Here is a 113196-nt window from a genome sequence, read left to right as displayed (position 1 = left end):
CCCCACGCCGAGTCGGCGGCCCAGGCCTGGTCGTACTGGGCAACGATCGCCGCCGCGTAGACGTAGTAGCTGTAGTGGAAGTGGTGGTCGTTGAGTTCCGTGTCGCTGCCGTACGACGCCGGGTAGCCGGTCAGGGTCTTCCAGTCCTTGTCGTACGAGAACTCACTCGCACCGCCGGCGGTGAACCACTCCTGGAGCCGGCCCTTGAGCAGGCCGAGGAGTTTGTCGCGGGTGGCGGTCTCACCGATCTGGTCGGCGACCGGGACGAGTTGGGCGAGTCTGCCGAGCGCCTTGCCCGTCCAGTAGGTGTCGGTGGCGCCCGAGAACGGGTCGGCCGCGTTCGCCACATCGTCGAGGTACGCCTTCAGGCGCGCCCGGTCGACGCCCGAGGACTTCGGGACGGCGGGCAGGACCGACGACGACTTCTGGGTGGTGGTGAAGGACGTGCCCTCGCGGACCTTCATCGTGCCGCGCGGCGACACATAGGTGTAGGAGGTCAGCGGATCGGTCGTGTGCAGCCACTGGTGGCGGTAGAGCGCCTGGAGCGTTCCGGTCTCGCTGCCTTCCTGCGCCTGTGTGGTGAGGGTGTAACCCGCCTTCACCGAGCCCGCCGTCGAGGACCAGGTCGCCTTGGATCCGGTGACGAAGCTGTAGGCGTACTTCTTGTACGTGGCGAGCGCGTCGGTCGACGGGAGGACGGCGAGGGAGAAGTAGTCCTTGGCGCCCAGACCGGCGGTGACCGTAGAGCCCGAGACGGTCCAGTCGCTGCCGCTCGGGGCGAAGAGGGCGTAGTGGTGGCCCGCGACCGTGATCCCGAGGACGTTTCCCTGGTCCGCGAAGACAGTCGGCGCGGCGGCGGTGGTGATCTGTGCGTTGCCGCCCGAACCCTTGGCGTACACGAAGGGCAGGCCGTGGCCGATGGTGGTGCGCAGGGTGCGGGTGCCGTCCGACCAGTAGGGGGTGACGGTCCAGTCGGACCAGGCGTCGGCCTTGGTGTCCGGGGAGTTGAGGCCGCTCAGGCCGAGGGTGAGGTCGCGCTTGTGCGCGTACTCGTACTGGCGGCCCTCGCCGACGACAGCGGGGGTGGTGGGGTAGCCGACCTCCAGGCCACCGGCGGTGGCCTGGTAGGTGAGCGGGTGTCCGTACATCGGGGTGGAGTACGGATTGTCGCCGTACCGCTGGAAGGCCAGGGAGGACCACCAGTCGTTGGTGGGGACCGGCTTGTCCTTGGCGGCCGGGGTGACCTTGGGGGTCACCGGGGTGCCGGTGTTGGTGGTGGGTCCGGAGGTTCCCGCGGGGCGGGTGTCGGAGTAACTGCCGGAGCCTACCGGGATGTTGGCTGCCGCCGCGGGAGTGGCGGCGGGGCCGAGACCGATGGCGGCCAGCGCTGCGACCAGCACCAGGGCGGCGGCCGGTCTGTGACGAGGGACGAGTCGTAAGCGGGGGTCTGGCATGGACGGCACCTCGAAGTCATGACAGTGAGGGCGTCTTGAGAGCGCTCTCAGATGTCGAGGAACGTAAAGCCAGTGCAAACAAGCGTCAATAGCTGGTGCAGACGTGAGTTGAGCGCCCGACGCCAAGCCGCCGCGCCTTCGAGTCTTGACGAGACTCTCCTGTGGCGGGGCACGCTTCAACCGCACCACTCCCCCGCCGCCACCCGACGCGAACGCAGGGGACGACATCGCCGAAGCCTGCCTCCCGTCCTCGGGCCCCGGCCACGTCGCGCATGGCTACGTGTGCGGCTTGTCCGCACCTCGTTCGGCCGCGAGGGCGACGTCGATGGCCGTCCAGGCCATGCCGGTCGCCCCGTCGAGTACGGCCCGGTCCGCTGTCTGTGTGCGGCACGCGGCGGTGAATTCCGGTTGGTGGTTGACCGCGGGTCGGCAGTCGAGGCCGAGCATGGGGTGGATGGTGGGAACGACATGGGAGACGTTCCCCATGTCGGTGGCGGCGCCCGCGACGCTCTTCGGCAGTTCGGGGAAGCTGCGGCCGAGTGCCGAAGCGTTGGCGACCCACAGGTCAAGCAGGCCCTGATCCGGCCGCAGGTCGGCGTAGTCGGGGCCGACCTTCGTGGTGGACAGGTCGCAGCCGGTGGCCAGTGCGCCCGCTTCGAAGCAGCGGTGCACCCGCCCGGCCAACGGCCCCAGGGCGTCCAGGGTGTCGCTGCGCACGATCCAGCGGCCGCGGCTGACGTCGGGGATGACATTGGCGGCGGAGCCGGCCTGGGTCACGATGCCGTGTATTCGGTCGGAGGCGGTGGTCTGCTGGCGCAGCAGCCCGATGCCCACCTGGGCGAGGGTCATGGCATCCGCCGCGTTGACACCCAGCTCGGGATAGGCACCGGCATGTGCCGCCTTGCCTCTGTAGTCCACGTCGAACTGGGTGACGGCCAGGCCCGGCATCGCCGCCATCTCGACCGCCGCCGGATGAACCATCATCGCCGCGTGTACGCCGTCGAAGGCGCCCTGTTCCAGCATCAGCACCTTGCCGCCGCCGCCTTCCTCGGCGGGAGTGCCGAGTATCCGCACCGTCAGGCCGAGTTCGTCCGCCAAGGGAGCAAGACCGATACCGGCGCCGACAGCCGCTGCGGCGATGATGTTGTGGCCGCAGGCGTGTCCGATGTCGGGCAGGGCGTCGTACTCCGCGCAGATCGCGATGTGGGTCGGTCCGGTGCCGACCGTCGCTTCCACGGCGGTCGGCAGCCCGCAGTATCCGTGCTTGACCTCGAACCCCGCGTCGCTCAGGGCGTCGGCGACCCATCGGCTCGCGAGATACTCCTCGAAGGCCAGTTCGGGGTTGGCGTGGATCCGGTGGGACAGGGCGATCAGGTCGTCCGCCGCGGCTCGGACGTGCCGTGCCGCGGCCTCCTTGGCGGCGATCACAGGCCGGCCGCCGGGGCGGTGGCGGTGATGTGCACGGCGGCGGGCCGGGTCGCCGCGTCGTACGCGGCACGGGCTCCGGTAGCCCCCATGCCGCTGTCGCGGGCGGGTTCGTACAGCCGCTCGGGGCCGCCGCCCTGCCACTGGTTGACCCATACGACGCCCACGGGCAGTCGCGCGGCTGCCGCGATGTGATCGGGGTCGTCGGTGTACACGGTGGCGGCGAGGCCGTAGCGGGAGGCAGCCGCGCGGGTGAGGCCCTCCTCGAAGCCGGCCACGACGGTGACGGGCGCTATGGGACCGAATGTCTCCTCGGTCATCACGAGCATGGTGTCGTCGACTCCGGTGAGCACGGTCGCCGGATAGAAGTAGCCGGGACGTTCCGGTACGGCTCCGCCCGCGCGCACGGTGGCGCCCTTGTGCACGGCGTCCTCGACATGGCGTCGTACGGTGTCGCGTTGCCGCGCGTCCACGAGTGGCCCGAGCACCGTGGCGGGGTCGAGACCGTCGCCGATGGTGAAGGTCCGCGCCGCCGCGACGAGCGCCTCGACGAACTCGTCCGCGATCCGCTCATGAACGTAGATCCGTTCCATCGAGGTGCAGATCTGGCCGGTGTTGATGAACGCGCCGAACGCGACGGCCTGCGCGGTGGCCACCGGATCGACTCCGGCGTCGATCACGACGGCGTCCTTTCCGCCGAGTTCGAGCACGGAGCGGATCAGGCGGTGTCCGGTCGCCGTCCCCACTGCACGGCCTGCCCCGACCGAGCCGGTGAAGTGGACGAGCTGTACTGCTTCGTGTTCCGTCAGCGCGGCGCCGGTACGGCCATCGCCCAGGACCAGGTTCAACACCCCCGGGGGCAGTCCGACCGAGGCGGCCAGCTCCAGCAGCCGCACCGTGGAGACCGGGGATCGCTCGGAGGGCTTGACCACGACGGTGTTCCCGGCGGCGAGCAGCGGGCCGAGTGCGCCGAGGACCATGACAACGGGAAAGTTCCACGGAGTGACCACTGCGGTGACGCCGAGCGGGTGGCGGACGATGTCGGTCCGCTCTCCCTCCGGACCCGGGCCGGTCACCGTTTCGCTGAAGGGGTAGGTGTGCGCCTGGTCCGCGGCGGCCTTCAGTCCGGCCACGGCCCCCGCTATGAAGGAGCGCCCGATGCCGACCGGCTTGCCCATCTCCTTGCATTCCAGTTCGGCCAGTTCGTCGGCGTGTGCCTCGATCGTGTCGGCCCAGGCGTGAATCAGTTCCACGCGCCGCGCCACGGTGAGCGCGGCCCATTCGGGTTGCGCCGCGACGGCCACGGTAACGGCGCGGTCGACGTCGTCGGCACCGCCCGCGCGGAACTGCGCGAAGGCTTCCTCCGTGGCGGGGTTGACCACGGCGACGACATCCTCGCCGACCGGTTCTTCCCATTGGCCGCCGATGAAGTTCTGCAGGGTATCCATGGTTGTGGCCGTTTCTGTTCGGTACCGGGGGGCGGAGCAGGGGCGCGGTACGAGGCGGGAGCAGGGGGGCGGTACGAGGCGGGAGCAGGGGGCGCGGTACGGGCGGGATCAGGCGTCGAGCCGGTCGGCCATGAGCTCGCCGGTCATGATGGCGGCGAGATTGGTGTTGGCCCGGGGCACGGAAGGAAAGACCGAGGCGTCCACAACTCGCAGACCCCGGACACCCCGCACCCGGCACGCCGGGTCGACGACCGCCTCGGCGTCCCCGGGGGCGCCCATCCGGCAGGTGCTCGTGCCGTGCTGGGCGTCGATGACCGTGGACAGCAGGTGGTCGTCCAGGTGACTGTCGTTCGCCAGTGCCTCGAACAGCGGACGGTTCACCTCTTCGATCGATCCGCTGAGGACGGCTGCTGTCTCGGGGCTGCCGCTCAACTCGACGAGGGCGCGCACGCCTTCCCTCATCGTGGCGAGATCGCGCTCGTCGGAAAGCATCCGCTGGGCGACGTACGGGTGCGCCGAGGGGTCGGTGGAGACCAGGGTGAGCTCACCGCGCGAGTGGGCCCGGTTCAGCCAGACACCGAAGGCACCTGCGTGCGACTGGGTGTTCGCCGTGGCCATGGCAAGGACGTTCTGGTTGAGCGAGACGAACATGAGGTCGTCGGAGTGCGTACCGGTCCCGCTGGACCAGCGCACGCAGACGTTGGTGTGCCGATCGTGCGGTGACTTGATGGCGGCTTCGGCCCGCAACGGCAGCGAGAGCACCACCATCGCGTGGTCCTGCATACCGCGGCCGACCGGCAGGTCCTGGCGGACCTCGATCCCCAGCGCCCGCAGCTGACCGGCGGGGCCGATGCCCGAGCGCAGCAGGATCGCCGGCGAGTGGATCACTCCCGCGCTGAGGATCACCTCGTCCGCGTACTCGGTGACGAGGGATCCGCCGATCACCACACGGACCCCGATCGCGCGGTCGTTCTCGAAGATGACGCTGTCCACCAGCGCGTCGCCGCGGATGGTGAGGCCGACCAGTTCACGTGCGGGTTCGAGGTAGGCGTCGTTGACGCTGACGCGGCGGGCGTCACGGGAGTTGATCGGGTAGGGCGAGACCCCGGTGGCACCGGGTGCGTTGACGTCGGGGGCCCAGCCGAACCCTGCCGCCAGGGCCGAGTCGGCCAGGGCCCGGTCGATGCTTCCCCAGGTGTTCTTCGGGGTCCGGTGGATCGGGGTCGGTCCGCCGCGGCCGTGGTAGGGCTTGTCGCCGAACTCGTCGTCGTCCTCCAGCTTGGCGAAGTACGGCAGCACGTCCTCGGGCGCCCATCCGCTACAGCCGAGCCGGGCCCATTCCTCGAAGTCCTCCATCGGCGGCCGGATCGCGATCTGGCCGTTGACGGACGAACTGCCGCCCACCCCCCGGCCACGCCAGTACGGGGCCTGCGGCTGCTTCTCGGTGCGTGAGGAGTTCAGGCCGGTCCACACAAGATGTTCCGAGGCCGCGGGGTCCATGAGGGCCACCACGGGATTGGGCGAGCGCCACGCCTCCGGCATCTGCGCCGAGCGGTAGTCGGGACCCGCCTCCAGAAGGAGGACCCGTCGGCCGCGAGCGGCGGCGCGGGCGGCGATCGCCGCACCCGCGGAGCCCGCGCCGACGACGATCAGATCGCGATCGTGCTTTGCCATCTCTACTCCTTGATACGGGAGCGTGTTCCGCGCCGGTGACTCCTGCACGGATGCTGGTAATCTGACGCACCAGGAATGTTCAGTCAAGAATGAATTTTCATTTTTTTCCGTACAGGGAGGACGAGTGTCGCCAGCCGCCGACAACAGGTCAGCCATGGGCGAAGGGAGTTCGGTCATGGGTGACGGGAGCTCGGCCATGACTGACGGGCCGCTGGTCGAGGACTTCGGTCAGCGGATCGGGCGCGCGATGGGATGGCCGCCCATGGCCGGCCGTCTTGCGGGCGTACTGATGCTCAGCCCGACCCCCATGACACTGTCGGAACTACAGACGGCCCTGGGAGCCAGCAAGGGTTCGGCGTCGGAGATGACCCGCCTGCTCATCACGAACGGCACGGTCGAACGGGTCAAGGTGCCCGGCGTGCGCCAGGCAGGTTACGTGTGGCGCGACGACGCGTGGAGCGGCTGCCTCCAGCATCAGCTCAACCAGACCGAGCAGTTGCTCGAACTCGCGCGGACCGCGCGGGGACGGGGACTGGGCATGCCAGAGGCTCAGCAGGCGCGGTTGCGTGACATGCACGCCTACTACGACTTCATGGTGGGGCATCTACGACGCCTGCTCGACGAGTACCAGCGCCTGCACACCGGATAACGGCACGACATCGCCCCATACGGCAGATCCGCGTCATCGGGGCGACGGCCCTCATCGATGCCGACGATCGACCCGTCAGTGGTCACCGTGCCGCTCGCGCGAGGCGCCCCTTCCTCAGCGGCGACATGGGAGGCCGACCGCGCCGGTCCCTGGCTCCGGCTCTCCTGGTGATGCCGGGCGCGGGCCTGGCAGATGGCCTGTCTATGCTGCCCTGATGACTGAGGTGGACACGAAGAAGTCGCAGGGTTCGACCGTGAGTCGGGGGAGGTACTTCGTGTCCACCCTCGTCGTGATGGGGCTTGGCTGGGCCATCGCGGCGGCCAACACCGGGATCTCGTATCTTGCGGTGGGCACTGATGTGATTCCGATCATCACCGGCCTCATCGGGTGTTTCGCCTTCGCGATTCTCCTGGCCTTCCTCCACAACGCGGTGTGGCTCGCCGTCGTCTCCCTCCTTCCGGCGATATTCGTCCTCGTGGGCTCGGTGCAGATCGCCCCCGAGGCCGCTCTCGATGTCCGGGGAGTGCGTGAAAGCGTCCGCATCACAGCCGACAGCGCCGATGAGGACGGCTCGAACAGCCACCGCTTCACCCTCATCGGCCCCGAAGGAAAACTCGACGAGCCGCTGACCTATGACGGGAACAACCCGGAGTGGGAGGTGGGTGACCGGCTCGACGTCATCAGCGACCCGGAGGGCGTCGTCCCGATGGAAGCCGCCGCCGACGTCGACCCCGCGGGCCAAATCGGCGCCCTGGCCATGGGCCTCGTCGGATGGACGGGGATCACGCTGCTGGCAGGCCGCCGCGGTTTCGTACGGCGCCGGGCGGGTCATCGCTTCACGCTCGGCGACCTCGTTTGAGGGCGGGCGTCCCGTAGGAGTTCCCACAGGCCCGCAGCGGCGCCGGGATGGGCGAAGGCGGCCGGGCGGACGTCGTTTCTGCCCGCGGCACACCGCACAGGACCGACTGGTTCGTTCAGGGGGTCATGCCGCCGGGCGAAATCGGATTCGCCGCAAGCGCCTAGATCCGCCTCGCTGTTGTCGTGATCGCTTCCATCCGCCAAGAGACGTACGGCGTCCGTGCCGCCGCCGAGTTCGGAGTTCCGGCAGTGCTTTTCAACGTCACCCGCGGCGAACTCGCCGACATCTTCGGTGAGGACCGGCTCGCGACCCTGCCCGCCACCGCCTTCCCGCCCGCCACCGGGGGCGCCGAGGGCGCCCGCCTCCTGCAGACCGTCGGCGTCCCCGACGGGACGCTCCACCTGCGTGAGCCCGACGAACACTCCGGCCGACTGCCGCTCGTCCAGGACGTCGTCCACGCCGAAGACTTCGACGATGCCCCGGCGGACGCGGACGAATGGCCTGTCATCGGCTGGCTGCTCAACGCCCACCTCGCCCTCGACCCCGGTTCCGGCAAGGTGCACGCCTTCGACGCCGACGGGGAGACCGTCCAGGAACTCCACACGGACGTCTCGTCCCTCGTCCAGGTCGCCCTCCGGTTCCAGCGTGTGCTCGAGGAGTTCAGCTTCAGCGGCGACGACGGCGGAGAGGAAGCCGACTTCGAGCGCCTGGAGCGCGAAGTCGAGCGCATCCGTCAGGAGACGAGCAGCGTTGATCCGCTCCCTTTCCAGGACGACGAGACCGTCTGGTCAGTGGTCGGTGAGGAGATCGCCGCCGGCCAGCGATTCAGGGGCGACAGCCCGGGAGCGCGCTCTCTCTACGGGTGATGGCGGGCGGATGTCGCCCACGTAACCCGCGGCCTGTGCGGTACGCGGGCCGCCTACCTGTCGGCCAGTCTCCTCCGCGAAGGATGGCGATGAGGTCCGCGGCAGGCGGCCGGGCGAGGTGAAGTCAGAAGCCACAACAGGGCGTCCGGGCACTGGATGCACGAGCGGGCGGGCCGAGGTCGAGGCAGAGGTCGCGGCCGAGGCCGTCGGTGCCATCGTGGTACGGGCGTTCCTGACCGTGGCGTACCCAGGGAAATGTCTCCCTGGATGGCTTCTCGGCTCCGCTCCGCGATGGGAGGAAGCCTCGGACGCGGCCGCCCGCGCCGTGTACGGCACGAATGTCTTCGATCTGCTCAACGTCAGCCGCGCGGTGCTTCCCGTGATGCGCCGGGCGGTCGGGGCGGGTGCTCAACTTCAGCTCGCCGGGCCCGCCCTGTCGCAGGGGACCTCGCCCTGGGCTCCCAGGCCCTGGACGTACGCGGCACCGGCGACCGGACTCCGCACGTCTGCATCCCCGAACCGCACTCCCGCTCCGCACAGGCCCTGACGCTCCTCGCCGGATGGGCCATGGCCGACCACCGCTCCCCCACGGAATCCACCGTCTGCCCCAGGGCTGTATCAACTGTGGGTCGTCTGCGCCATGTTCCCCGGAGTCATCACCTGTTGTCTCCGGGGTGTCGAGCGGATCAGACCGAGGATGCCGACACCCAGCGCCCACGCCAGGAGAGGAAACGCTGCCACCCTTTCCATGCCTCCCATACCGAGCCCGAGATAGTGGCGGGAGAGAAAGAGCCCCAAGGCCACGAGCGCGGTGATTCCCATCAGCAGGGTCGCCCGGCGCAGCGAACGGGGAGCACCGGTCGAGGAGTCGAGTCCCGCCAGGACAAGGCCGATGTTGCCGAGCGCCATGATGAGCAGGGCGCCCAGGACGTGCTGATTCTCGTTCACGTCCGCGGGGGCCAGCCCGGCCAGCACGAATCCCACTCCACCGGCGGCCAGCAGCAACCGCGCCGCGATCGCGGACCGGCCTCTGCGCCACAGCCCAGCACCGGTCAGGGCCACGCCTAGGACAAGCAGCGACCCCAGGGCGATGAACGCCCCGTTCATCAGGCCGTGTTCGGGAGAGCACACATATCGCGGCTCGGGCTCAGCCTGCAGGGCGCAGTGAGCGTTGCCCAAGTCGCTGATGTTGTACCGCGCCCAGCTGTACGGTTTCGCCCAGGCCGCCTCAGCGATGCCATGGATGACGAAGAACTGCGCGACACCCACGATCCACGCCGCATACCCGATCCGAGCCTTCAACTTTGCGCCCGCTGAACCTTCTGTGCGCTCACATTCCATGCGTACAGCGGATCATGAAGCGCTCTCCTCCAGCACTCCGACGATCCCCCGGACCGGGGTGGGGGAAGCCCCCGTACGGTTCGGCGCTGCTCCCAACCGGCGTTCACAGTCTGCGTGAGACATCCAGCGCCGCTTGCTGCACGGCCGGTGCGAAACTGCTGAGCTGTTCCTCCGTCACGAGGAAGGTGAGGGCGGAGACCGAGACCGCCCCGACCGGGGTGCCATCGGCGTCGAGGACCGCAGCGGCGACCGAGCAGATGGAGTCGTCCGATTCCTCGTAGTCGGTGGCGTAGCCGTCGGCTCGGATGCGGGCCAACTCCTCGGCCAGAGCCGCCCGGTCGGTGTGGGTGCGGGGTGTGCGGGCGGGCAGTTTGGTGCGGTCCAGGATGTCGTCCGCCTCGCGCTGCGGCAGATGCGCGAGCAGCGCCTTGCCCGCGGCCGTGGTGTGCAGCGGCAGCGGGGTGCCGACGTCGCTGGCGATGCGGTAGGCGTGGCCCGGGTCGACCTTGTGCGTGTACGTGGCGTAGTCACCGCTGAGCACGGCCAAGTGGACGGTCTGCCCGAGGCGTTGCTGGAGCGCGCGCAGGACCGCGTCGATGCCGACGCCGTCGTCGGCCAGCACCAGTGCGGAGAGGGCTCGGAGTTGATTGCCGCTGCCGTAGCGGCCCTCACCGTCGGCCGCCGCGTACCCCTCCTCGATCAGGATGGCGAGGACCCGGTGGGTGCTGGCCTTGGGCACGCCCGAGTGCTCGGCGATCTCGCCGAGACGGTGTGGTCCGTCCGGGCGGGCCAGTGCGTGCAGGACCCGTAGCGCCTTCGCGACGGAATTAACGGGCTTGCTGCGATCCATTGACCCTCCGAGAACACGCGGGCTATGTTGCCAACCGGTCCGTACAGCGGAACGCCAATCTACTCTACGGAACGCTCGCTTGTCCTCCGGCCGCGACGCACCCCTGGGTCGCCCCTCGCACCGGACGCTCCACGCACCCATCTCACGCTCGGGAAAGGCGGCCGTCCATGGCTGTACACGGGGCAACTGCCCCGCACCGACAACGATTCGATCTCGTGGTGTCGGGCGGGCTCCTGGCCGACCCGCTGCGCGAGGCCCCCGAGCCGGGTGACGTCGCCGTACACGACGGCCGCATCGCGGAGATCGGCGCGCCCGGCACCCTCGTCGGCGAGGAACGGCTCGACGCCTCCGGCCTGCTCGTCACGCCGGGCCTGATCGACCTGCACACGCACGTCTACGCTTCCCGCACCTACCTCGGCGCCCCCGCGGACACGATCGGGGTGCGCCAGGGAGTCACCACCGTCGTGGACGCGGGCAGTTGCGGCAGTGACGACTTCTCCGACTTCACGGACAACGTTGTCCGCCCCGCCACCACCCGGGTGCTGAGCTGGCTGAACATCTCCCGCCACGGCCTGGTCCACGGGCCGAGGGAGCTCTCGCACGGGCCCGGTGATGTGGACGAGGCGGCCACCGAGAAGGCGCTGCGCGACCACCCCGATCAGATCCGCGGAATCAAGGTCCGGATGAGCGCGTCGGTCCTCGGCGACAGCGGGCTGGCCCCGCTGCGCTCCGCCAAGCGGGTCGCCGAGCGGGTGGGCCGACCTGTCATGGTCCATGTGGGCAACGAACCTCCGGTCCTTGCCGACGTCCTTGACCTGCTCGGCGCGGGCGACGTCGTCACGCACGCCTTCCACGGCAAGCCCGGCGGTCTCTTCGGCAGCCAGTGGCAGGCACGTGCGGCCGTCGCACGCGGCGTCCGTCTCGACATCGGGCACGGCAGCGCGAGCCTGTGCTTCGCCACCGCGGAACGGGCGCTGGCCGCCGGGTTCAACCCGTACACGATCAGTACGGATCTGCACGCGCGCAGCGTCGAGGGGCCGGTGCACTCGCTGGCCACGACCCTGGACAAACTCCTCGCCCTGGGCATGACGCCGCAGCAAGTGATTCGCTGCGTCACCCTGAACGCCGCTGACGTGCTGGGCCTGAAGGAGGACCTGGGCACGCTGCGTCCAGGTTCCGCGGCGGACCTGACCTTGCTGCGGCAGAAGCAGGGGCCGGTGACGCTGACCGACGCCGAGGGCGCCACGCGCACCGGCGACACCCGCCTGGAGCCGGTCGCGGTCGTCCGCGCGGGCCGTGTCCATCCGGTGGGGACCGGATCCCCCTGAACCACCGGCACCAGCCGCTCCCTCGGCCGAGCCCGCACCACCGACCGGAACGCACCACCGAGAGGCCCATGAATTGAGCACCCCCCTGATCGAGCGGCTGACAGCGGCGGTACGGGACACCGGCCATCCCGTCACCGAGACGGACCGTACCGACCTGCAAGCGTTCCTCCCGCTCGCCCACCTCTACTCGCAGTCCAGCGGCATCGTCTTCGACGACATCCGCGCGCTCGCCCTGGCCGTGCACGCGCTGGCGTTCGTCCGCAGGGTCCGCACCGCCGAGCACCTGGACACACTCGACCCCCAGCTCGCCGCCGAAGTCGCCCCCGGGCGCATGTCGGCCGTACGTCAGCTCATCGACAGCTACTGCACACCGCGGGAGTTCGCCGCGCGTGACACCGAAGTCCTGCTGCTCGCCCTGCACTTCGAGGCGGCGGCACAGCTACAGGACCACACCGACCAGCAGGCATGACGACACAGGTATGACCGACACACCAGGGAGCACCGCCATGACAGTGAAGATCGTGATCGGACACCGGCTCGGCAAGGGAAACGCGGTCGCCGACGGAGTGCGTGCCGCGGGCGGCGAACCCGTCGTCATCCCCGGGCCCGGAGCCGACATGAAGGTGGGCGACGTGATGGCCGCCGAGGGCGCCGACCTCGGCATCTCCTTCTGCGGCAGCGGTGGCGCGGGGGCCGTGACCGCCAAGGCCAAGTACGGGCACGACATCGAGTTCGGCATGCGATCGGCACAGGCCGGCGTGACCGCCGTCGAACAGGGCCGCACCGTACTCGGCTTCGGCTTCCTCGACAGCGAGGAACTGGGATTCAAGGTCACCGAGGCCCTCCTGAAGAAGCTGGGGAGGACGGCGTGAAGCAGTCCCGCCACACACTCCGCCTCACCGGCTCGGGCCCCACCCGCGAGAAGGCCTTCGCCACCGCCATCGGCCAGGTCCAGTCGGCGGTCGGCAAGCGCACGGAAGGGGTCTGCTTCCGGGTGGAGCCGCTGGAGCTCGAAGTGCTCTCCGCCGCTGAACACCGTTGGACCGAAAGGTTCCTGGGTCTGCTCTTCCCGCGTACCCGCCAACGCTTCGAGATCACCCTGCGCGTCGAGGTGCAGGTGGCCTCACTCGACCTGGATGCCGTCGACTTCACGGTGCGCGAGGAGCGGCTCTCGCCGCTCCAGCACGCCCTGCACATGAGGTGACCCGATGAACGAGACCCTCACCGTCCTGCTGCAGTCCCTCGTCATCGGTGGCCTCATCGGCTTCGGCGCGAGCGCGGGCGTGGCCCGGATGTTCCACGCGCCCAAGGTCCAGGGCATGGGCGCCTTCCGCACCCTCGGCGAGCTGAACGCCTGCCAGAACGATCCTGTCGCGCACTTCTCCTTCGGCCTCGGCTTCCTCTTCAACGCCTGGTCGAGCGCCGTCGGCACCGGAGCGCTGACCGGAGACGTCGACCACCGCATCGTGCCGCACTGGACGGCCTCGGTCGCGATGGTCAAGAACCGCAACCTCGACCAGACCCTGCACAATCCCCGGCGGATGGCCCTCACCGGCACCGTTGTCGGCATGGTCCTCATCGCGCTGCTCAACACGACGGCGGCCTCGATCCCGCACTCCCTGCAGGACGTCGCCGCCAAGGTCCTGGGACCGGCATCGGAATGGCTCATCAACCCCGTGATGCCCATCATCTTCTGGATGGCCGCCGTCGACGCGGGCCGCCGCACCGGGGCCTGGGGCACCGTCCTGGGCGGGCTCGGACACCTGGTGATGGGCAACGCGGTCCCGGGCATCGTGCTCGGCATCGTCATCGGCAAGGGAGTCGACGACCTGGGCTGGACCAAGGTCACCAAGTCTCTCGCGGGGGCAGTCATCGTCCTGTTCGCCGCCAGCACCGTCCTGCGCGGCGCCGACATCACTCTGCTCCAGCAGCTGAAGGTCGATGTCCCGCACTGGCTCCTGCAGTTCCACGACGCGACCGGCACCAAGCCCCAGTGAGGCAGGCAGCGACATGACCGACACATCGACGGCCGCCGCGGGCGACATACCCGCGAATGGTTCCGACACGACCGACACGAAGCCGGAAAAGCCCGGCTTCCTCACCAAGGTGCCGGGAGAGGGCAGCTTCTGGCTCTCCGAGTGGGCCTTCCCCGTCTTCGTCGCCTGCCTGGCCGCCGGGATCTTCACCGGCACACACCTCTATTACGTCTACCACACGGGTGTCTTCAACGAAGTCGCCGTCGTATCCATGCTCAAGGCCGGCATGGAGGGCGGAAGTTACGGCGCCGCGGCGGCCTTCGGCGCGGGCTTCCTGTTCGCCAGGATCATCGAGGGCCCCATGGTCGGCATCCTCGACATCGGAGGATCGCTCCAGACCGGCGTCGGTATCGGGATCCCCGCGATGATGCTGTCCGCCGGGTTCACCGCGCCCCTGGAGCACTTCTGGCTCGCGATCCCCGTCGGCGCCGTGCTCGGCGCTCTGATCGGCGTCGCCATCCTCGCCATCCGCCGCGCCACCGTGAACTCCACGGGAGGCACCTCCACGTTCGGCGCCGACGTGATGATGGGCGCGGGCAACTCCGCGGGCCGCTACCTGGGCCCGCTCGTCATCATCTCCGCCGCCACCGCGTCCCTGCCCGTCGGTCTCGGCTCGACCATCGGCGCCGCGCTCTTCTACAAATGGCGCAAGCCCCTCACAGGTGGCGCCATCATCGGCGCGATGGCCGCCGGTTTCTTCTTCCCCATCCCCGGCAAGTGACCGCCCGCTCCTTTCGAACCGCCCTTCCCGCCAACACAGTTCAGGGAATCAGTGTGCACACTCTCCACCAGGATCTTGATGTTCCCCCCGCAATCAATGCCAGCGGCAAGATGACCGCGCTCGGCGGCAGCGTGCTCAGCGAAGCCGTCATCACGGCGATGAGCGAGGGCGCCCGTCACCACGTCGTCATGGCCGACCTGCTCGCCGCCACCGGACAGGAGATCGCCCGGGCAACGGGCACCGAGGACGGCTGCCCCACCACCGGCGCCGCGTCCGGCGTCGCCATCGCCGTGGCGGCCCTCGTCGCGGGCACGGACCTGTCCCGCGTCGAGGCCCTGCCCGACCCGGGCGACGCGCCGTGCGAGGTGATCCTGCCGCGCGGTCACTCCGTCCACTTCGGCGCCCCCATAAGGCAGTTGATCGCGCTCGGCGGCGGCCGTCCCGTCGAGGTCGGCTCGGCGAACAGGGTCACCGCAGAGCACCTCTCCGGCGCCGTCGGCCCCCGTACGGCGGCCCTGTTGTACGTCCAGTCGCACCACGCCGTACAGAAGGGCATGGTCTCCCTCGCCCAGACCGTCGACGTCGGCCGGGAGCACGGCATCCCGGTGATCGTCGACGCGGCCGCCGAGGAGGACCTGCGCCACTGGCCGGCCACGGGAGCCGACCTCGTCGTCTACAGCGGCGGCAAGGCCGTCGGCGGGCCCACCTCCGGAATGATCTGCGGCAGCGCTCGCCACATGGAGGCCTGCCGCGCGCAGTACGCGGGCATCGCCCGCCCGATGAAGGTCGGGAAAGAGACCCTCTTCGGCCTCGTCCGCGCCCTGCGCGACTACGGTACGGACTCCCCCGGCGGACACCGCGACCGTATGGAGAAGCTGGCCGCGCGCCTGGCCCCGCTGCCCGGCATCACGACACGGGTCGTCAGCGACGAGGCAGGCCGGGACATCCACCGCACCGAACTCACCGTCGACCCGGCGGCCGCCGGCCGCGACGCCGCACACCTGGCCGCCGAACTGGCCACGGCCGGAGTGTACTTGCGCGACCACCACGCTTCTACGGGCCGCCTGTACATCGACCCGCGCCCACTGAACTCCGACGAGGAAGAGCAACTGGTGCACCACCTGGCCACGCTGGTCGAGGGATACAGCGGGCACAAGGGACTCGAAGGAGAAGACCTGTGACCGTCGCCGAACGCCGCCTGATCGTCACCGAAGAAGCCGGGCTGCATGCCCGACCTGCCGCAGCCTTCGCCCAGGCCGCGGCCCGCAGCACCGCCGAGGTCACCGTCGCCCGCGAGGACGGCCACGAAGTGCCCGCCCGCAGCGTGCTCTCGCTCATGACCCTCAACATCCGCTGCGGCGACGCCATCGTGCTGCGCGCACGCGGCGCCGACGCCGAATCCACCCTCGACACCCTCGCACGCATCGCGGACCCCGCATGAGCGCCACCCCGTCGCCCCGGGCGACCTCCCTGAGCCAGGCCGTCACCCGCACCATCGACCGTCTGCGCCTGGCCCGCATCACCCCGACCGTGCGCGCCGCTGACGCCGACACAGCAGACGAACTGGCGCACACACTCCTCGCGAACGGCATCACCACCTTCGAGTTCACCGCCACCACACCGGGCTGGGAGAAGCTGGTGGAGACTTGGTCCCGGGAAACGCCGCAGGCGACCGTCGGACTCGGCACCGTCACCTCGCCCGACATCGCGCAGCGGGCCCTGGAAGCAGGGGCCCACTTCCTCGTCAGCCCGTTCCAGGTGCCTGAGGTCCGCCCGGTCGCGGACGCGGCCAACCGGCTCCTGGTGGAGGGCGGCCTCACTCCCAGTGAGCTGCGCGTCGCCGCCCAGCGAGGCGTCGCCAAGCTCTTTCCCGCGCATATCGGCGGCATCGCCTATCTGAAGTCACTGCTGTCCGTCCTGCCGGGCGCCCACATCATGGCGACCGGCGGCGTCACGCTCGACAACGCGGGCGAATGGCTTACGGCGGGGGCTTTCACGGTGAGCATCGGCAGCGATCTGACCAAGGGGGACGTGGAGGCGAACGTACGACGGCTGCGGGCACAGCTCGACTGAGGGAGAGGGAGGGAGACGGAGGGAGAGGGAAGGAGGGAGAGGGAAGGAGGGAGAGGGAGGGTGCGGGGTCGGTGGATCGGTGGGGCCGATCCATGAGGGGTCAGCACGCCTCACCCACTCCGGTGGCACACTCCTTTCACACCCTCTACACGCCTTTTGACCTGATTCGGAATCCGTGACTACGGTCCCCGCTGCGACAGGTGCTCACTTCGACTGACTGGAGCGGAATCCCGTGTCACCCACCGGCGCGTCGGCGTCGTATGTCCTCAGCAGCGACGTCGCCGACCAGGCGATATCAGCTCCGAGCTGGCTGCGGGACAACGTCGACACCCTGATAGGCGTCCCGCTGCGCATCGTGCTCATCGTCGTGGGAACGATGATCGTCCGGGGTCTGGCCAAGAAGGCCATCACTCGAGTCGTGCAGCGCATCCTCCAGCCGCCGGAGGAGCAGAGCGAACCTCGCCGCACCAGCCGCGGCCCGGCCGTGCTGCAGCGCGACCGCAGCCGAGCCAACGAACGTCGCGAGCAGCGCGCTCGCACCATCGGCTCGGTGCTCAGCAGCATTGTCACCGTAGTGATCGGCGTCATGGCCATGGCCATGGTCCTCGACCAGATCGGCATCGCCCTTGGCCCGCTGCTGGCAAGCGCCGGTGTGGTGGGGTTGGCCATCGGCTTCGGTGCGCAGAACCTCGTCGCGGATTACCTCTCCGGCATGCTCATCATGCTCGAAGACCAGTACGGCGTCGGGGATTCCGTGGACCTTGGGGAAGCCATCGGCGAAGTGGAGCAGGTCGGTCTGCGCCTCACCCAGATCCGCGATCTCAACGGCGGCCTGTGGCACATCCGTAATGGTGAGATCCTCCGCGTCCGCAACGACAGCCAGGAGTGGGCCCGCGCCGTTCTGGACGTATCGGTGGCGTACGACTCCCATCTCGACACTGTCTACAGCGTCTTGGAGGAGACCGGCCACGAAATGCGTCAGGACCCGCAGTTCGACGGGGTTCTGCTGGAGGACCCGTCGGTCTGGGGAGTGCAGTCCCTGGATGCGGACGGCGTCGTGATCCGTGTGGCCGTCAAGACCGTTCCCCTCAAGCAGTGGGCCGTCACTCGCGAGCTGCGTCGTCGCGTCAAGGAAGCACTGGATGCGGCGGGCATCGAGATCCCCTTCCCGCAGCGCACCGTGTGGATGCGTACGGACAACGACCTCGCCGTCACCACAGGCGGCAAGGCCGCAGCATCGAACTGACCGCTACCCGGACGCAGGCATTTCGACGGACAGCACGCCGACCGCCCTCCATACCTGTGTCCTCGGCGACGTCGCCACGCCGTCGCCCCGCACGCGAGGTGCTGACCGATCTGGCGCGACAGGGTCAGCAGCCTCCGCAGTTGCAGTAGAGGACGTCCCAGTGATTGCCCTCGTCGGCGTAGATGTTGCCGGAGCCGGACTTGTACTGCGGAGCACCGTCACCCCGCGGCCCGATGTACGTGAAGGTGTTCTTGACGTAGCTCGTGACACAGGTGTTCTTACCGAAGTCGAGCTTGTATCCGTTCCAGTGAGAGTACGTACCACTCGCATGGCCGGTCTCCGTGCCACCCGTGACGTCGAGGGCGCACCCACTGGCCCGCTTGAAGGTCTGGGCCCCTTGCGCGGTGGCCAGGTTGAGCTGCTCGAAGGACGTACACGTCGGGTTGTCGCGGTTCGAACAGCCGCCGGAGGACGACCAGGTGACGCCGACCTCCCGGAACATCGATGTCGCGGTGGCATGGCCGATCCCACCTCGCCACGCACGAGTCGACCGGCGGCGAGTTCGGCCTGTACAAGGTGGAATTGGCAGCGCGGTCCGCCGGCGCCAAGACCCATTTCCACAAGGCCATGCCGGAGTCCTTTTACGTCCTCTCGGGGGAGTTGGAGCTCTTCACCGGCGAGAAGTGGGTGACCGGCCGCGTCGGTGATTTCCTGTACGTACCGGTCGGCGGCCTGCACGCCTTCAAGAACGTGACGGCCGAGCCCATGTCGATGCTCATGCTCTTCTCCCCCGGCGCCCCACGCGAGGAGTACTTCGAAAGGGCCGCGGAGATGTCGCGGCGCGGCAGCGAGGAACTCAAGGAGTTCCGCGTGCGGCACGACAGCTACTTCGAAGAGGACTTCGGGCCGGAGGCGGTGTAGGCCCGCCGCACTCAGGGGCGGCGGACCCGCCAGAGCCATGCCGCCGTGCCGGCCAGCAGGGCGAGCATCGCCAGGTTGGCCAGGAGGGCCGGGGTGTCGCCCGCCAGGTCGGCGCTGGACGAGATCCAGATACTGATGGCCGCGGTCGGCAGGACGGCGGCGAGCAGAACGCCGGAGGTCTTCTGGACAGCGGTCCAGTGCACCGAGGTGCAGAGCAGCACCGCGCCGATGACACGGAACAAGGTGCTGCAGAACTGTGCGGCGGGGACGTCGGGGAGGAACACCGCGACGAGGAACGGGAGGGTGAGCATCAGGAGCGGAACCAGGGGGTGCACCTTGCCGCGGCGGGCGGGCGCGGGCGCACCGGCACCGCCCGGGGGCGAGATCCCGATGACCCCGTGTCCCGCCTCGGCCAGCGCCGTCGCCGCGATCGTGCGGGGGTCTCCCAGCTCTGTCAGGACCTCGCCGATCGCGGCGTCGGGGCGTTCGGCGCGCGTCACCTCGATGTGTTCGGCGAGGTCGGCAAGGAGTTCCTGACGGCGGTCGGCGGTGAGTGCGGAGGCCTCGCGCTCGACGGCGGAGAGGTAGTCGCGTATGGGGTCGGCTGAGGTCTTCATGCGAGGTCTCCGGTGGTGGGGGGTGGGGTGGCAAGGAAGGTGTCGACGGCGTTGCGGAAGCCGGGCCAGACGCGGGTGAACTCGTCGAGTGCGGCCCGGCCGCTGTCGGTGAGCGCGTAGTAGCGACGGGGTGGCCCGGAGGCGGACTCCTGCCAGGTGGTGGTGACCAGGTCGTCACGGCGAAGCCGGGAGAGCAGCGGGTAGACCGTGCCCTGGCTGGTGGCCAGGGCACCGGAGTCCTCAAGGGCGTGCAGGAGTTCAACGCCGTAGCGGGGGCGGTCTCGCATCAGCGCGAGTACGCAGTACTCCAGGACGCCCTTGCGCAGCTGGGCGGCTGCCCGAGCCTGCTTGGTCGAATCACCTGGTTCCATGCGATGCAAGATACCTGGTGGGGCAAGTGGATGGGAAGGCCGCCCTAGGACACGGCGACGGAACTGCCCGCGATTCGGCTCTCCGCGCTCATCGCCCGGCTGCGGCCACCGCGCGGCGCAGCGGGCTCGCCGAATCCGACGTCCCGGCTGTTCCGGCTGTTCCGGCTGTTCCGGCTGTTCCGGTCCGACGTTCAGGCTGTTCCGGTCCAGCGTCGAAGCGCAGTTCCGGGAACAGCACGGCGCCGCCTACTACGCCCAGGCTCTGGGATACGCGCCCCGCACCCTTTCAAGAGCCGTGCGGCTTCAAGAGCCGTGCGGCAGGTCACCGGCCGCACGGCGAAGGCGTACATCGTCGACCGCATCATCCTGGAAGCCAAGAGGCTCCTCGCCCATGACCGGCTCACCGCGGCCAGTTGCGCCGCCACGCCTGGCTTCCCTGACGCGTCCAATTCCTCGGTGTTCTTCCAGAACGCCACAGGTGCGCGTCCGGGCGCGTGGCAGGAACTCTCTCGGGTACAGCCGCCGTGAAACCGAAACCGAAACCGATGCGTGGAGAAGCACGAAGCTGATCCGGTGCCCGTGACGGCGCCTGAACTGAACCTGCCGCGACGCGACAGGAAAACCGAGCGCCCCGCCCCTGCATCACGGGGGCGGGGCGGCAGCGCTGCAGCCACAGCGCGGATAGAAGAGTCCAGGCTAGCGGCCGGGACTGACAACGCGGACCGGACGCGAACCGGCGCTATCGCTGGGGCTTGTCCTGGTCCCCGCCGAACTGGTCCTTCAGCTTGTCCTGGGCGGTGTCGACCTGGCCGGAGTACTTGTTCTGCGTCTTGCCGTCGACGAAGTCGCCCGCCTTGTCGATTCCCTGCCCGGCCTTGTCCTCGTGGCCCTTGAGCATCTGCTTGAGCTTGTCCATGACTGACATGGGCCAACCGCCTCTCTGTGTCGCCCCCACCACCAGGCTCACATCACGAGGCGCGATACGCATCCGCTGGCCCGGCCCCGCCCGGCAGGCCCGTCCCTGGAGTAACCCGTTCGGGCGCCCCCTGCTGCACCGGACCAGGCGTCGGCCGAAGCTGAGGGCGCAGGTCATACGGCGTACACAAACCCAGGTCGAGAACTCGGAAGAAGGCGTTCATGGCGAAGGCGTATCTGGTGGGCAGCGGGATCGCTTCCCTGTCGGCGGCGGCGTTCCTGATCCGCGAGGGCGGGTTCGTGGGTTCCGACATCGTCGTGCTGGAGGAGCAGGACCGTGAGGGCGGCAGTCTGGACGCCTCCGGGTCGCCCGAGACCGGTTACACGATGCGCGGCGGCCGGATGTTCGAGATCCACTTCGACTGCACCTACGACCTGCTCGGTTCGATTCCCTCCCTCGACGACCCGTCGAAGTCGGTCACCGAGGACACCTTCGCCTTCCATGAGGACTTCGCCTGGGACGACCATGCCCGGCTCGTCGACGCCAAGGGCAGGGTGGTCGACTCGCACTCGATGGGCTTCACGGAGCGTGACCGTATCGAACTGGTCACGTGCGTGGGCACCCCCGAGAAACTGCTCGACGGCAAGCGCATCACGGACTGCTTCAGCCCGGAGTTCTTCCGCACGGACTTCTGGTGGATGTGGTGCACCACCTTCGCCTTCGAGCCGTGGCACAGCGCGATCGAGTTCCGCCGCTACCTCAACCGGTTCGTCCACCTCTTCAAGACGTTCGACTCCATGTCGGGCATCTACCGGACCCGCTTCAACCAGTTCGACTCCATCGTGCGCCCACTGCTGAAGTGGCTCACCGATCAGGGGGTGACCGTGCAACTCGGCACCAGGGTCACCGATTTGACCCTGGCCGACGGTGACGCCCTCACGGTCGAGGCGCTCAGCTGCACGCGTGGCGGCGAGAGCGAGGAGATCACGCTCTCCCCCGGCGACCTCGTCATGGTCACCAACGGGTCGATGACGGCCGGCTCGACCCTCGGGTCGACCAGCACGGTGCCCACCCTCGACACCTCGGGAGCCGATGGCGCCTGGCAGCTGTGGGAGACCCTCGCGGCCAAACGGCAGGGGCTGGGCAGACCCGCCGTCTTCAACTCGTCCATCCCCGACTCGACGTGGGAATCCTTCACGGTGACGACCAAGGACCCCACCTTCTTCGAGCTGATGGAGAAGTTCAGCGGCAGCGAGGCAGGCAAGGGCGGTCTGATCACCTTCAAGGACTCCAAGTGGCTCCTTACCATCGTCCTCAACCACCAGCCGCACTTCCATGACCAGCCCGAGGACACCTACGTCTGGTGGGGCTACGCCCTGTTCCCGGACCAGGAGGGTGACTTCGTCCGCAAGCCGATGCGCCAGTGCACCGGCCGGGAGATCCTCGACGAGGTCCTGCACCACCTGCGCTTCGAGGAGGGTCCACAGATCCTCGACCACTCGATCGTGTTCCCGGCCCTGATGCCGTACATCACCAGTCAGTTCCTGGTCCGCAGCGCGGGCGACCGGCCCCAGGTCGTGCCGGAGGGGTCCACCAACCTCGCCTTCATCGGGCAGTACGCCGAGGTCCCCGACGACGTGGTGTTCACGGTCGAGTACTCGGTGCGCACCGCATGGACCGCCGTCGCGCGGCTGCTCGGGCTCGCGAAGCAGCCCCCGCCCGTCTACAAGGGAGGGCACGACCCGAAGGTGCTTGTCGAGGCGCTGCAGACCATGCACCGGCGCTGACCACTGCTGTCACGGACCACTGTCTCCTCGGACCACTGTCGCCTGGGATCAGAGACGCCGACGTGCGCTAGGCCGACTCGCGCACCACGAGTTCCGGTTCGAAGATCACCGAGGTGGGCTCTGTCCGTACGCCCTCCATCTGCTCCTGCAACAGCCGCGCCATCTCGGCACCCATCTCCTCGACCGGCTGCCGCACCGTCGTCAACGGTGGCACGCAGGTGACCGCCACGCTCGAGTCGTCGAATCCGACCACCGCCACGTCCCCGGGCGCCTGCTTGCCCTGCTCCCGCAGGGCCTGGCACACCCCTTGGGCCATCAGGTCGTTGGCCGCGAACACCCCGTCGATGTCCGGATGCTCGGCCAGCAGCCGGCGCATCGCCTTCGCTCCGCTCTCCAGAGTGAAGCCGCCCTCGGCGACGGGAATGTAGGGCTGTCCGCCGCGCTCCATGCCGTCCTGGAAACCGGCGAGGCGTTCTCGGCCCGCGGGGATGTCCAACGGGCCCGAGATGGTCGCCACCCGTCGGCAGCCGCGGGCCAGCAGATGGTCCGCGGCCAGCCTCGCCCCGTCCCGGTGTGCGAAGTCGACGAACGTGACGCGGGCAAGGAGGGAGGGACGCGCGAAGAACACCGCTGGCACCTCCGCTTCGGCGAGCAGCGCCGGGAGGGGGTCCTGAGCGTGTGTCGAGACGACCAGGGCGCCGTCCGCGTTGCCCTGGCGCAGGTAGGTCAGGACCTGTTGGCGCGACTCCTCCGTCTCCGCGAACATCAGCACCGGATGCATGGCACGCGGACGCAGGAATCCCACCACCCCGCTGACGGCGCGGCCGAAGAAGGGGTCCGCGAACACCCGCGCGGCGAACGCGTTCTGTGCCGTGTCGGAGTTGTCCCCGGCGCCCGAGACGACCAGGGCGATGGTGCCCGCACGCTGGGTCACCAGGGAGCGTGCCGCCCGGTTGGGCGCGTAGCCCGTCCGCTCGATGGCCGCTCGGACCACGTCCTGGATGGCGGGGGCGACATTGCGCACGCCGTTGACCACACGGGAGACAGTGGCGCGCGAGACCCCCGCTTCGCGCGCCACGTCCTCCAGCGTCGGCATCTGTCTGTCCATTCGGGAACCCTAACGCCCCACCTCCAGACGTCATAGAGCGCTCTCCCGTGCCTGCGCACCTGCTATGGACGGCTGTCTGACCTGCGTACCGTCGCCGTGAGGGGGAGATCTCCCGCACTGCGCCCGGCAAGAACGCGCCAGCCGCCCGCTTCGGTCCGCCATGCGCCCTCGCCCGTATCCCAGTGGCGCAGCATCCTCGCCGGTACCTCCACCGACGCCGTCACCGTCTCCCCCGGCTCCGCCCGGACCGCCGTGAAGCCCGCGAGCCAGCGGACCGGGCGGTCCACGGCGGAGTCGGGCCGTGCGAGGTAGACCTGCACCACCTCATGTCCCGGGCGCGTGCCCGTGTTGCGCAAGCGGACCTCCACGGCCAAGGCTCCTCCCCCGTCGTGGGCACTCACACTCGCGGCCCGTAGGCGTTCGTAGCTCCACGTGGTGTAACCCAGGCCGTGACCGAACCAGTACGCCGGTTCGAGGCCCGCCCGCAGCCAGGCCCGGTAGCCGATGTGCAGGCCCTCCTCGTATACGAGTTCGCCGTCCCGCGGACGCGTCTGCGTGACCGGCGCGTCCGCAAGGGCGGCTCCCCACGTGGTGGGCAGTCGGCCGCCCGGTTCGGCCTTTCCGAAGAGGACGTCGGCCAGCCCGGCCCCCGCCTCCTGCCCGGCGAACCATGAGAGGAGCACCGCCCCGCCCTCTTCTCTCCAGGGCAGCTCCACGGGGCCTCCCGAGTTGACCACGACCACGGTGCGCGGGTTGGCGGCGGCGACCGCCGAGACCAGCTCGTCCTGGCGGCCCGGAAGGGTGAGCGAGGTGCGATCGTGCCCCTCGGCCTCGCCGCCCTCCGTGGTGCCCACCACGACCACCGCCACGTCCGCGTGGCGTGCGGCCTCGACGGCTTCGGCCAGCGCCTGCTCGGGGTCCGGTTCGGGCGCCGCGGCCGTCACGACGACGGCGCGGCCGGTGTCGGGTGCCAGCTCACGGCGTGCCACGACGTGCGCTGCGTGACCGCCCGCCAGCCATACCGACGCGTGGCGGCGCGGCGGATCGAGATGGATGACCGCGGGGTCGTCGGTGTCACGCGCGAACTCCCCTTCCACCAGCGGCTGTCCGTCCACCACGAGGCTCATCCGGCCGTAGCCGCCCACCCCGAACGTCCACTTTCCGTCCGTCGCCGGGCGCACCAGTGCGCTGATCTCGACGGTGTGGGCCTCCAGTGCGACAGGAGGCTCCAACTGCCTTCCGGAGAAGCGGTGTTCGGAGTAGAGCTCATGACCAGTCGCTGTCAGTACGCGCAACAGCACGCCGGGCTCCCCGGTGAGAGGGTTCTGGCACCGTGCGGGATCCAGTGGCAGCGGCTGCCCGCCCAGGTCCGGGCCCGGAGCGTGCAGCACCTCGGCCCGCCCTTGCAGATGGGCCCGGATCCCGTCCAGGGGCGAGATGGTCTCCGGCGGGAAGACTCCGGCGCTGCCTCCTCCCTGGAGACGTGGGACTGACGCATGCCGTCCGATGACCGCCACCCTGCTCAGCGCGGAGAGGTCCAGGGGCAGTAAGTCGTCGTTGCGCAGCAGGACGGTGCTCGCCGCCACGGCCCGGCGCAGCAGTCGGCGTGCCGTGCCGCCCGGCCACGCGCGCGGCGGGATACTCCGTCCGCTCCCGAGCGCGCCGACCCGGTCGGCCAGGGTGAGCAGCCGCAGCACTTTGTCGTCGATGGCCTCCTCCGGAACGCTGCCGCCGCGGACCGCCGCCACCAGAGCAGCGCCCCACGGGCCGTCAGGGCCGGGCATCGCCAGGTCCTGGGCCGCCGCCGCGCTCTGGGCCGTCAGCCGTACGGCGCCCCAGTCGGAGACAACGGCCCCGTCGAATCCCCACTCTCCTTTCAGAGGCTCGGCCAGCAGTTCGTTTGCGGTCATGGTCGTGCCGTTGACGCGGTTGTACGCGCTCATGACGAGCCACACGCCCGCTCTGACGGCGGCTTCGAACGGGGCCAGATACACCTCGCGCAGCGTCCGCTCGTCCACGCGTACGTCCATGGTGAGCCGTTCGGTCTCCGAGTCGTTCGCCACGTAGTGCTTGGCGGTCGCGGCGACGCCGTGCGCCTGGATGCCACGGATCAGGGCGGTTCCGGTGCGCGCGGCCAGTTCCGGATCTTCGGCCAGGCACTCGAAGTGGCGCCCTCCCAATGGGGTGCGGTGGAGGTTCAGGGTGGGTGCCAGGACCGCGTGCACCCCCTTGCGCAGGGCTTCGAAGGCGAGCAGCTCGCCGAGCTCACCGGCCAGTCGCTCGTCCCAGAGTGAACCAAGGGCGGAGGCGGAGGGCAGGAGCAGCGAGGTCCTGCGTTCGTCCCACTCCTCCCCCCGCACACCGGCGGGACCGTCCGAGAAGACCATCTCCCGTAGCCCTACGGCTGGTTCGGCCCGGGTACGCCACACCGTGGCCCCGGTCAGCAGACCCACCTTCTGCGCCAGGTCCAGCGCGCCCACCAGCCGCAGCAGTTCGTCCCGCGTCATTCCTTGCTCCTCCTGCCTCCGACGAGGAAGCGGCGCCGAAGTTGGATCAGCCGCGAATTCAGGTGTGCATCAGTCGTGCGTCACTTGTAGACGCCGAATTCGTAGAGCGAGTAGCCGTACCCGGTGCCTCGCTGGGTGCCGTTGACGCGTACGTAGCGGCCGGAGCCGTTCACGTCGAAGTCGTCGACACCGCCGTTGCCGCCGCTCACCTCGCGCACCGTCTTCCAGTTCTGTCCGTCGTCCGAGGTCTGGATCGTGTACGCCTTCGCGTACGAGGTCTCCCAGTTGAGCTGGACGTGCTTGAAGGAGGTGGTGGAGCCCAGGTCGACCCGGAGCCACTGCGGGTCGCTCCAGTCGCTGGCCCAGCGTGTGCCGTTGTTGCCGTCGACGGCGTTGGCGGCGGTGCACGGGCAGTCGCCGCTGCCGGGCTGGAAGGAGGAGGCGGTGGCGGGCTTGCCCAGGGCGACGTTCGTGCCGTCGACCGGCGGCACGACCACGCGCACGGACCGTGTCTCGATGCCGACGTTGCCCTTGCCGTCACTGACCTTGACGTAGATCTTCCAGACGCCGGGCTTGTCCGGGGCCGTGACCTTCAGACGGCCCGATCCCTGGTTGGTGGCGGCCAGCGGAGTGAGCTCCTTGTTCTTGTTCTTGTCGATGTAGATGCTGCTGGCGAGCACCTCGTAGGAGAGCGCGTCGCCGTCGGGGTCGCTGACCTTGGTGGTGACCGTGAGCGGGGCACCGGCCGGGACCTTGCCCGCGTCGCCGTCGACGGTCAGGCCGGTGATGACCGGTGGGGTGTTGTCACCGGCGGTGCTGCCCTTGTAGGCCTTCTTCACGGCGTAGTACGAGAGTCTCTTCTGGCCCGCGGGAAGCAGGTTGAACCAGACGCCGCCGAAGTCGTACTCCGTCCCGTAGTGGAACAGGGTGGCGCCGAGCGCGACACCCCGGTGGCCGGTCACGCAGTCCCAGGCCTTCGTGTACCCGGCGGCCTTGGCCCGGTCGGTTGGCTCCTCGGGAACTCCGTTGGCGTCGTCGGGGACCTCCCACTCGCCCGCGGGACCGGACTCGGTGACGATGTAGGGCTTGGTGTACCCGCCCTTCTCCCAGTCGGACCTGATGTCGCACGCGGCGTTGTAGGAGTTGACGGCGTAGAGGTCGAGGTCCGGGGCGTTCTTCTTGTAGTAGGGCCAGGCCCCGGTCCAGGCGTCGGTGGAGGTCACGGGGTGGTTGGGGTCCACCGCGTGGATCTTCTTGGCTATGTCGTTGACGAAGGTGGTGTACGCGTTGCGCTGCTTCTCCAGCTCGTCACCGGCGTAGCAGTTCTGCAGGCCGAGCACCGATTCGTTGCCGACGTTCCACATCAGGACGCCGGGGTTGTCCTTGTAGGTGTCCGCCCACTTGGGGAACTCCGCCAGCATCTGGTTCTTGTACGCGGTGTCCGTCAGGTAGTTGACACAGCCGCCGCTGCCCGGGCCGCCGCCGGGCTGGAGCCAGAAGCCCGCGACGACCTTGATGCCGTGGGCGGCCGCGGAGTCGAACAGCGGTTTACTGGAGGCGTCGGTGCCCCAGGTCCGGATGGTGTTGACGCCCATCGACCGCAGATCAGGCATGTACTTGCCGGCGTCGGCCACCGAAGGCCCCCAGGTCAAGCCCTTGACCTGGTAGGGCGAGCCGTCGACGGTGAGCTGCCAGTTGCCTTGCGAACCGGTCACTTTCACGACGCTGCCGGCCGCGTGCGCCTGCTGAGCGGGGAGCACCAGTGCACCGGCCACCAGCAGGCCCGCAGCCGCGGGAACCACGACGCTGCGGAGGGAGAGAGCGGTACCAGGTCTGAGCATGGGGGCCTCCTGGATGAGGGGGGACGGGGAGTGGGGCAGGGGGAAGGTGCGCAGTGGGGGCGGGGGGCTGTGAAGGGCGGAGGGAGCCCGCCCTTCACAGATCGAGCACCGCCCATCACCGTTCGCGGTCAGGGCAGTTCGTAGTTCTCGTCGAGCGCGGCGCCCGCCTCGGGGTGCGTCTGGTCATAGCCGCGCGGGTCGCACTGCAGGCCGCCGACGATGCAGTGGTCCACCAGCGCCTTCTGCGTCGCGTCGTCCCACGCGTTGAAGAAGTCGTAGTGGAAGGAGTGGCCGGCGCCGCTCGCCAATCGGGCCTTCGACAGATCCCCGTTGACGGGGAACGCCATCTTGAACTCGATCATCGGCAGAGCGACGGGGTGACTCGTCGGGCATATGTTGTCGTTGGTCCCGTTCTTGACCACGGGGTAGGACATGTGGCTCTGGTGGTTGGGCGAGTCCAGCGTTTTGCCGTCCCAGCAACTGGGTGCCTGGAAGCGGATGTTGAGCTGGGTGTCGGGGGTCGTGGGGCAGTCCTTGGGGAACTCGACGTTGAAGTAGCTGGTCCCGCACTCCCACCCTTCGACGAAGCCCGGGTGGTTGCGGAACTCCTGCGCGCTCTGCATCGGGCTGCCGACGACGAACCTGAGCCCCTTGGGGAACGGCCGCACGCTCGTGTAGTCGGTGACCCCGGCCTTGTAGTAGATCGTCTGGTCCCCTACGGGACGTATCTCCTTGTCGCCGTTGTACAGCGTGGGCATCCAGTACGCCGACCTGTCGCCGGGGGCCAGGCACTTGGTGGAGCCTGCGTCCAGCGACGCCGTGGTGCTGTTGGCGTTCGTCGTGGTGTTGCCCATGAACGTGTGGTCGTGCGACTTCCCTGGCTGCCCGGGGTAGACGATGGGGTCGTCGGGGGCGGTGTGCGTGACCGAACAGTGCGCCTGGAACTCGTGGAAGTACCGGTGCGGCGGCTGGTCCGCGGCGGGCTTGACTCCGGTGACGGGCGACTTCGCGGGGATGTACCCGTCCCCGTCGGTGTCGTCCGCCGACGCTCGGGTGGATGCGGCCATGGTGTGTCCCGCGTGAGATGCCATGGCTTTCTGCGTCCGGGGCTGTGAGGCGTTGTCGGCGCTCATCGCGATGCCGCCGATGCCTAGTGAGCTCAGTATCAGGGCGCCCGCGATCAGCGCTCCTGAGATCGTTCTCGATCTCCGTGCCATGGAGACCTCCTGCCACATGGAGAGGGATGTGGGGACCGGCCCGGGAGCCGTGGCCGTGCGCTCCCGGATGCCGGGTGGGGACAGGAACAGCCGAGGGGGCCGACCGGCCATCCTCAGCCACCTGTTGCAGAGCGCCCGCCGGAGTCAGAGTTGGGAGAGCGCTCTCCCGGAGTGTTCCCACCGTGACACGAGCGTGTCAAGAGACGGTGAACGACCGGGTGTCGATGACTGCGGATCGGCGGCGCGCAGATGATGTACGAGACTGGCCACTCCCCCGGATCCGTCAGTCACTGAACGCAACTTCGATGTGGTCAGGGGGTGTTGAGAGCCGGGAATCGCGACGCCCGCCGCCCCGAACGCCTCTCGGCGCGATACGGCGGCGGCTTGGACAGGCGGCTACGGGGCGTTGACGTCTCGGTCAGGGGCATGCAGGATGCAGCTCAGGAGAGCGCTCTCCTGTGGTTCACAGGCTCATCCGGAGGTCTGTGCCTCTCACCGGAACGTGTGGACCAGCTGAATCTCGCCGACGATATGGGCGTTGAAATCGTCGAGCTCCTCGGCCGGTACCCACAGTTCGAGGATCGTCCGGCCACCCGCCTGCTGGACGGGGTAACGGCGCAGGAACTCGGAGTCGACCTCGAAGCGTGTGACGTGACCGGCGCCGTCGTGCTCCACGTTCCAGTCCCTGGCGATCCTGATCGCGTAGTCCTCGTTGAGGACCGGGTAGAAGATCGGCTGCTCGGGCAGCCGGGGTGGCCAGGCTCGCCAGTTCAACTCCCGGACCAGATCCAGCTCCTTGGGTCCAGTCGGTCGCCACAGGGTCGTCGTCGCGGGCCGGCCCGTCATGAGAAATCTACCTCAGCGTCGAAAGCCGCCGAATCGGCCGGCCAGGAAGTGGACGATACCGGCACGGCGAGCGTGCGGGCCACTTCGTTCAGTCGCGGGCGCGGGTGCGGTTCGTGGCGGGTGCGGTTCGTGGCGGGCCCGGGGTGCGGCGGGCCCGGGCCGCGAACCGTCGTGATCCGCCGTCAGCCGTCGTGGCCCGCCGTCAACCGTAGTGATCCGCTGTCAGCCGCCGTCAGCCTGCTTCGCAGCGCAGGTCGGCCGCCCGCATATAGCCGAGCTGCTGGCCGTTGTCGGTGCGCGAGACCCGCCACAGGGCGTCCGCACCCTGGCGGGTGCCGTTCACCGGCGTGCCCGGATCGAGATAGCCGACGATCTCGGTCCACGGGTTGTCCCCGGCGTAGATCGGGGAATCGGCGTGGGTGGCGAAACAGGTGCCGCCGGCCGCGGCAGTGCCGCCGAGCATCGGGAGAGCCAGCAGGCTCAGCGTCAGCACGACCGCGAGTCTCGCCGCGCTCTCGTGCGCCTGTCGGGTGCGGGACATGCGGGTCCTCCAAGGATGGGCGAGTGCTCCAGGTGTCCCTTCGGAGCGTGGGGTCCGGGGTCTGGGGTCGCAGGCGGGGCCGGAACGTGTACGTCCCGGCCCCGCGCCCGTCACCTCAGAGCGTCTGAGTACTGGAGATGTCAGGAGCGACCACACCTTGCTCGGCGGCAGGCTTCGACGGGGTGCTGTCGGTCCACTGCTCGACGTCACCGAGCTGGTCCACCGCCCCCGTCGAGTGAACGGGCCCCGCCGTATCCGCCGTGTCCGCTCCCGGGGGCGGGCTGATCGCGGCGATGACAGCCCCGGCGGCAAAAGTGACAACGGCCAGTACGCTTCGCTTCTTCATACCGGGGTCAACTCCCCGTCCCCCGGAAAAGGCACGGCCTGGCTCCGCACATCACTACAGCGGACGCCTCCGGATCCGGTCCGATGGGGGCGTGGCGGGGGCGCACGACGCCTACGCTGTGCGGATGTTGGTCTACGCCCCCGCGGTACTCCTCTTTCTCATCTTCTGCGTGCGCGTGGCGCTCGAACGCAGGAAGTTCAGCAATGCCGTGATCCTGGGGCTCGCCGTGCTCTGCGGACTTGCGGCCTGGGCGTTCCAATTGATCAGGTCCGGCTCGGCATCGGGGCACGCGGTCGCGTGGTCGCTGCTGGTGCTGGGGTCACTGGGCATCCTCGTACTGACGAGTCTCCTGATCCTCAACGGCCTGCAGATGGTGCGCAAAGAGGGCAGGAGTCCCACCAACCTGCTCTCGCTCGTGGCCGCGTTGTGCATCCTGTGCGTCGTGGCGCTGCTGGTCACAGCCGTAGTCGTGCGGACGCCCGTGTGGGTCGGTGTGGGAACGGCGGCCGGTGGCCTTGCCGGCTATCTCTCGTTCCTGTTCCTGAGCTTCGTCTGTTACGCGTTCCTCTACGGGCGGCTGCGCGTGCGCCGCAAGGCCGACTACGTGGTGGTACTGGGCTCGGGACTCGTCGGTGGCTCCACCGTGCCGCCGCTCCTGGCCAGCCGCCTCAAGCGGGCGCAAGCGGTGCACGCGCGGCTCGCCGAGCGGGGTGATCCCCCGGTGCTCATCACCTCGGGAGGCCAGGGACCCGATGAGGACCTGCCGGAGTCCCACGCCATGGCCGACTACCTGGTCGCCCGCGGTTTCCCCGCCGACCGGATCGAGCGGGAGGACCGCTCGACGACGACCGACGAGAATCTGAGGTTCAGCAAAGCGATCATGGAGAAGACGACACCGGACTACCGGTGCGTCATCGTCACGAACAACTACCACGCCTTCCGCGCCGCGCTCACCGCCCGGCGGACGGGGATCACCGGCCACGTGGTGGGCTCCCCCACCGCCGCGTACTTCTGGCCCACCGCGACGATCCGCGAGTTCACCGCGATCCTCGTCTCCTACCGGCGGACCAACGTGGCCATCTGCCTGCTGCTCGTCCTCGGCGGAGTGCTCGCCTGGTGGGCGCAGCGGAACGGCTTCGGGTGAGAACGGCTTCGGGTGAGGCTGCCGGTGGCCGCCGCGGGGGACGGCGAAGCCGGACTAGGACCGGCGGCCGCCGGGCTTGCCCCGCTTGGCGCTCTTCGACGCACCGCCGGAACCGCTCCGTGCGCTCTTGCCGTTCTTTCCGGTCGGCTTGCCCGTCTTGCCCGTCTTCGCGGTCGGCTTGCCCGCCGCGGGTTTGCGCCGGGCGCCGCCCTTGTCGGGGCTCTTGCGCTTCGACTGGTCCGGGGCGGCGGCGGGAGTCTGGGCGCGGCCCCGTGAGCTGTTGACGGTGCGGCCCCGGACGATCCCGATGAAGTCCTCGACCAGGTCCGTGGTCGCGTCCTGCGGCCACGACAGCGCGATCCGTGATTCCGGGGCTTCTGAGAGCGGCCGGTAGGTGAGGTCCTTGCGGTGGTGCAGGCGGGCGAGCGACTGGGGGACGGCGAGGACGCCGACGCCCGCCGCCACCAGCTCGATGGCGTCCGCCGTCGTGGCGGGGCGCTCGTTCGCGGGCTGGCCCGGCAGGTTCTGGTCGTCCCACGGGAGGGTGTCGTCGAGCGGGTGCAGCACGATCTCGTCCGCCAGGTCCTCCGCGGACACCTCGTCGACCGCCGCGACGACGTGGTCCTTGGGGATCACCACGACCGTCGTCTCGGTGTAGAGGGGGATCGCGCTGAGGTCCGTACGGTCGACCGGCAGCCGTACGAAACCGGCGTCGGCGCCACCGCCGCGCAGGAGCTCGAACGCCTCGCCCGGGGACACCGCGACGAGGGTCAGCGGCACGTCGGGCAGCCGCTCGTTCCAGATCCGCACCCACTTGGTGGGCGTCACCCCCGGGACATACGCGAGCCTGAACGAAGGGGTTGTTTGCGAGTCTGTCACTCCGCCAGGTTACCGGTCGTGGTCGGCGGTAGCTCACACGCTCGATACCCTGGTGACCATGACGTCGCACCAGACCGCCCAGACCATGAAGCCCGCGACCGCGGCGAAGAAGCTGGGTGTGTACCTCGAGGCCACCCCCGCCGAGTTCCAGGAGGGTGTCGTCTCGCGCACCGAGCTGAACGCCCTGCAGACCGAGCCGCCCGAGTGGCTGCAGGAGCTGCGGCGCACCGGCCCGCATCCCCGGCCGGTCGTCGCGGCGAAGCTCGGTGTGTCCATCGCCGGTCTCGCGCGTGGCGGGGTCACGGAGGCCCTCACCACGGAGCAGATCGACGCACTGAAGACGGACAACCCTCAGTGGCTGCAGAAGGAGCGTGCCACGCAGGCCGAGGTCCGCAAGGAAACGGTACGCATCAAGGAGAAGAACGCGGAGCGGGCCGAGCAGGACCGCAAGCCGGGTTCCTGACCTCCCTCGCAGACCCGAGCCCCCCGGACACCGACATGGTCGGCCGGGGGCTCAGTCGTGCGCGGCTGACTCTGATCGCCCTGGTCAGCGGCGCGCGGGCCCGTCGTCCGCCCGGATATCCGCCCCCGTGACAGGCGTGGTCGAGGTGCCTGCGATCCTGATTGCGTGGCCATTGTCCCCGCCGTACCGGAACCGATATCCGCCGATCCCCCCACCTCCGCCGAGAATCCACTGCTCACGCAGTCGTGGCTCGACCTCGCCTTCGTGCACTGGGCCGTCGACCCCGCGGACGTGGCACCGCTCCTGCCCGCCGGGACGGTTCCCGACCTCCACGACGGGGCGACCTACGTGGGTCTCGTCGCGTTCCGCATGCACCGGGTCGGCTGGTTCCGACTGCCCGGCGTCCCCTATCTGGGTACGTTTCCCGAGACCAACGTCCGTCTCTACTCGATGGACGCCCATGGCCGCCGCGGAGTCGTCTTCCGCTCCCTGGACGCCTCGCGCCTGATACCGGTGGCGGTCGCGCGCGGCGCCTTCCGGCTGCCGTACCAGTGGTCGCGGATGAGTATCCGGCACAGCGGCGACACCGTCACGTACACGAGTGCCAGGCGTTGGCCCGGACCGCGCGGCACGCACAGTCGGATCGCCGTCAGGGTGGGCGAGCGGGTCGAGGAGCCGACCGACTTCGAGCACTTCCTGACGGCCCGGTGGGGCATGCACAACACGTTCTTCGGGCGGCAGATGTTCCTGCCGAACGTGCATCCGCGCTGGCCGCTGCACCGGGCCGACCTGATCGAGTGCGACGAGGACCTGGTCGCGGCCGCGGGGCTGCCGCGGCCGGTCGGGGACCCGGTGAGCGTGCTGTATTCACCGGGTGTTCCGGTCCGTTTCGGGCGTCCGGCCCGGCCTGGCGGCATCCCGACTCCCTGACGGCCGCCACGACGGCGTACGACATCGCCCCGCACGGCCTCACAGCGAAGTGGGCACGACGAACAGACCCCAGGTGACGAGCGGGCCGACCAGGCTGATGCCGAGCCCCCAGGCCATGAGGCGCCGGAAGACGAAGTCGCGTTGGTCTTCGGGGGTGTTGGCGGTCACCAGTGCGCCGCTGGTGGAGAAGGGCGATGCGTCCACGACGGATGCGGAGATGGCCAGTGCCGTGATGAGTCCGACGGCTCCCACCTCGCCGGCGAGCAGGAAGGGCACGGCCAGCGGGATCAGCGCACCGAGCATTCCGGTGGTCGAGGCGAAGGCGGAGACCAGGGCGCCGATGAGGCAGATCAGCAAGGCACCGACGAGGGGCGCCTGGATGGAGGCGACCTGCTTGCCGAGGTAGTCGATGGTGCCCATGCGCTCCATCTGGCTCACGTAGGTGACGATGCCGCAGACAAGGAGCACCGTCGACCACGCGCACCGGTCCACGGCGCCGGTGACCGACTTCGGTGAGACCAGGGAGAGGACGACGGTGATGGTGAGCGCCATCAGGCCGACGTCGAGGTCGAAGAAGAGCGCTCCGGCGACGAGGCTGAGCAGTCCGACGAGGGTGAGGACGCGCGGGCCGTCGAGCCTCAGGGGCTCTTCCGGCGCCGTGCGTGTGGTGGTGGCCGCGGCGACGGCGAGGGCGCGCCCGGGCGCAGCCCCTCCCGCCTCGACCGGTTGTCCGCCGGACGGCGACGCGCCGTCGCCTCGCTCGCTGCCGCTCTTCCCTCCGCTTCCGCCTCCGACTCCGCCTTTGTACGTTTCCGCGCGTTGCCCGAGCAATCGTCGTCCGCCGAAGGTGAAGAAGACGATGACGCAGAGCACCACGTTGAACAGGAACGAGGCGGTGAACAGGAGGGCGGGGTTGCCCGGCAGATGGTTGCGCTCGACCACGTTGTTGGTGATGCTGCCGAACACGCCGATCGGCGAGAAGCCTCCGGCGCTGGCTCCGTTGGCGATGAGCAGCCCCATGAGCACGGGGTTGATGCCGTAGGCGGCGGCGAAGCCGAGGCCGATGGGGGCGACGATACCGACCGCCGCCGGGGTGACCGCGCCGACCGCGGTGAGGAGGGCGGTGACGAGGAACATGACCCAGGGGATGAGGGCGATGCGGCCCCGCACCGCCCTCACCGCCGCGTTGACGAGCCAGTCCACCGTGCCGTTGTTCTTCGCTACGGCGAACAGGAGTGTGACGCCGACAAGGACGACGAAGAGGTCGCCGGGGAAGCCGGAGAAGAGGTCGTCCGTCGACTCGTCCGCCACGGTGGAGCCGATGATGAACGCGGCCACGAGGGCCAGCGCTCCCAGGTGCACGGCGGAGAAGGTCGCTATGGCGAAGACGAGGACCAGGGCGATGATGGAGATGACTTGATCTGACACGAGGGCTCCCTTGCCGTCGGCCGATGGTCATGTCGCGGTGTGCCGGGGCGCGTGACGAAGGGTGCGCGCGGCACCGAGGAGTGCGCGGTGCATGAAGGCGCGCACGGACGTCCACCCATGGACCGAACGAGCCCAGGGGGGATGATTAATTCCGTCTGGCGGAATTGAGCTTTCGCAATGGGGAGTATTGGAGCGCGCTTCCCGGGGCGTCAAGGGGGACGCCCGAAGTCGTTGCGCGGGGCGACGTTGGCTAGCGCCCGGCCGCCGGGCCTCCTCCTTCACCCTGCCGCGGATGCCCCAGCGCCGCGCTGACCTGCCGCGCCGTCTCGCTCACCAGCGCGCCGAACTCGGCACTCGCCTCGCGCGTCATCCGGCTAGTGGGCATGTTCACGCTGATACTCGCGACCGGTGTCCCCGACTCGTCCCACACGGCTGCCGCGACCGCGGAGACGTCGTCGCGCCACTCTCCGCCATTGGTGGCGTACCCCCGCTCCCTGATCCGCGCGAGCTCGGCGAGCAACCGCTCCTTGTCCGTGATGGTCGAGTCCGTGAACCCTTCGAGCCCGAGGCCCATTTGACGGTCGATCACTTCCCGAGGGCTCACCGCGAGAACCGCCTTGCCGTTCGCGGACGCGTGGATGGGGAGCTGGGTGCCGAGGGCCAGGATGATCCGTACCGGCTTGGAGGTCTCCAGGCGTTCGATGAGCACCACCCTGTCGCCGTCCGGCACCGTCAGATGAACCGTCTCGTCGATGCGCCGCCGCAGCTCCTCCATGAGCGGCAGGGCGACGTCGCGCAGGCTCAACTCCCCCGTGGCACGGCGGCCGACCTGCAACGCCTTGGTCGTCACGACCCAGCGGGTGACCTCTCCCCCGGCCGGGCGGATCCAGCCCGCCGTGTGCAGCGTGCGCAGGGCGCGCTGGGCCGAGCTCTTGGGCAGTTCCAGGGCGCGGGCCAGGTCGGCGACGCCGACCGGCTGCCGCGCGGCGACCTCTTCCAGCACGCGAAGTGCGTTCAGAACGCTCTGCATCCGTTGACTCCCCACCCGGTCGGCCCTACGCTCCTCGTGCCACCTTACGACACACCGTGCCACAATACGGCACGCTTCTCAAGGGAGTTGGCCACAGTGACCTCTCAACCCGGGCGGCACTTCCTACAGATACCGGGCCCCACCAACGTCCCCGACCAGGTGCTCCGCGCGATCTCCGCGCCGACCATCGACCACCGAGGCCCCGACTTCGCCTCTCTGACAACGGAGTTGCTCACCTCCCTGAAGCCGGTCTTCGGCACATCGGGACCCGTGGTGGTCTTCCCCGGTTCCGGTACCGGCGCCTGGGAGGCGGCCCTGGTCAACACGCTCAGCACCGGGGACAGGGTGCTGCACGTGGAGACCGGCCACTTCGCCACCCTCTGGCAGCGGATGGCCGCGGGCCTCGGCCTGTACGTCGACTTCGTGCCCGGCGACTGGCGCCACGGCGTCTCGCCCGAGGCCGTCGCCGAACGCCTCACGGCCGACAGCGCTCGTACGATCAAGGCCGTCTGCGTGGTGCACAACGAGACGTCGACCGGTGTGACCAGCCGGGTCTCCGAGATCAGGCAGGCGATGGACGCGACGGGACACCCGGCGCTCTTGCTCGTCGACACCATCTCCTCGCTGGGTTCGATCGACTACCGGCACGACGAATGGGGAGTCGACGTCACCGTCGCCGGGTCCCAGAAGGGGTTGATGCTCCCGCCGGGGCTCGGTTTCAACGCGGTGAGCGAGAAGGCCCTCGCCGCCTCCCGCACGGCTCGGCTGCGCAAGTCCTACTGGGACTGGCAACCGATCATCGAGGCCAACCGGCGCGGCTTCTTCCCGTACACCCCCGCCACCAACCTTCTCTACGGCCTGGCCGAGGCACTGCGGATGCTGGAAGCCGAGGGGCTGCCCGCCGTCTTCGCACGGCACGACCGGCATGCGGCGGCCACCCGAACGGCCGTGCGCGGCTGGGGACTTGAAGTGCTGTGCGTCGACGACCGCGAACACTCGTCCTCGCTCACCGCCGTGCTCATGCCCGATGACCAGGACGCCGACAAGGTGCGCGAGATCATCCTGGAACGGTTCGACATGTCTCTCGGGGCGGGCCTCGGCAAACTCGCCGGACGCGTCTTCCGCATCGGTCACCTCGGCCACTTCAACGATCTGACGCTCGCTGGCACGCTCGCCGGGGTCCAGATGGGCCTTCAGCTCGCCGGCGTACGCATCGACCCGAACGGACTCACCGCCGCCCTGGACGTCCTGCGCTCCGAGTGACGGCGGCCGTGCGCCCGCCGAACTCCCCACCCCGCCGAGGAGGTTGCCGAGCATGACCGTCACCGAGGGCGAGAGCCCCACCGATGAAGACGCCGAGAGCCAGGAACGGGCCCGCGGTCTCCAGAAGGACCTGGTCAGAGATCTCGACGGAGAGGTCCAGTTCGACGACTACACCCGGCACTTGTTCGCCCGGGACGCGAGCATGTACGCCATCACGCCGATGGGCGTGGCCTTCCCCCGGCACGCCGACGACGTCGCCGCGGCGGTCGCTGCCGCCGCGGCCAATCGCGTGCCCGTCGTACCCCGCGGGGCCGGGACCAGCCTGGCGGGCCAGACCGTCGGGCCCGGCCTGGTCCTTGACCTGTCCCGGCACATGAACCGCATCGTGGAGCTGGACCCCGACAGCGGTACGGCCCTGGTCGAGGCCGGTGTCGTACAGGACCAGCTCAATCGCGCCGCGAGCCCGTGGGGGCTGATGTTCGGCCCGGACACCTCGACCAGCAACCGCGCCACCATCGGCGGGATGATCGGCAACAACTCGGCAGGCAGCGGGTCGGTGCGGTACGGCATGACCATCGACCACGTCCGGGAGCTGGACGTGGTGCTCGCGGACGGGAGCCGCGCGCTCCTCGCGCGGGTCGACGAGGACGAACGCGCCCACCGCGCGGCACAGTTGACGCTCGAAGGCGCTCTCTACCGCGAGCTGCCCGAGATCGTCCGCGCCAATGCGGCGGCCATCGCCGAGGGGTTCCCGGAACACTGGCGCCGCGCCTGCGGCTACCGCCTCGACCGTCTCGCCCGGGATGACGCGGCCTTCGACCTCGCCAAGTTCGTCGTCGGTTCTGAGGGCACCCTGGCCGTCGCGGCCTCGGCCCTCGTCGACCTGGTGCCCAAGCCCGGCCGCACGGTGATCGCCGTCGGCCACTTCACCTCCGTGGCGGGCGCCATCGCGGGGACGGAGGACGCGCTGGCCTGCGATCCGGCCGCCGTGGAGCTGATGGACCGTACGATCCTCGATCTGTCCCGGCGCAAGATCGAGTACGCGGCGCTCGGCGACCTCCTCGAAGGCGAACCCGAAGCCCTGCTCTTCGTCTCCTTCACGGGCGACGAGGAGGGCGAACTCCTCGACCGGATGCGGCAGCTCACCACGCTGTGGTCCCGGCACGGGCACGGCTACCACACGCTGCGGGCCATCACCCCGGCCCAGCAGTCGTCACTCCTGAAGGTCCGCAAGGCGGGGCTCGGCCTGCTGATGGCCGCCAGCGAGGGCACCCGCCGCCCGCTCGCCTTCGTCGAGGACACCGCGGTCGACCCCGTGCATCTGGCCGAGTACACCCGCAGGTTCAAGGACGTCCTCGACCGGCACGGCATGACCGCGGGGTTCTACGGCCACTGCTCGGTCGGCTGTCTGCACATCCGGCCCTACCTCGACCTCGCCGACCCGGCGGACATCGGCCGGATGCGCGCCGTCGCGGAGGAGGTCAAGGACCTGGTCGCCGAGTACGGCGGGGTCAACTCCAGCGAACACGGCGACGGACTCGCGCGCAGCGAGTTCAACCGGGAGATATTCGGCGACAAGCTGTACGAGGCGATGCGCCAGGTCAAGCGGCTCTTCGACCCCGACGGCATCCTCAACCCCGGCAAGATCGTGGACGCCGCGCCGATGACGGAGAACCTCCGCGACGCGGCGCTACCGCCCGCCGAGCCGCTGCGCACCCGTCTCTCCTTCGAGGTCGTGGGCGGTGGCGGCATGCGGGCGGCGGCGGACCGGTGCATGAACATCGGCCTGTGCCGCAAGTCGGGCAGCGGCGCCATGTGCCCCTCGTACATGGCCACCCGCAAGGAGGAGGACTCCACCCGCGGGCGCGCGGGAGCTCTGGTCAAGGCCCTGTCCGAGCCCGACCCGCAGGCTGCGCTCGGGGACGAGCGCCTGCACGAGATCCTCGACCTGTGCCTGATGTGCAAGGCGTGCAAGAGCGAATGCCCGCTCGGCGTCGACATGGCCACCCTCAAGAGCGAGACCCTCTCGCACTACCACGACACTCACGGAGTGCCCCTGCGCACCCGCCTGTTCGGTGCGATCCGGCTCCTGAACCGGCTGGGTTCGGCGACCGCACCGCTGTCCAACCTGCCGGGACGCATCACCCCCGTGCGGCGGCTCATGGACCGAGTGGTCGGCATCGCCCCCGAGCGGCCGCTGCCGGTGTTCGTGCGCCGCAATCTGCTGCGCTGGTTCCGGCGACGTACGCCCGGCGCGTATCCGCTCACCCAGGGCACCGTCACCTACCTCGCGGACTCCTTCACCACGTTCACCGAGCCAGGCATCGGCAGGGCGGCCATCGAACTGCTCGAACGGGCGGGCTGGCGGGTGCGGTTGGAGAGCGGGGGCTGCTGCGGCAGGTCCAGCCTCTCCAAGGGCCTGGTCGACGACGCGAAGACCAAGGCACGTCAACTCGCGCGTTCCTTGCGGCAGTCGACCGAACCCGGCTCGCCTATCGTGGGCTGCGAGCCCTCGTGCCTGATGACCCTGCGCGACGAACACCGGGCCCTCCTGCCGGACGATCCCGCCGTCAAGGACATCGCCGGCCGGGTCCGCCAGGTCGAGGAACTACTCGTGGAGGCCATCGACGACGGGCGGCTGCGACTGCGCGGCGACTCCTGGCTCGCCGGACGCAAGCTGCTCTACCACGGTCACTGCCACCAGAAGGCGGAGGTCGGCACGGCCGCGACCGTCGCACTGCTGAACCGGATTCCGGGGGCGTCGGTCTGTGAACTTGACGCCGGGTGCTGCGGGATGGCGGGCTCCTTCGGCTTCGAGTCGGAGCACTACGAGGTGTCGATGACGGTCGGCGAGGACCGGCTGTTCCCCGCGATCAAGGCGGAGGACACCGACACGGTCGTGGTCGCCACAGGTGTCTCGTGCCGCCAGCAGATCTTTCACGGGACCGAGCGCAGCGCCTGGCATCCGGTGCAGTTGCTGTGGGAGGCGGTGGAACCGGCATGAGAGCGAGGGCTGCCGCGGTGCCCGAGCACCGCGGCTGCCCTCATACTCGGCTAGGTCACGCGGCTGCGGTGGAGCCGCCCACCCCCGCCTCGTGCTCGTGGTGGATCGGCATCCCGGAGTCGGTCAGCGGTACGCCCGTCCCGCCCCGCCGCGCGGCGACGATCTCCGCCGCTATGGACAGCGCGGTCTCCTCCGGGGTGCGGGCCCCGAGATCGAGCCCTATCGGGGAGTGCAGGCGGGCCAACTCCTCTTCCGTTACGCCGACTTCACGCAGGCGCCGGTTGCGGTCCTCGTGGGTGCGGCGCGAGCCCATCGCACCGACGAACGCCACCGGAAGGCGCAGGGCCACCTCCAGCAACGGGATGTCGAACTTGGCGTCATGGGTGAGTACGCACAAGACCGTGCGCCCGTCGGTCTCTGCGTCCCGGAGATAGCGGTGCGGCCAGTCGATCACGATGTCATCGGCCTCGGGAAAACGGGTCCGGGTGGCGAAGACCGGCCGGGCGTCGCACACCGTCACGTGGTAACCGAGGAACTTGCCGGTACGCACCAGGGCCGCGGCGAAGTCGATCGCACCGAACACGATCATGCGGGGCGGGGGCACGCTCGACTCGACGAACAGGGTCAGCGGCACCCCGCAGCGCGATCCGCTCTCCGAGACGGCGAACTCGCCGGTGCGGCCCGCGTCCAGCATCGCCCGGGTCTCCCCCACCACCGTACGGTCGAGGTCCGGATGGCCGTCCAGGCCTCCTTCGTACGAACCGTCGGGGTGCACGAGCACGACCCTGCCGAGGAGTTCGGCCGGGCCCAGGGCCACGCGGGCGATCGCCGCCGCCTGCCCCCGGGCCGCGGCCGAGAGTGCCGCCGCGAAGACCTGCCTGCCCGGCGCGTCCACGCCCAGCGGCGTGACGAGGACCTCGATGACGCCGCCGCAGGTAAGGCCGACCGCGAAGGCGTCCTCGTCGCTGTAGCCGAATCGCTCGCGCACGGCCCGGCCGTCCTGGAGCGCCTGGACGCACAGGTCGTACACCGCCCCTTCCACACAACCGCCGGAGACCGAGCCGATGGCCGTGCCCTCGCTGTCGACGGCGAGGGCCGCGCCGGGCGCGCGCGGCGCGCTGCCGCCCACCGTCACGACGGTGGCGACGGCGAAGGCGCGGCCCTCCTCGACCCAGCGGTGCAGCGCGTCGGCGATGTCAAGCATCCAGGGCTCCTCCCGCGTTCAGGACACGGTCGGGCCGGATCGGCAGGTTCCGATGGCGTACGCCGGTCGCGTGCCAGACCGCGTTGGCGATCGCCGCGGCGACTCCCACGATGCCGATCTCGCCGATGCCCTTGATGCCGATCGGGTCGTCGGCGTCCGTGTCGTCCACCCAGTCCGCCTCGATGAGCGGCACGTCGGCGTTCGCGGCGAAGTGGTAGCCCGCGAAGTCCGCGCCGACATGGCCGCCCGACGCCTGGTCCCGGTGGGCCTCCTCGTGCAGGGCCATGGACAGGCCCCAGGTCATCCCGCCGACGAACTGGCTGCGTGCGGTCAGCGGGTTGATGATCCGGCCCGCCGCGAAGATGCCGAGCATGCGCCGCACACGGACCTCACCGGTGGTGACGTCGACGGCGACCTCGGCGAACTGCGCTCCGTAAGAGTGCCGTTCCTTCTGCGAGAGGGCCCCGATGGCCGCGCTCGTGTCGGAGCGCACCGTGATTCCCTGCGGCGGAATGTCGCCGCCCAGGGCCAGCTGCTCGCGCAGCTCACCCACCGCGGCCGTGACCGCCCAGCCCCAGGACCGGGTGCCCATCGAGCCGCCCGAGATCGCCGCCTGGCCGAAGTTGCTGTCGCCGATGCGCACATGGACGCGGTCCTGGGGCACCTCAAGGGCTTCCGCGGCGATCAGGGTCAGCGCCGTCCGCGCCCCCGTCCCGACGTCCGCGGCGGTGATCCGCACGGTGAAGGTACCGTCGGCCTCCGCCGTGACGGCCGCCGTGGACGGCGCGACGATCACCGGGAAGGTGGCCGACGCGGTACCGGTGCCGAGCAGCCAGCGCCCTTCGCGTCGCACGCCGGGACGCGGGTCACGGTCCGCCCAGCCGAACCTGCGGGCGCCCTCCCGATAGGCGGACAGCAGATTGCGGCTGGCGAACGGCAGCCCGGAGACAGGACCCACGTCCGGTTCGTTGCGGGCGCGCAGCGCGATCGGGTCGACGCCGCACCGCTCGGCGAGTTCGTCGAGCGCGGATTCCAGGGCGAACGAGCCCGGGGCCTCGCCGGGCGCCCGCATGAAGGTCGGCGTGGGCACGTCGAGGCGCACCACGCGGTTGACGCTGCGGTGGGCGTCGGAGGCGTACAGGGGGCGTCCGAACCCGGCGCTCGCCTCGACGAATTCATGGACCGTCGAGGAGAGGCTGTGCGCCTGGTGGTCGATGGCGCGCAGCCGTCCGTCGGCGTCGGCGCCGAGCCGCACGCGCTGGGCGGTGGGGCTGCGGTAGCCGGTGAGCGTGAACAGCTGGCGCCGGGTGATGACGACCCTGACGGGGCGGTCGAGCTGCGTCGCCGCCATCACGGCGAGGATCTGGTGCACGCGCACGCCCTTGGACCCGAAGGCGCCGCCGACGTGTTCGGACCGCACCCGTACCGAGGAAGGGTCGAGCGAGAACAGCTTCGCCAGTTCGTCCGCGACCCAGGTGCTGCCCTGGTTGGAGTCGACGACTTCGAGGCGTCCGTTGTCCCAGCGCGCCATCGCCGCGTGCGGTTCCATCGAGCTGTGGTGCTCTTCGGGGGTGGTGTACTCCTCGTCCACCACCTGGGCGGACGAGGCGAGTTCCGCCTCCAGGTCGCCCTTCTCCATCAGCATGCCGTCGCCGTCCGGCGTGTACGTGCCGGGGTGCCCCGAGGAGAACGCGACGTCGTGCGGCTCCTCCTCGTACCGCACCACCAGCGCCTCGGCGGCCTCCCTGGCCTGCTCGGAGGTCTCGGCGACGACCAGCGCCACCGGCCAGCCGACGAACGGGATCCGGTCGTGCTGGAAGACCTCGACGATCGGGTCGGGCTTGCCGAGGATGCTGACGTAGTCCGCGTCGACGCGCGGCGCGTTCCCGTGGTGCAGGACGGACAGGACACCGGGCATCCCGCGGACGGGATCGCTCTCGATCGAGCGGATCCGGCCGCGGGCGATCGTGGAGAGCACCAGCCAGCCGTGGGCGAGTTCGGCGAAGGGGATCTCCCCCGCGTACCGGGCCGCGCCGGTGACCTTGTCCCGGCCCTCCACGCGGGTGAACGAGGTGCCGACGGCGCTCGCGGCCCCGGTGGATGTGGTCGTCGCCGTCATCGCGCGGCCTCCTCGGTGAGCTCGGTCAGCAGGGCGACGACGAGGTTGCGCATCAGCGTCACCTTGTAGCCGTTGTGGGGCAGTGTCCGTGCGGCGGCCAGCTCGGCGTCCGCCGCGGCGGCGAACGCCTCGGCGGTCGCCGGACCTCCCGTCAGGACCCGCTCGGCCTCCCGGGCACGCCAGGGCCGGGACGCGACCGCGCCGAACGCCAGGCGCACTTGGCGTACGACACCGTCCTGGACGTCGATCGCGGCCGCGATCGAGCCGATCGCGAAGGCGTACGACGCGCGCTCGCGCACCTTGCGGTAGCGGGAGTGGGCGGCGACCGGTGCGGGCGGCAGGGTGATGCCGGTGATGAGCGCGCCGGAGGGCAGCGCGGTCTCCAGGTGCGGAGTACTGCCCACGGCCAGATAGAAGTCCGCGAGCGGCAACTCGCCGGTACCTTCCGCCGTTTCGTACGAGATGACGGCATCGAAGGCGGCGAGTGCCACCCCCATGTCGGAGGGGTGGACGGCCACGCAGTGCTCGGTGGCGCCGAGGATGGCGCCGTTGTGGTGTTCACCCCCGACAGCGGGACAACCGCTGCCGGGGTCGCGTTTGTTGCAGGGTTTGGACAGGTCGGCGAAGTAGCCGCAGCGGGTGCGCTGGAGCAGGTTCCCGCCGACGGTGGCCATGTTGCGCAGCTGGCCGGACGCGCCGACCAGGACGGCCTCCGACAACGCCGGGTAGCGGCGGCGCACTTCGGGGTCGGCCGCGAGGTCGCTGTTGGTGACGGTGGCGCCGATCCGCAGACCGCCGTCGTCCGTGACCTCGATCCGGTCGAGGGGCAGCTCGCGTACGTCGATGAGCAGTCCGGGCCGCTCCACGCCGGTCTTCATCAGGTCGACGAGGTTCGTGCCGCCGCCCAGGACGCGCGCGTCGGGGTCGGTGCCGAGCAGCGCGACCGTGCCGGGGACGTCGAACGCCCGCTGGTAACCGAATTCCCTCATGCTACGGCCTCCGCACTCTTGGTCTCGGTGGCTGCCGCCTGCGCGACCGCCTGGACGATCGACACATACGCGCCGCAGCGGCACAGGTTGCCGCTCATGCGCTCCCGGATCTCGTCGGCGCTGAGCTCGGGCACGCCCGCTTCGGGCCGTACGTCGGTGGTCGCGGCGCTCGGCCAGCCCGCCGCGTGCTCCTCGATGACGGCGATGGCCGAACAGATCTGCCCCGGTGTGCAGTAGCCGCACTGGTAGCCGTCGAGGTCGAGGAACGCCTGCTGCACCGGGTGCAGACTCTCTCCTTGCGCCACGCCCTCGATGGTGGTGATCTCGCGGTCCTCGGAAGCGACGGCGAGTTGCAGGCAGGAGACCGCCCGGCGCCCGTCGATGAGGACCGTGCAGGCGCCGCACTGCCCTTGGTCGCAGCCCTTCTTGGTGCCGGTCAGATCGAGGCGCTCACGCAGGGCGTCGAGCAGGGTGGTGCGGTGGTCGACGGGCAGCGTGTGCTTCTCGCCGTTGATGTTCAGGGTGATGGCGCTGGACGTCGATAGGGCCACGATCAGCCTTCTTTCGCTTCTGTCAGCTTCTGTCACGTGAGGGGGGTGCGTCGTGCGGGGCGATCCCGACGGAGAGTCCGGGAAGGGGTTGGCGCTGTGCGTAAAGGGGGTCCGCTCGGGGCACCCATGGCATACGCGATGGAGTGAGCGCTCCGCGGTGATCGCGGCCGACCATCCCCACCGGCTGAGTCTGCCGGTATGGTGCCCCTAAGCGGACAGCTGTCCGTTAGCCTCAGAACTTAACGGACAGCTGTCCGCTTAGCAAGAGCGGCTCAGGCCGTGATTCCCGGTTGGAGGTCGAGTGCACCCGAAGAAGGACGCACAGCTGCGCTCGGACGCGCAACGGAATCGCGACCGCATCCTGGAAGTGGCACTGGCCGAGCTGACGCGCTCCGCGGACGCCCCGCTGAGCGTGATCGCGAAGAAGGCGTGCGTCGGGCAAGGGACGTTCTACCGCAACTTCCCCAACCGCGAGGCTCTCGTCCTGGAGGTCTACCGCTACGAGGTCCAGCAGGTCGCCGACACCGCCTGCCAGCTCCTCGGCACCCGCGCCCCCGATCAGGCGCTGAGAGAGTGGATGGACCGCCTCGCGCAGTACGCCATGGCCAAGGCGGGCCTGGCCGACGCGATGCGCAAGGCCACCAGCACGATGGGCACGCTGGCCGGAGTGGGGCACGGCCCTGTGACCTTGGCCGTCACGCTCCTCCTGAAGGCCAACGAGGAGGCCGGCACCATCCGCCCGGGGATCACCCCCGACGACTTCCTGCTCGCGATCGCGGGCCTCTGGCAGATCGACCCGCACGGCGACTGGCAGTCGCGCGCCGGACGGCTCATGGACCTGGTCATGGACGGACTGCGCGCCGGGGCGCCCGGGCGCTGAGGCGTCACTCGGCGACGGCCCCGTCGAGGACCACGAGGAGCTGGGCCGGGCTCACTTCTTCTGACTTCCGGCCGGCGCCCTGGGCGTATCACGCTGTGAACCCGCAAGCCCCGGTCGCACCCGTCATGACAGAATCTCGCCTTGAACAGCGGCGATGAGGGTGTGAGCGCAGTGACACGGCGGACCAGGACCGGCCCATGGGACCGTTTTGTGGCGTCCGACCCCGGGCTCCTGCGCCTTATGGCGGGGCTGCGGACGGTCGGCTCGATCGCGCTCACGCTCGTCGTTCTCGCGCTGATCGGCACCGACGTCACCCACATGGTCGCGGGCGCCATGACCGCGATGGTCTCCACCTTCGCCATCAAGGAGAAGGAGGTGCGCGGCCAGGCGGTCACGCTCGCGCTCAGCCTGCCCGTCGCGATCACGGCGATCTCGCTGGGTGCGCTGCTGCACGATCAGGTCGTCGCGGGGGACGTCTTCTTCATCGCGCTGATCTTCGGCGCCGTCTACAGCCGCCGGTTCGGCGACCGGGGCACGACACTCGGTCTGATCGGCTTTCAGGTCTACTTCGTCTCGCTGTTCGTGGGCGCCACCACGTCCGCGCTGCCCAGCCTGTACCTGTCTCTGGCCGTCGCCTTCGCGTGCAGTGCCGTCGTACGGTTCGCCGTCGTGCCGGAGACGCCAGGGCGTGATCTGGGGCGGCTGCGCGTCGCCTTCAGAGCGCGGCTCGCGCAACTGGTGGCGACACAGACGGAGCTCCTTGACGCCACGCCCGAGCAGTTGGAGAAGGTACTCGGCGAGCTGCGGCGAGGCACCGCCCGGCTGCACGAGACCGCCCTGATGATCCAGGGCCGCCTGGAGGAGGGCACCCCCGACGCCGCCACGGCGGCGCTGGTCCAACGCCGCGTGGCGGACGCGGAGATCGCGGCGGAACGTCTGGGCGTACTGCTCCTGAACGCGCGCAGCGCCGAACGCGCGGACACCCTTACCCTGCACCTGCCGCACGCGCCCGTACCGGCGACGGGCACCCGCATCCGCGCCGAGGACGACGCGACCGTCACTCTGCGCCGCGATCTCGGCGCGCTGCATCTGCTGGTCGGCCGCCCGGTCGCCGACGACAGAGGCACGGCCCTCGCCCACGTACGCAACAGGCTGCTCGGCTACCGCGACGAGGACAATCTGCCGCGGGCCTCGATGGCCGTCCAGGACGTCTTCCGCGGAATCGGTGAGGCCGCACGCGCCGTGCTCGGCCTGCGGATCGCGCTCGACGGTCCCCAGGACGAGTCGGACGACTCGCCGGCGACGACCCGCTCCCGCGAGGAGTTCGACGCCGAGGACATCGCGATCGCCGGTGCCGAGGAGGCCGCCGAGACCGACGAGGACGACCGCACCGGGCTGCGGCGACCCACCACCAGGGCCGCGTTCCAGGTCGCCGTGGGCTCGACCCTGGCCATCATCGGCGGCGAGTTCCTCTCCACCCAGCGCTGGTACTGGGCGGTGCTCACCTGCTGGGTGGTGTTCCTCAACACCGCGTCCACGGGCGAGATCCTGGTCAAGGGCTACCGACGGCTCCTGGGCACGGTGCTCGGGGTGGTCGCGGGTGTGGCCCTCGCGGGTCTGGTCGGCAACCACACGTGGGTCGCGTTCGCGCTCGTCCTGGTCTTCATCTTCGCAATGTTCTTCACCGCTCCTCTGTCGTACGCGCTCATGTCCTTCTTCGTCACGGCGATGCTGGGCCTGCTCTACACGCTCCTGAACACCTACAGCCTCTCCGTGCTCTGGCTGCGCATCGAGGAGACGGCACTCGGAGCGGCCTGCGGCATCATCGCGGCGGTACTCGTACTGCCGGTGCACACCGACCGGCGCACGGACGAGCTCCTGAACACGGTCCTGACCAGGCTCGCCGACGTCGTCTCCGCGTCGGTCGAGCAGCTCAGTGGAGGCCCGGCGGCCGATCTCCTGGACAAGGCGCGGGATTTGGACACCGCGCTCGACGATCTGCGGGCCTCCATCCAGCCGTTGACCCACCCGATCACTCCGCTGCGCGGCCGCCGCCGTACCGCCCGCTACCTCGTGGCGCTCCTGGAGACCTGCGCCTATCACGCCCGTTCCCTGGCGGCGACGGCCGAGCTCGTGCCGTACAGCAAGAACATCGCGGCCGATCCGCGTCTGGAGCGAGCGGGCCTGCGCATCGCCCACAACATCGAAGTCATCGCCGGGTACGTGGAGGACGACAAGGCCACCGGTGAGGTCGAGTCGGGTGCCAGCATCGCCTCGATGCTGGACGCCGAGGGATCCGGCGCCCCCCGCTCGGGCACGGTGACCTACCGCGTCCTGCGCCATCTGCAGCGCCTCGACGAGGGAGTGGTGGGCCTCGCCCGCCCGCTCGATGTGCCGGTCGAGGGCCGGGGCCGGTCGGCGAGCAGGGCTCCGCGGGTCTGAACGCCTCCAGCGCCCGAGAGGTTCCTGCTCCTGAGGGACCGGTCACCTCGCGACGGCGCTCCTTGGAGCCTGTGCCGCCGCGAGCCGCAGGTGCGCCGCCCCGCGCAGTGCGGTGCGGTGACCGGTGAGCGCGGGGTGGGTCAGGGCCAGGAACCAGGCGTCCAGGGCTGCGTGCATGCCGCAGGCAGCGGCGGCGCGACGGCACGCGCGCAGTCCGTCGACACTGACGATCCACCGGGGCCGGGCCACGACGGTGACGGAGCTGACCCAGCGGTGGGCGTCGGTCAGGTCGTCGGTCTGCATGGCGATCAGTCTGCGCGGGGAGATGACGGCCGAGAGGGCCCGCGCGATGTCACTGTCGTCGGGCAGCAGGGCCACCGGCTCCCCGTCGAGGTCGATCAGGCCGACCAGCTCGATGTACGGAAGGCCGCGGTGGACGACGGTCAGTCGAGCGGCCAGGGCACAGGCCAGCAGCTCGCGGCATTCCTGCTCGGTCAGCGCACTGCGTTCGCGTCGTTCGCGTCGGTCCATGTCCCGGCTCCCCCGGCGGGATGCCCGCTGGGCGGGCAGTGTCCACATCACAGGCGTGATCTGTCGCCGGGGTCCGGGGCGATCCCTCTGCGGGCGAGCTGTCAACTCGCCCCTACAGCGGGCACTTTGACTGTCGTACGAGTGGGGCGCGGAAGCAATACGCCGTGAGGCGGCTTGGGCCGGAGGCTGAATGTCGCCCCCATCGGAGCCGTCAGATGTGTCAGGTGTCCCCGGCGCACCGTGCGTCACCTCACCGGCCGGTCCCCACGTGGCGCAACTCCAGCGGAACCGGGGCGGGCAGCGGCTCGGGCGGGGCAGTGCGGTCGGCACGGAAGGAATCGAGGAGGTAGGCGACGAAACGCCGGGAGGCGGCCGCTGCCGCCTCCTCGGAGCCCACCGCGATGCCGCAGTTGGCCATGAGGAGGAGCGCGAGGTCCGCCGGGTCGAAGTCGGCGCGCAGCCGCCCGGCGTCCTTCGCGCGCCGCACCAGTTGCGCGAAGCCCCGCTCGGCACGCGCGCGTTCCCCCTCGTAGTCGATCGCGTCCGGGAACGCCGTCAGGAACGCGGCGGTGAATCCGCGGTCGGCCACGTGCATGGCGCACACCTTCTCGATGGCCGTTCGGAACCCGCGCCACGGATCGGGGTCCGCGAGGGCGTCGTCGACGACTGCCACGCAGGCCGCGAACTGGTCCGCGAAGACCTCCGTGACCAGGGAGCCCCGGGTGGGGAAGCGGCGGTAGAGCGTGGCCACGCCGACGCCCGCACGGCGGGCGATGGCGGCTATCGGCACGTCGAGGCCGCGTATGGCGAACAGATCGCGGGCGGCTTCGAGGACGCGTTCGCGGTTGTGGAGCGCGTCCGCGCGCAGCCCTGCCGCCGAGGTCGGGGCGAGCTCCGCCGTCGGCCGCGTCCGCGAGGATTCGGGCCGCATCCGAGAGGAATCAGCAGGCATGTTTCTCACATTAGCTCAAGTGGACGGTCCTCTCCGTTTAGCGCGTTAACGTCGCTGACAGTGACATCCAGCGGCCACGGACAGGGATACGGAAACGATGAGTGACATGCGCGCGGCGTTGTACGGCAGCTACGGCTCTCCGGAGGTCCTGTACGAAGGCACCCTGGCGAAGCCGGACGCGGGCCCGGGTGAGGTGCTGGTGCGCGTCCACGCCGCCAGCGTGAACGGCGGCGAGCTGATGGGCCGGGCAGGGAAGGTGCGGCTGGTGACGGGACTTGCCGGGCGGGGCTTCCCCAAGCGCACGGGGATCGACTTCGCCGGTGAGGTGGCGGCTCTGGGCTCCCCCGTGCCCGGCCTCGCGACGGGCGACCGCGTGTGGGGCGCCCTGGCACGGTCCCAAGGATTCGGCAGCGCGGCCGAGTTCGTGGTCGTACGCCCTCGGCAGCTGGCCCTCGCTCCGGCCGGACTTGATCTGGTCAGGGCCGCGGCCCTGCCCGGTGTCGGCACGACGGTGATCACGGCGCTGCGGGACAAGGCCCGTCTGGCGGCGGGCGAGCGACTCCTTGTGCGTGGTGCGAGCGGCGGCGTCGGGAGCGTGGCCGTCCAGCTCGGGCGGGCGTACGGCGCACATGTCACGGCGCTCGCGAGTGCCAAGAACCTCGGCTTCGTGCGGGAGCTCGGAGCCGATGAGGCCTTCGACTACACGACCACTGGGCCGGCCGACCTCGACCGCTTCGACGTCGTACTCGACACGGTCGGCACGGAGTTGAGCGCATTCCGCCGACTGCTCGCACCGGGAGGCCGCATGGTGGCGGTCACCTTCGACGCCCGGCGCATGGCCGCGTCGCTCTCCTACATCATGGGGTCCACGGTGTTCGGTTCGCGACGCGTGCGGATCTTCAGCGGGAACCCTGGCCACCAACTCTTCGCGGAACTGACCCGGTTGACGCAGAGCGGTGCGATACGGCCCGTTGTGGACAGCGTGTACCCACTGGCTGACGTCGCCGGTGCGCACCGTGCGCTGGAGGCGGGCGGGGTCCGAGGGAAGCTGGTGGTAGACGTCAGGGCATCACAGGTGACGGAGCTGAGCTGAGGCCTTCGCTCAGGCCTTGCGGCACGGGCAGGGACTCCAGCAGGAACACCGCCGCTTCCCGCAGCGGTACGGGGATCACGGGCCCGCGCCTCTCGTCGAGCAGGCCCGACGCCGTCCCTTCGAGTGTCCGGGTCGTCCGTACGGACCCGATGCGGGCGGCACGGGGAGCGAGCTCGGCGATGAGATCCTCCGCCTCTCTCCAGGCTCCGGCGCGCGCCAGAGCCGCGAGGAGTTGGGCGGCGAACAGGTTCCGGTAGGAAGGACCTGGCGCGGCGACCGCCTCGTACAGAAGGGGAATGGCCTGATCCCACTGGCGCAGTCGGGCAAGGACCCAGCCCTGGTGTCCCAGGAGTTCGGTCTGGTCGATCCACCAGGCCCAGGGCGGGTCGTGACGCGAGACGCCGTCCAGGAACCGGCTCTGGGCGCGGGCCATCAGGTCGATGGGCTCCCGATGTCCGCCCAGCAGCGCGATCGCGTGTGCCTGGCGGATCAGTACGAGGCTACTGACCCTGGCGGGGAGCACTCGTGTCCCGCTCGCACGCGCCGCTGTCGCCAGGGCGCTGCGCGGCGCCCCCGTATGGGCCTTGAGCATGCTGTCGTTCAGCAGGACGAAGCGGGCCGTCCAGCGGTCACCGCAGAGCTCCGCCAGGGCCAGCGCCCGTGCGTTCATCCGGTGGGCCTCGCGGTAGAAGCCCGCGTCGAAGAGGACCCACCCGATGACTTCGCACAGTTCGGCGAGCCCCGCGAGCCGGTCACTGCTCCAGGAACGCAAGGCCTCGGGGCCGGCGGACAGTTCCGGGATACTCCGCATGGCCTCGCGCACGGCGGGCATCGCGGAGGTCGCACCGGACGTGGCGTCGAGGGCCAGGAGGCGCTCTGTGGTGCGGACGACCCTGGGAGTCATCTTGCAAGGGTGCCAGGGGCGCCGCACCGGGCGCGGGCGGTTCACGTCCTTGTGCGGCAGGCTCTACATCCCGCTCATGGTCGTGTTGCGAGCTCTAGGGGATCACCGTTCCGGGGCCGTTGTCGCCGCTCAGGTTCAAGCCGAACAACGCCTTCGCCGCCGGTGCCCCGATGTCCGTCGGGTTCTGCGCGGCCGACTTCGAGGCCGTCACGCCGGAGGCGGCGCCGCGCAGCAGCCACACCGCGCCGCCGTTCACGACGGTGCCAAGGTTCTCACCCGGCGCGCCCGCGGCCAGGTCAGCCTTGCCGTCCCCCGTCACGTCGAGCAGTCGTACCGAACCACCGAACAGGTCGCCGGACTCCGCGGCACCCGGCACGCCTTCCGTGTCCTGGTGGAACGCTTGCGCGTCCTTGCCGGTCAGCCCGCCCTTGCCGCTCTTGAGCAGCACCACGGCGCCGGCCTTCGCCTTCGAGCCGATCGCCTCGCCGGGGACGCCGACGGCCAGGTCGGGGTATCCGTCACCGTTCGCGTCGCCTGCGCTCAGCCGTCCGCCGAACTGGTCGCCCTTCTCGCTCGCCCCGGGCACGCCCGCCGTGTTCTGCGTGATCGTCTGCGTGCGGGTCCGGCTGGGGCCGGACGGCGAACCGTAGTAGATCTTTACGGTGCCGGGGTCCTCCTCGGTGCCCTCGGTGTCGCCGTTCGGGAAGATGCGAGTGGCGAGGTCGGAGTAGCCGTCCTGGTCGAAGTCGGCGACGGCGGTGCTGGACGAGGAGTCGAGCCGCTGCGGGACGGTGGACAGACCGGCCTTGGTGCCGAGCCACAGTTTGCCGCCCTCGGCGTGGTTCTCGTAGACGTAGAAGGTCGCGAGGTCCTCGATGCCGTCGCCGTTGAAGTCGCCCGCGGCGGTCGAGTTGATGGAGTTGTCGGTGCTGTACACCTTCACCTGCTGCTCGCGGGCGGGGGCGCCGTCCCGGCCGAAGGGGCCGTAGAGCACGTCGTGGTAGTCGTAGTCCTCGCCGTTGCGCATGAACAGGTCCAGGTGCCCGTCGTCGTCGAAGTCGCCCGCGGTGATGTCTTCGCCGACCTGGGCGTTCGCCGGTGCGTCGATACGGACGGCGCCTTGGCCAAAGACGCCGGTCTTTCGGCCCCACAGGACGGTCACCGATCCGCCGACGTTGTTCTCCGGTCGGTGATCGCGGGTGACCACCGCCAGATCGGTCAGGCCGTCGCCATCCAGGTCGCGGGAGACCATCGCGTAGCCGAAGACCTGGTTGTCGCCGGAGTCGCCGGGGACACCGGGGGTGTCCTGGGTGATGACCGTGGTGCGCGCGGGGTCGGGGCCATGCGCCGAGCCGTAGCTGATCGTGATGTAGCCGGCCCAAACATGGCCACCGACCTTCGCGCCGGGGGCTGCGACAGCGATGTCCTGGTAGCCGTCACCGTCGAAGTCCTCGCGCACGGTGTCGGCGCCGTCCCTCGCAGATGCGGTGCCCGCGACGATCGGCACGCCGAGTGACCCGATCAGGGCGGCGGCCACGGCGGTCGAAATGGCAGGTCTGCGGATGCCCACGGTTCCTCCTCATGGCGCGAGCGATGTCGAGACGCGTGCGCACAGATGTGATTCATCTACGAGACACGCGGAAACGGCTGATGGTTGTGCGCTGAACGGCACTTGAACGGGCCCGCAGCCGGCTACGGGACGGACCCGGCTTCGGACACCTGTGCTGTGTTCAGAGCGAACTCACTACCAGTCCCAGGGTTTCAGGATCACCAGTCCCAGGGTTTCAGGATCCTCGCCCCGCCCTACCCGGGTTTCGAGGGGGAGGTGGAGGAACTCAACACCCCCCCCCGCCCCGATCGAGGAACTCACCGTCCCCTCGATCATCGCGTCACTGGAGAAACTGATCGACGGCCTGGGTACGCGCCCGCGCCGAGTATCCGCGACGGTCCCATCTGATGCCCGCGCAGAACGGCTGGGAGGAGATCGCCGATCACGCCCTGGCATGGGCGCTCGACCACACCTGACCACCGCCTGACCGACCGGCCGTGGTGCCCGGTCCCGGTCGATCCCGGTCACGATCGGGCCGTCACTCCGCCACGAGTCCCTCCCTCGCAAGTGGTCGGGCCCGGGCCGGTCCCTCACCGCTAGGATGAGGGCCGTTTGCCCGCAGGGAGTTGAAGATGCCGAGCCGTCACCCGGAGGGGACCGCCTCCGACACGCCGTGGAACCAGACGTTCAGCCACTCGATGTGGCGGGCGAACAACTCCGTGCATCGTGCCCTGAACGAACGGCTGCGCTCCCTGGACGTCACGATGACGCAGCTCGGGATCGTGATGACTCTCGACCAGTACGGGCCGCTGTCGGGGGCGGACCTGGCCCGAACGCAGAACATCACGCCGCAGAGCGTGACGACGGCGCTGGCGCATCTGGAGCGGATCGGGTGGATCGAGCGGCATCCGCACGCCGTGCACAAACGGGTGGTGCTGGTCGAGCCGACCGAGGCCGGGCTGCTCGGCATGGTCAAGGGGCGGCGGCTCGTCGAGGCGGTCGTGGAACGGCTCTCCGACGCGGTCGGCGGGCCCGAGGAGCTGGCCCGTCTGACGCTCGGTATGCGCCGCATCGCCGTCGCCCTCGACGGCCCCGACTCGCCCGTGGCCCGCATGTGGCCCGACCCGCCCAAGGCCGGCTGAGAGCGTTTCGGTGCCGGGCCTCCCGGCACCGGGACCACGACGAACGGGCATCGCCGGCGATCGGCCGACCCACGCCTCGATGGCCGAGCAGGCGCCACGGCCCTGATAGCGGACAGGTCCACGCGTCCCAAGAGGGGCCGAGCCCCACCCCCTCCGATCTCAGCCATTTGGGACTTTGACAGGCAACTGATAACTTGATCGGCGCGTTCGATCAGGAGGGCCGTCTCACCATGTCCGCGATATCCACCCCCCACCACCGCGCCGTCGCGCGCCCGGCACTGACCACCGTGCTGGCGTGTCTCGGGATGTTCGCCGCATACGTGCCCATCGGCAGCGTCTCGGTGTCCCTGTCACGCATCCAGCAAGGGCTCGGCGCCTCCACGTCCGACCTGCAATGGGTCTCCGACGCGTTCATCCTGCCGATGGCCGCTCTGATCCTCACCTTCGGCCTGATCGGCGACCTGTACGGCCGCAAGAAGGCCTACCTCGCGGGCATGCTCCTGTTCGCCGCCGGTTCCGTGACCTCCCTGACCGCGCACAGCGTCGAGCAGGTCTGGGTCGGCCAGGCCGTCGCCGGCGCGGGTGCGGCGGCTCTCGCGTCCTCCACGCTCGCCCTCATCAGCCACGCCTACCCGGACTTCCGGGCCCGCGCCAAGGCCATCGCAGCATGGGCCGCGTCCCTGAGTATCGGCATGGCCCTGGGGCCGCTGATCAGTGGCGTCATCCTGGAGCACGCCTCCTGGCGCTGGATCTTCCTGCCGGCCGCCGTCATCACCGCCGTCACCGGCCTGGTGGCCATGCGGATGCTGGAGGACTCCCGCTCCGCGCACGGACGCGCCATCGACGTCCCCGGCCAGATCGCCGCGATCATCTTCATCATCGGCCTGATCTACGGCGTGATCGAGGGCGGCGGGGCCGACGGCTGGGGCCAGACCAAGGTCGTCGTCGCGTTCGCCGCCGCCGCACTCGGCCTGATCGCCTTCGTCGTCGTCGAGCTGCGCTCCCCCTCGCCGATGCTCTCCCTGAAACTGTTCGCGGTGCGCCCCTTCACCGGCGCCGGCGTCGTCAACGCCATCGTCATGTTCGGGATGATCGGCTCCGTCTTCACGCTCAGCCTCTTCTTCGGCAGCGTCCAGCAGCTCTCCGTCCTCGACATCGCCTGGCGGATGCTGGTCTTCAACGGCGTCTCCATCGTCACTGGACCGCTCGTCGGCCGTCTGATGGGCAAGGTCGCCCCCGGCGTGCTCCTCTGCGTCGGCCTGCTCGGCACCGGCGGCGCCATGCTGTGGCTGACCGGCCTGGAGACCGACTCGGGATTCGGCGCGATGGCAGGCCCGCTCGCGCTGTTCGGCCTCGGCATGGGCTTCGTGATGACGCCGATCAGCGCGGTCGCCGTCAGCAGCGTCCCGCACCACCTGGCGGGCATGGCGGGCGCGGGCAACAACACCCTGCGCCAGCTCGGTGGCGCCCTTGGCCCCGCCGTCCTCGGAGCCGTCCTCACCAGCAGGCTCACCTCCGCCCTGCCCGGGCACCTCGCGGACTCCGGACTGCCCGTCGCCGACCAGCAGCAGGTGAGCGAGGCCCTCGCGAAGGGCGGCGTGGGCGCCGCGGGTCACCTCGGCCTCTCCCCCGAGGCGACAGGACCCGCGCTCGGCGCGATCGGCGCGAGCTTCACCGACGCCGTCCACGTCTGCATGACCATCGGCGCGGTCGGCATGCTGGTGGCCCTGATCGCCACGGCCACCTTGATCGGCTTCCGCCGCCCGCAACCGGCCAGGCCGACTCCGGCCTCCGCCCAGGCGACGCCCCCGGCCCCTGCCGCGGCGGAGGCACACGAGACGCCCCCGTCCCAGGCCCCGCAAGCGGCCGTCCGGACCGGCCCCGTCGTCCACGGACACATCCACAGCTCGACCGGCGCCGCCCGCTCCTCCACGGTCACCCTGATCTCCCTGACGGGGCGCCAACTGAGCCGTACGGTGGCCCGATCCGACGGCGGCTACGACCTCACCGCCCCGGGCGCCGGCACCTACGTACTGATCGCCGCCGCGGAGGGGCACCAGCCGCAGGCGGCCACCGTCACCGTCGGCGACGAGCCGCTCGCGTACGACATCCTGCTCTCCGGCACCCGAGGCCTGAGCGGGGGCATCCGCGACGCCGCCGGGCTGCCGGTCGGTGCCGCCATGGTGATCGTGACCGATGCGCGCGGCGAGGTGCTCGCCACCGGACAGAGCGGCCAGGACGGAGAGTTCGCCTTCGGGGATCTGCCCGCGGGTGAGTTCACCGTCGCCGTGAACGCGGAGGGGCATCGGCCGGCCGCCGCCCCGGTCATCGTCGGCGACGGCGGACCCGGCCGGGTGGAGATCGCCCTCGTCCCCGGCACCTGGCTCCGGGGCGAGGTGCGGTCCGGAGCCGACCAGCGCTTGCTGCCGGACGCCCGCGTCACACTCGTCGACGCGGCCGGCAACGTCGCGGCGACGGCCACCACCGACGCGGAGGGCGTGTACGCCTTCACGGACCTGGACACCGGTGAGTACTCCGTCATCGCCAGCGGCTACCCGCCTCTCTCCACCCCGTTGCGCGTCACAGGCCCCGGCACCGAGGCCCTCGACATCGAGCTGTCCCACCCGATGCCCTGAGCTTCTGTCTCCTCATCCGGGGGGAACCTGTCACCCCGAAATCCATCTATCCAACGCGTTCGATCCGCACCTCGCGGATCAGGAACTTCCCGGCCTCACGCACCTCCTCGAACGCCGCGTTGTTGAGCAGCACACAGCTGCCCGACGTCGAGGCGACCTCCACCGTGGTGGACTTGGAGTTGCCCAGGTTCGTGATCTTCAGCCGCGTACCGAGGGGAAAATCGCTGCTGGACGCGGCCGGCGCGCCGCCCTCGCCGGACAGTGTGACGGTGGAACCGGCGCAGACGACCTCACCCTCAGCCCTTGCGTCTCCGCTGTCCGCGGGCGGAGTCGCGGGGGCTGAGGCGCTGTCACCCGCGCCGGCCTCCGCGTTGCAGCCCGACGCCGCCTGCTTCCGCCCGATCTCCTCGATCACCGCTTCCCGGTTGGCGATCCGCACCGCGGACTGTGCATCGGGATTCGCTCGCTGACCTGCGATGAACTGCTCGTTGTCGCTCAGCGCGGCAGCCAGCCCCTCACACGCCACCGAGGCCTGGCTCGTACCGGTCATCATCACCGCGGTTCCCGCCACCAGCGCGGCGGCGCCCACCATGAGGACAGCCTTCTTCTTACGGCTGAGGGTCTTCTCGCGTGACACGTGCGGCTCCTGTTCCCGGAGGTGTACGCCACCACCGGCTGGGTTTCCGTGTGCCGTCACGTACGCGCAGCAATCCCGTTCGTCTCAAGAGTCCCACCGACAACTTGCTTACCAGCGCGATGAGTTCTGAAGGCCAAAAGGAGCCGGTCGCCCGTGCGCGTCCGGCCCGCGCGGGCTCATCATGGAGGCATGAAGCGGACATCCCTCGGTGAAGTCAGCACACCGGGGCGCGTCGCCGCTCCCGGTGAGGGCATCGGCGAGGAAGAACTGGCGCTCGCGGCACGCAATCACGGGCTGCCGCTGGAGGCCCTGCGCTACGACGTCACACCGCTCGGCCTCCACTATGTACTGGTCCACTACGACATTCCCGCTGTCGACGCGGGCACGTGGCGGCTGTCCGTCGGCGGGCAGGTCCGTGCCCCTCTGGAACTGGGTCTTGACGAGTTGCGGGCGCTGGCGTCCGTTATTCACCGGGTCACGATGGAGTGCGCGGGCAACGGCCGTGCCCGCCTGAGCCCGCGCCCGGTCAGTCAGCCCTGGCTGGTGGAGGCGGTGGGTACCGCCGACTGCACGGGCGTGCCTCTGCGGACGGTGCTCGCGGAGGCGGACGTCGGGAACAGCGCGGTCGAGGCCGTTTTCACGGGCGCCGACCACGGAGACGAGCGTGGCGTCGAGCAGGACTACCGGCGCGGCCTGTCACTCCCCGTGGGCGCGGACGTGCTGCTCGCGTACGCGATGAACAGCGGCCCGCTGCCGCCCCAGCACGGCTGCCCGCCGCGGCTCGTGGTACCCGGCTGGTACGGCATGGCGCACGTCAAACGGCTCCGCGCCGTGGAACTCGTCGACACCCCGTTCACCGGCTTCCAGCAGGCCAGTCCGGGCCTCCGACGCCGACGGCCATACCCAGCCCCTGGACCAACCGTGGAACCGAGGAGGCTTCGGAAACAACCTCGTACAGCGCGTCCCTGTCCTGTGCCGCTGATCGACGACCGGGTGGCCGGGGAGCCTGTGACGGTGCAACAGGGCAGATCAACTCGCCACCGCCGGACGCACGTATAGTGCGCCGCTGTGACGCCACGCAGACGTCGTGCGCACCCACCCGGCACGAAGAACAGGAGCGAAGGCGTGACCAGTCGCGTCACCTTGATCTCGCCGGCGACGAGCCGATCCCTGCGGGAGGCCCGGTTCGACGACGGCAGCCCGCTCGACACGCGAGGCGCCGCACTCGCCAAAGCGGCCGCCGGTACGCTTCCCGCCGCTGACCGGGTGGTGGCCTCGCCCACTGTGCGCTGCCGGGAAACGGCGTCGGCCCTCGGTCTCGCGGCTCTGGACCAAACCGAACTGGGCGCCCTGGACATGGGGCGCTGGCGGGGCAGAACACTCGAAGAAGTCAGCACCTGGGAGCCGGAAGCGGTGAGCCGCTGGCTGTCGGCCCCGGCCATCGCGCCTCCCGGCGGGGAATCGGTACTGGCCCTTTGTGAGCGCGTCGCCATATGGCTGGACGCGGCTTCCGGGGTCACGGGCAGAACCCTCGCCGTGGTGGAGCCGGAGATCGTTCGGGCCGTCGTGGTCACGGTCCTCAGAGCACCCTCCGCGGCCTTCTGGCGGCTCGACGTGCCTCCACTGACGGCTGCCCACATCAGCGGACGCTCCGGACGGTGGAATCTGCGGCTCGGAGAGGCGCTCGGCACGCGGCGGGCCGACACCGAAGACTGATGCCGCAGCGCCTACGGATGCCCGGCAGGCCGGGGCGAGGCGAGCCGTCAGCCACCGGGGTCGACAGCCGCCTGCTGCCCGTCTCGCGACGACGAGGTCTGCCCGCTGCCTGAGGGTCCCGCGCCGCGGCCGTTTCGATGGCGCCGGAGCAGTGCGGTATCTCTCAGTGCGGTGCGGTAGTTGCCTCCGGCGCTACAGCCGCTTGCGATCGCGGAGTCAGCACACGCTGCGCCAACTCCCCGAAGATCAGCCCGAATCCGGTCCACAGAGTGAGCTGGATGGCGAGCGCCGAGGTGCGGAACCGCCACAGCAGAGCGGCGGGGAAGTCCTTCGGGACCTCGTTGATCACCGGCAGGAACTGATACGCGAGAGCGATCACCAGGATGAAGAAAGCGCCTGCGGTGACAGTGGCGTACCAGGTGCCCCATCTGGGCGCGAGCCGCTTGCCGAGGATCACGGCGGCGATCGCGAGGAGCACGCTGAGCACCATCATCAGGAAGTACAGGATCGTGCGCTTGCTGATGGTGTCGGGGTCGCCGACGGACGGCGGGTTGGCCGGGTACTTCAGGAACGGCACGACGTATACGGCGAGCAGGGCCGTGCCGGAGAGCAGGAGGGCCGTGGCACGAGGGGTGAAGCGGCCGACGCGCCCGAGGGCGAAGCAGTAGGCGAGGGCGGCGATGCCGCCGAAGGCCACGCCGTAGATCAGGACACCCGTGGCGAGGCCGCCGGTGGACTGGAGGCTGCGGCTGACCAGCTCGACCTCGTGTTCGTGGGCAGGGGCGTGTGCCTCTTCGAAACCGATCGCGTTGTCGACGCTGGGCTCGCCCAGGAAGTAGGCGACGAGAAGGGCGAGCACGCCGGCGCCCAGGCCGGCGAGCATGCCCCGCGCAAGAAGTCTTCTGACAGTTGCGGAGTTCATGGGCGCGCGGTCTTCCTCGTCAGTGGCAGGGGAAGCCGAGCAGGTGGCGGGCGTCGTGGACCCACTCGTGAACATCCGCGCCGTTGACCACGGAGGTGGCACCCTGCTCCGCGCCGACGAAGTACAGCAGGACGAGCATCAGGATGCCGAAGAAAACCGCCCAGGGGACGATCGCGCCGATCGGCAACTTGGCGGGAAGAGCAGGGGTGGTGGCTGTCGACTGGGCGACGGTCTGCGCCATGGCAGATCCTCCTCGGGAGTTCGCGTCCCATCTCGGTGGTGCACAGGACGACAGCTGCGGGTCTGACTCACGCGACGTTTCCCGCTTTACGGGGAAATGCCTCGTTCACAGTGGCGCGACCGTGCCGGAGTTCCACCGGCTTCCGCCTGCCGTCGTCGATATCGAACAGACCGTACCGCGCGCAAGGTGCCTGGCCAAGAGCGCCTCCAGTTCCATGGCCTTGCGGCAGGAGCCGCGAGCCACACACCGTCCACGTGAATCGGGGGCTGGCTGGAGATCCCGGGACGTCGGTAGGTTCTCCACGGTGAAATTGACAGAGACGCAGGGCCTTGCGCCGATGACCGACGAAGCTCGCATACGCTGGATTGCGCTGGGCGACAGGGCTCGGAAGCCGCCCGTGGTCCTGCTGCACGGCGGACCTGGCCTGCCGGACTATCTGAGCGACGTCGCCACCATGATCGCGGACCTCGCTCCCGTGTACCGCTACGACCAGCGCGGCACCGGCAAGTCCCGGTGGCAGGGCCGCCATACTCTCGCCCGGCATGTTGACGATCTCGCTGAGCTTCTAGACGTGTGGGACGTGCCGGAGGCTGTGCTGATCGGGCACTCATACGGCGCCACCCTGGCCGGCCGGTTCTGTGTGGCCCACCCGGATCGGGTGGCCGCGATGCTGCTGATGTGCGGGCCGTTTGTCGGCGAGTGGCGTACGGGGTATCAAGCGGAACGCGAGCGCCGCATGTCGGCACCGCAAGGGGAGCGGCTGCGCGAGTTGCAGGAATTGCCGCACCGTTCCGAGGACCAGGAAGTCGAGTTGCTCACGCTGTCCTGGTTCACCGACCACGCCGATCCCGAGCGCCGTTGGCACTGGGCCGCGCAGGGGGCCCGCGAACGCCGCCCCATCAACTGGGTCATGAACCGTGAACTCGGCGCGGAATCACGTGCGGACCCACTCGACCAGCACCTTGACGCGCTGCGCAGGTGTCTTCCGGCGCGGGTGGAGATCCTCGGCGGTGCTGATGATCCCCGCCCGCTGTCGGAACTTGAGTCCCTCGCGTACCGGCTCAATGTTCCCCTGACGCGGATCGACAGCGCCGGCCACGAGCCCTGGCTCGAACAGCCCGATGGGGCACGCGCGCACCTTCGGAGATTCGTGCGGGGCGCGGTGGGCCCCTAGAGCCGCACCCCACACGCCGACAGGCACCGGCACGGTGCGAAGCCTTGCCACAGAACGTCAGACACCGGAATCGAGATGCCGGGCGGATGGCGCACTCTCTCGCTGGCCGAGGCACTGCACGCGCGTCTACGGCCCGTCGGCACTGCCGAAGTCGCGGCTGTCCGTGCTCCTCGAAGCCGATGAGCAGCATCTATGCGTCACGAATCACGATCGCGCCCGGCCCGAACCCGCACCGGCTCGGCGGCCGTCGGATCGCTCCGGGCGACGGCTCTGACCAGGGGGGACGTAATCCGCCTGGACTGCGGGAATCAGACGCTCTGCCGAGGTGTACGGCCTTGCCGGGGCAGCGACCTCAGACGCGTCGGAGCGAGCCACCGCCTCGTCGGCAACCTGCGGGCCGACCCCGACCACGTCCACATAGGCGGTCATCCATATGTGAACGCCTGGCCGCACGCCTCGACCTTCTGTGCTTTACGCGGTAGTTGTCGGACTCGATCCGTTGCTCGAAGAGGCGTCAGGGCGGCTCATCGGTACACGTCGGCGGAGTGCGAGCGGCCGATGTCGCGGACGACTTCGAGACCGAGTACGCGGTCGAGGTGCGCGAACGTCTCGAACTTGGCGCCGCCCGGTACGTCGACGGCCGCCTCCAGATCGTCGAGGAGCCGCAGCACGGCCGGGGTGTCGAGCCCCTCCTCCAGGGCGGCACTGGCCCGTCGCACAACGTCGGCGGGCATCGCCTTGGACGGTTCGTCGGCCCACGTGGCCACCGCTTTACGCCAGTTGGCCAGCTTCTCAGCGGCGGCGGCGACGGCTTGCCCCGTGACGTCGACGGGCTCGTGGTGCGGGTGGCCGAGCAGGAGCAGCCGCAGGGCGAGCGCGTCCCGATCGGAATCCCGGCCCGCGTCCCCGCCCGCGTCCCGGCCCGTGTCGCGATCCACGTCCGTGGCGCGATCCACGTCCGTGGCGACGGCCTCGCCGATGTGCAGGGACAGACCGTCCGCACCTGCGTACGTACGGCTGGTGAGGTGCACGGTCGGCGGGCCGCCGAGAGCCTCGGCGATCTCGTCGGGGGTGCCGTGGGCGTCGGCCGGACGGATACCGGCGGCGTCGGCCGAGGCCGACGGCGGGCAGGTCCACCCGATGAGGACGGCCCGGCCGCCCAGCTCGACGACGCGGGCCAGGACGTCCGCGACGAGGAGCACGCGCAGACCGGTCAGGTCGTCCGGGTCTTCACGGTCGCCGAAGGACGGCGCGTGGGCGCACATCCGCAGCGGCCCGAACCCGGCCAGATCATCAACGATGCTCAGCACACCACAGAGACTAGGCGTACCGACCTTCGATGGCACCCGGCGGGAGCAGCCGGGAGGCCGGCAACTCGCCTCCCGGCCGCTCCCGCGTACGTTCCGCTCACACGCTCACTCTCGTTCCGCTCACGCGCTCACCCTCATGCCGGCCCGACACCGCCCGTGCAGGCCGCACCGGGTTCCGGAGTCTGCTCGCCCTGGACGTATTTGCCAAGGAACTGCTCGACCCGGGGGTCCGATGCCCCGTCCACGGTGAGCTGACGGCCCCACGCGGTGAGCGTGAGGGCGTCCTTCTGTTCCTTGACCGGGCTCATCAACGTGTAGGGCGTTGTACTGACCTTCTGACTCAGCGTCTTTATGTCGTCGGCCGACGCCTTGTCGCTGTACGTGATCCAGACGGCGCCGTGCTCCAGAGAGTGGACGGCGTTCTCCTCGCCCAGCGGCTCGTCGTACACGTCGCCCTGGCAGTTGGCCCACGCCTGGCTGTGATCACCGCCCGCTGCCGGGGTCATCGGGTAGTCGACCTTCTTCGTGACGTGGTTGCGCCCCAGCTTCTTCGCGTCCCACGTCTTCTCACCCTTGACCGGGGCCTGCGCGACGGCCTCTTCCTTGTCCTTCTTCTCCGACGCGTCGAGCAGGACGTACGAGCCGAATCCGGCGAGACCGGCCAGTACGGCGACGCCCGCGGTGATGGCGATGATGCGGTTGCGCCGGTCACGCGCCTGCTCGGCGCGGCGCAGCTCCTGGACGCGGGCCTTGCGTGCGGCGGTGGTACCGGCCTTCTTGCCTGTCTGAGAGGTGCTCTTGGAGGTGCCCATGTCCGGGTATGTCCTTGTCTCCGCCGTGCCCGGGGCACGGCGGTGGTGACGGTGATGGTGTGTGAGGTGATCGGCACAAGCGCGTGACGGTGACCGCGTCCGTGGACAGCAGCGTGACGGGGCGGGACGGGTTCGGACGCGCGGAGGTCCGGCCTAGGTCCTCAGCACCTGAAGGACGTGGAGATCCGGGGCGTACCGGTGAACAGGCGTCGGCGGTACGGGAAGCGCGGTGGCCGGGGCCGCGGGCAGTCCCGCCTCCCCCAGCGTCGTCGGCACCGACGGCTCGGGTGCCGGGAGCGCGATCGCCGCGGCGTGCGTGGCGGACGCGCACCGCTCGCCGGGGGGACAGCTGTGGCCGAGCGAGGCCTCCGCGGCGGATGCCGGGGCACCAGCTCCGGGCAGGGGCGCGGCGGGACAGGAGACGGCGACGCGATCGCTCGGGGCGTCGTGATGTGCCGAGAAGCCGAAGCACACGCACAGGACAGCCAGCAGGGTGGCCAGGCTGGTCCCGAACACGGTGCAGCGCGCGGCGGTACGCCGCTCCCCGTGCACCGTGTCCCGCAGACCTGACGCCATGGCCGCAGATATTAGCGGCTGCCGCTCCGGCGCCGAGCCCCGGCCTTCCCCCTCACACCGCGTGGTGCGCAAGGACCTTGTGCGGGTCCTGGGCGCCGGGCACAGTCGCCGGATCCGCGTGCACGAGTGCGGCGGTCAGCTTCGGCACCGCGTGCAGCAGGGCGTGCTCCGCGTCGACCGCGACCTCGTGCGCCTCCCGTACGGACAACTCCCCGTCCACGACGACCGCCACCTCGGCGCGCAGCCGGTGACCGATCCAGCGAAGGCGCGGCTCGCCGATGCCACGGACGCCGGAAACCGTCAGGAGCGCTGCCTCCGCCGCGTCGACCAGGGCGGGATCGACGGCGTCCAGCACCCGGCGGAACACCTCTCGTGCCGCGTCGCGCAGGACCAGCAGGATCGCCGCGGTGATCAGCAGGCCCACGATCGGGTCGGCGAGCCGCCAGCCCAGGGCCGCGCCGCCCGCGCTCAACAGGACGGCGAGGGAGGTGAATCCGTCCGTGCGGGCATGCAGACCGTCGGCGACCAGGGCGGCCGAGCCGATCTCGCGGCCGACGCGGATGCGGTAGCGGGCGACCCATTCGTTGCCGATGAAGCCGATGACGGCGGCGGCCGCCACCACCCAGAGGTGCTCCAGGGCGCGGGGGTTGAGCAGCCGGTCGACCGCCGCCCAGGCCGCGAAGGCCGCCGACGCGGCGATCGTCAGGAGGATGACGATGCCCGCGAGGTCCTCGGCACGGCCGTAGCCGTAGGTGAAGCGGCGGGTGGCGGCCCGTCGGCCCAGGACGAAGGCGACACCGAGGGGGATCGCGGTCAGTGCGTCCGCCGCGTTGTGCACGGTGTCACCGAGGAGCGCGACCGAGCCGGTGAGCACCACGATCACTGCCTGGGCCCCGGCAGTGACCCCCAGGACGGCCAGCGAGATCCACAGCGCGCGCATTCCGCGCGCGGACGATTCGAGGGCCGGGTCGACCTTGTCCGCGGCCTCGTGCGAATGCGGCTTCAGTAGGTGCCCGGCCTTGTGCCGCCACCGCTCCAAGCGCCCCTCGCCGCCGGACCCATGACCGTGATCGTGAGCGTGATCGTGGGCGTGGTCGTGGTCGTGAGCGTGGCCATCGTGCCCCCGGCCATGGTTCCGGTGGTGCTCATGCGAAGGGTGCGGGTGTCCGTGCTGCTCACTCACGAGTACGGCCTTCCGACGCGGGACGGGAGAGTGGACACCGCGAGGCGCCCGCACTCATTATGTGCGTATGAGCGCACGCATGCACCTATCACCTGCGCACGATGCGCACCCGCAAGATCCGGGCGTCGAGCACTTCACCCATGCGGCCGAGGTCCTCGGCCTCCTCGCCGACCGCACCCGCCTCGCCCTCCTTCACGCCCTCGCCAAGGGCGAAGCGGACGTCACCACACTGACGGCCGCGTGCGGCGCCGCCCGCCCCGCGGTCAGTCAGCACCTGGCCAGACTCCGCCTCGCCGGGCTCGTTTCCGTACGGAAGGAAGGGCGCCGCATGATCTACGGCCCGCCCGACGGACACCTGCGCCGTGTGGTCGACGAGGTCCTGAACCTCGCCGACCACCACCTCAGTGGCGCGGCCACCCACGACTGAGCGGGCCTCAGGCGTAGTCGCGCCTGCCCCGTCGGTAGGCGATCTCCCCCAGCACGACGTCCATGACGAGGAAGGCCGCCAGCGGGATGCCGAGCAGCGGCACGAAGTAGCCGAGCACGGCGATCGCCGCCATCAGCGGGACCAGGACGTACGCCGGTACGTTCTGCCACGCCCCGCGCGGCAGCGGACGCCCGAAGGAGCTGCCGCGCCCGCGCTGCCACCACATGCGGTACCCCCACACGATCATCAGGATCAGCCCGAGGGCGAGACCGGCGAGGGCGATCTGGTTGACGAGCCCGAACAGCGAGCCGGTGTGCGCGTCGATGCCCCAGCGGGTCAGCTTGGCGAGCACCGGGTAGTCGGCGAACCGCAGCACTTCGGTGACCTCGCCGGTCGCCGGGTCGATGGCGACCGAGTCCTGCTTCTCGGGCCAGCTGCGCTGAATCTGCCGGACGGTGTACGCCGACGACGCGTCGGCCGGCGGCACGATCTCCACCGGGTTGGAGAGCCCCGCGCCACGGGCCGCCTTCAGGACGGCGTCGAGCCCGACGCCCTCTCCTCCCGCGGCGCCGCCCGAGCCCGCCCCTCCGTGTCCCGCGTGCTCTCCGCCGCCCGCGACGGTCGCCGTCAGCTCCGGCGTCGTCTGCCCGATGGCCTCGCGCAGGTCACCGACGCTCTCTCCCGCGTACGTCGACCAGGTAAGGCCCGTCGCGGACAGGAAGATCAGTCCGGCAGCGGCCCACACGCCCAACGAGCCGTGCAGCGAGAGCGTGCGACGGCGGCCGGTCGCCCCGCGCAGCTTGAGCTTGCGCTGGGAGCGTCGGCGGCCGAACCAGAGGACGAGGCCACCGCCCGCGATCACCCACAGCCAGCTGGCCGCGAGTTCGCTGTAGAGCCTGCCGGTCTCCCCCAGGTGCAGATCGCGGTGGAGCTCGTCGATCCAGGTGCGCAGCGGCAGTGCGCCGCTGGAGCCGTACTGCTCAAGGGCGCCGCGCACTTCGCCGTTGTAGGGGTTCACGAACACGGCGAGGGTGTGATCGGTGCCCACGCCCGGCACTCCGGACAGGAGCACGCGGGTCGTCGCGCCGTCCTCCGGCGATGGCCGCACCGCGCTGACCGCGCCGTCGGGGTGTGCCTTGCGGGCGGCGGCCACCTGCTGCGAGATCGGCAGCTCGGTCTTGTGCTCGCCGACGGGGACACGCAGTTCGTGGGAGTACACGATCTTCTCGGCCTGGTACGAGCAGGCGTACAGGAGTCCCGTGGTGGCGGCGACGAGTACGAAGGGGGCGATGAGCACCCCGGCGTAGAAGTGCAGGCGCAGTACGAGCGGACGCAGCGACGCCCATCCCGACCGTCCTGCGGAGGGCGGCGCCCCCTGGGTCTCCTGCCCGTCGTCCGGGGCGAGGAGTGTGGGTTCGGCGGACATGTGCTGCTCTCCTGGAGGAAGGTGACGCGGATCGATCGGCCGTGGCGACCGGTGCAGGAGTCGGCTGGAGGGGCGCATAAGTTCCCCGCAGCCGCCACCGGTTGCGTGACGCGCACCACACAGGACGGTGTGGCAGAGCCACATCCACAGGGGAGAACCGGCCGATGGCCGTGCACTGCGCGATTGGCGTATCGCGGGCCCTTAACCGGCGGCAGGGACAGGACTAGCGTCGGGAGACCGGGAACCTCAGGGCCGGGAACCCCCGGAACCGGGGCCCCAACACTCCGTTGGAGACGCGATGCTCCAGACACGCGAGTTGTTCGACAGCCTTGCCTCTCGTGCCGACCACCTCGACAACCAGACCCTCGCCGACGCCGCCGACGCCCTCTCCGCGTGCGAACAGGCCGCGACCGCCTGTGCGGTCGGCATGCTCGCCGAGAAGGAGGCCGACGAACTGCGGGCCTCCATCAACCGCGATCTGAACTGTGCCGACGTGGTCTCGGCCACGCGGCGCGTCCTGACGCGCGGCACGGACGCCGATCACGCGCTCCTCGCCGCGCAGTTGCAGGCGTGCGTGATGGCCTGCGAGCACAGCCACGAGCTGTGCTCCCGGCACGCGTCGCACCACGAGCACTGCCGCCTCTGCTCCGAGGCCACGAACCGCGCGGCGTCCGCCTGCCGCGAGGTCCTGACGAGCCTGCGGGCCTAGCGCGCCGGGCGCCGGATCGGTCCCGGGCTCGGCCGTCCGGCCGGCCCAGCGCCCTCGGGGGCGGTTCGCACAGCATGGCCCCGATCCGGCAAACTGCCCGGATGGACTATGAGTTCTGGAACGACATCCACCACCGCGGCGGCATCACCGCGGTCAAGAGCGCGCTGGAGGAACTTGCGGAGCGCGGTTCCGCCGAGGAGGTGGACGCCGCCATGGACCTGGCCTGCCAGGTCATCGCCGACGACACCGCCCGCCTCCAGGCCCGCGCGGATCAGGCCGAGGCCAGGCTGCGGAGGCTGACCGACGAGGCGCGCGAGGTGGGGCGGCAGGTCGAAGCGCACGCCAGAACCGAGGAGTCCGCCGAACCACCGGTGCGTGCGGAGCGCGAGTGACCCTCACCGGGTGCCGGGCAGCCGTACCGCTTGGCTCTTCCGGGGCTCCACCGCGGGCCTGCCCGGTGCCAGTAGCGGCCCAGCGTCCGGCGCGTACCGCGTACTCGCCTTCACGGTCTGCGCGCACACCCTAACGAGCACGTCTCCTTGCGCAGGGACGCACCGTGCCCCCTCCCACCCCCGTGGAAGTCGGTGCGATGCACCACCAGTTCGGCGACGCGCTCGCTCTGACGCTCGGGTCGAGCGCCGTCCACGTCGGGATGTGCGCGCGACGCCATGCGACTGGGCTAAGCGGACGCGGTGTTGGACGCCACGTGGTCCATCGGCTGCGTCCGCCATCTCTCCGACCGGCCCGCGGGGCTCCGTGGAGTCCCGCGGGTGCCGCGTCCCGGCGGGCGGTTCCTGTTCACGGAGTTCGCCACACTCGTCGGCCAACTCCAACAGAGCGGTGCGGCAAGGAGGCGCCTCGCGTTCAGGGCGCGCCCGACTGGCGTTCAGGCGCGCCCGACTGACCCGCCGCGAGTCAGCTCACGGTCACCGTGACGACCGGCGACACGGTGGCGCCGCTGGCCACACGCAGCTCGTTCTTGCCCTTGAGGCCGAGCTTGGCACGCAGGCCGTAGGCCCCGGACTTGTTGGTGACCGTACTGGCGGGCAGGGCCTTCCACACCCCGTGCTGCTTCTGCTGCAGGGTCACCTTGCTCCCGGCCTTCAGGCCGGTCGCCTTGCCCGTGATGCGCAGCTCCTGCCACGCGCGGACGTGGGAGACGGACGCCTTCGCCGTGAGCGTGGGCGCCGCGGCGGGCTCGGCCTGCGTGGGCTGCGGCTCCGGGCCCGACCCGTCGGCGAGTGCGGCGGTGGCGGGAATCAACAGCACCGATCCGGCGAGGGCGGAGACGGCGGCGGTGCGCAGAAGGCTGCGGCGGCGGGTGTTACGCATAACGACAGTGATCCCCTTTGATGTCGGTCAGTACGCGGTCCTCATTGTGCGACGAGTCGCACAATGAGGAACATAAACGTACGCACCTGACATTGCGATCACCCGGAGAACGCGTAACGGAATCCGGTAATTTCGGTCACAACGCCGCAACTGCCCTCGCTGCTTCCCTGCGTTGCCCGGCCTGATCAGCGGCGGACCAGCAGCGGATCAGCGGCGGATCAGATCCCCAGCACGGCCTTCGCCGTCATGAAGTAGATGACCAGGCCGGTCGCGTCGACCAGTGTGGTGACCATCGGTGCCGACACCACCGCCGGGTCGATCCGCAACCGCTTGGCAAGCAGCGGCATCGTGCCGCCGATGGTGGCCGCCCAACCGCAGATGACCACCAGGGTGATCCCGACCACCAGGGCGATCTTCGCGCTGACGAACACCGCTCCCACGACCACGCCGAGGATCGCGAGCAGCGAGCCGAGGACCAGGCCGACGCGGCACTCGCGCCATATGACCTTCAGGAGATCCGAGCCGCGCACTTCTCCGACGGCCATGGCGCGCACGCAAGCGGTCGCGGCCTGGGCCCCGGCGTTGCCGCCGGCGCCGATGAGCATCGGGATGAACATGGCGAGCTGCGCGGCCTTCTCCAGCGTGCCCTCGAAGGACTGCGTCACGCTGACGGTCAGTGTCGCCGCGACGAGCAGCAGGCTCAGCCAGAGCGCCCGGTAGCGCGCGAGCTGCCACACCGTCGCGGCCATGTAGTGCCCGGCCCAGGGCGCGGCGCCCGACTGCCGTGCGACGTCCTCGGTGTCCGCGGCCTCGATGACTTCGAGCGCGTCGTCGATGGTGAGCAGTCCGACGAGCCGGTTCTCGCTGTCCACGACCGCGAGGTTCAGGTCGTTGGTCTCGCGCATCAGGCGGGCCGCCCGCTCGGCCGAGTCGGTGGCGTACACGGACGCGGGCTCGGTGGCGACCAGCGAAGAGACCATCGTCTCCGGCGGGCTGAGCACCAGCTCCCGCAGCTCCGCGATGCCGGTGAGGCGCTGCCCGTCGTCCACGACGGGCAGCGTGTAGACCGTCTCGGCCTGGCTTCCCTTCTCCCGTACGACCTCCAACGCCTGCTGGACGGTGAGGTCCTGATCGAGCGCCACCACTTCGGGGGTCATATAGCGGCCGACAGAGCCCTCCGGATAGCCGAGCAGCGCGGAGGTCATCCCCCGTTCGTGCGCGCTCAGCCCGCCGAGTACCCGCTGGGCGACCTTGGCGGGAGCCTCTCGCAGCATCCTCGCCCGGTCGTCGGGGTCCATGCCCTCGACGAGCTCCAGGAAGGTGCGATCGCGCAGTCCCTCCAGGATCTGCTGCTGGTCGACCGGTTCCAGTTCCTCGAAGACGGTCAGCGCCCTGTCCTTGTCGAGGAGCCTGAAAGCCATCCCCGCGTCGACCGCGTCCATCCGGCCTAGCTCATCGGCGATCACGTGGGGAGGATTGGTCTCCAACCACTCCAGGACGCTGTGCAGTTGATGACTCTTGACTATGTCCTGCAACGACTCGGGCAGTTCCGGACGCAGCTCTTCGGGCAGGTTCATCTGAGGCATGGGCAGGTCCTCGGCGCAGCGGTGAGACACAACACGGGCACCCAGGGACAGAGCGCGCCGCTGAAGGTTACACGGGTACGGTGAACGCGCCGACGGCATAACCCTCCAGCGGCCCGAGACCGGCCACCAACCTCCTCTCCAACCCCTGTCTAACCCCTGGCCGCCCGACGGCGCGCTTCCTCGTCGGCCAGGACGGATTCGATGCCGTGCCGCCGCACCCCCAGAACCTGTCGGGAGTTGGCGGCCTCCACGGCGGGGCTGAATGCCGTCAAGGCGCGCCGGGCCGCCACCGCCGCCGTGGTGTCAGCGGCCACGAGGTCGGCATTGATCGCGGCCCCGGCAGTCATTCCGGTGGCTGCGGATACGACGACTCCGGCCATCAGGTCGGTGACGTTGCCCGCCGCCCATACTCCCGGAACACCCGTGAACCCGGTCGCGTCCGACTCCACGTACCTGCCCACGCCCATCGGATGGTCGACGCTCGCCAGACCGAGTCCGGCCAGGATCGCGCCGCGCGCCTCGAACCGCGGTGCCACGGCGAGCGCCCGCACCGGAATCTCGCTGCCCGAGGCCAGCCGTACGCCGGAGAGCCGGTCCGCCTCCACATCGAGGCCGACCACCTCCCCGTCGACCACCGCGATGCCACGGGCGCCCAGCTGCTCCCACTGCTCATCGGTCAGGTCGCCCTGGGTGTGCAGGAACAAGGTCACGTCCGGCGACCACTGACGGAACAGCAGCGCCTGATGCACGGCCATCGGACCGGTCGCGAGGACACCGATCGGTTCGTCACGCACCTCCCAGCCATGGCAGTACGGGCAGTGCAGGACGTCACGGCCCCACCGCTCGCGCAGTCCGGGGACATCCGGAAGCCCGTCGACGAGCCCAGTGGTCACCAGGAGGCGTCGCGCGCCATGGCTCCGGCCGCCCTCGGTGCGCACGACGAAGCGTTCACCGACCCGCCGGACGTCCGTGACCCGGTCCGAGACGATCCGCCCGCCGTACCCGGTCACCTCCTCGCGGCCGATCCGCAGCAGCTCCCCCGGCGCCAAGCCCTCTCGGGACAGGTATCCGTGCACTCCGTCGGCGGGAGCGTTGCGCGGTTCGCCGGAGTCGACCACCAGCACCGAACGCCTGGCCCGGGACAGGGTCAACGCGGCCGACAGCCCGGCCACCCCTCCCCCGACCACCAGCACGTCCACGTCCACGTCCACGTCTGCGTCTGCGTCTGCGTCCACGTCTGCGTCTGCGTCCACGTCTGCGAAGTCTCGCTCGTTCGTTTCAGTCATGACGACACCGTGCGCCGGACCGCAACAGATCGGCAAGCTTCTTTGCCGATCCAGCAAGCTTCGAGCCGGTCCGTCACGACGGCGGAGGCTGTTGGCGGGAACTCTCGCAGTCCTTCGGCACACAAATCCTCGCCCTGGAAGACCTGCGATTGCCCCAGGGACAGGGCTCCGGGCCAAACGCCGCCCGGTGGGCGTTCCCACCGTGTGGGTCAGCCGTCCACCAGATGCAACGTGTCGATCCGGTCCCAGCCAGCGGCGGTGACCCGTTCGCGCAGTGCGAGTTCGGCGCCGGCGCGCAACAGCAGACGCTGGGGCGGAGCCAGCCGCACAGCCAGGAGTACGAGGGCTTCCAGGACGCTGTTGGCCAGGAAACGGACACCGACAAGGTCGACGACGACCTCACTGCTCCGTCGCGCCTCTTCGGTCAGAGCGTCGATCAGTGGGCCTCGGTGTGCGCTGAGGGCCTCGCCGTGCAGACGCACCCCGGGACGATCGGCCAGGGGCATCATGAGCAGCAGGTCGTCGGTGAAGTAACCGCGCATCATCAGTCCCGGATGCTTGGGGCGCACCGGCAGAAGGCTGCGGGGGCCATGGCGGTTCTCTGCGCGATGATTCGTCGCGAGTACAGGATCCCGCTGGGTACGGACACTGGCGTTGAGGCCCCGCCCCAGGCCCGAGTGATCGCCGGGAGGTCGACAGCCGCGCCAACAGCAACCCATCGACCACGAACTGCTCCGAACCTACTCCCGCACGCCCACGCCCAACAGGTCAATACCGGACGGCCGTTCACCGCCTGGGCCGAACATACCCGCAGGACCTTCCAGGGCAGGCTCCCCGCGTTCACCGCTCACATCGCAGATCCCCCAGGTCGACCGCATCGGCCATCACCCGCATGCCCTTGTCGTTGGGGTGGAGATGGTCTCCGCCGTCGAAGACCGGCAACAGCCGTTCCCGGTCGTACGGGCTGCGGAGCACCTTGTCGAAGTCGGTGACGGCGTCCAGCTCGCCGCTGTTCCTGATGAAGTCGTTGACCTCCTGGCGTACCGCCTCACCGGGGGCGTCGAACTCCGGCCAGCCCTTGAAGGGCAGCACCGTCCCGCCCACGACGCACCTGCCCGCCGCGTGCGTCCGGTCGATGATCCGGCGGTAACCGGCGATGAGCTGGTCCGCGGTGACGCCGGTGTGCGCCTTGATGTCGTTGATGCCCTCGAACAAGAACACCGTACGCACGCCCGGGTGGGAGAGAACGTCTCGCTCAAGACGGGCCAGGGCGCTCTGCCCCGCACCATCGGCAAGCACCTTGTTCCCTGAGATGCCCTCGTTGGCGACGCCCTTGATGTTGATGTCTGACGCGCTCCGCAGCCGACGGGACAAGTAGTCCGGCCAGCGGCGGTTCGTGTCGGTGGTGGACTGCCAGCCATCGGTGACGGAGTCGCCGAAGGCGACCACGGCGCCCGTGTCCGCCCCGCTCTCCACGCTCACCGCGTCGAGGTAGAACCACGAGCCCGTCCGCTCGCTCCAGTTGGCCTCGCCCTCCTCACGGGCGTGGTCACCGCCGACCGCGTACGACGTCTGCATGGCCATGCCGTGCCCCGTCGCCCGGCCCGCGGCCTCGGCCACGTACAGGCTGATGACCAGATCACTCTGTGCCGCGAGCCGTCCGGACAGCGGGTCGCTGGTCACGATGCCGCCCGGCGCCACCGTGACGGACCGCGCACCGCCGAAAGTGACCCGCCGATTGCTGCCCGGGACGAGTCTCGCCCCCTCCTCGCGCGCTCCGGCATAGACGCTCCCGAAGGTCACCGGCCGGTCTCCGAACGCGTTGGACAGCCGGACGCGGGGGTGGGTGCCGCCGACACTGGTACGGACGACGAGGCGGTAGCTACGGTCGGCCACTGCCTGGCCGAGGCGGTCGGCGCTCGCTCCCCAGGTGATGACCTGACGCCGGGACGGCTCGCCCGCCGCCGACGCCCCCGTCGCCGACGCCGCTCCCATCGGTGAGCAGAGCGCGAGAACGAACCCGCAGACGATACCGACCACCCCGCGATGTCGCGCGGACCGCTGCCGGTGGCTCAACTCCCCGCTCCGCGCAGCGTGATGGCGCCACCCGGCTTGAGGGCGACCTTCCGGGTCACTCCCCCGTACGACACCGTGATGCCGCGCCCGCCGACACTGCGCAACCGCGCCTCGCTGACCTTTCCGGCCCGCCACCTCAGATCGACGACGAAGCCGCCGCGTACACCGACGCCCGTGACCGAGCCGGAGCGCGCCCAGGCCTCGGGCAGGGCGGGGAGCAACTCGACGTGCCCCGGGCGCGAATAGACCAGCATCTCGAGCATCGCGGCCGCTGTGCCGAAGTTGGACTCGATCTGGAAGATGCCACGCCCCTTCTCGACCTCGTAGATGTCGAAGAGGTTCGGCGCGGTGCCGTTGCTCCCGTCGATCGACGGCCGCAGGTTGTTCACGACCAGCTGATACGCCTTGTCCGCGTCCTTCAGCCGCGCCCAGCACAGACTCCGCCAGGCGTTCGCCCAGCCGAAGCTCTCCATGCCGCGCGCGGTGAGCAGCGCCGTCGCCCCCTCGACCAGGGCCTTCGGTGTCGAGCCGTCGGGGCGGATCCTGTCGCCGGGGAAGAGCTGGACCAGCGGGGAGAGGTGCCGGTGGGTGGTCTCGCCGAGGTTCTCGGGTGACATCCACTCCTCCAACCAGCCTGTCTTGGCGCTTACTCGAGGGAGGTGAAGGCGGTCCTGGAGTGCGCCGACCCTCTTGCTGTGGGCGGTGTCCTCACCGAGGACGGAGCAGGCGGTGCGGTAGTTGTCGAAGAGCGCCCAGACAAGTTCCTGTGCGTACGTGATGCCCTTGGCGTCGAGCGGACCGTGTTCGGGTGACCAGTCGCTGTCGGCGATCAGGACCTCGCGGCTCTTCCCCGTCGCCTCGTCGGTGACGGTCGTCGTGAGCAGCCGCGCCTCCCAGAACTCGCAGGCTCCCTTGAGCAGCGGGTGGATCCTGGCGAGGTAGGACCGGTCCTGGGTGAATTCGTAGTGCTCGAAGAGCGAGTTGGACAGCCAGGCGTTGCCCGCCGGGTGCCACCACCATCCGTTCCCGCCATGGATGTTGGTGGAGATGGCCACGGTCCAGCCCGCGATCTTCCCGCTGGAGTTGCGATAGCGGTTGCGCGGGTCGTTGAACAGGGTGCGGGTGAGCTCGGTCCAGGAAGGCAGCTGCGCCAGACAGTAGTCGGCGTACGCGTCGAAACAGGTGGAGAGCGCTGCCCGGTCGGCCATCCAGTAGTTCATCTGGATGTTGATGTCCGTGTGGTAGTCGCCCATCCAGTCCGGGTCGTTGCCGTCGAGCCACAGGCCCTGGAGGTTGAGCGGCAGGCTGTCGCGGGACCCGGCGATCATGAGGTAGCGGCTGAACTGGAGGTAGGACGCCTCCAGTTCGGGGTCGGCCTCGCCGTCGCGGGCGCGCGCCCGCACGCGCTCCCAGGTGTCGAGGCCGCGCTGCGTCCGGGACGACGCGCCGAGCGAGACGCTCATCCGCTCGAACAGGCTCCGGTGGTCGGCGACATGGGAGTGCAGGAGCGCGGTCGCGGAGTGACGGGCCGCCGCGAGGACCTTGGTCCTGGCAAGGCGTTGCGGATCGAGACTGGGGTCGCGGTAACCGGTGGAGGCATCGGGCGCGTAATTGGTGCCGCCGCTGACCACGACCGTGAGCTCCTCGCATCCGGCGAAGGAGATCCGTGAGCCGTCGACAGCCACGGTGCCGGTGGTGCTGTACGCCGTCACCGCGGCGCCGTAGCGCAGCCCGCCGTCCGGGAGGACCGCGCCGAACGAGGCGGTACGGGGCCCTTGCCCGATGGTGGTCTCGTCGTGGGTGCCCGCCAGGGTCACCGTTCCGGTGTAACGGCCCCCGCCCTGTTGGGAGAAGTGCAGGACGATCGCGTCGTCGGGATGGCTCGCGAAGATCCGGCGCCGGTACGTCACCCCTGAGCGGACGTACGAGGAGGTGACGAGCCCCTGGCTGATGTCGAGTTCGCGGCGGTAGTCGGAGACCGCCGAGAGATCGTGGTCCGGTATGTCGACGGTCAGGCGGCCCAGGAGGGTGAAGGAACCGAAGTCGGCGCGCCCGTAAGGAAACTGGCCGTCCGCGTCGAGTGTCGCGTTGAGGCCGCCGGTCCACATCGTGGCGTCGGTGATGAGGAGCAGTTCGCGGGCGGGATCGTTGCCTGTGAGCGCGCCCAGGCGCCCGTTGCCGACGGGCAGGCCCTGTTCGATCATCGCCCGGTCGGATGCGGGAGCCTGGTACCAGAAGCGGGTCGTCGCCGTTTCGGCAAGGAGGGTCGAGCCCACCGGCCGGGTGACGGGTGCGCTGGACGCGAAGGCGGGCAGGCCGCCGAGTGCGGTGAAGGCGCTCGCGGCGGCGGCCACGGAGAGGATGTCGCGGCGGCTCGGTCCGGGGCGGGTGGAGTCGGTGTGCTGGTCGTCGTCCACGAGGCACTCCATTCAGGAGGAAAGTGCGTGCGGGAGGGGTGGAGCGGACGTGAGGGGGGGAGCGTGGAGTGGAGCGGGCGTGGCGTCAGGAGCGCCTCGGGACACGGATCCGGTCGATGTCGGGGGCGTAGCCGTCGCCGCTGTCGAAGGTGACCGTGTTGGTGCCCGCTTTGAGGGTCACCGGCACGCCGATGGTCTCGGTGGTCCCCCAGTCCCCGGTGGAGGGGAACTTCAGGGCCGTGGAGCCGTTGCCGTTGGCGGAGACCTGGACCGTACGCGGGTCCCCGCTGACGTACGCGACGTCGATGACGTAGCGGCCCGGCTCGCGCACCACGATGTCGTTGAACCGGAGCTTTCCGCCCTGGTAGAGGTTGCCGACCTTGCTGCCGCCCGAACACGCGGCGCAGTCGCCGACCGCCGCGTTGCCGCTGAGGGTGTTGGCCTTCGACTCGGCCTCGTACGCCGTCGCCTGCTGCTCGGGGCCGCGCGGTGCGACGGTGAACAGGCGTGAACCGTGCGCGGGCAGTGTCTGCGTCAGCTTGTCCTTGTGGGTGCCGAGGTCCTCGTGGTTCCACAGGTCGCGGACCTTGCCCCGGCCCGAGAAGCCCAGGGACGAGAATTCGGCGGTGACGGCGGCGGGCGAGTCACCGAGGTTGAACAGGGCCACGGTGTGGCTGCCGTCCGCGTTCTTCGCGCTCCACACCTGCCGGTCGCCGGAGGCGGTGACGGGCCTCGCGGGCGGGGTGCTGCCCTGGTTGAGGGCGATGACCTCGCGGTTGGTCAGGAGGGATACGCCGTAGTCGTCGAGGCGTGTCAGGTCGTCGCCGGTGTAGAGGGGCGACTTGGCGATGGCCCACAGAGTCGCGTAGCTCTGCCGTTCGGCCTTGGTCAGGCCGTCCATCTCGCCGTTGCCCACGTTCAGGGAGTCGAGGTCGTTCCAGCCGCCGGGACCGGCGTGCCGGGTCCAGCCGGGTGCGTCGTCCCAGCGGTCGTCGACGGAGTTCTCCCACGACACCAGGGTGCTGCAGTAGCACTCGACGTCCGTGTCGATGCGCCAGCCGTTGGAGTACTTCTTCCAGTCGGCCACGTGGTCGATGTCGAGCGACCAGGAGATTTCGAGGTGGATCGGACGCCCGGCCCTGGCGATCGCCTTCTTCCAGGCGGCCACGTCAGCGACGTTGTTGTAGTTGTCACCGCTCTTGGAGGACCCGGGACCGACGCCGTCCAGCTTGAGGAAGTCGTAGCCCCAGTCGGCGAAGAGCTGGGCCTGCGAGTCGATGTACTTCTGCGCGCAGGGGCGGGAGAAGTCGAGTTTGTAGGCGCTGTCCCAGCCGTTGGTGGTGCGCAGGTCGTCGTGGACGATGTCGCCGGTGGTACAGCCCTCGGCGTTCCAGATGGGCATCTTGCCCTCGCCGTACGCCTCCTTCTCCAGGCCCACCGGCAGATAGATGCCCGCCTTGAGCCCCTTGGCGTGGATGTCGTCGGCGACCGGCTTCATCCCGCGCGGGAAGCGGCCCGCGTCCGGTGCCTGGCGGGCGTAGGCGTCGAACTTCGGCTTCCACGCCATGTCACGCCACCAGCCGGCGTCGATGTTGACGTACTCGTAGCCGTACTTCTTGAGCTTGGACGCCATGGCGCCCGTCTGCTTGAGGACGTTCTTCTCGGTCAGGTAGCTGTAGTCGCCGTCGGGGTTGAGCCCGGGGTACTTCGAGGACTGCATGCTCCAGCTTGTCCAGCCCATGTAGGGCTTCCGGGCCAGGTCCGCGGCGGGCGCCGCATCGGCCACGGGGGTGGCAGCGGCGGGCACGGCCGTCGTCAGACCGGCGGCGAGGGCCAGGACGAGCACGAAGGAGTACAGGGACGACCGCATGGGCCGCACCTCCCAGGGGTGGGTCGGGGGCAGAAGGTCAGCCCTTGCCGGAACCGATGGTCAGCCCGCTGATGAACTGGCGCTGGAGCGCGAAGTACACGAGGAGCGTGGGGATCGCGGTCAGGAGCGCACCGGCCGCGATGAGGTTGGGATTGGTGAAGTACTGGCCCTGGAGATTGGCGAGGGCGGAGGTGATCGGCCGCTTGTCGCCGGTGTCGATCAGGGCGAGCGACCAGAAGAAGTCATTGTAGATCCAGATCGATTCGAGCGTGGCGAGCGCCGCGAACGCGGGCCTGCACAGCGGAAGCACGATCTGGAAGAACTGCCGCCACACGGGCGCGCCGTCCACCAGGGACGCCTCGGTGATCTCCTTGGGAATGGTCCTCATGTAGTTGCTGAGGACGAAGGTGCAGAAACCGCACTGGTAGGCGATGTGGATCGCGATGATGCCCCAGACGGAGTCGTAGAGCAGGAACGAGTCGCTCATCCAGCCGGGAAGACCGATCTGGAGGTAGAGCCGGTACAGCGGAGTGATGAGCACCTGCGCGGGCAGCAGGTTGCCCGCGGTGAAGAACATCAGGAGCGCGATGTTCCAGCGGAAGTCGAAGCGCGAGACGAAGAAGGCGACGGCGGCCGAGAACAGCAGGGTGCCGAGCACCGCGGGGATCGTGATGAGGACGGAGTTCCAGAAGAAGTGGGGCATCCCGGACTGGCTCCAGGCGTTGGAGAAGTTCTCCAGGCTGATGCCGTGCGGCCAGGACAGATAGCCGTGCTTGCTGGTGTCCTCGTACGGCCGCAGTGACGTGTACACCGCCCACAGCAGCGGGACGAGCCACAGGAGGGCGATCCCGCCGAGGAGCAGGTGTCTGCCGGTCTGCCGTTTGGGGCGCTGCGGACCGTCGCCCGACGGCAGTGGTGCACGGCGGGTGCGCGAGCCCGCGGCCGGCGGGGTGACGGTCGCGGTCACTGGTCCTCCTTGCGGAAGGTCTGTACGAGGAAGGCGCAGATGGCGAGCAGCGAGACGACGAGGAGCACCACCGCGAGCGCGGAGCCGTAACCGATGTGGCTTGACTCGCCGATGATGTTGTCCGTGATCAGGAGAGAGAGGAGCTCCATGCCGGGTTTGCTGCCGGTGCCGCCCCCGAGGACGTACACGATGTCGAAGGCCCGCAGGGACTCCATGATGGTCACCACGAGGATGACGATGTTGACCGGCTTGAGTGCGGGAAAGACCACCCGCAGGAACGTCTGGCGTCCGTTGGCGCCGTCGAGCGCGGCGGCTTCCTTCAGAGCGGGGTCGAAGCCCTTGAGTCCGGCCAGGTAGAGGATCATGATGTAGCCGGTGTGCCGCCAGGCCGACGCGACGAGCACGGCCCAGAGGTTGAGGTCGGGGTCACCGAGCCAGTCGATGGGCTGACCGGAGCCCGCGCCGCTCAGGATGCCGTTGAGCAGTCCGTTGTCGGGGTTGTAGATGATCTCCCAGATGAAGCCGACGACGGCCAGCGAGAGCACCATCGGCAGGAAGATCGCGGTCTGGTAGACCCGCGTGAAGCGGATCTTCCGGTCGAGCTGGTAGGCGAGGAAGACGCCGAACGGTGTGGGCAGCAGCGCCGTGAACAGCAGCCAGACGACGTTGTGTTGGACGGCCGGCCAGAACGGCGGGTAGTTGGTGAAGATCTCCCGGTAGTTGTCGAACCCGGTCCAGCGGATGTCGGAGAGCGCGATGCCGTCCCAGCTGGTGAAGGACAGGCCCACGGAGGCGAGCGCCGGGAGCCAGACGAAGACCAGCAGGGCGAGCAGCGGGATACCGACGATCACGGTGAGGAAGACGCGGTCACCGGGCCCGAGCCGCCGGGGCCGGGCACGCTTGGACGGGGGCGCCTTGGACGCCGGGGGCGCGGAGCGCACGGAGGACATGGTGAACCTTCCCGGACCTGATCAGGCCGTATCAGGACGTGGCGGGCCCGCGTCAGGCCGTGAAGAAGCGCGAACGCTGGGACTCGATCTTCTTCAGCAGGGCCGCACCGTCGTCCGGGTGGCCGAGCCATTCGGTGAATCCGGGCAGTACGACGGTCGAGATGAAGCCCGGGTCGCTGTCGCGGTCGCCGAACTGGGTGATGTGCTTGGCCGATGCGATGAGGTCGGCGGACTTCTTCTGCAGGGCGTTGTACTTGCCGGTGGCCGCACGCGAGTTGACGGCTACGTTGCTCGGGTCGACGCCCATGTAGAGGTTCTCGGCGACGGCGCTGCCGAGGTATTCGAGCAGCTTGGTGGCGCCCTTCTGGTTCTTCGGCTCGCGGCTGAGCATGAAGCCGTCGGTGGGGGCCTCGACGGTCTCCTGGCCGTGGGACGGGTCGACCTCCGGGAAGGCGAAGAAGTCGATGTCGGCGCGCAGCTTCTCGTCGGTTATCTGCTGGCCGAGGAAGAGTCCGATGACCGCCATGCCCGACTTCTTGTCGAGCAGCGACTGGGCGGCGTCCTGCCAGGAACGGCCGCCCGCGCCCTGCTGGTAGAAGCCGCTCAGCTCACGCCACAGATCGAGCGTCTTGGTGGTGCGGCGGTCGGTCCAGGCGACCTCGCCCCGCATCAGATCCATGTGGAAGTCGTAGCCGTTGGCGCGCAGGTTCAGATAGTCGAAGGCTCCGAGAATGGACCAGCTGTCTCCGCCGCCGTAGCCGGACGCGATCGGCGAGAGCCCGTCCTTCCTCATCCGCTTGGCGAGTGCGGTGAACTCGCTCCAGGTGCGCGGTACTTCGTACCCCTTTTCCTTGAACACGCTTCGGCGGTAGAAGACGGCCCACGGGTAGTTGTACAGCGGAACGAAGTAGTAGTTGCCGTCCTCGCCCTTGGACAGCTGCTTGGCGGCGTCGCTGAATCCGGAGCCTATTTTCTCCCATACGTCGTCGATGGGACGGGCCAGCTTCTTCTTGGCGAAGTACTGCATGCGATAGCCCGCGAACCAGGTGAAGACGTCGTCCGGCGTGCCCTGGAGGTAGGTGGAGATGCTCTTCTGGAACGTGTCGTGGTCGACGGTGTTCGTCTTGACCTTGAGGCCGCTGTCCTCGGTGAAGGCGCCGGTGACGGCGGTGTAGGCCTTCTTGGGTGTGGCGTCGGCCCCGTTGGATCCGAAGGTCACCGTCTTGGGGTCGGCGGCCGGTCCGCCGCCGCAGGCGGTCAGGAGCGGCGCGGCGAGGGCGGCGGCACCGGCCCCGAGGGACCCGCGGACCACGGTGCGGCGGCTCGGCTCGTGGGCGGGAAGAGGGCTGCCGCTCGGCTCACGAGCGGGGAAGGGTCTGCGGCTCTGCTGCGTCATCGCGGCTACTCCTCATGCGTGTCTATGCCGATGAAGGACTGGATCGCGGTGGCCGCGGCCCCGCGCGCCCACTCCTCGAAGGGCAGCGGACGTGTCATCACGTCGCACTGCGCGGCGGTACCGAAGGCGGAGGCGGTGAACGCGTCCCGGATCTGCTCGGCGAACAGGTCGTACGCCGCGAGACCTTCGCCGGAGATGATCACTCGCTGTGGTCCGAGGACGTTGACGACGGCCCCGATGGCACGGCCGATCGCCTCCCCGGCCCGTGCGTAGGCCTCCCGGGCGCCGGGGTCGCCCCGGTGCGCCAGCTCCAGGGCCGCGGCGGAGTCGGTGACCGGGGCGCCGGTCACCTCGCGGACGCGGCGGGTGATGGCGGCGTCACCGGCGATCGCCTCGACACAGCCGGTGTTGCCGCAGTGGCACGCCGGGCCCAGCGGGTCGATCGACAGATGGCCGATCTCACCGGCGACGCCGTGTGCGCCGGAGACCACCTTGCCGTGCACCACGAGCCCGCAGCCGATCCCCGCGCCGACGGTCACCAGGGCGAAGTCGGAGATCCCCGCCCCGGCACCGAACCACTGCTCGGCGACGGTCAGCGCGCGGACGTCGTTGTCGACGGTGACGGGCAGCCCGGTGACGGTGGAGGCCAGCTCGGCGAGCGGCACGTCCCGCCAGTCCAGGAAGGGCGAGTAGCGCACCACCCCGGCGGCGCGGTCCACGTCACCGGAGACGGCGATCCCGAGCCCGCGCACCTCCACGCCGAACCCCTCGGCCTCCGTGAGGAGTTCCTGCGTGAGACCGGAGATCGAGGCGAGGACGGCGCCGGGGTCGCGGTCGGCGACCGGGAGGTGGCGGGCGACGCGGATGCGGCAGCACAGGTCGGTCAGGACCGCGATGATCTCGTCGCCGGTCACCTTGACCCCGATGAACAGGGCACGGCCGCCGTCGACCCGCACGAGGGTGGCGGGCCGCCCGAGGGAGGGCCGCGCCTCCTCGTCCGCTCCCTCGACGAGATAGCCGGCCGCCATCAACGGCCTCACCGCTTTGGTGACCGCCGCCGAGGAGAGCGCGGTCCGCCGGGAGATCTCGATCCGAGTGAGCGGGCCGTGGGATAGAACAGTGGTGAAGACCAGGGAAGCGGCCGGAGTGGGTGCCGGAACCACATCGATCCGAGGGGTCGTCGATCGCATGGCCGAAACGTAGGGGGTGTTCTTTTCCTCTGTCAATGAAAGAAGCAAACACCTTTCAAGAGCCCCCTGCAGAGGGCTTCCATCTTTCAAACAGGTGCACACATCAGGGTGTTGACAGCCGATCGAAGGCGGTGTTGGCTGCCGCATGTTCTCAAGGCGCTACCTGAACGTGAGGATCCATGCCTGTGATCTCCTTCGCCCCTGAGACCGGGGTCTGGCTGCTCTGCACTCCACGTACGTCGTACGCGCTCCGGATCGACGAGACCGGAGCGCCCTGCCATCTCGCGTGGGGACCACGGCTGACCCTGGCTCAGGCGCAGGAGCTCGCCACTCCCCCGGCCCCGCAGCCCAGCAGTTTCGAGGGGCGGCCCCCGGTCGGCGAGGAACTGCCCGTCGACGGCGGGGCACGGTACGGAACCCCCTCACTGCAGGTGCGCTTCGCCGACGGCACCCGGGCCATCGAATGGGAGGCCTCAGGCCACCGCGTCCATGAGCCGACGCCGGGGCCCTCTCCGGGCTCCACCGAACTGACCCTGGAGTTCCGCGACCGCCACTACCCCCTGGAGATCGCCCTCCACTACCGCGTACACGACGACAGCGACGTCATCGAACGCTGGTCCGTGCTGCGCAACACGGGCGACGAGCCCGTGACACTCCTTCGTGCCGACTCCGCCGCGTGGACGCTTCCGGCCAGGGACGACTACCGGCTCAGCCATGTCACGGGCCAGTGGTCCGCCGAGACCCAACTGCGTCGGGACCGTGTGCCGTTCGGCGAGACGGTCTTCACCAGCCGCAGGGGCAACACCAGCCATCACGCGAACCCCTGGGTGATGCTCGACGCGGGTGACGCGACCGAGGAGCACGGCCAGGTGTGGAGCGCGGCCCTGGCCTGGAGCGGCAACTGGCGCGTCACCGTGCAGCGCACCCCCGACGGCCGGGCGGGATTCACCGGCGGCGCAGGCCGCGACGGCATGACCCAACCCCTCGCGCCCGGAGCGGAGTTCACCACCCCACGACACGCCGGTCTCTACGCGGACGGCGGATTCGGTGCGACGAGCCGCGCCTGGCACGCGTACGTCCTCGCCCATGTGCTGCCCCACCCCGACGAGATACGACCGGTGCTCTACAACTCGTGGGAAGCCACCGGGTTCGATGTCGACGAGGCCGGCCAGATGGCGCTTGCGGCCCGGGCGGCGGCGCTCGGCGCCGAGCTCTACGTCATGGACGACGGCTGGTTCGGCGCGCGCCGCAGCGAAAACGCGGGGCTCGGCGACTGGACGCCGTCCCCGGACCGCTTCCCCGAGGGGCTCACGCCACTGGTGAGCGAGGTGCACCGGCTCGGAATGCGTTTCGGCCTGTGGGTGGAGCCCGAGATGGTCAACCCGGACAGCGATCTCTACCGTCGGCACCCGGACTGGGTACTGCACTTCCCGCACCGCGACCGCACGGAGCTGCGCAACCAACTGGTGCTCAACTTCGCCCGCCGCGACGTCGCGGACTGGGCGTACGACTGGCTGACCCGCCTGGTGGGCGACCACGGCATCGACTTCCTCAAGTGGGACATGAACCGCGCGCTCAGCGAAGCGGGCTGGCCGGATCAGGAGGATGGCGCCGACCGCGTGGGGGCGGCGTACGTGCACCACCTCTACGACGTCATCGACCGGCTTCGCGCCGACCATCCCGGCCTGCGGATCGAGGCGTGCAGCGGGGGCGGCGGCCGGGTGGACCTCGGCATGCTCTCCCGCACCGACCAGGCATGGGCGTCGGACAACACCGACGCGGCGGACCGTGTCCTCATCCAGCACGGCTACGGCCAGCTCTATCCGTCCCGGACCATGGCGGCATGGGTGACCGACGTCCCCAATCAGCTCACGGCCAGATCGGTGCCACTGCGCTTCCGCTTCCATGTGGCGATGGCCGGGGTACTCGGGCTCGGCGGCGATCTCCTGCGCTGGAGCGACGAGGAACTGGCCGAAGGGGCAGCCCTGGTGGCCGAGTACAAGCGCGTGCGCCATCTCGTGCAGCACGGGACGGTACACCGGCCGCGCGGACCGGTCGACGACGGCCCCACAGCGGTGCAGTACGCGGCGGCGGACGGTAGCGAGACCCTGCTCCTGGTCTGGCAGCGAGCCCCGCGCCATGGCGCCGCGCACCCGCCACTGCGCCTCGGCGGCCTCGATCCCGCCGCCCGCTACCGTGACGCCCGCACAGGTGCGGTGCGCTCCGCGACGGTGCTCGCCTCATACGGCCTCCGGCCCGAGCTGCCGCCGGGCGACTGGGCCAGCGCCGCGGTGCATCTGATCCGGGAACCCTGACAGGGCTCAGCACACCTGATCCAAACGAGAGGCCCTAGTCGCTCGCCATGGCGCGCCGGACGCTCTCGTGGAGCAGGGCGCGGCGCTGCTCGTGCAGCTCCGCGGGCTCTTCCGCGGTAGCGGCGTAGACGTTGCTGACCGGCGACCACGCCATCGACATGGCGATGACGATGGCCATCACGTCGAACGGGTCCCCCTGGCGCACCAGGCCCGCGGCTTGCGCCTCGGCGATGGCGTGCAGCTTGCGGTCGTCGAGACGGTCGGGGTCGTCGACCAGGTGGCCCGTCGGGCGTCGCTCCAGGCGCGCCCAGGTGGCTAGGCGGATGAGGTCCGGGCGGCGGAGGTACTCGTCGTAGAGACGCACCGCCCAGTCCGCGAGGTCCGCGGCATCGATCGGCACGACGTTCACGATCCGTTCCAGCGAACCGAAGAAGATGGCGTCGAAGAGCCCTTCCTTGTTCCCGAAATAGCCGTAGAGCTGCGCCTTGTTGGTGCGCGCGGCGGCGACGATCCGTTCGACGCGCGCTCCGGCGATGCCGTGCTCGGCGAATTCCTGGGTCGCCACATCGAGGATGCGCTGGTAGGTCGCGGCACCGCGTGCGGTCAAGGGCTGGTCGGCCATACCCGTCAGGCTACCAAACAGAACAGTTGGTTTGCCTGGCGGGCCACAGTCCCCTACTCTCCAAATAGACCGAACAGTCTGTCTGAAGATCGAGGAGAGGGCCCCATGAGGACCACTGTGAGCTGGCAGGCCGACGGCCCGTCGGCGACGCTGCGGCGGACACCGCTGCAGCGGCGCGACCTGCGCCCCGACGACGTAGCGGTCCGTGTGGACTACTGCGGCGTCTGTCATACGGATCTGCACGCCGTCCAGGCTCATGACGGCGGCCAGCCTCTTGTGCCGGGGCATGAGTTCACCGGCGTGGTGACCGAGACGGGGTCCGAGGTCACGGCCTTCGCCGTCGGCGACGCGGTGGCCGTGGGCAACATCGTCGATTCGTGCGGGACGTGCGCCATGTGCCTGGCCGGGCAGGAGAACTTCTGCCATACGTTCCCGACGCTGACCTACGGCGGCGTCGACCGCCACGACGGGTCGACCACCCAGGGCGGCTACTCCCGCGAGTACGTCGTCCGATCGCGGTTCGCCCACCCCCTTCCCCCAGGCCTGGACCCGGCAGCCGCCGCTCCCCTGCTCTGCGCCGGGATCACCGTCTGGGAGCCGTTGCACGCCCTCGGTGCGGGTCCGGGCACCCGCGTCGCCGTGGCAGGCCTCGGCGGTCTCGGCCACCTCGCCGTCAAGATCGCCGTGGCGCTCGGCGCCGACACCTCGGTCATCAGCCGGTCGCCGGACAAGGCCGACGACGCGCGCCGCCTCGGCGCCCACGACCTGGTCGTCTCCACCGATCCGGAGCGGATGGCAGCCGCCCGGGATCGGTTCGACGTCGTCATCGACACCATCGCCGCCCCGCACGACCTCGGCCCTTATCTGCGCCTGGTCGCGATGGACGGGACGCTCAGCCACCTGGGACACCTCGGCCCCATCACTCTGGAGACCACCGACCTGCTCATCGGGCGGAAGAGGCTGAGCTCCGCGGGGAGCGGCGGCAGGCCCGCTACCGCCGCCATGCTGGCCTTCTGCGCCGAGCACGACATCACCGCCGACATCGAGCTGCTCCCCTCGGCCCGCGTGAACGAGGCACTCGACCGACTCCGGCGCAACGACGTGCGCTACCGCTTCGTCCTCGACATGTCCGACCTGGACTGAGGACGAGCAGCGTCGTCACCGGTGGCGTGGGGCGGCCTCGTCTCCCACCGTCCGGGCGGCGGTGAGGTCGAGGAGGTCAAGCAGGAGCATCGCGTCGTGGTCGGGTGTGCCGGGCTCGGCGAGGTACACGCCCAGGCGCTGTCCGGGGGTGCCTTCGAGCTGCATGGCCTGGACGCCGAGAGTGAGGTCGCCGACCGTGGGGTGGTGGAAGGTCTTGGTGGTGTACTTGCGGCCTGTGACGTCGTAGCGCTCCCAGAGTCCGGCGAAGTCGGGGCTCTTGAGGAGGAGTTCACCGACCAGGGAGGCCAGGTCGGGGGCGTCGGGGTCGGTACCGGCCAGGGCGCGCAGGCGGGCGACACAGCCGCGGATCTGGTTGTCCCAGTCGCCGAAGACGTCGCGGGCGGCGGGGTGGAGGAAGAGGTAGCGGGCGAGGTTGCGCTGCTTGGCGGGCCAGTCGGCGATGCCTGCGTACAGGGCGAGGCCGCCGGGGTTCCAGGCGAGCAGGTCCATGCTGCGACTGAGGACGTAGGCGGGGTTCGGGCGCAGGGTCTCAAGCAGCAGTTTGATGTGCGGGCGCACTGTCCGGCTGGGGGCCGAGGGTGGCTCGGGAGCGGTGCGTGCGGCGCGGGCCGCCAGCTCTCGCAGGTGCTGGTGTTCGTCGTCGCCCAGGCGCAGGGCGCGGGCCAGGGCGTCGACCACCTCGGGGCTCGGCCTGGTCTCCTTGCCGCGTTCGAGCCGGGCGTAGTAGTCGATGCTGACCCCGGACAGTGTGGCCAGCTCCTCCCGGCGCAGGCCCGGAGTGCGGCGGACGCCTGGGCCGGTGGTGAGCCCGAGGGAGTCGGGGCTCGTCTGGGTGCGGCGGGCGCGCAGGAAGCGTCCCAGCTCGGTGCCGCCGTGCTGCTCGGGTGCCATGAAACCAGTCTCACACCGCCGTGACCTGGACGGCGGCCGTGAGGGTGGCCCTGTCACACCACGGCTGGCCACTCAGCGGCACGACTCGGCCTTCCTGAAGATCACTCGCGGCGGCAGGCTGGATGACGCGTTCGCCCCGGCACGCCTGGGTCGGCTGGGCCCGGCCCCGGGGTTCCAGGTTGCGGGGGCGGCGCCCAGGGCCGGGAATGGACAGGGAGGCGCATCCCGTCCCACCTGCACGTTCGCGGCCCGCACAGCCCCCGCAACCCGCAGAGCCCGCAGAGCCCGCAGAGCCCGAAAGGACAGACCATGACCGCCTGGAACGGTTCCGATCTGAAGCAGATCGGCACAGCCGAAGAGCTGGACCTGCAGTCCGAGCGCGCGAACGGCACCTTGCGCGCCCCTGTGACGATGTGGGTGGTCCGCGCCGGCGACCACCTCTACGTGCGCTCGGTCAAGGGCGCGGACGGCCCCTGGTACAGAGGGGCACAGACCCGTCAGCAGGGCTGTATCGAGGCCGGCGGTGTGCGACGGGACGTGGCCTTCCATGAGGCGGAGCCCAGCGAGTACGCGAGCGTGGACGCCGCGTACCGAGACAAGTACGGGCGCTACACCGGCATCGTCGATCACGTCCTGACCGACAAGGCCCGCGCCTCCACCCTCCGCCTGGAACCCAGCTGACACCCCGCACGGACGGGGATGCGCTCACTCCGCCCGACAGTAAAACCCGCACAACCGCCCCACGCATCAAGGGAGTTCCATTCTCATGCGCGCCACCCTGCTGTACGCGGCCGACGACGTACGCGTCGAGGACGTCGCCGACCCCAAGATCCAGAACCCCACCGACGCGGTCGTACGGATCGTCCTGTCGTGCATCTGTGGCAGCGATCTGTGGCCCTACAAATCGCTGCCGCCGTCCGACCAGCCCCGCCGCATGGGGCACGAGTTCCTCGGCGTCGTCGAGGAGACGGGCTCCGAGGTACGCGGCTTCGAGCCCGGCGACGTGGTCGTGGCGCCGTTCGTCTGGGCCGACAACACCTGCGTCTACTGCCGCGAAGGGCTGCAGACCTCGTGCCTGAACGGCGGCGGGTGGGGCGTGAACGGGGTCGACGGCGGCCAGGGCCAGGCCGCCCGGGTCCCGTACGCCGACGGCACGCTGGTCAAGCTGCCCGTCGGCGAGGACTCCGAGCTGCTGCCCGACCTGCTGACCCTCTCCGACATCCTGTGCACCGGCTACCACGCCGCTCGCACCGCGGGCGTCGAAGGCGGCGACAGCGTCGCGGTGATCGGTGACGGCGCCGTGGGCCTTGCCGCCGTCATGTCCGCGAAGCTGCTCGGCGCCGAGCGGATCGTCCTCATGGGACGCCACACCCAACGCACCGATCTGGGACGGGACTTCGGCGCCACCGACGTGGTGGCCGAGCGCGGCGACGAAGGCATCGCCAAGGTCCGCGAGCTCACCGGGGGCGAGGGCGCCCACAAGGTTCTGGAGTGCGTCGGCCTCAAGGACGCCCTCGTGCAGAGCTTCGGCGTGGTGCGGGACGGCGGCACGATCAGCCGGGTCGGCGTACCGCAATCCGCTGACGTGCCCTTCGGCGTCGGCGACTTCATGCGCAACATCACTCTCACCGGCGGTGTCGCGCCCGCCCGCGCCTACATCGAGGAACTGATGCCGCACATCCTCAGCGGTGCCCTGCGCCCCGGCCGCGTCTTCGACCGGACCGTCGCTCTGGACGACATCTCCGACGGCTACCGGGCCATGAACGACCGTGAGGCCCTCAAGGTCCTGGTCCGCCCTTGAAAGACCCTGAAGGGCCTTACGCCACGTCCAAGTTCGCCGTCGAGGGCTGGATGGATTCGCTGCGCTTCGGCGTCGATCCGTACGGCATCCGCACCACCATCGTCGAGCCCGGCTTCTTCCGCACCGAGCTGCTGGTGGACGCCTCCACCAGCGGGGCGGAACTGTCCGTCGACGACTACGCCGAGCGCACCGCCGAGGCCAAGGGCAGGGAGATCACCGCTCAGGCGACGGCCTCCCGCGCCCTGGGAAGCGGCCTCACCCACGCCGACGCCGCCGACTGACACCCACCGCAGCACCGAACGAGCAAGGAAACAAGGAGCACCATGGGATTCGTCAAGCCGAAGCCCACCGGCAAGGGACCGCGGGACTGGTTCAACGGAGATGTCTGGTTCGACGTCGTCCACGCCGGAGAGGAACCCTCCCGCGTCCGCGCCAACATGGCCCGCTTCGCCCCGGGCGCCCGCACCGCCTGGCACCACCACGCCGTAGGCCAGACCCTGCACGTCGTCGCCGGTATCGCCCTGGTCGGCACGCGTGACGGCACCGTCTTCGAGGCCCACCCCGGCGAGACCGTCACCTGCCCGCCCGGCGAAGAGCACTGGCACGGCGCCACCGAGGGCCGCTTCATGCAGCACCTGGCGCTGTGGGACGGCACGGCGCCCGATGACGAGCGGCCCGAGACCACCTGGCTTGAGCACGTCACCGACGAGCAGTACGCCGCACCCCGCGCCCCCGGCCACTGACCGAACGGCCTCCTCCCTTGAAGGTCCTGAAGGAAGACAGAGACACATGACTTCGACCATGACCGCGCTGTTCGGCGGAGCTGGCCCGGCCTGGGAGCTCCGGCAGGTCCCCGTACCGCGACCCGGGCCCGGACAGGTCCTCGTACGCGCCCGCGCCGTGGCGTTGAACAATGCCGACGCCGCCATGGTCGCGGACGCCGACCCGACGAACGGCGGCACCGGCAAGGAGTACCAGGCGGGCTACGAGTTCGCCGGAGAGATCGCAGCCGTCGGCAGCGGCGTGGACACGGTCACGGTGGGCGAGCGCGTCATGGGCACCAGCCCCGCGAGCTTCGCCCAGTACGTCATCGCCGACCACCGCCATGTCGTCACCGTGCCCGATGAACTCCCGTACGAGGAGGCGTGCGCGCTGCCCACCGGTCTGCTCACCGAGCACGGGGCCCTCACGGCCGGTGGCTTCCGGCCAGGCCAGTCGGTACTGATCACCGGGGCCTCATCAAGCATCGGCCTGATCGGCATCCAGATCGCCAAGGCCCTGGACGCCGGGCAGGTCATCGCCACCACCCGCACGGCCGCCAAAGCGGACCTGCTCGTCCGCACCGGCGCGGACACCGTGGTGGCGACCGGCGAGGAGGACCTCACGAGTGCGGTGTTGCACGCGACCGGTGGTGAGGGCGCCGACGTGGTACTCGACCACGTCGGCGGAGCCGTCTTCGCCGCAGCCCTGCCTGCGACCCGCGTCGACGGATCGGTCGTCAACATCGGCCGCCTGGACACCGCAGCCACCACCATCGACCTCGATGCCCTGTCCTACCGGCACCTGCGTCTGCGCGGCGTCTCCTTCGGCTTCACCCGGGCCGCGGAACTAGGTGAGGTCATCGCCGCCGCCGGCCGACAGCTCCTGCCCGCGGTCGCCGACGGCCGTGTGCGCCCCCTCATCGACAGCAGCCACACGTTCGCCACCGCCACCGAAGCACTCGACCGCCTGCGCTCCCACCAGGCTCACGGCAAGCTCGTCCTGGTGGTCCCCTGAGGGGTTGGCCGATACACCTGTTTCCTGTGGTCCCGGCGGCGTCAGAGGTGGGTTGCCCGGCTCCCGCGGGCCACAGGCCTGCGTGCCCCACCGAGGGCCGGAGCGTACACAGGCGAGTCAACTCGACCTGGGCAGAAGCCGTCCGGGACTTCGCATGAGCCCCGTCTGACGGAACCCGCCGCACCAGGCCCGGTTGAATTTTAAGATCCGATTAACTTAGGCTTACCTAAGTGTTGTCATGGTGGGGTCCCGCGCCGCGCCGATCCGAAATGTCGCCGTGCACGAGCCGCGGAAGCGGCTGCACCTCCGGAGCCAAAGGAACTTGATGCCCTCCCAGTCCTCGCCCTCTCGCGCGCGTCGCGGAACACTCGTCGCACCAGCAGCAGTTGCCACGCTCGCGCTCGTCCTCAGCGGTTGCTCCTCCAGTGACGAAGAGAGCTCGAAAGCATCGGGGAAGGCCGGCGAGGGGTTCCCCGTAAAGATCAAGAGTGCGCTCGGAACGGCTGGGATACCCGAGCGCCCCGACCGTGTCGTCACCCTGGGCCAGGGGTCGACCGAGACCTCCATCGCCCTCGGTAAGACGCCGGTGGGGATGGAGAGTTACAAGTGGGGCAGCGATAAGACCGGTTACCTGCCGTGGGTCCACGAGGCGGTGACCAAGTCCGGTGACAAGCTGCCCAAGCAGTTCACCGGTGGGGAGGACATCGACTTCGAGGCGATCACCGAGCTGGAGCCGGACGTCATCCTCGCGCCGTGGTCCGGGATCACGAAGGACCAGTACTCGATCCTGTCGGACATCGCACCGACGGTGGCCTACCCGGATCAGGCCTGGAGCACGAACTGGGACCAGCAGATCGACATCGTCGCCAAGGCGCTCGGCCGGCCGGAGAAGGCCAAGCCGCTGGAGGAGAAGATCAAGAAGCAGCTCGCCGCTGCCGCCGCCTCGCGACCGAAGTACAAGAACGTCAGCTTCTCCTACCTCTACAACTCCGGCCCCGGCACGCTCGGCGTGTTCAAGTCGCAGGAGCAGCGGGTGCAGATGGTGCGGTCGCTCGGCCTCACCGTCGACCCGGTGGTGAAGACGTTCAAGGAGACCAAGGGCACCGACTCCGCCCTGATCGGCCTGGAGAACGCCGAGAAGCTCAAGGACAGCGATCTGGTGTTCACCTTCTACTCCGACGCGAAGAACCGCAGGGACGTCGAGAAGCAGCCGCTCTACGCGGCGATCCCCGCAGTCAAGAGCGGTGCGGTCGTGGCCGGTGACGACCCCTCGTTCGTGACCGCGTCGTCCATGATCAACCCGCTGACCGTCCCCTGGAGTATCGACCGGTACCTGCCGATGATCGACAAGGCCCTCACCAAGTCCGACCGCTGAGCGCGCGCACCATGACGACCACCGCACGGGCCGTATCGGGTGGTGCGGGGCCGGGTGCTCCCGCCCGCGCCACCCGGCCCCGCCCCGCCCGATGGGCTCTGTCCCTCTTTATCGGAATCGTCGTACTGGCCTTCGCCCTGTTCGCGAGCGTCATGTTCGGCAGCCGCGTCACCTCCTTCCGCGATGTCGTCGACGTTCTTACGGGCACCGCGGATCCGAACATCACCACCATCATCGAGAGTCGCTATCCCCGAACGGCGCTCGGCGTCCTCGCGGGGCTGTGTCTGGCGGTCGCGGGAACCCTGATGCAGGGAGTCACCCGCAATCCGCTGGCTGATCCGGGGCTGCTCGGCATCAACGCCGGCGCTTCCGCGAGCATCGTCGCGGCCACCGCCTACCTGGGAGCCTCCGGCACCGCGGCCGCCGTCTGGTGGGCGCTGCCCGGCGCACTGCTCGCGGGCCTGCTCGTCCACGTCATCAGCTCGGCCGGATCCAGCAAGAGCCTGGTGCGACTCGTGCTGGCAGGCGCTGTCCTCTCCGCGGTCCTCACCGCCTTCATCCAGGCCGTGACCCTCAGCGAACCGACCGTGTTCGACAGCTACCGCTACTGGGTGGTCGGCGCGCTGGGAGGCCGGGACTTCAGCGTGCTCCTCGCGGTGCTGCCCTTCGCCGTGGCAGGCCTTGTCCTCACGCTCGTACTGTCCCCGAGCCTCAACACGCTGGCCCTGGGCGACGATACGGCGACCTCTCTGGGCTCCCGCCCGGCTCTGGTCCGCGGCGGCGGCCTGCTGGCCGCGACCCTGCTGAGCGCCGCGGCGACCGCGGCCGTCGGCCCCGTGGCATTCGTCGGCCTTGCCGTGCCGCACGTCGTGCGCGCCCTGGTCGGCATCGACTTCCGCCTACAGGTCGTCTTCTCCTGCATCGCAGGCCCTTCGCTGCTGCTCCTGGCCGATGTCGTGGGACGCGTGGTGCTGCGCCCGCAGGAGTTGATGGTCGGTGTCGTGACCGCGTTCGTGGGGGCGCCCGCCCTGTTGGTGGCGGTACGCAAGATGAGGGGAAACACATGACGACCAAGCAGCTCCGGACACGCCCGGCACGGCCGCGCCGGGTCCTGCGTGTCGGGCAGGTCGTGGCAGTGCCGGTACGGCCGGGCTCCCTTCTCGTCGCCGCGATACTGCTCGTTCTGATCGCGGCGGCGGCAGCCGCGACGCTCTCCCTGGGCCGGATCGGCATCCCGCTCGCCGACCTGGTGCCCGCCATCACCGGCGACGGCCAGGGCACGGACACCTTTGTGATGAACCGGCTGCGCGGCCCGCGGCTCGTGGTCGCCATCGGCACCGGCGCGGCACTGGGCCTGTCGGGGGCCCTGTTCCAGTCGGTCACCCGAAACCCCCTCGGCAGCCCCGACGTGATCGGCCTCGCCTCCGGCGCCGGTGCGGGCGCGGCGGCTGTGGCACTGTTCCTGCCCGACACCGTTCCGGTCTCCCTCGGCGCCCTCCTCGGCGCGATACTCGCCATGACGCTGGTGTACGTCTCCACCGGCACCGGATTCCGCAATGCGGGCCGTCTCGTCGTCGCGGGCATCGGCACCGCCGCCATGGCCACCGCTGTCACCCAGTACGTCGTCTACGCCGTGGAACGTGACAAGGCCACCGCGCTGACCGCGTACGTCAACGGCAGCCTGGCCGCGCGTGATTGGGGGCACGCCACCACGATCTGGGTCGTCCTCCTCGTCGTGGTGCCCCTCACGCTGCTCATCGCACGGCGCCTGGACATGGCGGAGATGGGTGACGACCTCGCCGAGGGACTCGGGTCGGCGCCGAGGGCCACAAGGACCATCGCGGTCCTCCTCTCCATCGTGCTCTCGGCGGGCGCCGTCAGCGTGGCGGGACCGATCGCCTTCATCGCCCTGACCGCGCCGCAGATCGCCAAGCGCGTCACCCGGGGAACCGGCCCGCATCTGATGCTGTCCGCCCTCGTCGGCGCGCTGCTCCTGGTCCTCGCGGACCTGTGCTCCCAACAGCTGCCGCTCTTCGAGGACTTGCCCGTCGGCATCTACACCATGGCCATCGGAGGCATCTATCTCGGCTACCTCCTGGTCCACGAATGGCGGCACGGGATCCTCTGAGACGCCCGCTGTCCCTAAGCGACGAACAACAGCCCGCACCAGGGAGGAATCACCGGGGTCCGACGCGGCAACCATTACGGGCCCGGCGCCGACTACGAGGCGAGCCGCTCATCGGAAACTCCCCGAAGGAGACGTTCCCGTGAACCTTCCTCGAGCCCGTCGCTCCGCCAAGCTCGTCCCCGTCAGATCCCGCTTACGCGACTCGAAACGTGCCAGGCGTCTGGCCTCCCTCGTCGGTGCCACGGGCATCGCCGCAGCAGCCGTGCTGGCCGTCCCGGGCACGGCCGCCGCACACGGTGTGGCCATGATGCCCGGGTCGCGCACCTACCTGTGCTACAAGGATCTGCTCGCCAACTCCTCCACCCAGATGCCCACCAACCCGGCCTGCAAGGCGGCGGTGCAGGACGCGGGCACCACGCCGCTGTACAACTGGTTCGCGGTACTCGACTCCAACGCGGGCGGCCGCGGCGAAGGTTACGTCGAGGACGGCACGCTGTGCAGCGCGGGCGACCGCAGCCCCTACGACTTCTCCCCGTACAACGCCGCCCGCACCGACTGGCCCGTCACTCACCTCACCGCCGGCGCCGACATCGAGGTGAACTACAGCAACTGGGCCCACCATCCTGGCACGTTCAAGGTGTACGTCACCAAGGAAGGCTTCGACCCGCGGCAGCCCTTGGGCTGGTCGGACCTGGAGAACGTACAGACCGTGCGGAACCCGCCGCAGCAGGGCGGTCCCGGCAGCGAGGCGGGCCACTACTACTGGGACCTGCGACTGCCCGAACGTACCGGTCAGCACCTTCTGTTCGTCCAGTGGATCCGCTCCGACAGCCAGGAGAACTTCTTCTCCTGCTCGGACGTGGTCTTCGACGGAGGCAATGGCGAGGTCACCGGATTGACGGGCGGCGAACAGTCCGGTGCGGCGGTGACCGCGCTCGGCGCGGGCGAGAAGAACGCCGAGGCGGAAGCGGTACACGAAGGGCACGAGAGGCACGAGAGGCACGGAGACGACTCGTCGGCAGGGTCCCGCTCCGCTGCCGACATCACCCCGGCCACCGGGAACACCGCCGCCGACTCGCCCACGGTCTCCCCCGCCCTCGGCCTGGTCGGCACCCTCGCGGGTGCCGGCGCCGTGATCCTGGCCGGTGCGACCGTCCTGCACCTGCGCCACCGCAGGTCGGCTCCTGACTCCGACCGGTGAGCAGGCCGCGGGCGAGGTGACGTACCTGCCCTTCCCTCACCTCCCGCCCGCCGACCGCTGATCGTCGCGGCGGCGGGCGGGGCGGGGACAGCGTCGTACGACAAGAATTCGTACGGCGATACCCGCGAGGGGAGTTCGACGATTCCGCCCTCATGAATTTCCGCCCAACCACGCCTTACGGGGAATTGTCGCGCCGCGGATGAGCGGCCAAACACCGCTGGCCAGCGAGTACTTATGCCGCCCGTACCGCGAATCCCCGCTCACATCCCCTCGCGAGACGCATTACAACCAACCGCAAACCCCGGCAGTCACACGTAATTGCAAGCACCACGTACGCCTCATGGAGGTTATGCAATGCCCTCTCAACTCGACAGCCGCCGGGTATTCCGTACTGCGTCCGCGATGACACTCGCTCTCGGTACGGCGCTGGCCGCTCCGCTCTTCCTGGCGGGCTCAGCCGGTGCCGCGGTGCCGGAGGCCACCGCCGCGTTCAGCCCGAGCGATCACGGAATTCTCTACACCGCCGCCTCCGGCCAGACCAACAAAGTGACCGTCACCGCATCGATATCCGAAGGCTCCGAAGAGATCACCTACGTGATCGACGACGCCGTTCCGATCAGTGCGGGAGACGGCTGCTCCTACCCCGACGGCGCGGACCGCACCAAGGTCTCCTGCAAGGTCGCCACTCTGGAGACCCAGGACCCTTACGCCACTTTGAAGTTGGCCCTCGGTGACCGCGACGACACCGTCGCCTACGACAACGCCACCGGCCAGACGTACTACTTCGCCTCGGCGGACCTGGGCGAGGGCAAGGACACCTGGACCCGGACCGGCTCCGTCGACGGCAACTCCGTCAAGGGCGGGGCGGGCGACGACAGCCTCACGGTGGGCGTGGCCGGGGTGGCGAGCGGCGGTGACGGCAAGGACACCATCCACGCCGGCGGCGGCAGCATCGCGCAGGGCGGCGACGACAACGACACGATCTACTCGGACGGTGACGAGAGCGCCGTCGACGGCGGCGCGGGCGACGACGTGATCCAAGGCGGCGCCGGCAGGCAGAACCTGACCGGCGGCGACGGCAACGACACCATCCGCGGCGCGGCCGGCGACGACTTCATCTACGGCGGCAAGGGCAACGACATCCTGTACGGCAACAGCGGTGACGACACGATCTACGGAAACAGCGGCGACGACGAGCTGTACGGCGGCGCCGGCACGGACACCCTCTCCGGCGGTCCCGGCAGGAACGTCGTCCACCAGGACTGACGCTCCACACCGCCCGGGGCACCGCGCGATCCGCCGCGCGGTGCCCCGGGTGCCGACAGCGGTCCCCGGCTCATCGGCCTTCGGCTCAGCGGACTCGGTCGTAGACGAGAGCCAACGTGCCGTGCTCGCCCGCGGTCTGGCTGACGAGCTCCCACTTCCCGGCGGGCAGGCCGTCGTCGAAGAGGCGCGGGCCGCCGCCGAGGAAGAGCGGAAAGATCGTCAGCGCCTGCCGGTCGACCTTGTCGGCCGCAAGCAGTGCCTTGATGACACTCGCGCTGGAGAGCTGGAGAGCACGAGAATGTCGCCGCCTTCGGTCGGGCCTGAAGTGCCGTTCCAGCAGGTGGCGGTGGAGCCGTAGGGAGGTACTGCCCGTAGAGCGGTGACCAGTGCTCCTCTGGAGGGGTGCTCAGTGCTCCTCAGAGTCGGGGCGTCCGCCGAGGTGGCGTGCGAGGAAGCGGTCGGCCGCGCGGTACATGTCGATGTTGTTCTCCGGGTTCACGAAACCGTGGCCCTCGTTGTCCTTGACCATGTACTCGACCTCGACGCCTCGGGCGCGCAGCGCGTCGACGAGCTGGTCGGACTCGGCCTTGACCACGCGGACGTCGTTGGCGCCCTGGATCACCATCAGCGGAGTGCGGATCTGGTCCACCCGGCCGAGGGGCGAGCGCGCAAGGAGGTCTGCCCGCTGCTCCGGGTCGCTCGGATCACCGGCATAGAGGTACCAGTTGTTGATCAGCTGCGGCCGCACGAACTCCGGCAGGGCCCCCAGATAGGTCACGAGGTTCGAGACGCCGAAGGCGTCGATGGCGGCGGCGAAGACGTCCGGGGTGAAGGTGACTCCGACCAGGGTGGCGTAACCGCCGTAGGAACCACCGAAGATCGCGACACGCTCCCGGTCCGCGTACCCCTCGTCGACGGCCCAGTCGACGGCGTCGATGAGGTCGTCGTGCATCTTCCCCGCCAGCTCCCCGATGCCGGCCTTGAGGAACGCCTTGCCGTAACCGGTCGAGCCGCGGAAGTTGACCTGGAGCACCGCGTAGCCGCGGTTGGCGAGGAGCTGCGCGACAGGGTTGAAGCCCCAACTGTCGCGGGACCACGGGCCGCCGTGGACCAGCAGGACCAACGGGAGCCCGGTCGGTTCGGCTCCCACCGGCAGGGTCAGGTACGAGGGGAGGTCCAGGCCGTCGCGTGCGCGGATCGTGACCGGCGCCATCGGGGCGAGGACCCCGGGGTCCAGATGCGGGAAAGGCCGGAACAGCAGTCGGCTCTCGCCGGTGGAGTGGTCGTAGTAGCAGGTGACACCCGGGTCACGGTCGTGGGTGAATCTGACGACCCAGCGCTGGCCGCTGGCGTCGGACGACACCGCGGAGATCTCCCCGTCGGACAGCCTCTCCAGATTCTCCAACACCTCAGTGAAGTGCGGGTCCAGCGGGTGGATCACCTGCCGCTCGCCGAGGTAGCGCGCCCCGATCAGCTCTCCGGTGCGCCGGTCACGGATGAGCGGCGACGGCAGGGTGGGGAAGACGGTGGAACGCGTGTCGAGGTCGAACTGCGGGTGACTGTCGACCTCGGTCTCCTCGCCGGTGGCCAGGTCGAGCCGGACAAGCCGGGTCCGGTCGGAGCCCCGGTTGGAGCCGAGCCACACGCCGGAACCGTCCGGGGTGAGCTGGAACGGCGCGACGCCCATCGGGTAGCCGGAGCCGTCGAACGTGGTGACCACGCGCAGCGCGCCCGTCCCGGTCTCCCACTGTGTCAGCTCGATCTCGCCGTCAGCCGTCCAGGTCTGTGCGTACAGGTCACCGCCGGGCGTGTACAGCCAGCCGGCGACCTGGCCGGGGTTCTGAGCCAGCATCGTCAACTCACCTGTGGCGATGTCGAGTTCGCAGAGGTCGAACTCGGCGGGATTCCTGTGGTTCAGATGCAGGAGCGCCTTGCCCGACCGGGAGACGGACAGCTCGAATCCCGCGACCGTGGCCCCGGGAAAGGGAGTGAGATCGACAGCCTCGGCACCCGGGTTCGCCACGTCGACGTCACTTGCGTCAGCATTCTTCGCGTCAGTGGTCTTCGCGTCAGTGGTCTTCGCGTCGACATTCTCCAGGTCGACCCGGTAGACGTGCCAGTTCTCGTCGCCGTCGCCGTCCTGCTCATAGAGCAGCCAGCGCGGATCGTCGGTCCAGTGGAAGGTGTGCACGCTGCGGTTGCCGTCGGCGGTGACACAGCGCGCCTCCTCGTCCGATTCGACGCTCTCCACCCATACGTTCAGCCGCCCCTGCCACGGAGCCAGGTAGGCGATTCTGGTGCCGTCGGGCGATATAGATGCGCCGGCACGGACCGGCGGGCCGAAGAAGTCCTCGACGGTGAGGTGCGGGACCTCGCGCGACATACGCGGTTCAGCGGACATGCGGAAACTCCTCCTGAGTTCGCCTCGGTTCGGTTGGCCTCAGTTCGGTTCACTGCGGTTCGTTCATTTCAGTGCGGTTCGTTCGTTTCAGTGCGATCGCTCAGGCGACGGGGTCACCGACCATGCCGCCGGTCGCCGCGCGGATCGCATGGGCGTAACGCCGGGATACGGCCGCCACGTCGTTGAACTCCGTGAGATCGGCGCCGGTGAGGATGACGGCGCCGATGTGCTCGTCAAGGAGCCTCACGACCGCGGCGGCGGCCGCGGCGTGCACCCGCACATCCAGATCATCGGCAGGCAGCCTCAGACGCCCGCCGACGATCACGCACATCTCCTGTTCCGTCTGGTCACAGGCCATGAGCCATGCCGTGCGGAGCGCCGGCTCGGTGTCGGCCAGCCGAATCATCTTCATCGCCAGCATCTCGTCGGCAAGATCGACGGGCGGCTTCGCCTCACGGAGCCTGCTCAGCGCCGTGGTCAGGTGGTCCTCGATGGAGCTCTGCCGGGGCCATGTGCGCAGCACGCTCAGCAGGGTGACGACTCCCTGCATGACGATCGGCTCGGCGCAGCTCTCCTTGCTGCGGAAGTGCCGCCAGATGGTCCGCGTGGACAGGCCGACGGCCGCCGCGATCTGATCGCCGCTCGTGGCGGCCACTCCCTGCTCCCAGAACAGGCGCGACGCCTCCCGGGAAATCTCGAGCCGCAGCCGCACACGCCGCTGCTCGCTCATCCCTCCCCCACTGCCGCGCTTCTCCGTCGCCATGACGCCTCGTCGCCTTCCCTCTCGGTGTCCTCAAACGACAGCATGTCACTAAGTGACTAGCGATGCGAGTTGGCGGCCCTGCGGATTTCGATTCCGGGACAATCGCCTCATGACGCACTCTGCACAGGAGTCCCGCGACGACGGCGGCTATCTCCTCGACAATGCGCAGTCCGAGGCGGGCATCCGTTTTGACGCGCTGAGCGAGCTCTTCGACCCCACCACCTTCCGACACATCGAGGCCCTGGGAATCGCCTCGGGGTGGCGGTGCTGGGAGGTCGGGGCGGGCGGCCCCTCGGTAGTGACTTGGCTGGCCGACCGGGTCGGTCCGACCGGCCAGGTACTGGCGAGCGACATCGATACTTCCTGGGCCTCCCGGGCGGCGGGCGGGGTCATCGAGGTGCTGCACCACGACGTGGGCCGGGACGAACCGCCGGTGAGCGGCTTCGACTTCGTTCACGCCCGGTTGGTCCTTGTGCATGTGGCCGACAGGGAGCGGGCCCTGCGCGCGATGGTCGGCGCTCTGCGGCCTGGCGGGTGGCTGCTGGTGGAGGACGCCGATCCGGCGTCGCAGCCGCTGATCTGCCTGGACGAGTACGGACCCGAGCAGGCACTGGCCAACAAGTTGCGCACCGGATTCCGCTCGCTCCTCGCGGCTCGCGGTGCGGACCTGGCCTACGGGCGCAAAGTCCCCAGGCTGCTGCGGGAGGCGGGGCTGACCGATGTCACCGCGGACGCCTACTTCCCGATCACGTCCGCGGCCTGCGATGTTCTGGAGGCGGCTACGGTCCGGCAAGTGCGGGACAGGCTGATCGCGGCAGGGCTCGCGACCGACGAAGAGATCGACCGGCATCTCGCAAGCGTCACGTCGGGCCGTCTCGACCTCACCACCTCCCCGATGATCTCCGCATGGGGCCGCCGTCCGTGACGGCTGTCCGCCCGCGCCGTTACCTGCGCTATCTCCATGACACCCACGGTCTGCCGCGCGATCTGGTCCTGGCCTTGCGTCAGGGGTGACACCAGGGGGCACGACAACCCCGAACACCGCCGTCGCACACGTCCGCCCAATGCCCCATGTCGTATGACCCCGGTCCCGTGGTCGGATGCCTCTTGTCCCGTGTCCGACAGTTCGAGAGGCAGACCTTCCATGATCAGCCAGTGGCAGCTGCGGGCCGCCTTCGCCGCACGGCTCTCGGGGATGTACGGGCGTGAAGTCCCCGCCTACACCACGCTCGTGGATGTCTCGCACGAGGTGAACAAGGACACTCTGCGCGCGCGGGGCGCCGACGCCGAACGGCTCGGGTCCATCAGCCGGGTCACCGCCGAGCGGCACGGCGCCATCCGCGTGGGCACCCCGGCCGAACTGCGCCACGTCGCGCGGATCTTCGGCGCGCTCGGCATGCGTCCGGTCGGCTTCTACGACCTTCGAGAGGCGGCCGCGAGCGCGGTGCCGGTCGTGTCGACGGCCTTCCGGCCGGTGGACGCCGAGGAGTTGGCGCGCAATCCCTTCCGTGTCTTCACCTCGCTGCTCACACCCGCGGACCCGCGCTTCTTCGACGCCGCGCTGCGCTCACGCCTGGAAACGTTCCTGGCCGGGCGCGAGCTGTTCCCGCCGGAGCTGCTCGCCCTGGCCGACCGGGCCGAGGCCGAGCGCGAACTGCCCGAGGCGCACGCCGAGCGTTTCCTCCATCTCGCCGTCCACGCCTTCGAGTTGTCCGCCGAGCCAATCGACCAGGCCTGGTACGAGGAGCTGGAGAAGGTTTCCGCCGTCGCCGCGGACATCGGCGGCGTCCGCTCCACCCACATCAACCACCTCACCCCGCGCGTCCTGGACATCGACGAGCTGTACCGGCGGATGACCGACCGCGGCATCGAGATGATCGACACCATCCAGGGCCCGCCCGCCTCGAAGGGCCCCGACCTGCTGCTGCGCCAGACCTCCTTCCGCGCCCTGGCCGAGCCGCGCGCCCTGCGCCGCCCGGACGGCAGCGTCACCCGCGGCGCCCTGCGGGTGCGGTTCGGCGAGGTCGAGGCCCGCGGCATCGCCCTCACTCCCGAGGGCCGCGCGCTCTACGACCGCCTGCTCACCCTCGTCGACGACCAAGCCGCCCTGCACCCCGCAGCCGACCGCGCGGAACTGGCCCGCGCCCTGTGGGCCGCACACGTCCCCGCCACCGAGCGTGAACTGGCCGCGCGGGGGCTGGCCTACTTCACCTACCGCGCCGCACCCGGCCGTCCGCTCGACGGCACCGAACCTCCCCGCACCATCGCCGAGCTCGAGAGCCGGGGCTGGGTACGGGCCGAACCCGTCGTCTACGAGGACTTCCTGCCGCGCTCCGCCGCCGGCATCTTCCAGTCCAACCTCAGCGGCGAGGGTTCCCGGAACGCCGAGCAGGAAGGCGCCGCGTACGACAGCGACTGGCTGTCCGGCGCCATCGAGCGCGAGGTCCTCGACCCGTACGCCCTGTACGAGCACCAGCAGAGCCTCTCGCTCGCTCAGGTGGGCCGCGAACTGGGCGTAGAGGTCGACGGCACACACCCCTGACGCTCTCCTCTTGTCTCCTCTCCTCTTGTCTCCCCTCCTCTTCTCTGCACTCCACCCGCACACCTCACCCAGGGAGCACCATGACCGGCACCACCGTCCTGCCCACCACCGGCGACCTGCGCAGCCGTGCCCGCACCAGCCTGCGGCGTGTCGGCGTGAACGTTCCGGAGGGCAGCGACTTCCAGGCGCGTACGCCCATCACCGGCGAGGATCTGTTCGGCCTGACCGGGGCGCGGCCCGCCGACTCCGAGGACGCGGTCGCCGCCGCCCACGAGGCATTCCTCACCTGGCGTACCACACCGGCCCCGCGCCGGGGTGAACTCGTGCGCCGTCTGGGTGAGTTGCTGCGGGATCACAAGAGTGACCTGGCCGACCTGATCACCGTGGAGGCGGGCAAGATCCGCTCGGAGGCGCTCGGCGAGGTCCAGGAGATGATCGACATCTGTGATTTCGCGGTTGGCCTGTCGCGCCAGCTCTACGGCCGCACCATCGCCTCCGAACGCCCCGGGCACCGTCTCGCCGAGACCTGGCACCCGCTGGGCGTGGTCGGCGTGATCTCCGCGTTCAACTTCCCCGCCGCGGTGTGGTCGTGGAACACCGCGGTGGCGCTGGCCTGCGGCGACACCGTGGTCTGGAAGCCGTCCGAGCTGACCCCGCTGATCTCGCTGGCCTGCGACCGGCTCCTGGCCCGGGCCGCGGAGGAGGTCGGCGCCCCCGGCGACGTACACCGTCTCCTGCTCGGTGACCGCTCGGTGGGCGAGCGGCTCGTGGACGACCCGCGCGTCGCGCTCCTCAGCGCCACCGGATCGACCCGCATGGGTCGCGAGGTCGGCCCGCGCGTGGCGGCCCGGTTCGGGCGCAGCCTGCTCGAACTCGGCGGCAACAACGCCGCGATCGTGACGCCCTCCGCCGACCTGGACCTCGCGGTACAGGGCATCGTCTTCGCCGCCGCGGGTACGGCGGGCCAGCGCTGCACCACGCTGCGCCGCCTGATCGTCCACCGCGACGTCGCCGACACCCTTGTGGCGCGCCTGACGGCCGCGTACACCAAGCTCCCCATAGGGGACCCGTTCGACGAGAACACGCTCGTCGGACCGCTCATCTCCCCCGCGGCCCTAGACGGCATGCGGGACGCGCTGGCCCGCGTACAGGCACAGGGCGGCAAGATCCTCGCCGGCGGCAACCGGCGCCTGGCGGACACTGCGCCGAAGGCCGCGTACGCCGAGCCGGTCGTCGTCCGTGTCGACGAGCAGACCGACGTCGTACGCCAGGAGACCTTCGCCCCCATCCTGTACGTCCTCACGTACGACACCCTGGAGGAGGCCATCGCGCTGCACAACGGCGTCCCGCAGGGTCTTTCCTCCAGCATCTTCACCCGCGACCAGCAGGAGGCCGAGCTCTTCCTGTCGTCCGAGGGCTCCGACTGCGGCATCGCCAACGTCAACATCGGCACGTCCGGCGCCGAGATCGGGGGCGCGTTCGGGGGCGAGAAGGAGACCGGCGGCGGCCGGGAGTCCGGCTCCGACGCCTGGCGCGCGTACATGCGCCCGGCGACCAACACCATCAACTACTCGGGCCGCCTGGCGCTGGCCCAGAACGTGAGCTTCCTCTAGGGCCGCCGAGGGACGGGACCTCGTCGTTTCGCGGACGAGTCGGGCGTCTGCACTGTGCTGTTTTCCATGATCCCCCCACTGTGATGTGGCGGGGATCTTACAGCGCAACCCGAAGGCCCCCGACCGGAGTCCGATCACGCTCGGGTACTCCGCAGTACTCCGCAGCAACTTTTGTCAGATGCGTTGACGAACCAACTACCGGCTCCTAGCTTCGTGTTCGCCGCGCTTCGTATGTCATATACGAGACGCGGTATGTCATACGCGGTGTACGCACGCCTCGCGTTGGCGTGTCGAGCCATAGTTCAGAGGAGAGAGAACCCATGAGTTCCCGCATCCGCAGGGGTCCCCGTCGAGCGGCCCCAGCAGCCATAGCCCTGTCCCTCCTCCTCGGCATCACCGCCACGGCGTGCGGGGACGACGGATCCGGTATCGCGGGCGACGCGGGCAGCGAGGGCTCCGGTAAGGGGACCATCACCTTCTGGGACAACAACACGGCCGTCCGCCGCGACATCTGGATGGAGATCATCAAGGACTTCGAGAAGAAGTACCCCGACATCAAGGTCGATTACGTCGGAGTCCCCGCCGAGAACGCCCAGTCGAAGTACGACAACTCCATCCAGGGCGGCGGTCTGCCGGACGTCGGCGGCGTGGGTGCCGCCATGCTCGCCGCGATCGCGGCCCAGGGCGCGCTCGAGCCGCTGCAGGACCGGCTGGCCGAGAGTCCACTGGACGGCGAGCTCAGCAAGAACATGCTCGATTCGACCACTTCGGCGGGCGGGACGTCGCAGTTGCTCATGGTCCCGACGTCCGCGAACAACGGCGTCCTGTACTACCGCACCGACCTCTTCAAGGCCGCCGGTCTGGGCGCGCCGACCACATGGAGCAAGTTCTACGACGCGGCGGACCGGCTCACCGCCAAGGACAGCAACCAGTTCGGCTACACCATCCGCGGCGGTGTGGGGTCGATCGCCCAGGCCCTGGACGCGGTGTACGGGCAGAGTGGCATCAAGTCCTTCTGGAACGCCGACGAGACGAAGACCACGGTCAACGATCCCAAGAACGTCGCCGCCCTGGAGAAGTACACGGCCCTCTACAAGAAGACGACACCGGCCGCCGACCTCAACAACAACTTCACGCAGATGGTCGCCCAATGGGACGGCGGCCGGATCGGCATGCTGAACCACAACCTGGGCTCCTACCAGGACCATGTGAAGGCCCTCGGCCCCGGAAAGTTCCGCGGTCTGGCGAACCCGAAGACGACCGGCGGCAAGCGCGTCCAGGTGTCCAATCCGATCGACGGGCTCTCGATCTTCAAGACCAGCACCAAGAAGAAGGCCGCCTGGAAGTTCATCGAGTTCGCCTCGTCCCACGAGGCCAGCTCCAAGTTCAACGAGTCCGCCGGTCTGATCCCGGCCAACAAGAAGGCGGTCAAGGACGCCTGGGTCGAGAAGTCGGAGCCGACACGCCTGGCCGCCGAAGCGCTCAACTCCCCTGCCACCACGATCGTTCAGCTGCCGTACTACCTGCCCGACTGGAACACGATCTCGAAGGCCGACAACGAACCCGCCTTCCAGAAGGTCATGCTCGGCAAGACCAGCGCCAAGGATTTCCTCGACGACCTCGCCGACCAGCTGAACACCGCTCAGGCCGACTGGAAGCAGCTCAACTCCTGATCAGCGGAGATCAGGGGTCCAGCACGATGCCGGCGGCGACCGGTAGGTGGTCGCTGCCGGTGGCGGGCAGTGTCCGGACGTGGGTGACGGTCGCCGCGCGAGTCATGATGTGGTCGATCCGGGACACGGGGAAAGCCGCGGGCCAGCTGAAGGCGAACTTTCGCCCCACCGAGTCGAGGCGCGTGGTGACCGGGGCGAGGCCGCGGTCGTCCACCGTGCTGTTGAGGTCGCCGAGCAGGATCACCCGGTCCAGTTTCTCGGCGGCGAGCGCCGCGCCCAAGAGGCCCGCGCTCTCGTCCCGCCGACCGGAACTCAAGCCGTGCCACCGCACGCGGACCGAGGGCAAGTGGGCTACGTACACAGCGATATCGCCCCATGGAGTACGGGCCTTCGCCCGCATCCCGCGGTTCCAGCTCTCCCCGACCCCCTCGGGCCTGATGTCCACGGCCCGGACGTCCGACAGCGGATACTTCGACCAGAGTCCGACCGTTCCCCGCACAGCCCGGTGCGGATACTCCGGTGCCAGGGATCGTTCGTAGACCGGCAGCGCGGAGGGCGTCAGCTCCTCCAGGGCGACGAGATCCGGGGCGGCGTCGATCAGTGCGCGGGCGGTGCCCGAAGGGTCGGCGTTCACGTCGCTGACGTTGTGCTGAACCGCCGTGACGTCGTGGGCGCCATGGTCCCCGGCCGCCACCCGTCCGCCGAAGAGACCTCCCCAGACGGCGGCAGGCAGCAGCAGTGCCACCAGGGCGATGGCCGATCGGCGCAGCAGGGCCAGGGCAAGCAGCAGGGGAACGGTCAGGCCGAGCCATGGCAGGAATGTCTCAAGAAGACTGCCGAAGCGGCCCACGGTGTTGGGTACGGCGGAGTGGAACGCCAGCAGGGCGGCGGTGACGACGGCGAGCGACGCGAGAATCCGGCCGCGTGCCCAGGGGGAGCGGCCTATCGAGTCCGCACCCCATCGCAGCCACCGCCGTATCCACGCGGTCCGCGTCCCCGGCGCCGTGCCGCCGTCCACCACCCGCTCCACCCAGTCCCCCCGTCTTTCCCGCTCCCCCGGTCCTGAGCGCGACGTGCCCGGTAGGACGCCGCCATCGGGTGATCAGGTTCCGGCTGCCGGATGCGGCCCGCGCGGGCGACGGGAACACTGGGGGACGCAGGCCAGTACACACACGCCCACTCTTCACCGAAGGGACATACCGTGGCCGATCTCTACGCCCTTGTCGGAGAGCACCTCGAGAAGGCCCGCACCGCCGCGCACGGGCGCAGCGCCGAGCTGCTCCTGCACGACGGTCCGCTGCGGCAGAGCCTCATCGTGCTCACCACCGGAACCGAGCTCGGTGAGCACGAGACGCCGACGGCCGCGACCCTTTTCGTCCTGCGCGGCCGGGTCGGGCTCACCACGGCGAGCGGACCGCTCGAACTGGGCGAGGGTGAGTTCGCGCCCGTCCCGCACGAGCGCCACAGCCTGACCGCCCTGGACGACTCGGCCGTCGTACTGACCGCTGTCACCGGCATCTGAGCCGCGGCGCGGCCGCGGCGCGGCCGCGGCGCGACGGATTCAACTCCGCGCGGCGGCCTTGAGCCACTCCTCGACCGTGACGACGTCCGCCCACTGCGGGAACAGCTTCCCGGTCAGGAGTTCGTGCACCTCGGGGTCCAGGTCGAGGCAGGCGTCCGACAGGACGGTGAGCCCGAGGTCCCGGTCGTTGGCGTGGCACGCGGTGTGCAGCACCACGCCGCTGGTGGCGATGCCGGTCAGGACCAGGCTGCTGATGTCGCGCGCCCTGAGCACCAGGTCGAGGTCGCTGCCCGAGAACGCGCTTCCGCGCCGCTTGGTGACCACGGTGTCGCCCGGCCTGGGCGCGATGTCCGGGTGGATCTCGGTGCCGGGCTCGCCCTCGATGTGCAGGCCTGCCCGCGTCACGGCGGTGAGCGCCTTGTTGCGGGTACTGACGTCCCGATAGCCCGGCCGTAGCGCGATGACCACGTAGATCACGGGAATGTCCGCCGCACGGGCACCGTCGATCGCCCGGCGCAGGCGCGGGAGATACCCCGAGCCGTCGTCGGCGAGGCCCACGATGTCCCGCTGCACGTCCATCACGAGGAGGGCGTTGTCCGCCATGTCCATCGTCCCTTCTGCTCTTCTGCTCTTCGCCGGAGAGGTGCATGAGGCGGTGGCAGTTCTCCGCCGGTGCGATCATGGCGCGTGATGAACGCCGATGAGGAGTGTGCCGGGAGCGAGCCCGCGACGGAAGGGTGGCCGGACGTACCGGGTGACACCGCGCTCACCATCAAGGTCCCCGAGGCCGACCGGTTGGTCCGGGCGGGGTTCCCGGCCCATGTGACGGTGCTCTACCCCTTCGTGCACGAGAGCCGCCTCGACGCCGCGGCCCACCGCGAGATGTCCGCTCTCTTCGCCGGACACGATGCCTTCACCCTCACCTTCGCGGAGTTCGCCCGCTATCCCGGCGTCCTCTACCTCGACCCGTGGCCGCACACCCCGGTCACGGCCCTGACCAAGGACCTCACCCGGAGCTGGCCCCATGCCGTGCCCTACCGGGGGATCTTCGACCCTCCGCTCGCCCCGCATCTGACGGTGGCGAACAGTGAGGGCCCCGCGACCCAGGACGCCGCGTACGACGCGTTGCAGGCCGAACTGGAGCCCCTGTTGCCGCTGAGCTGTCGTGTCCGGGCGGTACACCTCATCGCCTGGGACGGCGCACGCTGGCAGGATCGCGCCGAGTACCGCCTCGCGGAGCACCCACGCCCGCTGTGACCACCAGTGCGACAGGGTGTGTCGACGACGGCCACGCCGAGCCGGCACACGCATCCGTCGCTGGTCCGCCGTCCGCTCCCGGACGCGCCGCCCGCTGACGGCGTCGACCGCGTGGACCCCGTCGGCCGGTTACGGCCGCGGGGCACCCAGGCGCACGGGAAGCTTCTGCACACTGTTGCCCACGAAGGAGGCGTGACGGGGCAGTTCGGGCTCCGGCATGGTGAGGTCGAGGTCGGGGAAGCGCGTGAACAGCTGCTCCAGGGCGATGGTGGCCTCCATACGGGCCAGCGGGGCTCCCATGCAGAAGTGCGCGCCGTGGCCCAGGGACAGATGCCGGGTCGTGGTGTTGTCTCGGGTGATGTCGAACCGGTCGGCGTCGGGGCCGTGGGCCTGCTTGTCCCGGCCCGCCGCGGAGTAGCCGGCCATTACGGGGGTGCCCTGGGGGATGACGGTGCCGTCGAGCGTGAGGTCGCGGGTCGGGTACCGGAAGGGGAAGTAGCTGACCGGGCTGTCCCAGCGCAGGGTCTCCTCCACCACGTCGGCCCACGTCACCTTGCCGGACAGGGCGAGGTCGAGCTGATCGCGGTGGGTGCACAGGGCGCGCACGGCGTTCGTGATCAGGTTGAGGGTGGTCTCGTGCCCGGCGATGATCGTGAGCATCAGGGTGCCGATCAGCTCCTGCGGGCTGAGCCGGTCGCCGTTCTCCTCCCTGGCCGCGATCAGGGCGCTGGTGAGGTCGTCCCCCGGGTTCGCGGTACGGCCTGCGGCGACCGCGCTGAGTACCTCGATCATCTCCCGGTTGGCCGCCATCGCCTCCGCGGGGCCGATGTCGGTGGCGACGATCTGGTTCGACAGGTGGTGCAGGCGGTCCTGGTATTCGGCGTCCACGCCCAGGAGTTCGCAGATGACCCCCATCGGCAGCGGCATCGCGAAGTGCCTGCGCAGGTCCGCGACGCCGTCACCCGTGGCGGCCGCCCGGTCCAGGTCCGCCAGCAGCCTGGTCGTCAGGGCCGTGATCCGCGGCTCCAGTTCGGCCACCCGGCGCGGGGTGAACGCCTTGCCCATCAGAGAGCGCAGCCTGCGGTGGTCCGCGCCGTCGGCGGTGGTCATGCCCTGCACTGTCGCGAACGTCTTCAACGGCCAGCCGTCGGCTATCTCACCGGCCTGCAGCGCGGCGAAGTGCTGTGCGTTCTTGGCGACGTCGGGGTGCGAGAGGAACTCCTTGAGCGCGTCGTGGCCAAGGACCGCCATGCCCTCTACGTCACCGGGCAGGACCACCGGTGTGACGGCGCCCTGTGCGAGGAGCCGGGCGTTGTCGGCGTGCGGACAGCCGCCCGCCGGGTCGAAGCGGTGCGGCTGACTGGCTTCGGTGTTCACCTGGGGCGTGTTCAACGGGCTCTCCTGGTCGAAGGACGGGTCGGCTGCGGCCCGGGGGCTGCGGGGGCTGACGGTGTGTCCGGTCACAGCATGGGCTGGGGCTCCGGCGAGTGGGCCGGGTGCTGGGGCAGGACAGGAGCGGTGAAGCGGACCGGCAGCGCGGCAAGGCCCTTGCTCCAGGGCGACTTCATCCACTGCAGTTCGCTCTGTGGGATGGCCAGCTCCAGGTCGGGCAGCCGGTGGCGGATCGTGTCCACGGCGGTACGGGTGATGAGCCTGGCCGGGTCCTGGGCCGGGCAGATGTGCGGGCCCGCGCCGAAGGCCAGGTGGGAGCGGTTGCCCACGACCGGTGAGCCGTCGTCGGGGAGGATCTGCGGGTCCGCGTTGGCTCCGGCCAGACCGAGGATGAGCATGTCGCCGGTGCGGATGTGCTGTCCGCCGAAGGTCATGTCGCGGGTGGCGTAACGGGCGGGGAAGTTCTGTGTGGGCGGGAAGCGCCACAGGACCAGGTCGAGCGCGTCGTCCACGCTGAGGTGGCCGCCGGTCAGTGAGGAGCGGAACTGCGGGTCGCAGAGCAGGATGCGCAGGGTGGTGGCGATCCAGTTGACGGAGGTCTGGTTGCCCGCGACGAACATGACCACGAGGTTGTGCAGGACCTCTTCGTCGGTGAGCTGGGCGGGGTGGTGCAGCAGGGCGGAGGTGACATCGTTGCCGCGGTGGCGCCGCTTCTCCTCGATCAGCTGGAGCAGGATCGCGCCCATCCGCTTGCTGGCGTCCGCGGAGCCGCCGGTGGCGGCGGCCGTTCCGGCGAGGGCTTCCACCAGATGGCGGCCGGTCTCGTCGTCGAGGCCGAGCAGCGTGGTGATGACGCGCATCGGCAGCTTGCGCGCGTAGTCGGCCACCAGGTCGGCCTCGCTGCGTCCGGCGAACGACACGATCACCTCCTCGGCCGTGGCCCGCACGGAGCGCCGCAGTTCGTGGCCGTTGATCCCGGCGAGGGCGGCGGAGACGGCGGCGCGCATGCGGCGGTGCTGCTGTCCGTCGGCGAACAGCAGGGCGGGCCGCCAGCCGACCATGGGCAGGATCGGCGAGTCGGCGGGCACCCGGCCCTCCCGCAGCAGGCTCCAGCGGCGCGGGTCGTGCGAGAAGTCCTGCTCGTCGCGCGTCAGTTGCAGCATCTCACGG

General features: G+C 69.9%; 103 protein-coding genes, 4 pseudogenes and 1 riboswitch (2 of these 108 running past the window's edge). Of the genes and pseudogenes, 50 read left to right on the top strand and 57 right to left on the bottom strand.

Annotated features, from left to right (window positions below; all coding sequences use genetic code 11):
- From ACFVXC_RS17450 to ACFVXC_RS17435, 4 genes are all read right to left on the bottom strand, one after another.
- Positions 1 to 1454 carry the 5' portion of a glycosyl hydrolase gene (locus tag ACFVXC_RS17450; protein ID WP_389906207.1) on the bottom strand. Its footprint begins 1336 nt before the window's first position, so 1454 of the gene's 2790 nt are visible here — the first part of the coding sequence; its start codon is at positions 1452 to 1454; its stop codon lies beyond the left edge, outside the window.
- 276 nt (positions 1455 to 1730) lie between these two features.
- Positions 1731 to 2882, bottom strand: coding sequence for a M20 family metallopeptidase (locus tag ACFVXC_RS17445; protein ID WP_389906205.1), 1152 nt, complete (start codon positions 2880 to 2882; stop codon positions 1731 to 1733).
- Complete coding sequence (locus ACFVXC_RS17440) at positions 2879 to 4327, bottom strand: aldehyde dehydrogenase family protein (RefSeq protein WP_389906203.1); 1449 nt, start codon at positions 4325 to 4327, stop codon at positions 2879 to 2881. Before ACFVXC_RS17440 ends, ACFVXC_RS17445 begins: the two co-directional genes overlap by 4 nt.
- Positions 4328 to 4435: 108 nt before the next feature.
- The gene (locus ACFVXC_RS17435) at positions 4436 to 6001 is read right to left on the bottom strand and encodes a GMC family oxidoreductase (protein ID WP_389906201.1); all 1566 of its coding nucleotides are present in this window, start codon (positions 5999 to 6001) and stop codon (positions 4436 to 4438) included.
- Positions 6002 to 6197: 196 nt separating this feature from the next.
- On the opposite strand from ACFVXC_RS17435, the gene ACFVXC_RS17430 reads away from it, so the two are divergent.
- From ACFVXC_RS17430 to ACFVXC_RS17420, 3 genes are all read left to right on the top strand, one after another.
- Positions 6198 to 6650: a GbsR/MarR family transcriptional regulator gene (locus ACFVXC_RS17430; RefSeq protein ID WP_389906199.1), complete on the top strand. Its 453-nt coding sequence runs from the start codon at positions 6198 to 6200 to the stop codon at positions 6648 to 6650.
- A gap of 214 nt (positions 6651 to 6864) precedes the next feature.
- Positions 6865 to 7509 (top strand): hypothetical protein, encoded by a 645-nt coding sequence (locus ACFVXC_RS17425; protein WP_389906198.1) that lies wholly within the window; start codon positions 6865 to 6867, stop codon positions 7507 to 7509.
- Positions 7510 to 7757: 248 nt separating this feature from the next.
- Positions 7758 to 8375: an SUKH-4 family immunity protein gene (locus ACFVXC_RS17420; RefSeq protein WP_389906471.1), complete on the top strand. Its 618-nt coding sequence runs from the start codon at positions 7758 to 7760 to the stop codon at positions 8373 to 8375.
- Between the two features lie 618 nt (positions 8376 to 8993).
- Here ACFVXC_RS17420 and ACFVXC_RS17415 read toward each other — a convergent pair.
- The gene (locus ACFVXC_RS17415) at positions 8994 to 9677 is read right to left on the bottom strand and encodes a DUF998 domain-containing protein (RefSeq protein ID WP_389906197.1); all 684 of its coding nucleotides are present in this window, start codon (positions 9675 to 9677) and stop codon (positions 8994 to 8996) included.
- Between the two features lie 142 nt (positions 9678 to 9819).
- The gene (locus ACFVXC_RS17410) at positions 9820 to 10566 is read right to left on the bottom strand and encodes an IclR family transcriptional regulator (RefSeq protein ID WP_389906196.1); all 747 of its coding nucleotides are present in this window, start codon (positions 10564 to 10566) and stop codon (positions 9820 to 9822) included.
- A gap of 167 nt (positions 10567 to 10733) precedes the next feature.
- Here ACFVXC_RS17410 and ACFVXC_RS17405 point away from each other — a divergent pair, with 167 nt between their 5' ends.
- The 10 genes from ACFVXC_RS17405 to ACFVXC_RS17360 all read left to right on the top strand — a co-directional run bounded on the left by ACFVXC_RS17405 (position 10734) and on the right by ACFVXC_RS17360 (position 17970).
- The gene (locus tag ACFVXC_RS17405; protein WP_389906195.1) at positions 10734 to 11894 is read left to right on the top strand and encodes an amidohydrolase/deacetylase family metallohydrolase; all 1161 of its coding nucleotides are present in this window, start codon (positions 10734 to 10736) and stop codon (positions 11892 to 11894) included.
- A 73-nt stretch (positions 11895 to 11967) separates the two neighbouring features.
- On the top strand, positions 11968 to 12363 hold the full coding sequence (locus ACFVXC_RS17400; protein ID WP_389906193.1) for a hypothetical protein: 396 nt from the start codon (positions 11968 to 11970) through the stop codon (positions 12361 to 12363).
- Between the two features lie 37 nt (positions 12364 to 12400).
- Entirely contained in the window at positions 12401 to 12766 is a 366-nt protein-coding gene (locus ACFVXC_RS17395) for an SFCGS family glycine-rich protein (RefSeq protein WP_389906192.1), read from the top strand.
- Positions 12763 to 13098, top strand: coding sequence for a DUF4312 family protein (locus tag ACFVXC_RS17390; RefSeq protein ID WP_389906190.1), 336 nt, complete (start codon positions 12763 to 12765; stop codon positions 13096 to 13098). Before ACFVXC_RS17395 ends, ACFVXC_RS17390 begins: the two co-directional genes overlap by 4 nt.
- 4 nt (positions 13099 to 13102) lie before the next feature.
- The gene (locus tag ACFVXC_RS17385; RefSeq protein ID WP_389906189.1) at positions 13103 to 13891 is read left to right on the top strand and encodes a DUF4311 domain-containing protein; all 789 of its coding nucleotides are present in this window, start codon (positions 13103 to 13105) and stop codon (positions 13889 to 13891) included.
- 13 nt (positions 13892 to 13904) lie between these two features.
- Positions 13905 to 14651 (top strand): DUF4310 family protein, encoded by a 747-nt coding sequence (locus tag ACFVXC_RS17380; protein ID WP_389906187.1) that lies wholly within the window; start codon positions 13905 to 13907, stop codon positions 14649 to 14651.
- 53 nt (positions 14652 to 14704) lie between these two features.
- The gene (locus tag ACFVXC_RS17375) at positions 14705 to 15832 is read left to right on the top strand and encodes a DgaE family pyridoxal phosphate-dependent ammonia lyase (protein ID WP_389906185.1); all 1128 of its coding nucleotides are present in this window, start codon (positions 14705 to 14707) and stop codon (positions 15830 to 15832) included.
- Positions 15829 to 16092 carry an HPr family phosphocarrier protein gene (locus tag ACFVXC_RS17370; protein WP_389906183.1) on the top strand — a complete coding sequence of 88 codons (264 nt, stop codon included), beginning with the start codon at positions 15829 to 15831 and terminating at the stop codon, positions 16090 to 16092. Before ACFVXC_RS17375 ends, ACFVXC_RS17370 begins: the two co-directional genes overlap by 4 nt.
- Entirely contained in the window at positions 16089 to 16724 is a 636-nt protein-coding gene (locus ACFVXC_RS17365) for a bifunctional 4-hydroxy-2-oxoglutarate aldolase/2-dehydro-3-deoxy-phosphogluconate aldolase (protein WP_389906182.1), read from the top strand. Before ACFVXC_RS17370 ends, ACFVXC_RS17365 begins: the two co-directional genes overlap by 4 nt.
- A 232-nt stretch (positions 16725 to 16956) precedes the next feature.
- The gene (locus ACFVXC_RS17360) at positions 16957 to 17970 is read left to right on the top strand and encodes a mechanosensitive ion channel family protein (RefSeq protein ID WP_389906180.1); all 1014 of its coding nucleotides are present in this window, start codon (positions 16957 to 16959) and stop codon (positions 17968 to 17970) included.
- A gap of 124 nt (positions 17971 to 18094) precedes the next feature.
- Here ACFVXC_RS17360 and ACFVXC_RS17355 read toward each other — a convergent pair whose 3' ends face one another.
- Positions 18095 to 18553 carry a hypothetical protein gene (locus ACFVXC_RS17355; RefSeq protein WP_389906470.1) on the bottom strand — a complete coding sequence of 153 codons (459 nt, stop codon included), beginning with the start codon at positions 18551 to 18553 and terminating at the stop codon, positions 18095 to 18097.
- Between ACFVXC_RS17355 and ACFVXC_RS17350 the strand changes: the two genes are divergently transcribed.
- Positions 18475 to 18891 (top strand): cupin domain-containing protein, encoded by a 417-nt coding sequence (locus ACFVXC_RS17350; protein WP_389906178.1) that lies wholly within the window; start codon positions 18475 to 18477, stop codon positions 18889 to 18891. The two genes, ACFVXC_RS17355 and ACFVXC_RS17350, sit on opposite strands and share 79 nt — an antisense overlap.
- Before the next feature lie 11 nt (positions 18892 to 18902).
- On the opposite strand, the gene ACFVXC_RS17345 is transcribed toward ACFVXC_RS17350, so the two are convergent.
- Both ACFVXC_RS17345 and ACFVXC_RS17340 read right to left on the bottom strand, forming a co-directional pair.
- Positions 18903 to 19508 (bottom strand): HAAS signaling domain-containing protein, encoded by a 606-nt coding sequence (locus tag ACFVXC_RS17345; RefSeq protein WP_389906176.1) that lies wholly within the window; start codon positions 19506 to 19508, stop codon positions 18903 to 18905.
- On the bottom strand, positions 19505 to 19879 hold the full coding sequence (locus ACFVXC_RS17340) for a PadR family transcriptional regulator (RefSeq protein ID WP_389906174.1): 375 nt from the start codon (positions 19877 to 19879) through the stop codon (positions 19505 to 19507). Before ACFVXC_RS17340 ends, ACFVXC_RS17345 begins: the two co-directional genes overlap by 4 nt.
- A gap of 48 nt (positions 19880 to 19927) precedes the next feature.
- Between ACFVXC_RS17340 and ACFVXC_RS17335 the strand changes: the two are divergent.
- Positions 19928 to 20407 (top strand): annotated as a pseudogene (locus tag ACFVXC_RS17335) (helix-turn-helix domain-containing protein); the annotation flags it as partial.
- A gap of 211 nt (positions 20408 to 20618) precedes the next feature.
- Here ACFVXC_RS17335 and ACFVXC_RS17330 read toward each other — a convergent pair.
- Positions 20619 to 20804: an antitoxin gene (locus ACFVXC_RS17330; RefSeq protein WP_389906172.1), complete on the bottom strand. Its 186-nt coding sequence runs from the start codon at positions 20802 to 20804 to the stop codon at positions 20619 to 20621.
- A gap of 194 nt (positions 20805 to 20998) precedes the next feature.
- Between ACFVXC_RS17330 and ACFVXC_RS17325 the strand changes: the two are divergent.
- Positions 20999 to 22582, top strand: a pseudogene (locus ACFVXC_RS17325) (oleate hydratase); the annotation flags it as partial.
- Positions 22583 to 22649: 67 nt separating this feature from the next.
- Here ACFVXC_RS17325 and ACFVXC_RS17320 read toward each other — a convergent pair.
- The 7 genes from ACFVXC_RS17320 to ACFVXC_RS17290 form a co-directional block, all read right to left on the bottom strand.
- Entirely contained in the window at positions 22650 to 23690 is a 1041-nt protein-coding gene (locus ACFVXC_RS17320) for a LacI family DNA-binding transcriptional regulator (RefSeq protein WP_383271255.1), read from the bottom strand.
- 62 nt (positions 23691 to 23752) lie between these two features.
- Complete coding sequence (locus tag ACFVXC_RS17315; protein ID WP_389906169.1) at positions 23753 to 26197, bottom strand: glycoside hydrolase family 3 C-terminal domain-containing protein; 2445 nt, start codon at positions 26195 to 26197, stop codon at positions 23753 to 23755.
- An 80-nt stretch (positions 26198 to 26277) separates the two neighbouring features.
- Entirely contained in the window at positions 26278 to 28038 is a 1761-nt protein-coding gene (locus ACFVXC_RS17310; RefSeq protein WP_389906168.1) for a discoidin domain-containing protein, read from the bottom strand.
- A gap of 128 nt (positions 28039 to 28166) precedes the next feature.
- Complete coding sequence (locus ACFVXC_RS17305; RefSeq protein WP_389906167.1) at positions 28167 to 29255, bottom strand: DUF1996 domain-containing protein; 1089 nt, start codon at positions 29253 to 29255, stop codon at positions 28167 to 28169.
- A gap of 492 nt (positions 29256 to 29747) precedes the next feature.
- Complete coding sequence (locus ACFVXC_RS17300) at positions 29748 to 30101, bottom strand: hypothetical protein (protein WP_389906166.1); 354 nt, start codon at positions 30099 to 30101, stop codon at positions 29748 to 29750.
- Between the two features lie 232 nt (positions 30102 to 30333).
- Positions 30334 to 30642, bottom strand: coding sequence for a hypothetical protein (locus ACFVXC_RS17295; protein WP_389906164.1), 309 nt, complete (start codon positions 30640 to 30642; stop codon positions 30334 to 30336).
- Positions 30643 to 30757: 115 nt separating this feature from the next.
- Positions 30758 to 30988 carry a hypothetical protein gene (locus ACFVXC_RS17290; RefSeq protein WP_389906163.1) on the bottom strand — a complete coding sequence of 77 codons (231 nt, stop codon included), beginning with the start codon at positions 30986 to 30988 and terminating at the stop codon, positions 30758 to 30760.
- A 124-nt stretch (positions 30989 to 31112) separates the two neighbouring features.
- On the opposite strand from ACFVXC_RS17290, the gene ACFVXC_RS17285 reads away from it, so the two are divergent.
- Positions 31113 to 32132, top strand: coding sequence for a YdcF family protein (locus ACFVXC_RS17285; RefSeq protein WP_389906161.1), 1020 nt, complete (start codon positions 31113 to 31115; stop codon positions 32130 to 32132).
- Positions 32133 to 32186: 54 nt separating this feature from the next.
- On the opposite strand, the gene ACFVXC_RS17280 is transcribed toward ACFVXC_RS17285, so the two are convergent.
- The gene (locus ACFVXC_RS17280; RefSeq protein ID WP_389906160.1) at positions 32187 to 33011 is read right to left on the bottom strand and encodes a LysR substrate-binding domain-containing protein; all 825 of its coding nucleotides are present in this window, start codon (positions 33009 to 33011) and stop codon (positions 32187 to 32189) included.
- 58 nt (positions 33012 to 33069) lie between these two features.
- Here ACFVXC_RS17280 and ACFVXC_RS17275 point away from each other — a divergent pair, with 58 nt between their 5' ends.
- Both ACFVXC_RS17275 and ACFVXC_RS17270 read left to right on the top strand, forming a co-directional pair.
- Positions 33070 to 33474 carry a DUF5997 family protein gene (locus ACFVXC_RS17275; protein ID WP_389906158.1) on the top strand — a complete coding sequence of 135 codons (405 nt, stop codon included), beginning with the start codon at positions 33070 to 33072 and terminating at the stop codon, positions 33472 to 33474.
- A 165-nt stretch (positions 33475 to 33639) separates the two neighbouring features.
- Entirely contained in the window at positions 33640 to 34404 is a 765-nt protein-coding gene (locus tag ACFVXC_RS17270) for a YqjF family protein (protein WP_389906156.1), read from the top strand.
- A 39-nt stretch (positions 34405 to 34443) separates the two neighbouring features.
- On the opposite strand, the gene ACFVXC_RS17265 is transcribed toward ACFVXC_RS17270, so the two are convergent.
- On the bottom strand, positions 34444 to 35832 hold the full coding sequence (locus ACFVXC_RS17265; RefSeq protein WP_389906154.1) for an SLC13 family permease: 1389 nt from the start codon (positions 35830 to 35832) through the stop codon (positions 34444 to 34446).
- Between the two features lie 250 nt (positions 35833 to 36082).
- On the bottom strand, positions 36083 to 36862 hold the full coding sequence (locus ACFVXC_RS17260) for an IclR family transcriptional regulator (RefSeq protein ID WP_389906152.1): 780 nt from the start codon (positions 36860 to 36862) through the stop codon (positions 36083 to 36085).
- A gap of 96 nt (positions 36863 to 36958) precedes the next feature.
- Between ACFVXC_RS17260 and ACFVXC_RS17255 the strand changes: the two genes are divergently transcribed.
- Together ACFVXC_RS17255 and ACFVXC_RS17250 are read left to right on the top strand one after the other, a co-directional pair.
- Complete coding sequence (locus ACFVXC_RS17255) at positions 36959 to 38125, top strand: pyridoxal-phosphate-dependent aminotransferase family protein (protein WP_389906150.1); 1167 nt, start codon at positions 36959 to 36961, stop codon at positions 38123 to 38125.
- Between the two features lie 52 nt (positions 38126 to 38177).
- Positions 38178 to 41129 carry an FAD-binding and (Fe-S)-binding domain-containing protein gene (locus ACFVXC_RS17250; RefSeq protein WP_389906148.1) on the top strand — a complete coding sequence of 984 codons (2952 nt, stop codon included), beginning with the start codon at positions 38178 to 38180 and terminating at the stop codon, positions 41127 to 41129.
- Positions 41130 to 41184: 55 nt separating this feature from the next.
- Here the strand turns inward: ACFVXC_RS17250 and ACFVXC_RS17245 are convergent, their stop codons facing one another.
- Genes ACFVXC_RS17245 through ACFVXC_RS17230 form a run of 4 tightly spaced genes read right to left on the bottom strand, consistent with a single transcriptional unit; the run spans position 41185 to position 45992 of the window.
- Positions 41185 to 42333 carry an XdhC family protein gene (locus ACFVXC_RS17245; protein WP_389906146.1) on the bottom strand — a complete coding sequence of 383 codons (1149 nt, stop codon included), beginning with the start codon at positions 42331 to 42333 and terminating at the stop codon, positions 41185 to 41187.
- Positions 42326 to 44452: a xanthine dehydrogenase family protein molybdopterin-binding subunit gene (locus ACFVXC_RS17240; protein WP_389906144.1), complete on the bottom strand. Its 2127-nt coding sequence runs from the start codon at positions 44450 to 44452 to the stop codon at positions 42326 to 42328. The genes ACFVXC_RS17245 and ACFVXC_RS17240 overlap by 8 nt, the downstream gene beginning before the upstream one ends.
- Positions 44449 to 45441: an FAD binding domain-containing protein gene (locus tag ACFVXC_RS17235; protein WP_389906142.1), complete on the bottom strand. Its 993-nt coding sequence runs from the start codon at positions 45439 to 45441 to the stop codon at positions 44449 to 44451. Before ACFVXC_RS17235 ends, ACFVXC_RS17240 begins: the two co-directional genes overlap by 4 nt.
- Positions 45438 to 45992: a 2Fe-2S iron-sulfur cluster-binding protein gene (locus ACFVXC_RS17230; protein ID WP_389906140.1), complete on the bottom strand. Its 555-nt coding sequence runs from the start codon at positions 45990 to 45992 to the stop codon at positions 45438 to 45440. The genes ACFVXC_RS17235 and ACFVXC_RS17230 overlap by 4 nt, the downstream gene beginning before the upstream one ends.
- A gap of 301 nt (positions 45993 to 46293) precedes the next feature.
- Between ACFVXC_RS17230 and ACFVXC_RS17225 the strand changes: the two genes are divergently transcribed.
- Both ACFVXC_RS17225 and ACFVXC_RS17220 read left to right on the top strand, forming a co-directional pair.
- A complete protein-coding gene (locus ACFVXC_RS17225; protein ID WP_389906138.1) occupies positions 46294 to 46872 on the top strand; it encodes a TetR/AcrR family transcriptional regulator in 579 nt (192 codons plus the stop codon).
- Between the two features lie 162 nt (positions 46873 to 47034).
- Complete coding sequence (locus tag ACFVXC_RS17220; RefSeq protein ID WP_389906137.1) at positions 47035 to 49314, top strand: FUSC family protein; 2280 nt, start codon at positions 47035 to 47037, stop codon at positions 49312 to 49314.
- Between the two features lie 42 nt (positions 49315 to 49356).
- Here ACFVXC_RS17220 and ACFVXC_RS17215 read toward each other — a convergent pair whose 3' ends face one another.
- Positions 49357 to 49845, bottom strand: coding sequence for a hypothetical protein (locus ACFVXC_RS17215; protein ID WP_389906135.1), 489 nt, complete (start codon positions 49843 to 49845; stop codon positions 49357 to 49359).
- A gap of 250 nt (positions 49846 to 50095) precedes the next feature.
- Entirely contained in the window at positions 50096 to 50797 is a 702-nt protein-coding gene (locus tag ACFVXC_RS17210; RefSeq protein WP_389906134.1) for a TetR/AcrR family transcriptional regulator, read from the bottom strand.
- A gap of 106 nt (positions 50798 to 50903) precedes the next feature.
- On the opposite strand from ACFVXC_RS17210, the gene ACFVXC_RS17205 reads away from it, so the two are divergent.
- Positions 50904 to 51890, top strand: a complete 987-nt coding sequence (locus ACFVXC_RS17205; protein WP_389906469.1) for an NAD(P)-dependent alcohol dehydrogenase — start codon at positions 50904 to 50906, stop codon at positions 51888 to 51890.
- Here the strand turns inward: ACFVXC_RS17205 and ACFVXC_RS17200 are convergent.
- Together ACFVXC_RS17200 and ACFVXC_RS17195 are read right to left on the bottom strand one after the other, a co-directional pair.
- Positions 51859 to 52794 carry a DNA-binding protein gene (locus ACFVXC_RS17200; protein WP_389906132.1) on the bottom strand — a complete coding sequence of 312 codons (936 nt, stop codon included), beginning with the start codon at positions 52792 to 52794 and terminating at the stop codon, positions 51859 to 51861. The two genes, ACFVXC_RS17205 and ACFVXC_RS17200, sit on opposite strands and share 32 nt — an antisense overlap.
- 94 nt (positions 52795 to 52888) lie before the next feature.
- Positions 52889 to 54364, bottom strand: a complete 1476-nt coding sequence (locus tag ACFVXC_RS17195; RefSeq protein WP_389906130.1) for an FG-GAP and VCBS repeat-containing protein — start codon at positions 54362 to 54364, stop codon at positions 52889 to 52891.
- 611 nt (positions 54365 to 54975) lie between these two features.
- On the opposite strand from ACFVXC_RS17195, the gene ACFVXC_RS17190 reads away from it, so the two are divergent.
- Together ACFVXC_RS17190 and ACFVXC_RS17185 are read left to right on the top strand one after the other, a co-directional pair.
- Positions 54976 to 55485 carry a MarR family winged helix-turn-helix transcriptional regulator gene (locus ACFVXC_RS17190; RefSeq protein WP_389906129.1) on the top strand — a complete coding sequence of 170 codons (510 nt, stop codon included), beginning with the start codon at positions 54976 to 54978 and terminating at the stop codon, positions 55483 to 55485.
- Positions 55486 to 55715: 230 nt separating this feature from the next.
- Complete coding sequence (locus tag ACFVXC_RS17185; RefSeq protein WP_389906127.1) at positions 55716 to 58121, top strand: MFS transporter; 2406 nt, start codon at positions 55716 to 55718, stop codon at positions 58119 to 58121.
- A gap of 46 nt (positions 58122 to 58167) precedes the next feature.
- Here the strand turns inward: ACFVXC_RS17185 and ACFVXC_RS17180 are convergent, their stop codons facing one another.
- A complete protein-coding gene (locus tag ACFVXC_RS17180) occupies positions 58168 to 58758 on the bottom strand; it encodes a hypothetical protein (RefSeq protein ID WP_389906125.1) in 591 nt (196 codons plus the stop codon).
- A gap of 189 nt (positions 58759 to 58947) precedes the next feature.
- Here ACFVXC_RS17180 and ACFVXC_RS17175 point away from each other — a divergent pair, with 189 nt between their 5' ends.
- Both ACFVXC_RS17175 and ACFVXC_RS17170 read left to right on the top strand, forming a co-directional pair.
- Positions 58948 to 59817: a molybdopterin-dependent oxidoreductase gene (locus tag ACFVXC_RS17175; protein ID WP_389906123.1), complete on the top strand. Its 870-nt coding sequence runs from the start codon at positions 58948 to 58950 to the stop codon at positions 59815 to 59817.
- 66 nt (positions 59818 to 59883) lie between these two features.
- A complete protein-coding gene (locus ACFVXC_RS17170) occupies positions 59884 to 60474 on the top strand; it encodes a histidine phosphatase family protein (protein WP_389906121.1) in 591 nt (196 codons plus the stop codon).
- A gap of 163 nt (positions 60475 to 60637) precedes the next feature.
- Here the strand turns inward: ACFVXC_RS17170 and ACFVXC_RS17165 are convergent, their stop codons facing one another.
- Both ACFVXC_RS17165 and ACFVXC_RS17160 read right to left on the bottom strand, forming a co-directional pair.
- Entirely contained in the window at positions 60638 to 61396 is a 759-nt protein-coding gene (locus tag ACFVXC_RS17165) for a CbtA family protein (protein ID WP_389906119.1), read from the bottom strand.
- Between the two features lie 19 nt (positions 61397 to 61415).
- Positions 61416 to 61637 (bottom strand): CbtB-domain containing protein, encoded by a 222-nt coding sequence (locus ACFVXC_RS17160; protein WP_389906117.1) that lies wholly within the window; start codon positions 61635 to 61637, stop codon positions 61416 to 61418.
- A 37-nt stretch (positions 61638 to 61674) separates the two neighbouring features.
- Positions 61675 to 61823: riboswitch (cobalamin riboswitch) on the bottom strand.
- 118 nt (positions 61824 to 61941) lie between these two features.
- On the opposite strand from ACFVXC_RS17160, the gene ACFVXC_RS17155 reads away from it, so the two are divergent.
- Positions 61942 to 62811: an alpha/beta fold hydrolase gene (locus ACFVXC_RS17155; RefSeq protein WP_389906115.1), complete on the top strand. Its 870-nt coding sequence runs from the start codon at positions 61942 to 61944 to the stop codon at positions 62809 to 62811.
- A gap of 524 nt (positions 62812 to 63335) precedes the next feature.
- On the opposite strand, the gene ACFVXC_RS17150 is transcribed toward ACFVXC_RS17155, so the two are convergent.
- The 5 genes from ACFVXC_RS17150 to ACFVXC_RS17130 all read right to left on the bottom strand — a co-directional run bounded on the left by ACFVXC_RS17150 (position 63336) and on the right by ACFVXC_RS17130 (position 66658).
- Positions 63336 to 64121: a hypothetical protein gene (locus ACFVXC_RS17150; RefSeq protein ID WP_389906113.1), complete on the bottom strand. Its 786-nt coding sequence runs from the start codon at positions 64119 to 64121 to the stop codon at positions 63336 to 63338.
- Positions 64122 to 64255: 134 nt separating this feature from the next.
- A complete protein-coding gene (locus ACFVXC_RS17145) occupies positions 64256 to 64933 on the bottom strand; it encodes a DUF3105 domain-containing protein (protein WP_389906111.1) in 678 nt (225 codons plus the stop codon).
- Positions 64934 to 65086: 153 nt separating this feature from the next.
- A complete protein-coding gene (locus tag ACFVXC_RS17140) occupies positions 65087 to 65509 on the bottom strand; it encodes a hypothetical protein (protein WP_389906109.1) in 423 nt (140 codons plus the stop codon).
- 52 nt (positions 65510 to 65561) lie between these two features.
- On the bottom strand, positions 65562 to 66548 hold the full coding sequence (locus tag ACFVXC_RS17135; RefSeq protein WP_389906107.1) for a cation diffusion facilitator family transporter: 987 nt from the start codon (positions 66546 to 66548) through the stop codon (positions 65562 to 65564).
- Entirely contained in the window at positions 66512 to 66658 is a 147-nt protein-coding gene (locus tag ACFVXC_RS17130) for a hypothetical protein (protein WP_389906105.1), read from the bottom strand. Before ACFVXC_RS17130 ends, ACFVXC_RS17135 begins: the two co-directional genes overlap by 37 nt.
- A 113-nt stretch (positions 66659 to 66771) precedes the next feature.
- Here ACFVXC_RS17130 and ACFVXC_RS17125 point away from each other — a divergent pair, with 113 nt between their 5' ends.
- A complete protein-coding gene (locus ACFVXC_RS17125; RefSeq protein WP_389906103.1) occupies positions 66772 to 67119 on the top strand; it encodes an ArsR/SmtB family transcription factor in 348 nt (115 codons plus the stop codon).
- A gap of 7 nt (positions 67120 to 67126) precedes the next feature.
- Here ACFVXC_RS17125 and ACFVXC_RS17120 read toward each other — a convergent pair whose 3' ends face one another.
- Positions 67127 to 68545 carry a PepSY-associated TM helix domain-containing protein gene (locus ACFVXC_RS17120; RefSeq protein ID WP_389906101.1) on the bottom strand — a complete coding sequence of 473 codons (1419 nt, stop codon included), beginning with the start codon at positions 68543 to 68545 and terminating at the stop codon, positions 67127 to 67129.
- 298 nt (positions 68546 to 68843) lie between these two features.
- On the opposite strand from ACFVXC_RS17120, the gene ACFVXC_RS17115 reads away from it, so the two are divergent.
- Together ACFVXC_RS17115 and ACFVXC_RS17110 are read left to right on the top strand one after the other, a co-directional pair.
- The gene (locus ACFVXC_RS17115) at positions 68844 to 69254 is read left to right on the top strand and encodes a hypothetical protein (protein ID WP_389906099.1); all 411 of its coding nucleotides are present in this window, start codon (positions 68844 to 68846) and stop codon (positions 69252 to 69254) included.
- 101 nt (positions 69255 to 69355) lie between these two features.
- Positions 69356 to 69646 (top strand): hypothetical protein, encoded by a 291-nt coding sequence (locus ACFVXC_RS17110; protein WP_389906097.1) that lies wholly within the window; start codon positions 69356 to 69358, stop codon positions 69644 to 69646.
- Positions 69647 to 70169: 523 nt separating this feature from the next.
- Here the strand turns inward: ACFVXC_RS17110 and ACFVXC_RS17105 are convergent.
- From ACFVXC_RS17105 to ACFVXC_RS17055, 11 genes are all read right to left on the bottom strand, one after another.
- Positions 70170 to 70586: a hypothetical protein gene (locus ACFVXC_RS17105; RefSeq protein WP_389906095.1), complete on the bottom strand. Its 417-nt coding sequence runs from the start codon at positions 70584 to 70586 to the stop codon at positions 70170 to 70172.
- Between the two features lie 218 nt (positions 70587 to 70804).
- Positions 70805 to 72172, bottom strand: coding sequence for a magnesium transporter (gene mgtE, locus ACFVXC_RS17100; RefSeq protein ID WP_389906093.1), 1368 nt, complete (start codon positions 72170 to 72172; stop codon positions 70805 to 70807).
- Positions 72173 to 72321: 149 nt separating this feature from the next.
- Complete coding sequence (locus ACFVXC_RS17095) at positions 72322 to 73458, bottom strand: NAD(P)/FAD-dependent oxidoreductase (RefSeq protein ID WP_389906091.1); 1137 nt, start codon at positions 73456 to 73458, stop codon at positions 72322 to 72324.
- A 209-nt stretch (positions 73459 to 73667) separates the two neighbouring features.
- Entirely contained in the window at positions 73668 to 74027 is a 360-nt protein-coding gene (locus tag ACFVXC_RS17090) for a hypothetical protein (protein WP_389906089.1), read from the bottom strand.
- 271 nt (positions 74028 to 74298) lie between these two features.
- Positions 74299 to 75453, bottom strand: coding sequence for an SGNH/GDSL hydrolase family protein (locus tag ACFVXC_RS17085; protein WP_389906468.1), 1155 nt, complete (start codon positions 75451 to 75453; stop codon positions 74299 to 74301).
- Between the two features lie 77 nt (positions 75454 to 75530).
- Complete coding sequence (locus ACFVXC_RS17080; protein WP_389906087.1) at positions 75531 to 77951, bottom strand: glycoside hydrolase N-terminal domain-containing protein; 2421 nt, start codon at positions 77949 to 77951, stop codon at positions 75531 to 75533.
- A gap of 85 nt (positions 77952 to 78036) precedes the next feature.
- Positions 78037 to 79821, bottom strand: coding sequence for an alpha-galactosidase D (locus tag ACFVXC_RS17075; RefSeq protein WP_389906085.1), 1785 nt, complete (start codon positions 79819 to 79821; stop codon positions 78037 to 78039).
- A 37-nt stretch (positions 79822 to 79858) separates the two neighbouring features.
- Complete coding sequence (locus ACFVXC_RS17070) at positions 79859 to 80788, bottom strand: carbohydrate ABC transporter permease (protein ID WP_389906083.1); 930 nt, start codon at positions 80786 to 80788, stop codon at positions 79859 to 79861.
- The gene (locus ACFVXC_RS17065) at positions 80785 to 81738 is read right to left on the bottom strand and encodes a carbohydrate ABC transporter permease (RefSeq protein ID WP_389906081.1); all 954 of its coding nucleotides are present in this window, start codon (positions 81736 to 81738) and stop codon (positions 80785 to 80787) included. The genes ACFVXC_RS17070 and ACFVXC_RS17065 overlap by 4 nt, the downstream gene beginning before the upstream one ends.
- A 52-nt stretch (positions 81739 to 81790) precedes the next feature.
- Complete coding sequence (locus ACFVXC_RS17060) at positions 81791 to 83134, bottom strand: ABC transporter substrate-binding protein (protein ID WP_389906079.1); 1344 nt, start codon at positions 83132 to 83134, stop codon at positions 81791 to 81793.
- Positions 83135 to 83139: 5 nt separating this feature from the next.
- Positions 83140 to 84324, bottom strand: a complete 1185-nt coding sequence (locus ACFVXC_RS17055) for an ROK family protein (protein ID WP_389906078.1) — start codon at positions 84322 to 84324, stop codon at positions 83140 to 83142.
- 179 nt (positions 84325 to 84503) lie between these two features.
- Between ACFVXC_RS17055 and ACFVXC_RS17050 the strand changes: the two genes are divergently transcribed.
- On the top strand, positions 84504 to 86639 hold the full coding sequence (locus tag ACFVXC_RS17050) for an alpha-galactosidase (RefSeq protein WP_389906076.1): 2136 nt from the start codon (positions 84504 to 84506) through the stop codon (positions 86637 to 86639).
- A gap of 34 nt (positions 86640 to 86673) precedes the next feature.
- On the opposite strand, the gene ACFVXC_RS17045 is transcribed toward ACFVXC_RS17050, so the two are convergent.
- Positions 86674 to 87261 (bottom strand): TetR family transcriptional regulator, encoded by a 588-nt coding sequence (locus ACFVXC_RS17045; protein WP_389906075.1) that lies wholly within the window; start codon positions 87259 to 87261, stop codon positions 86674 to 86676.
- Positions 87262 to 87366: 105 nt separating this feature from the next.
- Between ACFVXC_RS17045 and ACFVXC_RS17040 the strand changes: the two genes are divergently transcribed.
- Positions 87367 to 88404: an NAD(P)-dependent alcohol dehydrogenase gene (locus ACFVXC_RS17040; protein WP_389906073.1), complete on the top strand. Its 1038-nt coding sequence runs from the start codon at positions 87367 to 87369 to the stop codon at positions 88402 to 88404.
- A gap of 15 nt (positions 88405 to 88419) precedes the next feature.
- Here ACFVXC_RS17040 and ACFVXC_RS17035 read toward each other — a convergent pair whose 3' ends face one another.
- A complete protein-coding gene (locus tag ACFVXC_RS17035; protein WP_389906072.1) occupies positions 88420 to 89316 on the bottom strand; it encodes a helix-turn-helix transcriptional regulator in 897 nt (298 codons plus the stop codon).
- A 309-nt stretch (positions 89317 to 89625) separates the two neighbouring features.
- On the opposite strand from ACFVXC_RS17035, the gene ACFVXC_RS17030 reads away from it, so the two are divergent.
- The 10 genes and pseudogenes from ACFVXC_RS17030 to ACFVXC_RS16985 all read left to right on the top strand — a co-directional run bounded on the left by ACFVXC_RS17030 (position 89626) and on the right by ACFVXC_RS16985 (position 98863).
- Entirely contained in the window at positions 89626 to 89997 is a 372-nt protein-coding gene (locus tag ACFVXC_RS17030; RefSeq protein ID WP_389906070.1) for a DUF2255 family protein, read from the top strand.
- A gap of 85 nt (positions 89998 to 90082) precedes the next feature.
- Positions 90083 to 91117, top strand: coding sequence for a zinc-binding dehydrogenase (locus ACFVXC_RS17025; RefSeq protein WP_389906069.1), 1035 nt, complete (start codon positions 90083 to 90085; stop codon positions 91115 to 91117).
- 17 nt (positions 91118 to 91134) lie between these two features.
- Positions 91135 to 91398, top strand: a pseudogene (locus tag ACFVXC_RS17020) (SDR family NAD(P)-dependent oxidoreductase); the annotation flags it as partial.
- A gap of 42 nt (positions 91399 to 91440) precedes the next feature.
- Positions 91441 to 91860 carry a cupin domain-containing protein gene (locus tag ACFVXC_RS17015; protein ID WP_389906067.1) on the top strand — a complete coding sequence of 140 codons (420 nt, stop codon included), beginning with the start codon at positions 91441 to 91443 and terminating at the stop codon, positions 91858 to 91860.
- A 46-nt stretch (positions 91861 to 91906) separates the two neighbouring features.
- Complete coding sequence (locus ACFVXC_RS17010; RefSeq protein ID WP_389906066.1) at positions 91907 to 92893, top strand: zinc-binding alcohol dehydrogenase family protein; 987 nt, start codon at positions 91907 to 91909, stop codon at positions 92891 to 92893.
- A 325-nt stretch (positions 92894 to 93218) separates the two neighbouring features.
- Positions 93219 to 94268 carry an iron-siderophore ABC transporter substrate-binding protein gene (locus ACFVXC_RS17005; RefSeq protein ID WP_389906064.1) on the top strand — a complete coding sequence of 350 codons (1050 nt, stop codon included), beginning with the start codon at positions 93219 to 93221 and terminating at the stop codon, positions 94266 to 94268.
- Positions 94269 to 94279: 11 nt separating this feature from the next.
- Positions 94280 to 95335, top strand: coding sequence for a FecCD family ABC transporter permease (locus ACFVXC_RS17000; protein ID WP_389906062.1), 1056 nt, complete (start codon positions 94280 to 94282; stop codon positions 95333 to 95335).
- Positions 95332 to 96396 carry a FecCD family ABC transporter permease gene (locus ACFVXC_RS16995; protein WP_389906060.1) on the top strand — a complete coding sequence of 355 codons (1065 nt, stop codon included), beginning with the start codon at positions 95332 to 95334 and terminating at the stop codon, positions 96394 to 96396. The genes ACFVXC_RS17000 and ACFVXC_RS16995 overlap by 4 nt, the downstream gene beginning before the upstream one ends.
- 139 nt (positions 96397 to 96535) lie before the next feature.
- Complete coding sequence (locus ACFVXC_RS16990) at positions 96536 to 97597, top strand: lytic polysaccharide monooxygenase (protein WP_389906058.1); 1062 nt, start codon at positions 96536 to 96538, stop codon at positions 97595 to 97597.
- A 402-nt stretch (positions 97598 to 97999) separates the two neighbouring features.
- A complete protein-coding gene (locus ACFVXC_RS16985) occupies positions 98000 to 98863 on the top strand; it encodes a calcium-binding protein (protein ID WP_389906056.1) in 864 nt (287 codons plus the stop codon).
- Between the two features lie 85 nt (positions 98864 to 98948).
- Here ACFVXC_RS16985 and ACFVXC_RS16980 read toward each other — a convergent pair.
- From ACFVXC_RS16980 to ACFVXC_RS16970, 3 genes and pseudogenes are all read right to left on the bottom strand, one after another.
- Positions 98949 to 99178: pseudogene (locus ACFVXC_RS16980) on the bottom strand (dihydrofolate reductase family protein); the annotation flags it as partial.
- 91 nt (positions 99179 to 99269) lie between these two features.
- Positions 99270 to 101264 carry a S9 family peptidase gene (locus ACFVXC_RS16975; protein ID WP_389906054.1) on the bottom strand — a complete coding sequence of 665 codons (1995 nt, stop codon included), beginning with the start codon at positions 101262 to 101264 and terminating at the stop codon, positions 99270 to 99272.
- 100 nt (positions 101265 to 101364) lie between these two features.
- Positions 101365 to 102027, bottom strand: a complete 663-nt coding sequence (locus ACFVXC_RS16970) for a TetR/AcrR family transcriptional regulator (protein ID WP_389906052.1) — start codon at positions 102025 to 102027, stop codon at positions 101365 to 101367.
- A 109-nt stretch (positions 102028 to 102136) separates the two neighbouring features.
- On the opposite strand from ACFVXC_RS16970, the gene ACFVXC_RS16965 reads away from it, so the two are divergent.
- From ACFVXC_RS16965 to ACFVXC_RS16950, 4 genes are all read left to right on the top strand, one after another.
- Positions 102137 to 102952, top strand: coding sequence for a methyltransferase domain-containing protein (locus ACFVXC_RS16965; RefSeq protein WP_389906051.1), 816 nt, complete (start codon positions 102137 to 102139; stop codon positions 102950 to 102952).
- A 219-nt stretch (positions 102953 to 103171) separates the two neighbouring features.
- Positions 103172 to 104569: a 2-oxoadipate dioxygenase/decarboxylase family protein gene (locus ACFVXC_RS16960; RefSeq protein WP_389906049.1), complete on the top strand. Its 1398-nt coding sequence runs from the start codon at positions 103172 to 103174 to the stop codon at positions 104567 to 104569.
- A gap of 80 nt (positions 104570 to 104649) precedes the next feature.
- A complete protein-coding gene (locus tag ACFVXC_RS16955; protein WP_389906047.1) occupies positions 104650 to 106182 on the top strand; it encodes an aldehyde dehydrogenase family protein in 1533 nt (510 codons plus the stop codon).
- Between the two features lie 320 nt (positions 106183 to 106502).
- Positions 106503 to 107855: an ABC transporter substrate-binding protein gene (locus ACFVXC_RS16950; RefSeq protein WP_389906045.1), complete on the top strand. Its 1353-nt coding sequence runs from the start codon at positions 106503 to 106505 to the stop codon at positions 107853 to 107855.
- Between the two features lie 10 nt (positions 107856 to 107865).
- Here ACFVXC_RS16950 and ACFVXC_RS16945 read toward each other — a convergent pair whose 3' ends face one another.
- On the bottom strand, positions 107866 to 108801 hold the full coding sequence (locus tag ACFVXC_RS16945; RefSeq protein ID WP_389906467.1) for an endonuclease/exonuclease/phosphatase family protein: 936 nt from the start codon (positions 108799 to 108801) through the stop codon (positions 107866 to 107868).
- 255 nt (positions 108802 to 109056) lie between these two features.
- On the opposite strand from ACFVXC_RS16945, the gene ACFVXC_RS16940 reads away from it, so the two are divergent.
- The gene (locus ACFVXC_RS16940; RefSeq protein WP_389906043.1) at positions 109057 to 109377 is read left to right on the top strand and encodes a cupin; all 321 of its coding nucleotides are present in this window, start codon (positions 109057 to 109059) and stop codon (positions 109375 to 109377) included.
- 39 nt (positions 109378 to 109416) lie between these two features.
- Here the strand turns inward: ACFVXC_RS16940 and ACFVXC_RS16935 are convergent, their stop codons facing one another.
- Positions 109417 to 109980, bottom strand: a complete 564-nt coding sequence (locus tag ACFVXC_RS16935; protein WP_389906041.1) for a cysteine hydrolase family protein — start codon at positions 109978 to 109980, stop codon at positions 109417 to 109419.
- A gap of 87 nt (positions 109981 to 110067) precedes the next feature.
- On the opposite strand from ACFVXC_RS16935, the gene ACFVXC_RS16930 reads away from it, so the two are divergent.
- On the top strand, positions 110068 to 110634 hold the full coding sequence (locus tag ACFVXC_RS16930) for a 2'-5' RNA ligase family protein (protein WP_389906039.1): 567 nt from the start codon (positions 110068 to 110070) through the stop codon (positions 110632 to 110634).
- 129 nt (positions 110635 to 110763) lie between these two features.
- On the opposite strand, the gene ACFVXC_RS16925 is transcribed toward ACFVXC_RS16930, so the two are convergent.
- Positions 110764 to 112026: a cytochrome P450 gene (locus tag ACFVXC_RS16925; protein WP_389906037.1), complete on the bottom strand. Its 1263-nt coding sequence runs from the start codon at positions 112024 to 112026 to the stop codon at positions 110764 to 110766.
- Positions 112027 to 112094: 68 nt separating this feature from the next.
- Positions 112095 to 113196, bottom strand: the 3' portion of a protein-coding gene (locus ACFVXC_RS16920; protein ID WP_389906036.1) for a cytochrome P450. The gene runs 200 nt beyond the window's last position; 1102 of the gene's 1302 nt are visible here — the last part of the coding sequence; its start codon lies beyond the right edge, outside the window — the gene reads right to left on this strand; the stop codon is at positions 112095 to 112097.

The organism is Streptomyces sp. NPDC058257, from assembly GCF_042881845.1.
Classification (GTDB): Bacteria; Actinomycetota; Actinomycetes; order Streptomycetales; family Streptomycetaceae; genus Streptomyces.
The sequence above is the reverse complement of the archived record's forward strand: the minus strand, read 5'-3'. Positions and strand labels throughout refer to the sequence as shown.

Bases quoted from the DNA above. Each gene is read 5' to 3' on its own strand.
- ACFVXC_RS16955 (WP_389906047.1), top strand. From the start codon at position 104,650: ATGACCGGCACCACCGTCCTGCCCACCACCGGCGACCTGCGCAGCCGT.
- ACFVXC_RS17235 (WP_389906142.1), bottom strand. From the start codon at position 45,441: ATGAGGGAATTCGGTTACCAGCGGGCGTTCGACGTCCCCGGCACGGTC.
- ACFVXC_RS17435 (WP_389906201.1), bottom strand. From the start codon at position 6,001: ATGGCAAAGCACGATCGCGATCTGATCGTCGTCGGCGCGGGCTCCGCG.
- ACFVXC_RS17025 (WP_389906069.1), top strand. From the start codon at position 90,083: ATGCGCGCCACCCTGCTGTACGCGGCCGACGACGTACGCGTCGAGGAC.
- ACFVXC_RS16960 (WP_389906049.1), top strand. From the start codon at position 103,172: ATGATCAGCCAGTGGCAGCTGCGGGCCGCCTTCGCCGCACGGCTCTCG.
- ACFVXC_RS17320 (WP_383271255.1), bottom strand. From the start codon at position 23,690: ATGGACAGACAGATGCCGACGCTGGAGGACGTGGCGCGCGAAGCGGGG.
- ACFVXC_RS17430 (WP_389906199.1), top strand. From the start codon at position 6,198: ATGACTGACGGGCCGCTGGTCGAGGACTTCGGTCAGCGGATCGGGCGC.
- ACFVXC_RS17165 (WP_389906119.1), bottom strand. From the start codon at position 61,396: ATGAACTCCGCAACTGTCAGAAGACTTCTTGCGCGGGGCATGCTCGCC.
- ACFVXC_RS17010 (WP_389906066.1), top strand. From the start codon at position 91,907: ATGACTTCGACCATGACCGCGCTGTTCGGCGGAGCTGGCCCGGCCTGG.
- ACFVXC_RS17245 (WP_389906146.1), bottom strand. From the start codon at position 42,333: ATGCTTGACATCGCCGACGCGCTGCACCGCTGGGTCGAGGAGGGCCGC.
- ACFVXC_RS16950 (WP_389906045.1), top strand. From the start codon at position 106,503: ATGAGTTCCCGCATCCGCAGGGGTCCCCGTCGAGCGGCCCCAGCAGCC.
- ACFVXC_RS17240 (WP_389906144.1), bottom strand. From the start codon at position 44,452: ATGACGGCGACGACCACATCCACCGGGGCCGCGAGCGCCGTCGGCACC.
- ACFVXC_RS17200 (WP_389906132.1), bottom strand. From the start codon at position 52,794: ATGACTCCCAGGGTCGTCCGCACCACAGAGCGCCTCCTGGCCCTCGAC.
- ACFVXC_RS17095 (WP_389906091.1), bottom strand. From the start codon at position 73,458: ATGACTGAAACGAACGAGCGAGACTTCGCAGACGTGGACGCAGACGCA.
- ACFVXC_RS17050 (WP_389906076.1), top strand. From the start codon at position 84,504: ATGCCTGTGATCTCCTTCGCCCCTGAGACCGGGGTCTGGCTGCTCTGC.
- ACFVXC_RS16965 (WP_389906051.1), top strand. From the start codon at position 102,137: ATGACGCACTCTGCACAGGAGTCCCGCGACGACGGCGGCTATCTCCTC.
- ACFVXC_RS16975 (WP_389906054.1), bottom strand. From the start codon at position 101,264: ATGTCCGCTGAACCGCGTATGTCGCGCGAGGTCCCGCACCTCACCGTC.
- ACFVXC_RS17125 (WP_389906103.1), top strand. From the start codon at position 66,772: ATGCACCTATCACCTGCGCACGATGCGCACCCGCAAGATCCGGGCGTC.
- ACFVXC_RS17045 (WP_389906075.1), bottom strand. From the start codon at position 87,261: ATGGCCGACCAGCCCTTGACCGCACGCGGTGCCGCGACCTACCAGCGC.
- ACFVXC_RS17395 (WP_389906192.1), top strand. From the start codon at position 12,401: ATGACAGTGAAGATCGTGATCGGACACCGGCTCGGCAAGGGAAACGCG.
- ACFVXC_RS17365 (WP_389906182.1), top strand. From the start codon at position 16,089: ATGAGCGCCACCCCGTCGCCCCGGGCGACCTCCCTGAGCCAGGCCGTC.
- ACFVXC_RS17145 (WP_389906111.1), bottom strand. From the start codon at position 64,933: ATGGGCACCTCCAAGAGCACCTCTCAGACAGGCAAGAAGGCCGGTACC.
- ACFVXC_RS17260 (WP_389906152.1), bottom strand. From the start codon at position 36,862: ATGCAGAGCGTTCTGAACGCACTTCGCGTGCTGGAAGAGGTCGCCGCG.
- ACFVXC_RS17425 (WP_389906198.1), top strand. From the start codon at position 6,865: ATGACTGAGGTGGACACGAAGAAGTCGCAGGGTTCGACCGTGAGTCGG.
- ACFVXC_RS17330 (WP_389906172.1), bottom strand. From the start codon at position 20,804: ATGTCAGTCATGGACAAGCTCAAGCAGATGCTCAAGGGCCACGAGGAC.
- ACFVXC_RS17185 (WP_389906127.1), top strand. From the start codon at position 55,716: ATGTCCGCGATATCCACCCCCCACCACCGCGCCGTCGCGCGCCCGGCA.
- ACFVXC_RS17160 (WP_389906117.1), bottom strand. From the start codon at position 61,637: ATGGCGCAGACCGTCGCCCAGTCGACAGCCACCACCCCTGCTCTTCCC.
- ACFVXC_RS16935 (WP_389906041.1), bottom strand. From the start codon at position 109,980: ATGGCGGACAACGCCCTCCTCGTGATGGACGTGCAGCGGGACATCGTG.
- ACFVXC_RS17055 (WP_389906078.1), bottom strand. From the start codon at position 84,324: ATGCGATCGACGACCCCTCGGATCGATGTGGTTCCGGCACCCACTCCG.
- ACFVXC_RS16930 (WP_389906039.1), top strand. From the start codon at position 110,068: ATGAACGCCGATGAGGAGTGTGCCGGGAGCGAGCCCGCGACGGAAGGG.
- ACFVXC_RS17075 (WP_389906085.1), bottom strand. From the start codon at position 79,821: ATGCGGTCGTCCCTGTACTCCTTCGTGCTCGTCCTGGCCCTCGCCGCC.
- ACFVXC_RS17380 (WP_389906187.1), top strand. From the start codon at position 13,905: ATGACCGACACATCGACGGCCGCCGCGGGCGACATACCCGCGAATGGT.
- ACFVXC_RS17065 (WP_389906081.1), bottom strand. From the start codon at position 81,738: ATGTCCTCCGTGCGCTCCGCGCCCCCGGCGTCCAAGGCGCCCCCGTCC.
- ACFVXC_RS17120 (WP_389906101.1), bottom strand. From the start codon at position 68,545: ATGTCCGCCGAACCCACACTCCTCGCCCCGGACGACGGGCAGGAGACC.
- ACFVXC_RS17350 (WP_389906178.1), top strand. From the start codon at position 18,475: ATGTCGCGGTGGCATGGCCGATCCCACCTCGCCACGCACGAGTCGACC.
- ACFVXC_RS17305 (WP_389906167.1), bottom strand. From the start codon at position 29,255: ATGGCACGGAGATCGAGAACGATCTCAGGAGCGCTGATCGCGGGCGCC.
- ACFVXC_RS17300 (WP_389906166.1), bottom strand. From the start codon at position 30,101: ATGACGGGCCGGCCCGCGACGACGACCCTGTGGCGACCGACTGGACCC.
- ACFVXC_RS17340 (WP_389906174.1), bottom strand. From the start codon at position 19,879: ATGGAACCAGGTGATTCGACCAAGCAGGCTCGGGCAGCCGCCCAGCTG.
- ACFVXC_RS17405 (WP_389906195.1), top strand. From the start codon at position 10,734: ATGGCTGTACACGGGGCAACTGCCCCGCACCGACAACGATTCGATCTC.
- ACFVXC_RS17250 (WP_389906148.1), top strand. From the start codon at position 38,178: ATGACCGTCACCGAGGGCGAGAGCCCCACCGATGAAGACGCCGAGAGC.
- ACFVXC_RS17315 (WP_389906169.1), bottom strand. From the start codon at position 26,197: ATGACGCGGGACGAACTGCTGCGGCTGGTGGGCGCGCTGGACCTGGCG.
- ACFVXC_RS17005 (WP_389906064.1), top strand. From the start codon at position 93,219: ATGCCCTCCCAGTCCTCGCCCTCTCGCGCGCGTCGCGGAACACTCGTC.
- ACFVXC_RS16985 (WP_389906056.1), top strand. From the start codon at position 98,000: ATGACACTCGCTCTCGGTACGGCGCTGGCCGCTCCGCTCTTCCTGGCG.
- ACFVXC_RS17345 (WP_389906176.1), bottom strand. From the start codon at position 19,508: ATGAAGACCTCAGCCGACCCCATACGCGACTACCTCTCCGCCGTCGAG.
- ACFVXC_RS17295 (WP_389906164.1), bottom strand. From the start codon at position 30,642: ATGTCCCGCACCCGACAGGCGCACGAGAGCGCGGCGAGACTCGCGGTC.
- ACFVXC_RS17000 (WP_389906062.1), top strand. From the start codon at position 94,280: ATGACGACCACCGCACGGGCCGTATCGGGTGGTGCGGGGCCGGGTGCT.
- ACFVXC_RS17190 (WP_389906129.1), top strand. From the start codon at position 54,976: ATGCCGAGCCGTCACCCGGAGGGGACCGCCTCCGACACGCCGTGGAAC.
- ACFVXC_RS17385 (WP_389906189.1), top strand. From the start codon at position 13,103: ATGAACGAGACCCTCACCGTCCTGCTGCAGTCCCTCGTCATCGGTGGC.
- ACFVXC_RS17060 (WP_389906079.1), bottom strand. From the start codon at position 83,134: ATGACGCAGCAGAGCCGCAGACCCTTCCCCGCTCGTGAGCCGAGCGGC.
- ACFVXC_RS16995 (WP_389906060.1), top strand. From the start codon at position 95,332: ATGACGACCAAGCAGCTCCGGACACGCCCGGCACGGCCGCGCCGGGTC.
- ACFVXC_RS17115 (WP_389906099.1), top strand. From the start codon at position 68,844: ATGCTCCAGACACGCGAGTTGTTCGACAGCCTTGCCTCTCGTGCCGAC.
- ACFVXC_RS17035 (WP_389906072.1), bottom strand. From the start codon at position 89,316: ATGGCACCCGAGCAGCACGGCGGCACCGAGCTGGGACGCTTCCTGCGC.
- ACFVXC_RS17205 (WP_389906469.1), top strand. From the start codon at position 50,904: ATGCGCGCGGCGTTGTACGGCAGCTACGGCTCTCCGGAGGTCCTGTAC.
- ACFVXC_RS17275 (WP_389906158.1), top strand. From the start codon at position 33,070: ATGACGTCGCACCAGACCGCCCAGACCATGAAGCCCGCGACCGCGGCG.
- ACFVXC_RS17285 (WP_389906161.1), top strand. From the start codon at position 31,113: ATGTTGGTCTACGCCCCCGCGGTACTCCTCTTTCTCATCTTCTGCGTG.
- ACFVXC_RS17310 (WP_389906168.1), bottom strand. From the start codon at position 28,038: ATGCTCAGACCTGGTACCGCTCTCTCCCTCCGCAGCGTCGTGGTTCCC.
- ACFVXC_RS17410 (WP_389906196.1), bottom strand. From the start codon at position 10,566: ATGGATCGCAGCAAGCCCGTTAATTCCGTCGCGAAGGCGCTACGGGTC.
- ACFVXC_RS16970 (WP_389906052.1), bottom strand. From the start codon at position 102,027: ATGGCGACGGAGAAGCGCGGCAGTGGGGGAGGGATGAGCGAGCAGCGG.
- ACFVXC_RS17210 (WP_389906134.1), bottom strand. From the start codon at position 50,797: ATGCCTGCTGATTCCTCTCGGATGCGGCCCGAATCCTCGCGGACGCGG.
- ACFVXC_RS17040 (WP_389906073.1), top strand. From the start codon at position 87,367: ATGAGGACCACTGTGAGCTGGCAGGCCGACGGCCCGTCGGCGACGCTG.
- ACFVXC_RS17440 (WP_389906203.1), bottom strand. From the start codon at position 4,327: ATGGATACCCTGCAGAACTTCATCGGCGGCCAATGGGAAGAACCGGTC.
- ACFVXC_RS17290 (WP_389906163.1), bottom strand. From the start codon at position 30,988: ATGAAGAAGCGAAGCGTACTGGCCGTTGTCACTTTTGCCGCCGGGGCT.
- mgtE (WP_389906093.1), bottom strand. From the start codon at position 72,172: ATGCCTCAGATGAACCTGCCCGAAGAGCTGCGTCCGGAACTGCCCGAG.
- ACFVXC_RS17015 (WP_389906067.1), top strand. From the start codon at position 91,441: ATGGGATTCGTCAAGCCGAAGCCCACCGGCAAGGGACCGCGGGACTGG.
- ACFVXC_RS17140 (WP_389906109.1), bottom strand. From the start codon at position 65,509: ATGGCGTCAGGTCTGCGGGACACGGTGCACGGGGAGCGGCGTACCGCC.
- ACFVXC_RS17110 (WP_389906097.1), top strand. From the start codon at position 69,356: ATGGACTATGAGTTCTGGAACGACATCCACCACCGCGGCGGCATCACC.
- ACFVXC_RS17030 (WP_389906070.1), top strand. From the start codon at position 89,626: ATGACCGCCTGGAACGGTTCCGATCTGAAGCAGATCGGCACAGCCGAA.
- ACFVXC_RS17175 (WP_389906123.1), top strand. From the start codon at position 58,948: ATGAAGCGGACATCCCTCGGTGAAGTCAGCACACCGGGGCGCGTCGCC.
- ACFVXC_RS17215 (WP_389906135.1), bottom strand. From the start codon at position 49,845: ATGGACCGACGCGAACGACGCGAACGCAGTGCGCTGACCGAGCAGGAA.
- ACFVXC_RS17085 (WP_389906468.1), bottom strand. From the start codon at position 75,453: ATGGGAGCGGCGTCGGCGACGGGGGCGTCGGCGGCGGGCGAGCCGTCC.
- ACFVXC_RS17105 (WP_389906095.1), bottom strand. From the start codon at position 70,586: ATGCGTAACACCCGCCGCCGCAGCCTTCTGCGCACCGCCGCCGTCTCC.
- ACFVXC_RS17130 (WP_389906105.1), bottom strand. From the start codon at position 66,658: ATGAGCACCACCGGAACCATGGCCGGGGGCACGATGGCCACGCTCACG.